Origin of the sequence: Pseudomonas sp. EA_5y_Pfl2_R50, assembly GCF_963970475.1 — a bacterium.
In the GTDB taxonomy this organism is placed as follows: Bacteria; Pseudomonadota; Gammaproteobacteria; order Pseudomonadales; family Pseudomonadaceae; genus Aquipseudomonas.
In genome coordinates, this window is record NZ_CAXAPT010000001.1 from 57,184 (window position 1) to 172,526 (window position 115,343).

Below are 115,343 nucleotides of genomic sequence, written 5' to 3' on the forward strand. Positions count from 1 at the left end.
CAGCACCTACTCCCGGCAGACGCAGTCAATCTGGCGGATAACTTATTTCGGAATGTACGCCGCTACCGACTTGCGAATTTCTTCTCGCGCTTCATCCGCGCTCCCCAACGCCCCTCTTCACCCACTTACCCGGCTCCAGTGCCTTGTAGTTTTCGAAGAAGTGCTGGATCTGTGCGAGGAGTAACGCAGGGAGGTCTGCCGGCGTTGACTCCGTACATCGCACTATTCGGCTATCGACGTCCAAGCCTTCCCTAGGGCTGTCCTGGCTACAGGTCAATTTGAAGCAATAAAAAACCCGGCGCGACGGCCGGGTTTCCAGGAATTGGGATGCTTATTCTATCTTGGCAAAGCGGTCGCGGATCATACCGGCATTGATCGCTAGATCCTCTTAATCGAAGGGTAAAAAGGTCATGCCTACCCAGTGAATGACGGACCAAGACAAAAATTGCGGACCAGAAACAAACAAGGGCTTGCATTAGCTTTCGCCCGCAAACCCTTGATTTAATATGGTGCCCGAAGCCGGAATCGAACCGGCACGCCCTTACGAGCGGGGGATTTTAAGTCCCATGCGTCTACCAGTTTCGCCATTCGGGCGGTAGCGCGGTGCTGCATTTCAAACTGCGGAGTCGCTAACCTGACAGGATGCGAGCTCAAGAGCCGAGCGGGAAATATATACATCACGTCCCGGTGAAGCAAGTTCGCAGTAGCCCTTTTCAAGACTAAATCTTGCAGCGCACTGCAAATAAAAAAGCTCCGTAAATCATGGATCTACGGAGCTTGTTTATAGTGGAGGCCGAGGTCGGAATCGAACCGGCGTAGGTGGATTTGCAATCCACTGCATAACCATTTTGCTACTCGGCCTCAAAGCATTTGCTGTCAGTAGCAGAACAACAAATACGTACAAATTGGAGCGGGAAACGAGACTCGAACTCGCGACCCCGACCTTGGCAAGGTCGTGCTCTACCAACTGAGCTATTCCCGCTTGGTGATGCGCATTCTATAGAATTAAGAAGCTCCGTCAACCCCTTGATTCAAAAAACTTTTATTTCTTTTCAACATCGGTCTTAAGATGCGGCCAGGCGGCACGAAGGTATTGAACCATCGACCACAACGTCAGGCCTGCGGAGACCATCAGCAAGGTATAACCCAGCACTACCCAGAAGCTGAAGTCCTTGGGGTTGGCCAGCAGGATCACCAGCGCGAGCATCTGCGCAGCGGTTTTCCATTTGCCCAGGTTCGATACGGCAACATGCGCGCGAGCACCAAGTTCGGCCATCCACTCACGCAATGCCGAAACCACAATCTCGCGACCGATGATGACGGCGGCTGGCAGAGTAAGCCACAGATTGCCATGTTCCTGCACCAACAGCACCAGCGCGACGGCAACCATCAGTTTGTCGGCAACCGGATCGAGAAAGGCGCCGAATGGCGTGCTCTGCTCCAGCCGACGGGCCAGATAACCATCCAGCCAGTCCGTTGCTGCCGCAAAGGCAAACACCGAGGCGGAGGCCATGTAACTCCACTGGTAAGGCAGATAGAACAGCAAAATAAAGATCGGAATGAGCAGGACGCGTAGAACGGTAATCAGATTAGGGATATTCATCGGCACAACTGGCTACGAGGTGAGGGGGCATTCTACTCGCTATGCAGGTTCGCATAAATCGACTCTGCGAGCTTTTTACTGATCCCCGGGGCTTTGGCGATCTCTTCGATGCTTGCACGAGTCAGCTCCTGCAATCCACCAAAATGTTTCAACAAATCGCGACGTCGGGTCGGCCCTACTCCGGCAACACCTTCCAGGGTTGAGGTTCGACGGGTTTTGCCACGACGTGCGCGGTGTCCGGTAATTGCAAAACGGTGAGCTTCGTCGCGAATCTGCTGAATCAGGTGCAGTGCAGGCGAGTCGCCGCGCAGAGTGAATTCATGCGCTGCATCATTCAGATACAACGTTTCGAACCCTGCCTTGCGCGTCGCGCCCTTTGCCACACCAAGCAGGATCAGATCCGGTACCGCCAATTCGTTAAGGACATCGCGCGCCATCGACAACTGCCCCTTGCCACCGTCCACCAACAGAATGTCCGGCAGCTTGCCCTCGCCGTCCTTCAGTTTGCTGAAGCGTCGCGTCAGTGCCTGATGCATGGCGGCGTAATCGTCCCCCGCCGTCACACCTTCGATGTTGTACCGGCGATAGTCCGATTTGATCGCGCCTTCGGGCCCGAACACCACGCACGAAGCAACGGTCGCCTCACCACTGGAGTGACTGATGTCATAGCACTCCAGACGCTGCGGGGGTTCGTCCAGTTTGAGTACTTCAGCGAGCGCTTCAAAACGCGCAGCGGTGTGTTGACGATTTGCGAGTCGCGCGCCCAGCGCCTGTTCGGCGTTGGTCACAGCCAACTGCTGCCATCGCGCTCGCGTGCCACGCACCCGGTGACTGATTGCCAGTTCGCGGCCACGCAACTCATGAATCGCTTCGATCAGCGTCGGAAAGTCTTCATGCACGACGTTGACGATCAACTCGCTCGGCAAGTCGCGCTCGGGGCTGCTGATGAAATACTGCCCGAGGAACGCCGCCATCACTTCAGAGACGTCTTCCTCGATCCCGACCTGCGGGAAGAAATTCTTGCTGCCGAGCACTCGTCCGCCGCGCACGCTGATCAAGTGGACACAGGCTCCACCCGGATTGACGAACGCCGCGATCACATCGATATCACCCGTGCCACCTTCCATGCTCTGCTGATCCTGAACCCGGCGCAGCAGTGCAATCTGATCGCGCAACTCGGCGGCGCGCTCGAACTCAAGGTTGATCGCTGCCTCTTCCATCGCCGTCGACAGCTCATTGGTCAGCGCGTGACTGCGACCTTCAAGAAACATCACCGAGTGACGAACATCTTCGGCGTAGACCTCCGGCTCGACCAGACCGACGCACGGCGCCTTGCAGCGCTTGATCTGATACTGCAGGCACGGCCGCGTGCGGTTCTTGTAATAACTGTCTTCACACTGCCTAACGAAAAAGGTCTTTTGCAGCAGGCTGAGGCTTTCGCGGATGGCACCGGCACTCGGATACGGGCCGAAGTATTTACCCTTGGCCTTCTTCGCACCACGGTGAATGCTCAACCGCGGGAACTGGCCATCAGACAGAAACACATAAGGGTAGGATTTATCGTCGCGCAACAGAATGTTGTACGGCGGCCGCCACTCCTTGATCAGTGTCTGCTCGAGCAGCAACGCTTCGGTTTCGTTGGACGTGATGGTTGTTTCGACTTGCGCGATACGACCGACAAGAGCGGCAGTTTTCGGGGCCAGTCCGGTTTTGCGAAAATAGCTGGCGAGACGCTTCTTGAGATTTTTGGCCTTGCCGACATAGAGCAGGCGCGCATCGCTGTCGAACATGCGATAAACGCCGGGACGCCCACTGACGGTCGACAGAAAGGCGCCGGAATCGAATACTTCAGTCATGGTCAGGCGCTGGCATCAACCATGCCATGACGAACCGCCAAAAGCGTCAACTCGACATCGCTGCTGATCGAAAGCTTTTCGAAAATACGGTAGCGGTAAGTGTTTACGGTCTTCGGCGAAAGACACAGCTTGTCGGAAATGATCTGGACTTTCTGGCAACCGACAATCATCAATGCGATCTGGATTTCGCGCTCGGACAAGGCGTCGAACGGCGAGTCGCTGGTCGGCTGGAAGGACTTGATCGCCAACTGCTGAGCGATCTGCGGGCTGATATAGCGCTGACCGGCAAACACCAGGCGAATGGCCTGGACCATTTCCGGCAATCCGGCGCCCTTGGTCAGGTAACCGGCAGCACCTGCCTGCAACAACCGTGTAGGAAACGGGTCTTCCTCACACACGGTAACGGCAACCACCTTGATATCCGGGTGACTGCGCAACAGTTTGCGCGTGGCTTCCAGGCCGCCGATGCCGGGCATCTTGACGTCCATCAGGACCACATCGGGCTTCAATTCACGGGCCTTGGTCAGGGACTCTTCACCTGACTCGGCCTGCCCCACCACCTGCAGGCCATCGATATCGGCCAGCATACGTGTAATGCCTGTACGAACGAGATCATGGTCATCGACCACTAGCACCCTAATCAAGCAGACACCTCGAGATATGGTCTTATTGGGATGTCGGACACCTTAGCAAAAAGAGCCAGACAGACCTAGCGGCAAGCGCCATTTAAAAAGTTTCAATTCGTCTTTCAGGGCTTGCCGGACGCGGGTTTCAGAGCACAGCTGTACTGATATCAAGCTGCATGCGCAGGAAACACTCATCCTTTCCTTGAACCTGTAGTCCTTTTCGCTGATACAAATTTTTTGCCGGATTGTTTTCGAACACCGTCAGGCGCAGAGCCGGACGTCTTTGCTCGCGAACCATGTCGATAACCTGATCAATCGCCCAAGAACCGGCACCCTGCCCCTGAAACGCTGGCGCGATCTGCAATTCGCGGATATACAACGCCCGCGCATCATGGCTCAGACTGAAATAACCCAGCGTCTGGTGTTCACCGACGATCAGCCAATTGTCACGACCTGCCCAGGCAACATCAAACGCGTCATCCTGCCAGAGCAGATCGTATTGAATGTAATAGCGCAGCATGTTCTGGCAGGTGAGTTCTCGTGCAAAGAGCAGATCGCCAGAAGTGGCACGACGTATTTGAAAGTTCATGCAAGCCCCGCCCCACTGACAACCTGTCCTAGCCATTCACCGTTGTCACGACGAGCGATGACCAATGCTTCACCCGCACCTGGCGCGGCAATGACCAGCGTACCTGTTTCGGACCAGATCGCGCTGCAGCCCGCCGATTGCCAGCCACCGGTAAGACCGCCGTGGTTGGCCATCAACACCGCCATCACGTGATTCCGGGCATAGCCCCGCAATATTGCGGTATCGGGCTCGTAACCTTTTTCGCTGATCAATACACCCGCCGCATACAGATTAGCGCCGTGGTCGGCCGCCGCAGTTGCATGGCTGGCATGTGTAAAGTCGGCACAAACCGCCAACGCGACCTTGTCCGATCCAATCTGCTGGGGCTCACCCCCGCTTCCGCTGGCAAAGACACGCTCTTCACCCGAATGCAGATGTTGTTTGCTGTATACCCCCAACGTGCCCTCCGCCCCCAGAGTCAGAGCACCAATCAATACTGCGCTGTTGCCGTTTAAATGAATCGGCATGCCCACCACTGCGGTAATGCCAAGAGCCCGTGCCCTGTCTCTCAGTGGCGCAATCAGCGGATCTTGCGGATCGATCGCCAACGCCGCAGCGATCTCGCCCTCATAACCGGTCAGCGACAATTCCGGAAACACCAGCAACTCGACGCCGTGCTGCGCGGCGACTTCAATGAAGCGCATGTGCCGGGCGATGTTTGTGGCCAGATCACCGGCAATGGAGACCGATTGAGCTGCAGCGATGGTCAGCGTTGACATGATTCAACCTTGGTGTTCAGACAAAAAGCTGAGTGTGTCACAACTATTTCGGCACTCAAGCGATAGGTTACTTGTTACGCCCCCGATAGCATTTTCTGATTGCTGATGCGCATCGCCCTCTAGTAAGCTCGGCGCATTCATCGGAGACAGACCATGTTCGACACCCTCTTGCAGCTACGTACCGCCAGCGCCCAGCGCTCGGCTTCGGCTGCCCGGGTGAATGACGTTTGCGCTCCAGCCAGCTTTTATTTTGGGTATTGGTTTAGCCACTGGCGCGCCTGATACCCACACGGCGCCCATGTAAACGGGACGCCACCTGAGATTACTCAACCCCCGGTCGGCCTCCCGACCGGGGGTTTTGCTTTTTCAGGCCCCAACTTTTTCAGCAACACACCAGACACTTTGAGGATTCACGACATGAACTACGCCACTTATTACCGCTACGACAGTTTTTCCGCCTGGCGATTTACCAGCCTCCGCTCGGGACAGCCTGCCGCCTCCGATCGGTCACCCACAGGTGGCATGCACACACACGTGGCCAATACGGCCAACTGTCGAACACCCCAGTAGGGCCGAGTGAGCGGGAAGCACCCGCCACCAGCCCAGGAAAATTGAATATGAACTCGTCCGTATCTGCTTTGCCACTGTCCGCCCTCAATTCTGCCAACGAAGCGCTGACCCTGCGTCTGCCCAGTTCATTGCAACTCAAGCAGCAATTGCCGCTGACCAGCGCCTTGAGCCAACAAGTCGCCAACCACCGCCAAGCCGTGCGCGCCATACTCAACGGCGAAGACCAGCGTCTTCTGCTGATCGTCGGACCTTGCTCGATCCACGATCCTAAATCCGCCCTCGAATACGCCGAAAAGCTTGCACGTCTGAGCAGCGAAGTCAGCGACGAAATGTTGTTGGTCATGCGTGCCTATGTCGAAAAACCACGCACCACCGTTGGCTGGAAAGGCCTCGCCTACGACCCCCATCTGGATGGTAGCGATGACATGGCCGGCGGCCTGACGCTGTCCCGCGAGCTGATGATCGAGATGATCCGCCTCGGCCTGCCGATTGCCACTGAATTGCTGCAACCCATGGCCGCCGGTTACTTCGACGATCTGCTCAGTTGGGTCGCCATCGGTGCACGCACCACTGAATCGCAGATCCACCGGGAAATGGCCAGTGGCTTGAGCATGCCGGTCGGCTTCAAAAACGGGACCGACGGCGGTGTCGCCGTTGCAGTCGATGCCATGCGCTCGGCTTCCCACCCGCACCGGCATTTCGGCGTCGACACCCAAGGGCATCCCGCCATCGTCCAGACGACGGGAAATCCTGACACCCACCTCGTCCTGCGCGGCGGCCACCAAGGGCCGAACTACGATCCGCAGAGCGTTGCGCGGATACACGACGACCTGACTCGCCTGAAGATTCCGGGCCGAATCATGGTCGATTGCAGCCATGCCAACAGCGGCAAAGACCCCCTGCGTCAGCCCGGTGTATTCAACGATGTACTTGAGCAGCGCTTGCAAGGTGATCGCTCGCTGATCGGGATGATGCTCGAATCCCACCTGTTCGAAGGCTGCCAGCCGCTCAGCAATTCACTGCGGTACGGTGTATCGGTGACCGATGGCTGCCTGGGTTTCGAGTCGACGGAACAATTGCTGCGCAGCGCTGCAGATCGTCTTCGCGCGCAACCTCGCACCTGAGCCAGAAAGCGACCATTGCGGACACCTAGCGGTCCGCAATGGTCTGCGTGTTATGCGCGTATGCGTATTCGGGTGGCGCTGGAGAGCTGACTGACGTCGTCCAGTCGCTCTACCGAATACGAGACTTGCACCACTGTTTCCCGATGCTCGCGCCAGAAGCGGTACGGAACAATGAACACCAGTGGCTGCCCAGCCGTCGCACGGGTTATTTCTCGATCATCACGATGATTGAAATATTCACCGTCGCAGCGCAAATAGACCAGCTCACCTTCCTCGGCGTTGGCATTGGCAATCACGACGGTAATACCGTCCTGTGATTCGGCAATATCCAGTTCACCGCTTTCCGCACTGAGCACCTGCGGCGCCGGTAGTTCGCCTCGAACCAAGGGTGCCAGCAACAACTGCAAACGCGCAGACTGGCGCAATTGCCCGTCCTTCGATTGCACCTGATAGTGCAGGCTCACCGTTTGCCCGGCATGCCGAGCGAACCATTGCGGCTTGATCCAGAAAGACAGCACTTCGCGGACGGAAAAAGATTCGACCGTCAGCACATCATTGAAGCCACTGTCGTCGCTTTCACCCTGCCAGAAAAACAGCAGTTGATCCCCGGCAGCCATGCGCGCATACGGACGCATGAACACGCTCGCCCCTTCCGGTACTCGTGCCGGGTCCAGCGTGCCACCCACGGCTTCTTCGATAAATGGCGCGAGCAGTTCTGGCTCTGGATCGCCCACATCCAGTTGCAAACGACTGGACGCGACGGGCTCGGACAGATCAACACTGTGGAGTGTCCAGCAGAGTTCCAGCGAACCTCCTTCCAGCATCGCGATGTGGACGCCTTTGATGACGAACACCACCTCTTGACCCACTTGCGCATCACTGACAACACGGCTGATCTCATGGGTGTAACGCAATCCGTCGGCATCGAGTCCCAGCCAGCTGAGAATCAGTTTGTCACCGCTTTTCATCTGAGGATAAGGCGCCACCCGGACAAAGGCGCTGTCGAGCGAGGGGTCGAGCATGCCTCCTTCGAGCAATTCGATGCTCGGCGCTGGCAGCGATATGGGCGGCGTTGCCGAGGTGTCCGCCGGGCGGTAGCTGAACTCGAGCATTTTCCCCTCCACCCTGAAACTCATCCTGCCCGACACGCAGGGCTCAGTCGTCTGCATTAAGGGTTCGCAAACATCCAGTTGCGCATCACATCTAGTCATTCTTCACTCCATTCCCTGGATAAAACGTCGTCGATTACCGCGACGTCGAATAGAGGTATTCAACCTCATCCGTTGAGTAATCGATGTCAGCCGAAGCAACTGCGTGTGGACGGCAAAAGCGCCCGCTGACGTAGGTTCCCGGTCATGAATCCATTTAAGCAGTGCGAAAGATTGCCAAATGTTCCGACAACGCCCGCAACCCCTACTGAAGTTTCCTACTTCTACTAGTCCATTTTCCCTTAAACACTGCGGTATTTTCAGACATCGCTTGGCTGATGCCGTGATTTACAGTGGCCTGCAGAAACGATCCACTAACTTCTGCGAAAAAGGCACAAACATGCAACGGAATGCGACAACCCGCTACCCCATCCTGTTGGTTCACGGTCTGTTTGGCTTCGAACGAATCGGCCGTTTCGAGCTGTTTCATGATGTCAAGCAAGCACTGCGAGACGTTGGCAATCGAGTGTTTGTCCCACAGCTGTCGGCCACCCATGACAACGAGGTACGCGGCCAACAGTTACTGATGCAGATTGACCGGGTTTTGGCCGGGACCGGCGCGAGCAAAGTCAATGTGATCGGGCACAGCCAGGGCGCACTTGCCTGCCGTTACGCCGCTGCGCTTGCGCCGGAAAAAGTGGCGTCGGTCACCTCTGTCAGTGGCCCGAACCACGGCTCTGAAGTGGCTGACTTATTGCGCAAGGCGCTGGTGCCAGGGCAAATACCAGAGCGCACGGCCCACGAGATCGCTACGCAGTTTGCGAATTTCCTGACGCTGCTCAGTGGCCGACGGACGCTGCCGCAAAATGCGGTAGCGGCACTGGGCGCGCTGACCCGCGAAGGCGTCAGTCAATTCAATCGAACCTACCCCCAGGGCCTGCCCACCACATGGGGCGGCCAAGGTGCAGAAGTGGTCGACGGGGTCCGTTACTACTCGTGGAGCGGCGTGCTGCCCGCAGCGCCCACCGAAAACCTGCTGGAGTTCAACCCCGTGCACCGTGTGTGTCGCGTCCTGTCGCGCCATTTCACCGTTGAAGCCGGGCAGAATGACGGGTTCGTCGGCCGCTACAGCTCGCATCTGGGCAGCGTGATCCGCTCCGACTACCCTTTCGACCACATGGACAGCCTGCGTCGCACGCACGGTCCGAGCATCGATCCGATCGAGTTGTATGTTGAGCAAGCCCTGCGCCTTCGCGCCGCTGATCTCTGAGTCGAGACAAATGTACCGAATGGAACTTTGCCGAGAATTCACCCACTGAATCCGGTAGGCTCCACACTTTACTGAAATAGATTGGAGAGTTTTCCCATGGCTAAAGCCACTGCCCGCCACATCCTGGTTTCCAGCGAAGACCAGTGCAACGAACTCAAGGCCCGGATCGAAGGCGGCGCTGATTTCGCCGAAATCGCCATAAACAACTCCAACTGCCCATCCGGCCGTCAGGGCGGTGATCTGGGCTCGTTCGGTCCTGGCCAGATGGTCAAGGAATTCGACACCGTGGTGTTCAGCGCGCCGATCAACGTCGTGCAAGGCCCGGTGAAGACCCAGTTCGGTTATCACCTGCTGGAAGTCACCAGCCGTCAGGACTGATCCGTCGTCTGATTGCTATCCAACGGCCCGCCATTTGGTGGGCCGTTGTGTTTCAGTTACACATACGGCTGGCGGCTGACGCGGCTCTCGCGTACAAATTGCGCTTATCGATTACCCGGTTCCAAGGCTGACAATGCGACTGGCTTTCCCCACATTGATGCTCACCGCCCTCGCCCTGCTGTCGGGCGCCTGCGGTGTGAATGCTGCTGCGCAACATGCTTTGACCGTTTACGGCGAACCCCCCAAATACCCGGCCGGATTCAGCCACTTCGACTACACCAACCCGCAGGCGCCCAAGGGTGGAACGATGCGTCGCTCGGCCATCGAGATCGGTCATTTCGATCATGTCCTGCCTTATATAGACAAGGGCATCGGCGTCACGCAGATCGACGGCCTGCTGTACTCGCCGTTGGCCCAGCGCTCGATGGACGAGCCCTACACGGTCTACGGTCTGGTCGCGCAAAAAATCGAACGCTCGGAAGACGGGCTGTCGTTGCGGTTTTTTATCAATCCCAAGGCACGCTTCGCCGACGGCACCCCCATCACGGCTGAAGATGTGCGCTACACCTACGATTTGTTGATGACCCAGGGCAGCCTGCGTTATCGCACGCAGTTCGCCGACGTCAAACGCGTCGAAGTGGAGGCGCCTTTGACGGTGCGCTTCGATTTCAAGAGCAACGAAAACCGCACCCTGCCGCTGGACATCGCGACCCTGCCGGTGTTTCCCGAACACTGGTGGAAGAGTCGCGATTTCGCTGGCGGTGGTGGTTACGAACCACCGCTCGGCAGCGGTCCCTATCGCGTCGGCAAGGTCGACTCCGGACGCAGCATTACCTTCGAGCGCAACCCCGACTGGTGGGGCAAGGATCTGCCGGTCAGCCGCGGCCTCTATAACTTCGACCACTTCAGCATCGAGTATTTCGGCGACACCGATGTCGCCCGCCAGGTGCTGCGCGGGGGAGCCTATGACTACAACCGCGAATTCTCCGCCACCGGTTACTCCATCGGTTACGACAGCCCGGCGCTGAGCGACGGTCGCCTGCAAAAAGCCCACCTGGCCACCGAGGCACCGCAATCGGCCCAAGGGTTTGTGTTCAATTTGCAGAAACCGATGTTTCAGGATCGCCGTGTGCGTCAGGCGCTGGCGATGCTCTGGGACTTCGAATGGAGCAACCGGCAGATGATGCGCAACCTGTACATCCGCCAGCAGAGCTATTTTTCCAACAGCGATCTGGCCGCCCGCGCGCTACCGGATGCCGCCGAACTGAAAATCCTTGAGCCGCTACGGGGGCAGATTCCCGACGAAGTTTTCACAACAGTCTTCGAGGCGCCGAAAACCGATGGCAGCGGGCTGATTCGTGACAAGCAATTGCAGGCACTCGAACTGCTGGAACAGGCCGGCTGGAAGCCTGTTGGTGACCAATTGGTCAACGCTCAGGGCGAACCGTTGAGTTTCACTTTTCTCGTCAGCCAGAACGGCATGGACCGCCTGCTGCTGCCGTACAAACGCACCCTGAAACAGATCGGCATCGACCTCAATATCCGCCGCATCGACTCCTCGCAATACGTCAACCGCCTGATGAGCCGCGACTACGACATGATCGTCACCGGCTACCCCGTCACGACCTCCCCAGGCGGCGAGTTGCTCAATTACTTCGGCTCGGCGTCCGCCAATGATCCCGGCGCCAACAACTATATGGTGCTGAATAACCCGGCAGTCGACACGTTGATCAATGGCCTGATTCGCGCCTCGACCCAGCCCGAGATGCTGCGCTACGCCCATGCGCTGGACCGCGTACTGCAGTGGAATTACTACTGGATTCCGAACTACTACCCGCCTGGAACCTCCACGGTATGGTGGAACCGTTTCGGTATTCCATCGGTGCAAGCGAGCAATGACGAAGCCATCGAGAGCTGGTGGGAAATCAGCAGGACCGCGCTGACCAACCAACAGATGACGGCGGAGAAAATCAGCCGTGGCAGACCTGGAGGGCCGCGTTGATGTGGGGTTACATTCTGCGGCGTCTGCTGCTGATCATCCCGACACTGGTGATCATACTGCTGGTCAATTTCGTCATCATCCAGGCCGCACCCGGCGGCCCGGTCGAACAGGCCATTGCCCATTTGCAGGGGATCGGCGGCGCCGGCAATGTCGGTGGGGGCGGCACTGAGACCATGAGCGGCACGTCCCGCGCCAGCCGAGGTCTTGACCCGCAACTGATCAAGGACATCGAAAAGCAGTACGGCTTCGACAAGCCCGCCCATGAGCGCCTGTGGCTGATGCTGAAGAATTACGCGCAACTCGACTTTGGCAAAAGCTTCTTTCGCGGCGCCACGGTGACCGATCTGATCCTCGAAAAAATGCCGGTGACCCTGTCTCTCGGGCTCTGGGCGACGTTGATCACGTATCTGGTTTCGATCCCGCTGGGCATTCGCAAAGCCGTGCACCACGGCAGCCACTTCGATATATGGAGCAGCACAGCGATCATCATCGGGTACGCGATGCCGGCGTTTCTCTTTGCGATGTTCCTGATCGTCGTGTTTGCCGGCGGCACGTCGCTCAACTGGTTCCCGGTACGCGGTCTGGTTTCGGACAACTTTGACTCACTGTCGACGATGGGCAAGATCGCCGACTACTTCTGGCATCTGGTGTTGCCGGTGACGGCGTTGGTGATCGGCGGTTTCGCGACGCTGACGATCCTGACCAAGAACTCGTTTCTCAATGAAATCACCCGCCAATACGTGGTGACCGCCCGGGCCAAAGGCCTGAGCGAACGCCGAGTGCTGTACGGCCACGTGTTTCGCAACGCGATGTTGCTGGTGGTGTCCGGCATTCCCCAAGCGTTCATCAGTGTGTTCTTCGCCGGGTCGTTATTGATCGAAGTGATTTTCTCCCTCGATGGTCTCGGACGCATGAGTTATGAAGCGGCGGTTTCCCGGGACTACCCGGTGGTGTTCGGTTCGCTGTTCATTTTCACCCTGTTCGGCCTGCTGATAAAACTGATCGGCGACCTCTGTTACACCTTGGTCGATCCGCGTATCGACTTTGCCGCGAGGAACGCCTGATGTTAAAGCTCTCGCCGTTGGGCCGTCGTCGCTTCGAGCGCTTCAAGAAAAACCGTCGTGGCTGGTGGTCGTTGTGGCTGTTTATCGGACTGTTTGCGCTGACACTGGGCGGTGAACTGATCGCCAACGACAAACCATTGGTGGTCAGCTATCAGGGCGACTGGTACTTCCCGGTGTTCAAGCGCCACACCGAGCAGGAGTTCGGCGGGCAACTGCCGTTCCAGGCCGATTACCGCAGCGACTATGTGCAGAACCTGATCCGCAAGGACGGTGGCTGGTTGCTGTTCCCGCCGATTCCGTTCAGCGATGACACGCCGAACTACGACCTCAACAAACCCGCGCCGAGCCCACCGACCTCGGTCAACTGGCTCGGCACCGACGATCAGGCCCGAGACGTGCTGGCACGGGTTATTTTCGGCGCGCGGGTGTCGATCCTGTTTGCCTTGATGCTGACCGTTGTCAGCGCGCTGATCGGCATTGCTGCCGGGGCCTTGCAGGGCTATTACGGCGGCTGGGTCGACCTGCTCGGGCAACGTTTGCTGGAAGTCTGGTCAGGATTGCCGGTGCTGTACCTGCTGATCATTCTTTCCGGTTTCGTCGAGCCGAACTTCTGGTGGTTGCTGGGGATCATGGCGTTGTTTTCCTGGCTGGCGCTGGTCGACGTCGTGCGCGCCGAATTCCTGCGCGGACGCAATCTGGAGTACGTCAAAGCGGCCCGGGCACTGGGCCTAACCGATCGCAAGGTGATTGTCCGGCACATCCTGCCCAACGCCATGAACGCTACGTTGAGCTATCTGCCCTTCATTCTGACCGGGGCGATCTCCACCCTCACCGCGCTGGATTTCCTGGGTTTCGGCATGCCCGCCGGCAGCGCTTCGCTGGGCGAGTTGATCGGTCAGGGCAAACAGAATCTGCAGGCACCCTGGCTTGGCCTGACGGCGTTTTTCACCCTGGCGCTGATCCTTTCTTTACTGGTGTTCATCGGCGAAGCGTTACGTGACGCGTTCGACCCTCGATCCTGAAGCGTGGCCATGACTGACAATCTGATTGAAATTCGAAACCTCAATGTCGCCTTCCACGGCCAGACCGTGGTGCGTGACCTGTGCCTGGATATTCGCCCTGGCGAGTGCTTGGCGCTGGTGGGTGAATCGGGCTCCGGCAAGTCGGTGACCGCGCATTCGATCCTGCAATTGCTGCCTGAATGTGATGCGCAAACCCGCGGCAGCATCCGTTATCGCGGTCAGGAAATCGTCGGTGCCGACCCCAAGGTCCTGCGTGAACTGCGCGGCAACCGCATCGCCATGATCTTTCAGGAGCCGATGACCTCGCTGAACCCGCTGCACACCATCGAAAAGCAGATTGGCGAAACCTTGCTGCTGCATCGAGGCCTCGGCGGCAAAGCGGCGCAGCAACGCATTCTCGAACTGCTCGGACTGGTGGGCATCCAGAAGCCAAAAGAACGCCTCAAGGCCTATCCGCATCAACTGTCCGGCGGTCAGCGTCAACGGGTGATGATTGCCATGGCCCTGGCGTGCGAACCGGAATTGCTGATCGCCGATGAGCCGACCACGGCACTCGATGTCACCGTGCAGCGCAAGATTCTCTTGCTGCTCAAGTCCGTGCAACAACGCCTCGGCATGTCGCTGCTGCTGATCAGCCACGATCTCAATCTGGTGCGCAGCATCGCCCAGCGCGTGTGCGTGATGAAGGCCGGCGAAATTGTCGAGCAGGCGCCGTGCGAAACCCTGTTCACCGAACCGAAGCATCCGTACAGCTGCGTACTGATCAACGCCGAGCCCGAAGGCGAAGCCCTGCCCCGGGATGAACGCGAGAACGTGCTGGAAGTCGATGACCTGCGGGTGGAGTTTGTCGTCGGTGGCGGGTTGTTTCAGCGCAAGCAGTACCTGTGTGCAGTGGACGGCATCAGCCTGAGCATTCAGCGCGGCAAAACGCTGGGCATTGTTGGCGAGTCCGGCTCCGGCAAGTCAACCTTGGGCCAGGCGATTTTGCGCCTGCTTGATTCCGAGGGCAGCATCCGCTTCCAGGGCGAAGCACTCGATGGCCTCAATCAGAAGCAACTGCGGCCGTGGCGCCGGCAGATGCAGGTGGTGTTCCAGGACCCGTTCGGCAGCCTCAGCCCGCGCATGTCGGTGGCGCAAATCATCAGCGAAGGCCTGGAAGTGCATTGCGAATCCAGCGCTGAGGAATGCGATGCGCAGGTCATCCGGGTGCTCAAGGAGGTTGGCCTCGACCCGGAAAGCCGCCATCGCTACCCCCACGAATTTTCCGGTGGTCAGCGCCAGCGGATCGCCATCGCCCGCGCGCTGGTGCTGAAACCGGCGCTGATTTTGCTGGATGAGCCGACCTCGGCACTCGACCGCACTGTGCAGAAACAAGTGGTCGCCCTGCTCCGCGACCTGCAGGAAAAGCACGGTCTGACCTACCTGTTCATCAGCCATGATCTGGCGGTGGTGCGCGCGCTGGCCCACGACATGATCGTGATCAAGGACGGTAAAGTGGTTGAGCGCGGGCCCAGCCATGATGTGTTCGATGCCCCGCAGCATCCGTACACCAAAGAGCTGTTGGCGGCGGCGCATCCTGGGTAAGAATAATCGCCAATCGACTTCACACCGAGTCTGAGGCCACGCTGGCAGCCAGTTCACACAAGGCGTTGCGGATGTACGCAACCCTGTGAACGACCGATCTCCCTGTGGGAGCCGGCTTGCCAGCAAAGAGGCCCGCATTGATAACCCACATTCCGGATCAACCGTCAGATGAACACCACCGACAGCCTCAAGGACTACCAACGCGTTCGCACCCTGGCGATCCGCTCATTGTTCGAGATCATCGAGCAGTCCAGTGAAGGTACGGTGATTGTCGACCGCGACGCCAATATCGTCTGGATGAACGAGCGTTATGCCCGGCGATTTGGCCTCGAATCTGCCGCTGGTGCCATCGGCAAGCCGTGCGAAAGCGTGATCCCCGGTAGTCTGCTGCGTGAAGTGGTGCGAACCGGGCGACCGATCCTGCTTGACATGCAAGACACGCCGAAAGAGCCGCTGGTGGTGATGCGCCTACCGATCCACGACGACGTCGGTACTGTCATCGGCGCGATCGGCTTTGCCCTGTTCGACGAGCTGCGCACGCTGTCGCCGATGCTCAAGCGCTACCTGAGCATGCAGGAGGAACTGGCCTCGACCCGTTCGCTGCTGCGCGCACGGCAGACCAAATACAATTTCGCCCACTTCATCGGCACCAGCGCCGCCAGCCTCGAAGTCAAACGGCGGGCGCGGCGCAGTGCCAGCGCCGAATCCCCGGTGTTGTTGCTTGGCGAAACCGGCACCGGCAAAGAGCTGCTGGCGCAAGCGATCCACAGTGCCTCGCCACGGGCGCACAAAGCCTTCGTCAGCATCAACAGCGCGGCGATTCCCGAGGCATTGCTGGAGGCCGAGTTCTTCGGCACCGCACCCGGCGCATTCACTGGCGCAGATCGCAAGGGGCGCACCGGCAAGTTGCAGATTGCTCAGGGTGGCACGCTGTTTCTCGACGAAATCGGCGACATGCCACTGCCGCTGCAAAGCAAATTGCTTCGGGTATTGCAGGAAAAGGAATTCGAACCGGTAGGCTCCAACGAGGTGATCCAAAGTGATGTGCGGGTCATCGCTGCCACCTCGACGGACCTGCAAGCGGCGATCAAGCGCGGCGAATTCCGCGCCGATTTGTACTACCGCCTCAATGTCCTGCCGATTCAGGTCCCGCCGCTGCGCGAGCGTCTTGATGATCTGCCAGCGCTCAGTGAAGCGATCCTCGAAGAGCTGCGCAGCCAACACGAGTTGCACCGCGATGCGCTGGCATTGCTCGGCCAACATGCCTGGCCGGGAAATATCCGCGAGCTGCGAAATGTACTGGAGCGCGCCGCATTGCTCAGTGATGACCTGATGCTCAGCGAAAACGACATTCGCGCGGCCATCGGCACGTTTACTCCGGTCGAGCGGACATCGACGCCGTTGGCTGAAGCGTTGAGCGACGAGACATTCGCCCAGGCGCGGGAGCGCTTTGACCGGCAGTTGATTCAGGCAGCCTTGGCGCAATGCGGGGGAAAAGTACCGGAGGCGGCAGCCCGTCTGGGACTTGGGCGGTCGACGCTGTACAAGAAAATGATCGCCCTTGGTCTGGCTTAATCTCAATATAGAGACTCCAATCTCTATCTAAAGACACATCAGTAAACTTCCGGACAAGCCCGCTCCCACAGAGTGTTCGCTTTGCAAAAGTGGGAACGTGCTTGCGCGTGAAGGGGCCAGCACTCTCAATCAAAGTCTCTAGAACGAGACAGCATCAATCAAAACGCCTCCATGAAATCGATATAAACCTTATATTTCAATACGTTACATATCTGGCACAAATCTCGCTAAACGCTCTCCTACACCCGTTCCACCCACAAAAATAACAATTCTGGAGAGACACACCATGAGTGTGATCATTGCCTTGGCGGCCCTCGCGCTGCTGATGCTGGCTGCGTACCGTGGCTACAGCGTTATCCTCTTCGCCCCGATTGCTGCCCTCGGCGCAGTCCTGCTGACCGATCCTTCCGCCGTCGCCCCCGCGTTCACCGGGGTGTTCATGGAGAAAATGGTCGGCTTCATCAAACTGTATTTCCCCGTGTTCCTGCTCGGCGCCGTGTTTGGCAAGCTGATCGAACTCTCGGGGTTCTCGCGCTCCATCGTCGCGGCGGCGATTCGCCTGCTCGGCACCCGGCAAGCGATGCTGGTCATCGTGCTGGTTTGCGCCCTGCTCACCTATGGCGGCGTGTCGCTGTTCGTCGTGGTATTTGCGGTGTATCCGTTTGCCGCCGAAATGTTCCGCCAGAGCAACATCCCCAAGCGGCTGATCCCGGCAACCATCGCCCTCGGTGCGTTTTCGTTCACCATGGACGCGCTGCCCGGCACGCCGCAGATCCAGAACATCATCCCCAGCACCTTTTTCAACACCACTGCCTGGGCGGCACCCTGGCTGGGTGTGATCGGGACGATCTTCGTCTTCTGCGCCGGGATGCTGTTCCTCCAGCGCCAACGCAACAAAGCGCAACGTGCCGGCGAAGGCTACGGCACCGAACTGCGCAACGAACCGGAAACCGCTGAAGATCTCAAGCTGCCCAATCCATGGATCGCCCTTTCACCGTTGCTGGCCGTGGGCATCATGAACCTGCTGTTCACCCAGTGGATTCCGCATTGGTATGGCAAGACCCACAGCCTCGCGCTGCCGGGCATGGCCGCGCCGGTGACCACCGAAATCGCCAAACTGACGGCGATCTGGGCGGTGCAGGCAGCGTTGCTGATCGGCATCCTCATGGTGCTGGCGCTCGGTTTCAAAGCGATTCGCAGCAAACTCGCCGAGGGCAGCAAAAGTGCGGTCAGCGGTGCCTTGCTGGCCGCGATGAACACCGCGTCCGAGTATGGCTTCGGCGCGGTGATTGCTTCGCTGCCGGGCTTTCTGGTGCTGGCGGACTGGCTCAAGCAAATCCCGAATCCGCTGGTCAACGAAGCGATCACCGTGACCCTGTTGGCCGGTATCACCGGTTCGGCATCGGGCGGCATGAGCATTGCGCTGGCGGCGATGTCCGAGCAATTCATCGCGGCGGCCAACGCGGCAAATATTCCGCTGGAAGTGCTGCACCGCGTGGCCGCGATGGCCAGCGGCGGCATGGACACCCTGCCCCACAACGGCGCGGTGATCACGCTGCTGGCGGTTACCGGGCTGACCCACCGTGAAGCCTATAAAGACATTTTCTGTATTACGCTGATCAAGACCCTGGCGGTTTTCGTAGTGATCGGCACTTTCTACGCCACTGGCATTGTGTGAGGTATTGATGACGACTCTTTCCGGCAAGACCGCACTGGTTACCGGCTCCACCAGCGGCATTGGCCTGGGCATCGCACTGAGCCTGGCCAAGGCTGGCGCCAACCTGATCCTCAATGGTTTTGGTGATGCCTCGAAGGTCATCGCTGAAGTCGCCCGACTGGGCGTCAAGGTCGGCCATCATCCAGCGGACGTCAGCGACCCGGCACAGATTGCCGAGATGGTCGCTTACGCCGAACGAGAATTCGGTGGAGTCGACATTCTGGTCAACAATGCCGGCATCCAGCACGTCGCCGCCGTGGAAGAGTTTCCGGTGGAACGCTGGGATTCGATCATGGCGATCAACCTGTCTTCGGTGTTTCACAGCACCCGCCTGAGCTTGCCGGGCATGCGTGCGAAGAATTGGGGTCGGATCATCAATATTGCTTCGGTGCACGGTCAGGTCGGTTCGACCGGAAAAGCGGCGTATGTCGCGGCCAAGCATGGGGTGATCGGCCTGACCAAAGTGGTCGGCCTGGAAACCGCGACCAGCAACGTTACCTGCAACGCGATCTGCCCCGGCTGGGTATTGACGCCGCTGGTGCAGAAGCAGATCGATGATCGCGCCGCCAAGGGTGTCGATCCGCAGCAGGCGCAGCATGATCTGCTGGCCGAGAAGCAGCCTTCGCTGGAGTTCGTGACGCCGCAGCATCTGGGTGAACTGGTGTTGTTCTTGTGCAGCGAGGCGGGCAGTCAGGTGCGTGGGGCGGCGTGGAATATTGATGGTGGGTGGCTGGCCCAGTAAATACGGCCTTTGCGGGGGCGGACAAGCCCGCTCCCACTGGGGTCATGCGGGCCCACGACCTTTGTGCATGAACAAAACAAGAGGCAAGCAATGTCCGACATCCTCTGGCAACCCGACGCCAAACGTATCGCCCAGTCGCGCATGGACACGTTCCGCCGCGCGGTCAATCAGCGTCATGGGCTGAAACTCGACGACTACCCTGCCCTGCACCAGTGGAGCATCGAGCAGCGTGGCGAATTCTGGCAGGACATCGTCGATTGTTTCGACATTCGCTTCCATCGCCAGCCCGACGCTGTGCTGCGTGAAGGCGCGCAAATGCCCAGCGCCGAATGGTTTCCCGGTGCGACCCTGAACTTCGCCGAACATCTGCTGCGACGTCGCGACGATGCGGTGGCAGTGATCGCCGTGGGCGAAAACGGTCAGCGTGAACAACTGACCTGGGCCGAACTGGCCGAGCATGTCGCCGGGTTCCAGGCCAGTTTGCAGAGGGTCGGCGTGGGGCTCGGTGATCGGGTCGCCGCGTGCCTGCCCAATACCTGGCAAACTCTGGTGGCCATGCTCGCCACCACCAGCCTCGGGGCCATCTGGTCCTGTTCGTCGCCGGACTTCGGCACCCATGGGGTGATTGATCGCTTCGGCCAGATCGAGCCGAAAGTGCTGATCACCTGCGCCGGTTATCGCTACGCCGGCAAAGAGATCGACCAGACCGGCAAGCTCAATGAAATTCTCCAGCAACTGCCGTCGTTGCAGCAGTTGATCATCGTGCCGTATGCCCGTCCCCAGGCGCGTGCCGAGGATTACCGAACCGAGGCCGAGGTAACGCTCTGGGACAACTTTTATGAGTCAGGAGGAGAGCCGGACTTTGTCGCGGTCCCGTTCAATCATCCGCTCTACGTGCTGTACTCCAGCGGCACCACTGGCGTGCCGAAATGCATTGTCCACAGCACCGGCGGCGTGCTGCTGCAACACGTCAAGGAACACGGCCTGCATTGCGACCTCGGCCCCGGCGACCGGTTGTTTTACTACACCACCTGCGGCTGGATGATGTGGAACTGGCTGGTTTCTGCCCTCGCGGTCGGCAGCGCTGTGGTGCTGTATGACGGCTCGCCGTTTCACCCGGACAACGCGCGCCTGCTCGACTTGATCGACGACGAGCGGATCAGCGTCTTTGGCACCAGCCCCAAGTTCCTCGCCACCCTGGAAAGCAGCGGTGTCAAACCCCGTGAAAGCCATGATCTGGGTAGCTTGAAAACCCTGCTCTGCACCGGTTCTGCCTTGTCGCCGCAGAGCTATGATTTTGTCTACCGCGACGTCAAGGCTGACGTCTGCCTGGCTTCAATGTCAGGCGGCACCGACATCGTCTCCTGCTTCGTCAACGGCAACCCACTGTCACCGGTGCGGCGTGGCGAAATCATGGGAAAAAGCCTGGGCATGGCCGTTGAAGTGTGGAATGACGCGGGCCAGCCGGTGGTCGGTGAAAAAGGCGAACTGGTCTGCACCCGGCACTTTCCCGCGATGCCAATTGGCCTGTGGAACGACCCCGACGGCAGTAAGTTGCGGCAATCCTATTTCAGCCTGTTTCCCGGCGTCTGGGCGCAGGGCGACTACGCCGAACAACGGCCCCATGGTGGCGTGTTGATCCATGGTCGTTCGGATGCGGTGCTTAACCCTGGCGGCGTGCGCATCGGCACGGCGGAGATCTATCGTCAGGTCGAGAAAGTCGCGGAGGTTCTCGACAGCGTCGCCATCGGTCAGCAATGGCAGGACGACGTGCGCGTGGTGCTGTTCGTGCGTCTGAAAGATGGCATTGAACTGGATGACGCCTTGCAACAGCAGATTCGCCAGGTCATTCGCGCAAACACCACGCCTCGTCATGTACCGGCGAAGATTGTCAGTGTCAGCGACATTCCGCGCACCATCAGCGGCAAGGTGGTCGAACTGGCCGTGCGCAATGTGGTGCACGGCGAAAAGGTCAAGAACACCGACGCGCTGGCCAATCCCCAGGCTTTGGAGCAGTTTCGCGACCGCGCCGAATTGCGCGACTGACGCCGCTCAGTCCATCAGGCCCCACTCGCCCGAGGTGGGTGGGGTCGGTGCCGCGTCCGCTTGCAGTTTCAGACGCAGGCGCAGGTTGTTCACGGAGTCGGCGTTCTTCAGCGCTTCTTCCTCGCTGATTGCGCCTTCCACCACCAAGGCGTGCAACGCCGCATCGAAGGTCTGCATGCCCAGCTCTGCGGACTTTTCCATGATGCCCTTGAGTTCGCCCAATTCATTGCGGCGGATCAGGTCGCCGATGGTTGGCGTGCCCAACATCACTTCGACGGCGGCCCGCCGCTGCCCGCCCAGGGTGCGCACCAGACGTTGCGAAACGAAGGCTTTGAGGTTATTGCCCAAGGCATGCAGCAATTGCGGCCTGCGCTCTTCGGCAAACAGATTGATGATCCGCTCCAGCGCCTGATGGGCATTGTTGGCATGCAGGGTCGAGAGCACCAGGTGCCCGGTTTCGGAAAATGCGAGTGCGTGCTCCATGGTCTCGCGGTCACGAATCTCGCCGATCAGCACCACGTCCGGGGCCTGACGCAGGGTGTTTTTCAGCGCGGCATGAAAGCTGCGGGTGTCGACACCGACTTCGCGCTGATTGATGATCGACCGCTTGTGCCGGTGGATATACTCGATCGGGTCCTCAATGGTGATGATGTGGCCACTGCTGTGGCGGTTGCGATGATCGATCAGCGCCGCCAGCGAGGTGGATTTGCCCGAGTCGGTAGCCCCGACGAACAGGATCAGGCCTTGCTTGAGCATCACGCTGTCGAGCAGCACCGACGGCAGCTTCAGGTCTTCGAAACGCGGAATATCGAGTTTGACGTTACGGATTACAATCGACACATCGTTGCGCTGCTTGAACAGGTTGACCCGAAACCGGCCAATGCCGGCCCGGGAAATCGCCAGATTCATTTCCAGATCGCGTTCGAACTCGTGACGCTGCTCGGCATCCATCAAGGCATGGGCGATGGCGCTGACCTCACCGGGTTTGAACGGCTGCTCGCTGAGCGGTGTCAATACGCCCTGGAAACGCGCGCTGGGCGGCGCGCCGGTGGACAGGAACAGATCGGAGCCATGCTGACTCGCAAGGCGTGTTAACAGCGCATCGATTTCCATGGCAAAAAAGCATCCACAAGGCTTTCAATATTCAGACGTGGCCCGTTGCAGTGACGCAGCGGTACATTGAACGTCTACCGTCCTGAAGGATAGTAGACGCCGCATACCGAATGACCCCCAGGACTTATGTGATGAACGCTGTACCCACCCGCGACGACGCTCAGGCGTTGATCGCCCGCACCGACTGGAACGACACCCCCCTGGGCGATGCCGGAGCCTGGCCGCAGAGCCTGCGCACCGCCATCGACATCGTGCTCCACTCGCCCATGCCGATGCTGTTGCTCTGGGGGCCGCAGCTCACGCAGATCTATAACAATGGTTTCGCGATCCTCGCCGGCAGCAAGCATCCCAAGGCTTTCGGACAGCCAGCCCACCTGATATGGCCGGAACTGAGAGACTTTACCGACCCGATTTACAGCGCCGTCCTGCAAGGTCAGGTGCGAACCTACAGCGAGCGGCGCTTTACCTTGCAGCGCGAAGGGAAAGAATCCGACTTCTGGCTGGATCTGACCTACAGCCCGATCCGCGATGAAAACGCGCAGGTGGCCGGGATTCTGGTGACGGCCATCGAAACCAACGAGCGTCGCCGCGTCGCTCTGGAACTGCAACAGCGCTCCGAAGAAAGCCTCAAGGCGCAATTGCAAACCGAGGAGCGCCTGCAGCTCGCCCTGGCCGCCACCGACGCCGTTGGCACCTGGGATTGGGACATCGGTGAAGACCGCTTCATCGCCGACGCCCATTTCGCTCAGTTGCACGGTGTCGATCCGGCACGGGCCAGTCAGTTACCGATCAGTGACTACCTGCAAGGCGTCCACCCCGAAGACCGCGCGATGATTGCGCGCAGCATCAAGCACTGCATCACCCATGGCACCGAATACGCCGAGGAATATCGCCTGCTGCAAGCCAATGGCGAGTTGCGCTGGGTGTTTGCCCGTGGCCGCTGCTACAAGGATCACCATGGTCGGCCGGTGCGTTTCCTGGGTGCGGCGCTGGACCTGACCGAACGCAAACACACCGAGCAGGCCTTGCGCCAGAGCCAGACCGAGTTGCAGCTGATCATCAACGCCATGCCGATTCTGATCAGCTACGTCGACCGCGAGGAGCGCTTTCGTCTCAACAACGCCGCGTATCTGGACTGGTATGGCCTCACGCCGCAGGAGCTTTATGGCCGCACCATTCGCGACGTGGTCGGCGAGGAAGCGTACTTTCTTCGTGCGCCGTACATTGCCGAAGCTCTGGCAGGAAGACCTTGCTCGTTCAGCCTGTACACCCAGCACCGCGACGGCAGCACCCGTCATGCATTGATGAACTACCTGCCGCGTTACGGCGCCGACGGCGCAGTGAACGGCTTCTACATCTTTGTGATCGACGAAACCGAGCGCAAGAAAACCGAAGAAGCCCTGCGCAACCTCAACGAAACCCTGGAAGAGCGCGTCAGCGCCCGCACCGAACAACTGGCCCAGGCCAATCAGCGTCTGCAAAACGAGATGTTCGAGCGCGAGCGCGCCGAAGACGCCCTGCGCCATGCGCAGAAGATGGAAGCGGTCGGCCAGCTCACCGGCGGCATCGCCCACGACTTCAACAATATGTTGACCGGGATCATCGGCAGCCTTGACCTGATGCAACGCTACATTGCGGAGGGCCGGGCCAATGAGATCGGGCGCTTCACCGAAGCCGCCGTTTCGTCCGCCAACCGGGCGGCAGCGCTGACCCATCGCTTGCTTGCGTTCTCCCGTCGTCAATCGCTGGACCGCAAGACCCTCGACGTCAACGAGCTGATTCATTCGCTCGAAGATTTGATCCGGCGTACCAAGGGCGATCCTATCGAGCTCAAATTGCAGTTGGCGGAGAACCTCTGGCCGGTCAGCACCGACGTCAGCCAACTGGAAAACGCCCTGCTCAACCTGGTGATCAACGCCCGGGATGCGATGCCCAACGGTGGCGAGTTGTTGATCGAAACCGCCAACGTCTACCTCGACGGCAACGACATCATTACCCTTGAGCCGGTCAAGGCGGGCGATTACCTGATGCTGGCGGTCAGCGACAACGGCACCGGCATGACGGCATCGGTGCGCTCCAAAGCGTTCGATCCGTTCTTCACCACCAAACCGATCGGACAGGGCACCGGTCTTGGCCTGTCGATGATCTACGGTTTCGCCCAGCAGTCCGGCGGCCATGTCAGCCTCGACAGCTTGCCCGACCAGGGCACCTGCGTGCGCCTGTACTTGCCGCGCCTGCACTTGCAGGTGACGCAGCAGCCGCCGCTGGAGCCGATCAGCGAGCCATCCACCGCGGCGTCGGGGGAAACCGTGGTGGTGGTCGAAGATGATCCGGCAGTGCGCATGCTGGTGGTCAATTTGCTCAATGAGCTGGGTTATCGCGCCTTCGAAGCGCTGGATGCGCCCGCCGCGCTGACGTTGCTGGATTCCGAACTGCGGGTCGATCTGCTGGTGACGGACGTCGGCCTGCCGGGCATGAACGGGCGCCAACTGGCGGAAATTGCCCGCCAGCAACGCCCGGCACTGAAAGTGTTGTTCATGACTGGTTATGCGCAGATCGCCGCCGAGCGTCAGGGTTTTCTTGAGGAAGGCATGGACATGGTCGCCAAGCCGTTTGCCCTGGATTTGCTGGCCAACAAGATACGCACGATGATCAACCAAACCCCGTGAGTTGAGGCATAATCCCGCGCCCCGCCGCCACCCCGTTATCAGGTATCGCACGATGAAAGCCCAAGCCCGCCACATTCTGGTGAAAACCGCCGAAGAGGCCGAACAGCTCAAGCAACGCATTGCCAAGGGCGAAGCGTTCGACGTCCTGGCGAAAAAATTTTCCACTTGTCCGTCCGGCAAGCGCGGCGGCGATCTGGGTGAAGTGCGTCCGGGGCAGATGGTCGGCGCGATTGATGCGGTGATTTTCAAGAAACCGCTGCGCACGGTGCATGGGCCGATCAAGAGCAAGTTCGGGTATCACCTGGTGCAGGTGTTTTACCGCGATTGATGGGTTGGCTTTCGGGCCTCTTCGCGAGCAAGCTCGCTCCCACATTTGAAATACACTCCCCTGTGGGAGCGGGCTTGCTCGCGAACCGATTGCGCAGCAAGCGGCCATTCAAACCTGCTTCGGAATCAGCGCTCCCGGCACCTGAATCACCCGGCTCGCCAACCGATGCCCCGCCTCCGCGGCTTCAGTCGGGGTGCCCCCCATCAAACGACTGGCCAGATACGCCGCACTGAACGAATCACCCGCCGCCGTGGTGTCCACCACCTTCTCGACCTTCTGCGCCGGCACTTCAAACGCCTCGCCCTCACAGCGAATCAGGCAGGCCTCAGCACCCCGCTTGAGCACCACTTCTGGCGTGCCGATTTGCGCATAAGCGTCGAACACCTTGTCGCAGTCCGCAAAACCAAACAGCGCCTGCTCGTCATCCACCGTCAGCAACGCCAGATCGATATAAGGCAAGACGCTGCGATACGCCACTTGCGCATCGGCGACCGATGCCCACAGACGTGGCCGGTAATTGTTGTCGAAGACGATGCGGGCATCGCGCTGACGGGCTTCGATCAGGGTCTGGATCAGCCGTGCTCGGCCCTGCGCACCGAGCACGGCCAAGGTGATCCCGCTGAAATACAACACGTCGTAATCCGGCAGCGCCGCCAGAACAGGCTCGGCCGCCGGCGTGGTGAAGCAGTCACGCACGGCGGCTTCGTTGCGCCAGTAGAGGAAACGCCGCTCGCCGTTGGCGTCGGTCTGAATGCAATACAGACCCGGCAAACGCCCGGGCAATCGCTGCACCAGATCGAGACCGATGCCTTCCTCGGACCAGACCTGACACATGGCGTCGCTGAAACTGTCATCGCCGAGCGCAGTGACGTAATCGACCCGAGCCCTGTCGCCCAATGCGCGCGCGAGATACACCGCAGTGTTGAGGGTGTCGCCACCGAAGCTTTGTTGCAGGCTGCCGTCGGCACGTTGCTGGAGTTCGATCATGCACTCGCCGATCAGGGCGATGCGCGGGGTGTGGGGGCCCAATGGGCTGAGGGTGTTCATCTTGAGGTGTCTCTGTTGATTCACGGGTGGCTGATCCGGCGCTTTCGCGAGCAAGCCCCCTCCCACACCTGGAATGCATTCCCCTGTGGAAGCTGGCTTGCCAGCGAATGGCCAGGACTCGGTGCTGGATTTAGAAGCAGGTCTCCATGCGCTCGATCACCGACAACTGCTCATCCACCAACAACCCCACCCGCCACTTGTCGAACGTCAGGCAGGGGTGCGAAGTGCCAAAGGAAATGATGTCACCTACGCGCAACTCGACCCCCGGCGCCACCGTCATGAACGCGTGCTGGTCCATCACCGCCGTGACCTTGCACGCACCGACATCATCCCCCACCGCCGGCACTGCGCCAGCCTTGTAACGCAACAATGGCACCGGCAAACCGGCGTCATACGCCACATCACGCTTGCCCAATGCGATCACCGCAAACCCTGGTTCCGGCAGCGATTGCACGTGCGCCCAGACTTCCAGCGCCGGACGCAAACCTTCGTGCAGGTCACTGCGACGGTCGAGCACGCAGCACTGTGCTTCCTTGTAGATGCCGTGGTCATGCGCCACGTAACTGCCCGGACGCAACACGCTGAGGAAACGGCCAGCGGCGTTCTGCGCTTCGAACGATTCGGCAATCAGGTCGTACCAGGCAGAACCGGACGCGGTGATGATCGGCTTGGCGATGGCAAACGCGCCGCTGTCCTGCAACTGCACCGCCAAACGCACCAGCGATGCCGCAAACTCGCGAATCCCGCTGACCGCGTGGTCGCCGTGAATCACGCCTTCGTAGCCTTCGATGCCGGTCAGGGCCAGCGCCGGTTGCGCGTTGATGGCCCTGGCCAGAGCGATGACTTCCTGTTCGCTGCGGCAACCACAACGACCGCCGACCACGCCGTACTCGATCATCACGTTCAGCTTGACCCCGCGCGAAGCGAAGTAGGCACCGAGATCGGCGACGTTGTCCGGGTGATCGACCATGCAGTAGAAATCGAACGACGAATCGACCAGCAGATCGGCAATCAGCGCCATGTTCGGCCTGCCGACCAACTGGTTAGCCATCAGCACCCGACGCACGCCGTGCGTGTAAGCGGCACGAGTCTGAGTAGCGCTGGCGAGGGTAATGCCCCACGCGCCGGCATCGAGCTGGCGCTGGAACAGCGCCGGCGTCATGCTGGTTTTGCCGTGGGGCGCGAGTTCGGCGCCGTTGTCACTGACGAATTTCTGCATCCAGCGAATGTTGTGCTCCAGCGCCTCACGGTGCAGCACCAGCGCCGGCAGGCTGACGTCACGCGCCAGATGCGCGCCGAGTGCGGCGTCGCCCTTTTCCACAGCAGTATTGATGGCAGTCGTCATGGTCGAACTCCTCCTGTTCGCGGCCGCAGGCGGTCGCGATTATTCGTTGATACGCCGGGCGAGGCTGTTGGCGCTCTCGATCAGAACCCGGCGATAGTCGTTGTAATTGTTCTTCGCATCGGCCCGAGGGGCGACGATGCACAGGGTGCAAATCGCTATGCCGTTACGGTCTTTGACCGGTGCGGCGAAGCAATGGGTGAAAGTGTCGGCGACACTGTCGAAGGAGAAGAAGCCGTCGATGCCGGCCTGACGGATTTCCGCGAGAAAATGCTCCAGCGGCAGGCGCTCGCCGTCGGGCAGGATGAAGTCGTCTTCGTCGATCAGGTCGATGATTTGCTGGTCGCTCAAATGCGCGAGCAGCAGGCGCCCGGAAGCGGTCCACGGGATCGGTGCGTTTTCGCCGATATCGGAAGAAATGCGGAAATGCCGCTCGCCCTCCTTCATCAGCGCCACCGTGTACTTGCGCCCGTTGAGCAGGCACATCTGGGCAGTTTCACGGGTCTGGCTGACGATCTCCTGCAAGGCGTGATCGGCTTCGCGGCTGAGGTCGAAGTGTCGCAGATGAGCCTGACCGAGGAAGTACAACTGCCGCCCCAGATAAACATGACCGTCCTTGCCCACCGGTTCCAGAATCCGTCGTTCCAGCAGGGACGCGACGAGTTCGTAGACCGTGGATTTCGGGCTGCCGATGCCGTTGGCGATGTCGTTGGGGCGCAGCGGCTGGCCGATCTCCTTGAGGAAATCGAGGATATCGAACGCTCGGTCCAGACCGCGTGCCCGGCGCTTGATGGTGTCTTCGGTCATTTCAGTGGTTCCCATTCAAAGTCGCCGGGAGTTTACCGAGGGTAGTGCGTCGCCTGGTAGGCCGCTTTCGCGAACATGTCCGTGCCCACAGGGGATTGCATTTCAAATGTGGGAGCGAGCCTGCTCGCGAAGAAGTCAGCACAGATTTCAGGCCTTCTTCTTGTATGCGATGCAGTCGATCTCGACCTTGCAATCCACCATCATGCTCGCCTGCACACAAGCCCGTGCCGGGGCGTGTTCCGGTTTGAAGTACTCAGCGAACACCTTGTTGAAACTGCTGAAATCACGCGGATCGTCCAGCCACACGCCAGCCCGTACCACGTCTTCGAGGCCATAACCGGCCTCTTCGAGAATCGCGATCAGGTTCTTCATGGTCTGATGGGTCTGCTCGACGATGCCGCCAACAATGATCTCGCCCCCCACCGCCGGCACCTGCCCGGACACGTGCAACCAGCCATCCGCTTCAACAGCGCGCGCGAAGGGACGTGGCTGGCCGCCGGCGGCGGTGCTGCCAGTGCCGTAACGAGTAATGCTCATGGGTATTTCTCCTGGGTTACAAAAGTGAAAAGTCAGAACCGCGTGCTTTTGAGGAACTCGGCCAGACGCGGTGATTGCGGGCGTTCGAACAGATCCTTGGGAGGCCCCTGCTCTTCGATCCGCCCCTGATTCATGAAAACGATTGTGTCCGACACCTCGAAGGCGAACCGCATTTCGTGGGTCACCAGCAACATGGTCATGCCCTCTTCGGCGAGGCCCTTGATCACGTTGAGCACTTCGCCGACCAGTTCCGGGTCGAGGGCCGAGGTGACCTCATCGAACAGCATCAGGCTCGGATTCATCGCAATGGCCCGGGCAATCGCCACGCGCTGCTGCTGACCGCCGGACAACTGGCCGGGAAAGTGATTGCGCCGCTCCAGCAAGCCCACGCGCTCCAGCCATTTTTCGGCGAGGGCGACCGCTTCGTCCTTGTGCATCTTCTTGACCTTGAGCAGGCCCAGGGTGACGTTTTGCAACGCGGTCAGGTGCGGGAACAGGTTGAATTGCTGAAAGGCCATGCCGGTCATCGCGCGATGGCGGGCAATCACCTTTTCAGCGTGCCTGATACGTTTGCCGTTGGTTTCGTCGTAGCCGATGGATTCACCGTCGAGCAGGATCTGCCCGCCCTGGAATTCTTCGAGCATGTTCACGCAACGCAGCAGCGTGGTTTTGCCGGAACCGCTGGAACCGATCAGCGTCACCACGTTGCCACGCTGCATGCTCAGATCGACACCCTTGAGCACTTCGACCGCACCGTACTGTTTGTGCAACCCGCGAATGTCCAGCAGTGGCTGGCCGTTTTGAACGTTGGAAACTTGAGCTTCAGTCATGGCAAGGCCACCCGCTTTTCAATGTGCCGGCCGAGTAATTCGATGCCGTAGTTGATGACGAAGAACAGAAAACCGGCGAACAGGTAGAACTCCAGCGTCATGAAGTTCCGGGCGATGATCTGTTGCGTGCTGAGCAGCAATTCGGCGACGCCGATCACCGAAAGCAAAGTCGAGGCCTTGACGATTTCGGTGGACGAGTTGACCCAGGTCGGCAGGATCTGCCGCAGTGCCTGGGGCAACAACACGTAGCCAAGGGATTGGTAGAACGTCAGGCCGATGGCCTGGCTCGCTTCCATCTGCCCGCGTGGCAAGGCTTGCAGCGCTCCACGAACAATTTCGGCAACGTGGGAGCCGCAGAACAGGGTCAGGCCCAATGCACCGGCCTGGAACGCGCTGATCTGCCAGCCGAGCGCCGGCGCCATATAGAAGCACGCCAGCACCAGCACAAACACCGGCGTGCCGCGAATCAGGTCAACGTACAGACGGAACGGCGCACGCATCCAGAATTTGCCGTAGGTCAGTACCAGGCCAGCAACCACGCCCAGCATCGTGCCCAGCAAAATCGCCAGCGCCGAGACTTGCACGCTGGTCAGGAAGCCCTGCCACAGCGGCTCGCGCGCTACCCACAATTCATGCAGCCAACTTGGAGATTCGTACATCACAGCCTCCTATCGGCGGATTGCCAGACGCTGCTCGAGGTAACGCAGCAGCATGGCAATGAGGTAACAAGCCGCGACATACAACGCCGTGGTCACCAGCCAGGTTTCGATCACCCGGTAGCTTTCGACGTTGATCTTGCGCGCGTAATAGGTCAGCTCTGGCACCGCAATCGCAGCGGCCAGTGAGGTGTCCTTGAACAGCGAAATGAAGTTGTTCGACAGCGCCGGCAAGACGTTGCGCAGCATCACCGGGACGGTGACGTAGGCCTTGACCTGCCATTCGCCCAGGCCGATCGCCAGCCCGGCCTCACGCTGGCCTTTGGGAATGCTCAGCAAGCCGCCACGGAACACTTCGGTCAGGTACGCCCCGGCATACAGCGACAGGGTGATGATGAACGAAGGGATTTTGTCCAGCCGGATGCCCAGGCTCGGCAGCGCAAAGTAGATCAACAGAATCAACACCAGAATCGGCGTGTTACGGACCACCGTGACATACACCGAAGCCAGTACCCGCAAGGCGCGATGCTTCGAGAGCAAGGCAAACGCCATCAGCAGGCCGATCACGCAGCCGATGGCGATTGACACCAGCGCCAGTTCAAGGCCCAGACCGAGCCCCGCCAGCAAGGTGTCGAAATCGCGCCACACGGCGGCAAAGTTCAACTGATAGTTCATGGTCAGCAGTACCTTGAGCGGGGCGACGTGGATCGCCCCACTCTCACGGGATCATTTGAATTCGACGGGAAAACCGATGGCTGGCGAAGGCAGATCGACACCGAACCATTGCTTGAACGACGCCGCGTAAGTCGGGAATTCAACGCCGGTCATGGCCTCATGCAACGCGGTGTTGACGAAGTTCAGCCAGTCCTGATCGCCACGTTTGACGGCGCAGGCGTAGGTCTGCGGGCTCCACGCATAGGTCGGGCTGCGGTAGCGGCCTGGGTTCTGCACCATCAGATATTTGACCGAAGACTGGTCAGTGGCGGCGGCATCGGCGCGACCGGAGTTCACGGCCTGATACATCAAATCGACGCTGTCGTACTGGTCAACCTTGGCTTTGGGCAGTGCCTGGTGCACCAATTCTTCGGCGTAGACGTTTTGCAGCACCGCCACCGTGACGCTGTCGCCGGCGGCTTGCAGGTCCTCGATTTCCTTGTACTTGCTGTTGTTCGGCAGCAGCAGACCCACACCTTCGCGGTAGTACGGGAGCGTGAACGCGACTTGCTGGGCGCGACTGGCGGTGACGGTGATGAACTGGCAGCTCATGTCGACCTTGTCGGTCAGCAGATTGGGAATCCGCGCATCGGACGACTGCACCACGAACTCGACCTTGCTTGGGTCGTTGAACAGACCTTTGGCGACGATCCGCGCGATGTCGATATCAAAACCCTGCAACTTGCCGTCCGCGCCCTGGAAGTGCCACGGCGCATTGGTGCTGCCAGTGCCCACAATCAGTTTCCCACGGGCCAGCACACTGTCGAGCTTGCCGTCGGCCGCCTGGGCGGTACCCATGGCAGCGGACGAAGCCGCGAGAACAAAAACACACGCTTTGAACAAGGAAGGTCGGCGATGCATGGCAAGCACTCCAAAGGGCTGTTTATTCCGCTATACCGGAAGATGGTTTGTTACTACGGAATAGACAGCAGAAAGTGTGCCACAGGATTCGGATGGAATCTGTAGTTGTATGAAATATCTTGATAATCAAAGAGATGAGAACCAACGCCGCAGCGTTGCCAGGCGTGTCCCCCATGCAACCGCGCTACCGTTGGCCACACTTGACGGGTATCCGGGCCACATTTCAGGGCACGTGGCACAAAAAAAAGCATGGCACACCTGTCAACTCTGACAGTAGGCGCGAGTGCCGGGCAGCCCTATCGTGAACAGGACTTCGCTGCACCCGAGAAGGAGATTTCGATGAGTGCCGTCATTTCGCGTTCTGATCTGGCCCCGGTCTATCGCAAAGTCCTGAAAACCTGGCGCCCGGTGATCCTCTATTTCGCCGATGAACATTGCCCCGCCTGCGAATGGGCCGGGCCGGTCTTTCGCCAGACGGCCGAGCCCTACCGGCATCGCGCCAATATTTATATGCTCAACACCAGCGAAACGCCCCGGCACCCGCAGGTCACCGGTACGCCGACGGTGCTGTTTTACAAGGACGGCAGACTGGTGAAAAAACTCAAAGGCATCGGCACTGAAGAAACCCTCGCACGGGATTTCGCCGAACACATCGGCAAGACCAAAGCGCCCACTGCGCCCCGACAGCGAACGCATGATCTGTCTTGGCTACGTGGAACATTTCGTACTCTGCGCACTGTTCCTCGGGCACGCCTGCGGAGTCTGTGCCGAACATGCGGACTGAGAAACTACACTTTTGATCAGTGAACACTGCGGTGCCTGAACCCAAGCATTCGCGAGCAGGCTCGCTCCCACATTGAAACGCGTTCCAATGTGGGAGCGCTCGCGAAGAGGACAGTACAGTCGCCAGAGAACTCAAGTATTACGCGGCAGCACGCTCCAAAAGCACCCGCGTCACTCGCCGCTCTTCAACCGCTTTCACCGTCATCTGCCAACCGTCATGCTCCAGACGGTCACCGGTGACCGGCAAGCGATCCAGCAGGCTCATGACCAGCCCGGCCATGGTCTGGTAATCCTCGGTCGGCTCAGCCCCAAAACCGGTAAGCTGGCGAACCCGTGTCAGGTTCAACGCACCGCTGACCAGGAATCCACCCGATTCCTCGACCACATCCGGGCCTTCTATCTCGCTCGCATCCGGCAACTCGCCGGCAATCGATTCGAGGATGTCGGTCATGGTCAGTACCCCGACAAAGTCGCCGAATTCGTTGACCACGAAGGCAATGTGGGTTGACGCGCCGCGCATCTGCTCCAGGGCATTGAGGATGGAATAACTGTCGAGCAGATTGATGGTCTTGCGTGCCAGGTGTTCCAGGTCCGGCTCCACGCCGCCCAGGTATACCTTGAGCAATTCCTTTTTATGCACGAAGCCCAACGGCTCATCCACCGCTCCGTCGCGAATCAACGGCAGACGCGAGTAGGACGAATGCATCAACCTGGTACGAATCGTCTCGGCGTCATCCGCCAGATCAATCGCATCGACATCCGCACGCACGGTCATCAGGCCACGAATCGGTCGTTCTGCCAGTTGCAGCACGCCGCTGATCATGACCCGCTCCCGACGATCAAACAGCTCCGCGCTCGGCGCCTCACCGTTGTCCAACAGGTCGGAAATTTCTTCGCCGACCTCTTCCACCGCCAGTTTACGACCGCCAAGCAAACGCATGACCGCGTGGGCCGTGCGCTCCCGCAGGGGACGCAGACCCTGCATCGAGCGCTTGCGGCGAGCGCGGGCGATCTGGTTGAACACCTCGATCAGAATCGAGAAACCAATGGCGGCGTACAGATAGCCTTTTGGAATGTGGAAGCCCAGACCTTCAGCGGTCAAGGCGAAACCGATCATCATCAAAAAGCCCAGGCAGAGCATGATCACGGTCGGGTGCGCATTGACGAAGCGGGTCAGCGGCTTGCTCGCCACGATCATCAGGCCGATGGAAATGATCACCGCGATCATCATCACCGCCAGTTCATCAACCATGCCCACGGCGGTAATCACCGCGTCCAGCGAGAACACCGCGTCCAGCACCACAATCTGCGCGACGATAGGCCAGAACAGCGCATAAGCGGTGTTGCTGGTGCGTTCGCCGACATGACCTTCCAGCCTTTCATGCAGCTCCATGGTTGCCTTGAACAACAGGAACACACCGCCGAACAGCATGATCAGGTCGCGACCGGAGAAGCTCTTGTCGAATACCTCGAACAGCGGCTGCGTGAGGGTGACCAGCCAGGAAATGCTCGCCAACAGGCCCAGGCGCATGATCAATGCCAGCGACAGGCCGATAATCCGCGCACGGTCACGCTGATGCGGCGGCAATTTGTCCGCCAGAATCGCGATGAACACCAGGTTGTCGATACCCAGTACCAGTTCCAGCACGATCAGCGTCAACAAGCCCAGCCAGGCTGTGGGGTCCGCTATCCATTCCATAAAATGTCTCGATCTCTCTTCAGTAAATTCAGGCTGCCGGACACGGCAAAGTGCAACGCGAAAGCGCTGGGGCTGCGTTGTCAACGATAGTCGGGGGTCGGAAAACCGGATGCTGCGAGTGCGTCAAGACCGCGCCAGGGCGCAAAAAGAAGGTGCTCTGTTCAAGAGACGGGGGAGGCTCCGAGAGGGTGTTCATGCAAATCCTGAATGGAAAAAGGCCCTCGAGCCTACACGCTGAGGCCCCGTATTCCCCAGCGAAAAATTATTTCGGGATCTGTACGAGAGCCTCAATTCAGTCTTTGAAAGACTGCATGACCCGCTCGGCATTGGCGTGGCACGCCATGCCCTCCGGCCGGCTGGTAATGCCGTCGATGACCGCAAGGAGTTGCGCCCGGTTCTCCGCCAGATGCACTTGCATCGCTTCAATCTGTTCCACCTTGCGCATCAGGCTCGCGACCAACGCTTGCTCGTTGAAATCACCCGTCACCGGGTGCGGCAACAGCGTCTTCAGTTCGTCGAGGCTGAAACCAGCCTGCTGGGCGCGCTGGATGATATTGAGGGTTTGCAGAACTTGCGGCGGATAACGGCGATAGCCATTGCCTTGTCGCTCGACCTTGGGGATCAGGCCCTGCGCCTCGTAAAAGCGAATGCGCGACGCGTTGAGCCCACTCATCTGCGCCAGTTCACCAATCTTCATTGCAACCTCGCTCCACCGCTTGACATTAAAGTTAACTTTAAGCTTAGCCTCGCTCCATCACTGCTGAGGAGTCAAGCATGTCGCCCTTTCAAACACTGAATCTGCCCAACGGTCAGCGCATCGCCAACCGTATCGCCAAAGCGGCGATGGAAGAAAACCTTGCCAATAGCGAACAGGCACCTTCCCCGCAACTGTTTCGCCTGTATCAGTCCTGGGCGGAAGGCGGCGCCGGACTGTTGCTGACCGGCAACGTGATGATCGACCGGCGCGCCATGACCGGCCCGGGCGGGGTCGTCCTTGAGGACGAGCGTCATCTGCAGCAATTCCGCCAATGGGCGACCATCGGCCGCAGTGGCGGCGCGCAGTTCTGGGTGCAGCTCAACCATCCTGGGCGCCAGACCATGGCCAACCTCGGTCAGCAAGCATTGGCACCTTCAGCGGTTGCGCTGGATCTGGGCCAGTTTTCGAAGATGTTTGCCGAACCCACGCCCATGAGCCAAAGCGCTATCGAAGACGTTATCCAGCGCTTCGCCAAAAGCGCCGCGCTTGCCGAGAAGGCGGGTTTCACCGGGGTGCAGATTCACGCCGCCCATGGCTATCTGTTGAGCCAGTTCCTGTCGCCGCTGACCAACCAGCGGACAGATCAATGGGGTGGCTCGCTGGAAAATCGTGCGCGCCTGCTGCTGTCGGTGGTCGAAGCGGTTCGCCAAGCGGTCACGCCGCAGTTTTGTGTCGCGGTAAAGCTCAATTCGGCGGATTTCCAGCGTGGCGGATTCGACACCGACGATGCCCGTCAGGTGATCGAGTGGCTGAACGAATGGCCGATTGATCTGCTGGAGTTGTCGGGTGGCAGTTATGAGGCGCCGGCCATGCAGGGCGAAGCACGCGACGGGCGCACGTTGGCCCGCGAGGCGTACTTTCTGGAAATGGCCGGCGAACTGGCCAGCGTGGCGCGCATGCCGGTCATGGTAACTGGCGGCATCCGGCGCCTGGCGGTGGTCGAGCAAGTGCTCGACAGCGGTGTGGCGATGGCCGGGATCGCCACCGCACTGACCCTTGAGCCGCACCTGGTCAGGCACTGGCGCGAAGGCCGCGACAGCCATCCGCAATTACCGCCGATCCGCTGGAAACGCAAAGCCCTGGCGTCATTGGCGAACATGGCGGTGGTGCGCTTCCAGATTGATCGCCTCAGTCGCGGGCGCAAGCCCAAGCCAAAGGTATCGGCGCTTTGGGCGTTGCTTCGTGACCAGGTCTATCTGGGTCGCCGCGCCCGTCAGTATCGACAAGCCATGGGGGTGTGACGAGATTCGCTAGCGAAGGGGCCGGCCCAGGCGCCGCCCCCTCAAAGATCATCAATGTGCCGATATTGCGCATCCAGCGCCCCGGCCAGTTGCTTCGCCCGTCCCAGACGAATCGGCCCGCGTTCGATGTCGATCAACAGGCCCGGACACTCCAGTAGCGGTAAACCGCACAGATCTTTCAAGCGACCATCGGTCACCACCAGCAGGCGCTGTTGTTCAGCAGGGAAGCGTTTGCGCCGCAACGTCAGCCATTGCTGCGCCTGCCCCAACGCGGCGAGCAATGGCGTACCACCGCCCGCGCCCAGCCCCTCCAGCCACACACGCAGACCAGTTGAAGCCTTCAAACCCTGCACCTGCCATGTCGGCGCGGCGCCGCTGGCAGTCAACAGCGCCAGCCGCGCGCGCTGGCGATAAGCGTCATCGAACAGTTGCGCGAGCAAGCCTTTGGCATCGCGCAACGCCTGATGCCGGCGCGTCGAGGCCGAGGCGTCGACAATCACCAGCCAAAGCTCATGGGGCGTGCGGGTACGCAACTGGAACAACAGATCAGCGCGCCGTTGCGGGCGACCGTTCAGCAAGGTTGCCGGCCAGTTCACCGAACCACTGCGGGTGCTGTGACGCTTGCCCTGACGGCCGTTGTCCAGGCGTCCGGCCCGGGGTCTGGCATTCGCCCCCGCGTCGGATCGGGGGCGAATGCCTAAGGCTTTTTTGGCCAGCTCGGCACTTCGCGGCGTGCGCCAGTGGCGAGTGCCGGAGCAGGCATTTCGCCCCACTGGCCCTGCCCTTCACCGGGATTGGACTCAGCGCTGGCCGGGTTTGACGCGGGGGGTTGCGGGCTCGACGTCGATGGCTCACGGCGCCGGTGACGCAGCGCAAACTCGGCCACCGCATCGATATCCGCTTCGGCAATGGCCGCAGACCCGCGCCACGCCGCGTGCGCCCGGGCAGCACGAAGCCACACCAGGTCAGCGCGCAAACCGTCGACACCCGCCGCAAAACAACGCTCGGTGATGTGCGCCAGCGCGACATCGTCCAGCGCAATACCGGCGAGACGGTTGCGGGCGTTTTCGCAGCGTTCACGCAGGGCTTGCTGCTGCGCTTGCCATTGCGTGCAAAAGGCCTGCGGATCGCTGTCGAAATCCAGTCGCCGGCGAATGATCTGCCCGCGTTCAGCCGGCGCCGTGTTGCCGCCGAGGGCGACGTTCAGACCGAAGCGGTCAAGCAGTTGCGGACGCAGCTCGCCCTCTTCCGGGTTCATCGTGCCGATCAGCACGAACTTCGCCGAATGACGATGAGAGATGCCGTCACGCTCGATCAGGTTGGTGCCGCTCGCGGCCACGTCGAGCAACAGGTCGACCAGATGATCGGGCAGCAAGTTGACTTCATCGACGTACAGAACGCCGCCGTCAGCCTTGGCCAGCACGCCGGGAGAAAACTGCGCGCGACCCTCGCTCAGCGCCGCATCAAGATCGAGGGTGCCGACCAGACGTTCTTCGGTGGCGCCCAGCGGCAAGGTGACGAACTGACCGCTGGCGATCAGATCAGCCAGACCACGGGCCAAGGTGGATTTGGCCATGCCGCGCGGGCCTTCGATCAACACACCGCCAATCTTCGGATCGATGGCGGTGAGGCACAGAGCGAGTTTCAGATCATCGGCGCCGACCACGGCGGAGAGGGGGAAATGCGGGGTGTCGGTCATTTGGGTTTTCTCTGTCGTGGTCTTTGGTGTGCTTGAGTGTTGTGGGGTGTTCTGCCGAGTTACGCCGACCTGATAGATCGAGCCGAGCTCAAGTTTTGACAGCAACAGAGATCGGCCCCCTCTCCCTCCCGGAGAGCGCTGGGGTGAGGGTAGCTTTTGAGCGGCTACATATCTTCCTCAATATCCAGCAGCAGATTCTCCAACGCTTCTTTATAAACCCCGGGTTCCTGCCACATCCCGCGCTGTTGAGCTTCCAACATGCGCTCGGCCATGTCCCGCAGCGCATGCGGATTATGCTCACGAACAAAATCCCGGGTCGCCGGGTCGAGCAGATAAGCATCGGCCAGCAGTGCATATTGGTGATCGTCAATCAACTGCGTCGTCGCATCGAACGCGAACAAGTTATCAACCGTCGCGGCCATTTCGAACGCCCCTTTGTAGCCGTGGCGCTTGACCCCGTCGATCCATTTCGGATTGACCGCCCGCGAACGGACCACCCGGTTCAGCTCTTCTTTCAAGGTACGGATTTTCGGCAGATCCGGTTGGCTGTGGTCACCGTGATAACTGGCCGCCGCTTCACCGCGCAGGGTTTCGACCGCTGCGAGCATGCCGCCCTGAAACTGGTAGTAATCATTGGAATCGAGCAAGTCGTGTTCGCGATTGTCCTGATTCTGCAGCACCGCTTGCACCTGACTCAGACGCTGGACGAACTGGTCGCGGGCGGCCGTGCCCTCGTCCGAACCGCCATAGGCGTAGGCGCCCCAGTTCAGATAAACCTCGGCCAGATCCTCACGGCTCTGCCACAAACGCCCATCGATGGCACCCTGCACGCCGGCACCGTAAGCACCGGGTTTGGCGCCGAAGATGCGCCAACCGGCCTGACGCCGCGCGGTGTCCTCATCAAGTCCCGTTTGCCGCAGCGCCTCGCGCTCGGCCCGTACCTTGGCCGCCAGCGGATTGAGATCGTCCGGTTCATCGAGGGCGGCGACGGCTTGCACCGCTGCGTCGAACAGACGGATCAGGTTGGCAAAGGCGTCGCGGAAGAATCCGGACACGCGCAACGTGACATCCACTCGCGGACGATCCAGCAGGCTCAGCGGCAGAATTTCGAAATCGTCCACGCGCTGACTGCCGGTCGCCCACACCGGACGCACGCCCATCAAGGCCATGGCCTGCGCAATATCGTCGCCGCCAGTGCGCATGGTGGCGGTGCCCCACACCGACAAACCAAGCTGACGCAGGTGATCGCCGTGATCCTGCAAGTGCCGCTCGAGAATCAGCGTCGCCGACTGGAAACCGATGCGCCACGCTGTGGTGGTCGGCAGGTTGCGCACGTCCACCGAGTAGAAGTTGCGCCCGGTGGGCAGCACATCGAGGCGGCCACGGCTGGGCGCCCCGCTCGGGCCGGCGGGAACGAAACGGCCGCTGAGAGCATCGAGCAGGCCACGCATTTCGGCAGGGCCGCAGGCGTCCAGGCGCGGGGCGACGACCTCGCGCAGAGAATGGATGATCACATTTACATCAGACCACCCCGGGCCCTGTGGGAGCGAGCCTGCTCGCGAAAGCGCTGTGTCAGGTAAATGGCTGTCGGCTGAAACTCCGCCTTCGCGAGCAGGCTCGCTCCCACAAGATTTTTGCAGGGACTCGCAGATCATCTGCGTGGCAAACAGTTCGAGGCGTTCACGGGTATCGCCGGCAGTGCGCCAGACTTCATCGCTTTGCGATTGCAGAGCCTCGGGACGCGGGCCTGTCCATGGATCGGCCAGCGCACAATCGAGTGGATCGAATCCGAGTTCGAACGCTTTGGCGAGTGCGCGCACCAGGCTCGATTGCGCGCCTTTGCCGTCGCCTCGTGGAATACGCAGAAGCGCCAACAACGTATCAACACGCAAACGCCCGGTCGGCGACTCGCCAAAAATATGCAGCCCGTCACGAATCTGCGATTCCTTCAGATCACACAAATACGTATCCAGACGCGGCAACCAGATTGCCGCATCGGCGTCGCTGTCCAGCCCGGCATCCAGCTGCAATTCACGATCAATCTGCGTGTCGCGCACCAGTTGCAGAATGTCGCGTTGCAACTCCCGGGCGCGACGCGGATCGAGCAACTGCGCTTCGTAATACTCGTCGGCCAACAGTTCCAGATTGCGCAGCGGGCCGTAGGTTTCAGCGCGGGTCAGCGGCGGCATCAGGTGATCAATGATCACCGCTTGGGTGCGCCGCTTGGCCTGGGCGCCCTCGCCCGGGTCGTTGACGATAAACGGGTAGATGTTTGGCAACGGCCCGAGCAACGCATCCGGCCAGCAATTGTGCGAAAGCCCGACACCCTTGCCCGGCAACCACTCGAGGTTGCCATGCTTGCCGACATGGATCACGCCGTGGGCACCGTAGGTGTTGCGCAGCCAGAAGTAGAACGCGAGGTAAGCGTGAGGCGGCACCAGATCCGGGTCGTGATACACCGCGCTCGGGTCAACCTGATAACCCCGTGCGGGCTGGATGCCGACGAAGGTCAGGCCGAACCGCAAACCGGCGATCATCATGCGTCCGTCGCGGTACATCGGATCGTTTTGCGGCGCTCCCCAACGCTCGATCACAGCGCTGCGATTAGCTTCCGGCAGCGCGTTGAACATCGCCAAGTAAGCGTCCATCGCCAGGCTTTGCTGGCACGGGCGCAGGTCAATCGTGTCGAGATCATTGCTGACGCCACCGAGCAATTGCTGGATCAACGCGGTGCCACTTTCCGGCAACTCGGCGCCGAGCGGATAACCCTCAGCCTGCAACGCCCGCAGGATATTCAGCGCTGCGGCCGGCGTATCGAGGCCGACACCGTTGCCGATACGACCGTCGCGGGTCGGGTAGTTGGCAAGGATCAGCGCGATGCGTTTTTCGCCGTTCGGCACCCGCGCCAGATCAATCCAGCGCCGTGCCAGTTCGGCGACGAAGTCCATGCGCTCAGGCTGTGCCCGGTAGCAGACAACATCGGACTGACTGCGCTCACTGCGCCACGCCAGATCCTTGAAGCTGATCGGCCGGCTGATGATGCGCCCGTCGAGTTCAGGCAAGGCAATGTGCATCGCCAGATCACGCGGGCCGAGACCCTGCTCGCTGTCACGCCAGCCAGGTTCGTTGTCCTGGGCGCAAATCGCCTGGATCACCGGAATGTTGCGGCGAAACGGGCGCAAATGCGGCGCTTCCGGGCTGGACTGGGCAAACCCGGTGGTATTGAGAATCACCGAGGCCGAGACTTCGTCCAGCCAATCCTCGACCACCGCCAGGCAGCCGGGCTCCTTCAGACTCGCCACCGCAATGGGCAACGGATTAAGCCCTGCCGCTTGCAGACGCTGGCAGAACACGTCGATGAACGTCGTGTTCGCCGCCTGCAAATGCGAGCGGTAAAACACCACCGCCGCGACCGGTTGCTTCGCCAGCCACTCGGCTTGCCAGTCACTCAGTGCCGCGGTGTTTTTTTGTGGATGGTAAATCGCTGTACGCGGCAGGGTTTGCGGCTCTTCCCACGCGTAATCGCGGGCCAGCCAACGGGTAGCCAGACACCGGAAAAAATCCAGCGCATTGCCCATGCCGCCTTGACGCAAAAACTGCCAGAGGCGGTTGCGATCCTCGGCGTTGACGGTGCTCAAATCGCTGAGCTCCGGATCAGGCCGGTCATCGCCCGGCACCAGGATCACCTGCACGCCACGCTCGGACAGCTCGACCAAACGCTCGACGCCATAACGCCAATAGGCGATGCCGCCGTGCAACGAAATCAGAATGACCTTGGCATGGCGCAGCACTTCGTCGACGTACAAATCGACCGAGGCGTGATTCTGCACCTGCATCGGGTTGGCCAGGCGCAGGCTCGGATAATCCTCCGGCAACTGCTGTGCTGCTTCGGCGAGCAGCGCCAGGCTGGAGTCGCCGCTGCACAGGATCACCAGCTCGGCGGGGGTTTGCCCAAGGTCGGCGATGTTGTCATCCGACACGAAACCGCCGGGTTGGGTCCTGAGCAGGTGCATGGCTTAAACGCTGAGCGCGGCGCGCAGTTGCGCTTCGAGTTGCGCGGCGTCGAGTTCCTGACCGATCAGCACCAGACGCGTCACGCGCGCTTCATCGGCGCCCCACTGGCGGTCGAAATGCTTGTCGAAACGCGTGCCCACGCCTTGGATCAGCAGACGCATCGGCTTGTTCGGGATGGCCGCAAAGCCTTTCACACGAAGGATGCCGTGCTGGACCACCAGTTGCGTCAGCGCGTCGAGCAGCAGGCTTTCGTCGGCTTGCGGCAGCTCGATGGAGATCGAATCAAAAGCGTCGTGATCGTGGTCATCATGATCGTCATCGCCTTCACCATGGTGATGATCGTGATGGCTGTGGCGGCTGTCGATGTGCTCTTCGGAGCCGGCGCCGAGGCCGATCAGCACGTCCAGCGGCAGACGGCCATTGCTGGCTTCGATGATCTTCACCGCCGGCGGCAATTCTTCAGCGACTTCAGCGCGGACGCGCGCCAGATCTTCCGCGCTGGTCTGGTCGGCCTTGTTGAGAATCACCAGGTCGGCGCTGGCCAGTTGGTCGGCAAACAATTCGTGCAGGGGCGATTCGTGGTCGAGGTTCGGATCGAGTTTGCGCTGGGCATCGACCTGATCCGGGAACGCGGCGAAAGTGCCAGCGGCCACGGCCGGGCTGTCCACCACGGTGATCACCGCGTCAACCGTGCAGGCGCTGCGGATTTCCGGCCACTGGAAGGCTTGTACCAGCGGTTTTGGCAGGGCCAGGCCCGACGTTTCGATGAGGATGTGATCGAGGTCGCCGCGACGGGCGACCAGTTCACGCATCACCGGGAAGAACTCTTCCTGAACGGTGCAGCACAGGCAGCCGTTGGCCAGTTCGTAGACGCGGCCGGTGGCTTCTTCTTCGGTGCAACCGATGGTGCATTGCTTGAGGATTTCACCGTCAATGCCCAACTCGCCAAACTCGTTGACGATCACCGCGATGCGACGGCCCTGCGCGTTGTCGAGCATGTGGCGCAGCAGCGTGGTCTTGCCCGAGCCAAGGAAGCCGGTGACGATGGTGACAGGGAGTTTGGCCAGTGTTTTCATCGGTATGCCCTTTGGCAAGCGGCGGGCATACGGGACGAGGATCGGCAACGCGGACGCGCGCCTGATGAGTTCGCCACCGGATCACCCCGCCCGGTTGAAAGTGAGAATCTGTGACGAGGCAGGTCTCCTGGCTGACAGTGTTCAGGCGCCGGGCCTGGCATTCGCTGCGCCTTCCCGCTGGCTCATCGATTGAGCTGGCAGTGGCGTGGCAGCGAACATCACCGTTCACAGTTGCGGGGGCAGCCGCGGCTTTGACCGCGTTCCCTTCTTAGCTTCGGCAACGGCCGAAGAACCTCGAATGCGCAAGGCTACGCATGGGTTGCTTATGGGTCAATGCTTGGATTGGGGGCCTATCCGTTTCTGCGGCAACGGCTACTTGGGGGCAGCCCTTACGGCGCAACCCCAAGCCGCCGTGACCGCAGCAACGGATATCCCACACCAATTCAAACCCACCACCCCATCCAATTGACTCAAATCCCCCCTCATGCTCTCCTACACAACTTGTTACGGGTGCCCTTCACAGGGTGAAACGGGAAACCGGTGAATCATGTGCTTTACTCAAGCCCATGTCAGTCCGGTGCTGCCCCCGCAACGGTAAGCGAGCGAAGCGTCAAAACCACTGTGCCAGCAAGGCATGGGAAGGTGACGCTTGCAGGTCGGCCTGACGCCAACCCCTCGTGAGCCCGGAGACCGGCCCGCAACACACAGCCCGCATTGTGCGCGCTGAACACAACAAACCCGCGGTGGGCGGGCGCTGTTCGAACCTCTGCGCGCCCGACCCGCAGGGGTTTCATGCGCTCGATTCGCCCGCTGACACTCCAGAGGGAAGCGCCATGTCGATCATCAGCAGCACCGGCAGCAACACGGACAAAATCTCCAGCACCTCAACCTTGACCCAACGCCTGACCGCCGCCGTCTTCGCGTCGATTCTGGGTGCCAGCCTGGTTTATTTCGCCGGTTTCTCGCACATCGAAGCGGTCCACAATGCCGCCCACGATACCCGCCACAGCGCCGCGTTCCCGTGCCACTGAGACCTGCCGACATGATCAAGCGAATTGCGCAAACCGCAGGCTTCACCGGTCTGTTGGCCGCCCTGCTCCTCACGCTGCTGCAAAGCTTCTGGGTGTCGCCGCTGATTCTTCAGGCAGAAACCTACGAGAAAGCCGAACCGGTGGCCGTCCACGAACATGCCGCAGGCGCGATGGCCGCTCACACCCACGATGCCGAAGCCTGGGAGCCGGAAAACGGCTGGCAGCGCGTGGTTTCGACCACCGGCGGCAATCTGGTGGTGGCCGTCGGTTTCGCCCTGATGCTCGCCGGTCTCTACACCCTGCGCGCACCGACGAAAACCTCCCAGGGGCTGCTCTGGGGTCTGGCCGGTTACGTCACGTTCGTACTGGCGCCAACGATGGGCCTGCCACCAGAATTGCCGGGCACTGCCGCGGCGGACCTCGCTGCTCGGCAAATCTGGTGGATCGGCACGGCCGCCTCTACCGCCGTTGGCCTGTCGCTGATCGCCTTCAGCCGCCACTGGCTGATGAAGATCCTCGGCATTGCTATCCTGGCCGTACCTCACCTCATCGGCGCGCCGCAACCGCAAGTGCATTCGATGCTCGCTCCGGAAGCGCTGGAAACCCGGTTCAAAATCGCTTCGCAGCTGACCAATGTGGCGTTCTGGCTGGCCCTCGGCCTGATCAGCGCCTGGTTGTTCCGCCGCAAACGCGATGGTCTGTACCACGCATGACCGATGACAACGCAGTGCCGACCTTCGCCGTCGGCCTGGGCTGCCAGCGCGGCTGCCCGGCCAGTACGCTGCGCGCCCTGCTTGATCAGGCCTTGCAGGCCCATCGCATTGAACTCAATGCGGTCAAGGCCCTGGCCAGCATCGACCTGAAGCGCGACGAGCCCGGCTTGCAGGAACTCGCCGCACAACTGGCCCTGCCGTTGCTGTACTTCAGCAGTGAACAACTGGCCAGTTTTCAAACGCAACTGAGCCACCATTCGCAAATCGCCTACGAGCGAACCGGTTGCTATGGCGTGGCCGAAAGTGCAGCACTGGCGCTGGCCGAACAATTGATTCAGGCACCGGCAAAACTGCTGATTTGCCGACAAAAATACGCCCAGGCAACCCTGGCATTGGCCGGCGCTGCGTAAAATCCCGATAATCTCCGCCATCGATCATGAGCAATCTTCATCTGAAGCGTTGCTGAGCGTCTTTTCCCAAGGATTCAACGATGACCGTCTACTTCATCGGCGCCGGCCCCGGCGACCCGGAATTGATCACTGTCAAAGGCCAGCGGCTGATTCGCAGTTGCCCGGTGATTATCTACGCAGGTTCGCTGGTGCCGGCGGCAGTGCTCGACGGCCATCAAGCCGAAATGGTGGTCAACAGCGCTGAATTGCACTTGGAACAGATCATCGACCTGATCAAGACCGCGCATGCCAATGGCCAGGATGTCGCACGGGTGCATTCCGGCGATCCGAGTCTGTATGGCGCGATTGGCGAGCAGATCCGTTATCTGCGCGAACTGAATATTGCGTTCGAGATCATCCCCGGCGTGACGGCCACCGCAGCCTGTGCCGCATTGCTGGGCGCGGAACTGACGTTGCCCGACGTATCGCAAAGCGTGATTCTGACCCGCTACGCCGATAAAACCGCTATGCCAGCGGGTGAGGAACTGGGCAGTCTGGCGCAGCATGGTGCAACCATGGCGATTCATCTGGGGGTCAATCATCTGCCGAAGATTCTGCTGGAGTTGCTGCCGCATTACGGCGCGGACTGCCCGATTGCGGTGATCCACCGGGCGACGTGGCCGGATCAGGATTGGGTGGTGGGGACACTGGCGGACATTGCCGAAAAGGTCGAAGCCAAAGGGTTTCGGCGTACTGCCCTGATTCTGGTTGGGCGGGTGTTGGGGAGTGAAGTGTTTAGCGAGTCATCGCTGTATCGCGCAGGGCACGCACATTTGTATCGCCCATGAAGACCTCTTCGCGAGCAAGCCCGCTCCCACATTTGGAATGCGATCAAATGTGGGAGCGGGCTTGCTCGCGAAGGCGTCGGCGAAATTGACCCATAAAAAAACGGCGCTCACGGGGCGCCGTTTTTTATGACTGCAGCGAACACCTTAGTAGTAGGCGTTTTCTTTCTGCGTGTGATCGGTCACGTCGCGAACGCCTTTCAGCTCCGGGATGCGCTCGAGCAACGTGCGCTCGATGCCTTCCTTCAACGTGACGTCCGCCTGACCGCAGCCCTGGCAACCGCCACCGAACTGCAGAACGGCAATGCCGTCTTCAACCACATCGATCAGGCTGACCTGACCGCCGTGGCTGGCCAGCCCCGGGTTGATTTCAGTTTGCAGGTAGTAGTTGATGCGCTCGTTGACCGGGCTGTCAGCGTTGACCATCGGGACTTTGGCGTTTGGCGCCTTGATGGTCAACTGGCCGCCCATACGGTCGGTGGCGTAATCGACAACGGCGTCATCGAGAAACGCTTCGCTGAACGAATCGATGTAAGCGGTGAAGCTCTTCAGCCCCAGCGCGGTGTCTTCAGGTTTTTCCTCGCCCGGCTTGCAGTAGGCAATGCAGGTTTCGGCGTACTGGGTGCCAGGCTGGGTGATGAAGACGCGGATACCGATACCAGGGGTGTTCTGCTTGGAGAGCAGATCAGCCAGGTAATCGTGGGCGGCGTCGGTAATGGTAATAGCGGTCATGGAAACTCCTCGCAGGCTTGGGCGCAGTTTACGCCAATCGTTGCGCCGGACAAAGTCCTAGTATTTTTGTCGGGAAAGATTCTCGACAGCCTCGCCGTCAATCCGGGCCTTGAGCCAGCGATAGCTGCGTTTTTCCACCCATTCGTAGCTCAACCACGAGCCGGCACCAATCGCCAGCACACACACGGCAAACATCAAATACGGGTCGATGCCGTAGCGCCGCGCGAGGAATCCCCCTGCCGACAGCACCAGAACGTGCATCAGATACACCGAATAGGAGCAATCACCGAGCCACTTCAGCAGTCGGCTGCCCTCGACATAACGTTCCAGCGCCAAGCATGACATCACCAGCACCGCACTGGGCACACCCCAGCTCAGCAGCCTCGGTGTCGGCGGCAGATGGTAGATCGCTAGCAGCGCCGCGCCGATTCCCAGCAACGGCAGCCACCCTCCGCTGGCGATCCAGCCGCGGCGATGGAGCATGCCGATGGCGATCCCCAGCAGAAACTCATAGACGATGTCCGAGCGATAGAACCCACTGATCCAGCCAAACCCGGTCCACGCCTCACACACCGCAAACAACAGCGCCGCGACCACCAGCACGCGCACCTGCAGGCGAAACAGCAAGGCCCAGGCGAACAGCACGTAGAAGAGCATTTCGTAGTTGAGGGTCCAGCCGACATTCAGTGTGGGATAAATCCCATAGCCGCCGGGATTCTCTGCAGGAATGAACAGCAACGACAGCAAGAAGTGGCTCCAGTCCACCGTCTGATCGGGCAGCAGCGGTTGTGCGAAAACCACCAGCAGCCCCATCAACACGGTGTACAGCCAATACGCCGGTACGATGCGAATCAGTCGATACAGCAGAAAGCGCGCGGGTGGCAGCGGTTTGTGCTCGGTGGAAAGAAAGATCACCAGACCGCTGATGACAAAGAACACATCGACGCCGACGGCGCCCTTGTCGATGAACAATTGGCCCACCGACCCGCTCGCCTTGAAATCGAAGAAAATCTGCATGAAGTGATGGCAAACCACCGTCCACGCCGCAAGCGCACGCAGGGCCTGCACTGAAATCAACATCGCCCGCTCCTGCTCACATGCCCAAAAACACCATTCACCCTGTGGGAGCGAGCCTGCTCGCTCCCACAGGGGATTTGTGTTGCCTGAAACTGTGACAGTCGGCTCGGTTCAAATGATCAAAGATTCTCGTAGCGGTTCATGTCCAGCACGCCCTCTTCCACCGGGTCGGTTTCGTGCAGGTACTGGCTCAGATCATGGAAATAGAACCAGAATTGCGGGTGACTGCGACGAATCCCCCAGCGTTCGACGATTTTTTCGAAAAGGTCAGCGTCCTTGGCGCTTTCCATTGCATCGACAAATTCGGAAACCTGACCGGCAGGCACGTTGAACATGAAGTTCGGATAACTGCTGAGCACGCCCGGAAAAACAGTAAGGGTGTCCAGCCCGGGCTGATAGCGCAGCGACTCACCGAGCAGGAACGCCACATTGCTGTGCGCACGGTTGCGCAACAGGCTGTAGACCTCACGTTTTCCGCTGGCGGTTTCAATGCGCAGCATGGTGGCTTCCGGCAGTTGGTCGATGACCTTCAAACCGGCCGCCGGGCGCGAAGTCAGACGGCTTAGCGCCTGCTCGGCATTTTGCAGCGCCGGGTCGATATTCGGCCGGGAGCAGTAAGCGCCGTCGCAGCGATTGATCGGATCGGGGTGCGCATTGAGATCACCGTAGCGCGCCAGCAATTGCATGGCGAAATCGTATTTCGGGTCTTTCTCGTCGAGTTTCAGCGCGGTCGGCTTGTCGTCGTCAATGGCTTCGTAATCGAGCCACATCTTGAACTGGCCGCCGCTCTGATACCAATCGTCGAGGTAGTCCTCACGGGAATCGGCCGGCATCAGGCGCAGGAAGTTCTGCTCGGCGCCGTTACGGATCAGGTCGAAATACAGGCGAGTCTGGGCTTGATGGGAAACGTTGCCGAACACATCGAAGTTGACCGCCAACTGGTAATAGGTGCGTTCCAGCAGCGGATAGTCGAACAACCACATCGTCTGTGGCACCTCGCCGATCAGGCCTTTGGTCACCGACGCGCTGTCGAAGTGGCGGAAGATGCTCAGCAGCGCGTTGTCGTTGCCGGCCCACAGCGTCGACCAGCTCGGTGCCGGGACATCGGCGTAGCTGTCGCGGCGCAGCGCTTCGTAATCGTTGCGTTTGTTGCGGTAGTTGTGCCACAGGCTCAGGACGCTGCCGACATCGTCGTTCTGCCCCGGCATCGCCAGCAAAGGCGTGGCCTGGCCGCGATAGTTCGGGTCGGTGATATAGAGGTCGTGCTCCGGCGCCTGAAACAGCGCCCAGAAGTTGTCGCGGATCACGTCAGTCGCGATCTGTCCACGGCACACCGGGCCGCGAATAAAGGTACGGACGAAATATTCGGCGTTATCGAGCATGAACTGGTAACGCGCCTGCGCCGGAATCGCCTCGAATGTCGCGAAGGGATTGGCGCGGCTCTGCGGGCCGTAACCGGGTAATGCATTGACCTGCCAGTTGCCGCTGTAGAACAGGCTCTTGACCCGCGCCATCTTTGCCGCGCTCAGTGGATAGGTGATGTGGGTCTTGTGCACGATCACCCCTTGCACCGGCCACAAGCGGTAATACACCTGAGTCCCCGGATCGTCGTTGGGGCGGCGGGTGGCGATCAGGTCAATGGGTTGGCCGGTCGGCGTGCGCGAGCGTACCCATTGGAAAAAATGCCCCGGCTCGCCGTCCTTGAAGTAGATGTGCGCCAGAAACCAGTGTTCGAACAACCAGCGCCCGACCAGGCTTTCACGGGCACCGGGGGTATTGAGCAGGTTTTCCCACTGGACAATCTGCAACGCCTCTTTGGCGCTCGGCGCCAGACCCTGTTCGTCAATCGGCGCACCGGACGCCAGCCAGCGTTGCAAGGTCTGGTACTGCTGATCGGTCAGGCCAGTGACCGCCAGCGGCATCCCCTCTTTCGGGTGAGCGCCGGCGTAGCCTTCGAACTCGGCGGGCATTGCGCACAGGTTCTCGCGGTTCAACCCCAGCACGATGTCGTCAGGAAGCTTGGCGTTGGGCGTCAGTGGCGTCTTGTGCCCAAGTTCGAGCATGCGCGCCATCAGTGCCGCCTGACTGCCCTGGGCGTCGAGCACGGAATAGAAGTCTTTCTGCTGCCAGGCACGTTTGCCGAAGGCGTCGTAGAACAACCGGGTGGTCGGCGCCGCTTGTGTGCGCTCACCGTCGTAGACCGGCATCTTGCTCGCCCCACGGGCCGCGCCCTCGCCACTGCCCAGATTGAGCTGGCAGGGCGAGTCGTAGCAGGCATGGCAAGCCACGCACTTCTCGGTGAAGATCGGCTGGATATCACGGGTGTATGAGATCGGGGGCTCTTGCGCAACGGCGCCCCAGCTTAAGAACAGCAAAAAAATGCTGATGACGCGGTACGACATGCCCTTGATCCCGATCCTGAAGAAAAACGCCGCGATTCTACCGTTATGACGCCCGTACCAACATGAGCGATATTCATGCAAAAGCGCAACATGCTCCAAAACCGCGCAGGTTTGCTATGATCCCGCTCCTTCGTAATGGTCTTTCCGAGTAGTCCAAATGTCCGATCGCAGCGTCCGCCTTCAAGCTCTCAAGCAAGCTCTCAAAGAGCGCATCCTGATACTCGACGGCGGTATGGGCACGATGATCCAGAGCTACAAGCTCGAAGAACAGGATTATCGCGGCAAGCGCTTTGCGGACTGGCCGAGTGACGTCAAAGGCAACAACGACCTGTTGGTGATCACCCGCCCGGACGTGATCGGCGGCATCGAAAAAGCCTATCTGGATGCCGGTGCCGACATCCTCGAAACCAACACCTTCAACGCCACGCGCATTTCCATGGCCGACTACGGCATGGAAGAGCTGGCTTACGAGCTAAACGTAGAGGGCGCACGTCTGGCCCGCAAGGTCGCCGACGCCAAGACCGCCGAGAACCCGGCCAAGCCACGTTTCGTCGCCGGCGTGCTCGGTCCGACCAGCCGCACCTGCTCGCTGTCGCCGGACGTCAACAACCCTGGCTACCGCAACGTCACCTTCGATGAGCTGGTGGAGAACTACACCGAAGCCACCAAAGGCCTGATCGAAGGCGGCGCCGACCTGATCCTGATCGAAACCATCTTCGACACCCTCAATGCCAAAGCGGCGATCTTCGCCGTGCAAGGCGTCTTCGAAGCGCTGCACATCGAACTGCCGATCATGATTTCCGGGACCATCACCGACGCCTCCGGCCGCACCCTGTCGGGGCAGACCACCGAAGCGTTCTGGAACTCGGTGGCCCACGCCAAGCCGATTTCGGTCGGTTTGAACTGCGCACTCGGCGCCAGCGAACTGCGTCCGTACCTGGAAGAGCTGTCGAACAAGGCCAGCACCCACGTGTCCGCGCACCCGAACGCCGGTCTGCCGAACGAATTCGGCGAGTACGACGAACTGCCGTCGCAAACCGCCAAAGTCATCGAAGAATTCGCCCAGAGCGGCTTCCTCAACATCGTCGGCGGTTGCTGCGGCACCACGCCGGGGCACATCGAAGCCATCGCCAAAGCCGTCGCCGGTTACGCGCCGCGACAGATTCCGGACATTCCCAAGGCTTGCCGCCTCTCGGGTCTGGAACCGTTCACCATCGACCGCAGCTCGCTGTTTGTGAACGTCGGCGAGCGCACCAACATCACCGGCTCGGCGAAATTCGCCCGTCTGATCCGTGAAGACAACTACACCGAAGCGCTGGAAGTCGCCCTGCAACAGGTCGAGGCCGGCGCGCAGGTGATCGACATCAACATGGACGAGGGCATGCTCGATTCGAAGAAGGCCATGGTGACCTTCCTCAATCTGATTGCCGGTGAACCGGACATCTCGCGCGTGCCGATCATGATCGACTCGTCGAAATGGGAAGTGATCGAAGCCGGCCTCAAGTGCATTCAGGGCAAAGGCATCGTCAACTCGATCAGCATGAAAGAAGGCGTCGAGCAGTTCATCCATCACGCCAGACTGTGCAAGCGCTACGGCGCGGCAGTGGTGGTGATGGCGTTCGACGAAGCCGGCCAGGCGGACACCGAAGCGCGCAAGAAGGAAATCTGCAAACGCTCCTACGACATTCTGGTCAACGAAGTCGGCTTCCCGCCGGAAGACATCATTTTCGACCCGAACATCTTCGCCGTCGCCACCGGTATCGAAGAGCACAACAACTACGCGGTCGACTTCATCAACGCCTGCGCCTACATCCGCGATGAACTGCCCTACGCGCTGAGCTCCGGCGGCGTGTCCAACGTGTCGTTCTCGTTCCGTGGCAACAACCCGGTGCGTGAGGCGATCCACTCGGTATTCCTGCTGTACGCGATCCGCGCGGGCCTGACCATGGGCATCGTTAACGCCGGCCAGCTGGAGATCTACGACCAGATCCCGCAAGAGCTGCGCGACGCCGTTGAAGACGTGATCCTCAACCGCACGCCCGAAGGCACCGACGCCCTCCTCGCCATCGCCGACAAGTACAAGGGCGACGGCAGCGTCAAGGAAGCCGAGACCGAAGAATGGCGCAACTGGGACGTCAACAAGCGTCTGGAGCACGCGCTGGTCAAGGGCATCACCACGCACATCGTTGAGGACACCGAAGAGTCGCGTCAGTCATTCGCCCGCCCGATCGAAGTGATCGAAGGCCCGCTGATGTCCGGCATGAACATCGTCGGCGACCTGTTCGGCGCCGGCAAAATGTTCCTGCCGCAGGTGGTGAAATCCGCCCGCGTGATGAAGCAGGCCGTGGCGCACTTGATCCCGTTCATCGAACTGGAAAAAGGCGACAAGCCGCAAGCCAAGGGCAAGATCCTCATGGCCACCGTCAAGGGCGACGTGCACGACATCGGCAAGAACATTGTTGGCGTGGTACTCGGCTGCAACGGCTATGACATCGTCGACCTCGGCGTGATGGTGCCGGCAGAGAAGATTCTGCAGGTCGCCAAAGAGCAGAAGTGCGACATCATCGGCCTCTCCGGCCTGATCACGCCTTCGCTGGACGAAATGGTGCACGTCGCTCGCGAGATGCAGCGTCAGGACTTCCATCTGCCGTTGATGATCGGTGGCGCGACCACCTCCAAAGCGCACACCGCAGTGAAGATCGAGCCGAAGTACAGCAACGACGCCGTGATCTACGTGACCGACGCCTCCCGCGCGGTGGGCGTGGCGACGCAGTTGCTGTCAAAAGAATTGAAAGCCGGTTTCGTCGAGAAGACCCGCCTGGATTACATCGACGTGCGTGAGCGCACCTCGAACCGCAGCGCCCGTACCGAGCGTCTGAGCTACGCCGCTGCCATCGCCAAGAAGCCACAGTTCGACTGGGCGAATTATCAGCCGGTCAAACCGAGCTTCACCGGCAGCAAAGTGCTGGACAACATCGACCTCAAGGTCCTGGCCGAATACATCGACTGGACGCCGTTCTTCGTTTCCTGGGACCTGGCCGGCAAATTCCCGCGCATCCTCACAGACGAAGTGGTCGGTGAAGCTGCCACTGCGCTGTACAAGGACGCACAGGAGATGCTCGCCAAGCTGATCGACGAGAAGCTGATCAGCGCCCGCGCGGTGTTCGGTTTCTGGCCGGCCAATCAGGTGCATGACGACGATATCGAACTGTACGGCGATGACGGCAAGCCGTTGGCCAAGCTGCATCACCTGCGCCAGCAGATCATCAAGACCGACGGCAAGCCGAACTTCTCGCTGGCCGACTTCGTGGCACCGAAGGACAGCGAAGTGACCGACTATATCGGTGGTTTCATCACCACCGCCGGCATCGGTGCCGAAGAGGTCGCCAAGGCGTATCAAGACGCGGGCGACGACTACAACTCGATCATGGTCAAAGCCCTCGCCGACCGCCTGGCCGAGGCCTGCGCCGAATGGCTGCACCAGCAGGTGCGTAAAGAGCACTGGGGTTACGCCAGGGAAGAAGTCCTCGACAACGAAGCGCTGATCAAAGAGCAATACAGTGGCATCCGCCCTGCCCCAGGCTACCCGGCCTGCCCGGATCACACCGAGAAAGCGGCGCTGTTCGCCCTGCTCGACCCGGAGGCCGAAGAAATGCGCGCCGGCCGCAGCGGCGTGTTCCTCACCGAGCACTACGCCATGTTCCCGGCGGCAGCGGTCAGCGGCTGGTACTTCGCTCACCCGCAAGCGCAGTACTTCGCCGTGGGCAAGGTCGACAAGGATCAGGTGCAGAGCTACACCTCGCGCAAAGGTCAGGAACTCAGCGTGACCGAGCGCTGGTTGGCGCCGAACCTGGGCTACGACAACTAAGCACCCGCGTGCAGACCTGCGACGCCGGGCAATCCGGCGTCGCAGGCTGTCGCGTTAACGGCGTTTCACTGAGCGGCCCGCTGCCCTTGCGCAGTTGAAGGCCCCGGCAACGGGCCCTCCCCGGACAACGCGGCAACTTCGTCCCGGCTCAGTTCGATCAACCTGGCGTTGCGCCTGGCCGTCTGCTCGAACAGCTGGCTGATGAAGTCAGGATCATCGGCACCCACGCTCACGTCGTCGGCCTCCTGAGCGTCCATCTCGTCAAAGGCGCGGAACACCTCGGGGTATTTTTCCTTGAGGTACGTCACCCAGTAATCTCGCTGGATCAGGCTTTCGGCGAACGCCTCGGAAGCTTCTGCCTTGATGATTTCCGTGCGTGCCTGCGCCAGTTGCTGCGCGGTGACGCCCGACGCATAGGTCATGTGCTTCGGTTGCCCGGGCAGGGTCAAGCCGTCTTCCCAGCCGTCCGTCAAACCGATGCGATAACCCAGGCGCACCTCGGCCTCATCCTGTCCATCAAGCGCGGCACGGCGGGTGGCCTGCTCATCCACCCTGTCCAGCCGGAATAATTGCCGCGACAGCTTCAACAGCGCCTCGGCCTTTATCCCCGGTGGCCCGGCAGGCAGGTCGAGCACCGCGTTGTGGGTGAACACTCTGCTCTCCAACTCGCTGAACGTCAGGATTCGCCCGTCGACACAGGTGCCATGAGTCGTGGCACCGGCAAACAGCAGCTCACGCAGCTCGGCATTGCTGGCCGCAGCCTCCACGACCGTCCATACCCGCCGCGTCAGGTCGGCCTTCGCGACACTGAATTCCCGCGTGTCCTGCAAGCGCGCCAGCAAGTGGAAGAACGCCGCATTGTCCGGCTCCTCCGCAAGCTGGTTCCAGGTAGCGGTCTTGCCGGCCACTTCCTCAGGGAGAGCGTCAGACAGCCACGGGACCAAGTGTTCCGGGGTTGAGTCGGTATCGACCAGCACCTCGTCAGACTCCAGGCTTTCACCGCTGCCCTCGCCAAAACCGTCGGCGTCCTCGATCAGCTCATCAAGTTCGACGCGGGAAAAACCCAGCACCGTATCGCGCAATCCGCTTTCACGATAGGCCCTCAGTTGGTAGAGGGTATCCCGCGAAAGGCTGTAGTTATCCGTCAGGTCGACGCCGGCCATCAGGGCATCGTGTGTACCGTCCAAGGCTTGTTCAGGAATTGACGTGAGGTCATTACCGCTCAGATTGAGGGTGATGAGCGCACTCGAGTCCAGCGTGCCGTCCGGCCATTGCGCCAGGTTGTTATTGCGCAGGTCGAGGGTTTCCAGCGCATCGAAGGCGCTGGCATCGAAAGTGTTCAGATCGTTGTAGCCCAGCCCCAGCCAGCGCAATTGATCCAGATTGCTCAGCGAGGCATACAGGCGCTCAGTATCGGCCAGACGATTGGAAGACAATTCCAGGCGCAGGAGATGGTGCATATGCTCGACCGGCTCCGGCACGGCATCCAGTTCGTTGCCACTGAGTTCCAGCGTTTGTAACCGGGTGAACGCGCTGAGGAAACCATCGGAACCGCTTACGCTCAGTTTCACACTGGTCAGGTTCAGCCTGACCACATGATCGAAGTCTTTCGGCAGTTCCGGCAGATCTCCCAGTTGCAAGCCATCGAGGCTGAGCGCTGTCTGCGCCACAGCGGGTTCGGCGCCGATGCCCTCGCGCCAGCAATCAAGAATTTTCAACGCCCCCAGCCGACGCGTGGCGGACGAAATCATCCAGCCAGGCTCGCTGGAGCCTCGTGTGAACAACCAGCCGTTCAAGCTACGGGTGAGTGTTTCGAAGGTTTGTTCCCATGCGGCAAGCCGCGCGTTGATCTGCTCAGGCGTCGCACCGCTGATACGCATCTGCTCAAGAAATCGTCCCGCTTCCATGTCAGCGAGGTACGGTTTGAGGCGCTGAAGGCGTTTGATCTGCAACGCCTCCCCCGTACCCACAGGGATATCCGACAGCGGCAACCACTGTCGGGAAATGCTGAAGCCGCTTTCATCGGGAGGAAAACTGCGCGGCGCCGGCACTTGGGCAAAGCGTTCCATCGCCCCCGGCGGCAAGCCGTTAGCCCTTTCCAGCCGCTGACGAGCCAGCTTGATGGTTTCAAGAGCCTGTGGCTTCAGCGGCGCACCATTGAGATCAACCTTGAGCAAAAACTCATCGGCAAACTGATCCGGCAGCGCAGTGACGTCGCTGTCGCGCAGATCCAGCCATTCCAGCGCCGGCAAGTGTTCAGCACCGACCGGCCAGTGTTGAAGATTGGTCGCTCGCAGGTTCAACGCTCGCAGACTCGTCATCCCGCTGACATTGAGGGTGTTCAGGGGATTGCCGCTCAGGTCCAGCGACTCAAGCGCCCGCAGCCCCTCGACAGCCTGCTGCACACCGGCATCGACAACGATCCGGTTGTTGGAAAGGTCCACATGCATCAGTTGCGACAGATCACCCGGCGCAATGGGAATTTCGCTGAGCTCACTGCCGCTCAAATCGATGGAGTGCAGTTCGGTGAAGCCTTTGACGAACGCTCGAACCTGCTCGGCAGAAGCTTTGCTGCCTCTGAGGTTCAACGTGTGCACCTCGGGAAAGGTGCCAGCCGGCAGGTCGGGGAATTCGCTCAAATCCAGATTCGGCAATTGCAGCGTCGAAGCCTCTTCTATCGCGCCGTAGCGTTTGAATGCCCCGCTGCGCCAACAGGCACGCAAGGACGATGCCCCCCAGGTGCGTCCCACCACTTCGTTCATCAATAGCGGTTTTTGCAACGCGCGATGGGCCCAGTCATTGAGCGCCTGATCAAGTTTGTGCTGTTGTTCGCTCAACGCTTCGACCGCCTCAAACCTCGCGTCGGTACTCGACCACTGCTCGCAGAACTGAATGAACACCGCATCGAAGGGGTCATGACTGCCTTCGCGAAGACGCTGTAACTCGCCCTTGCAGTAGCCGCGAACCATTTCATCCAGATCAACGAGGTGACCCGGCTGGCGTTTGACGAACTCATACGCGCGCCTGAAATTCACCCGCGAACATTGCGACCAATCCAGCGACAGTCCCGACCAGAGCTTTTGATGCCCCTCAAACAGGCCGTCAGGCAGTGTCCGAATGCCCGTGCCTTTGAGGTCCAGGCGTTCCAGGTTCGGTAAGTCCAGGACCCCTTCCGGCCAGGCCATCAACGACGGCGCGATCACCTCCAGGGCGCGCAGCTTGCGCAGTCGCGACACATCCAGGTTGATCACGGAATAATCCGAAGAGTAAATGTTGAGTTCTTCGAGTGCCGTCAGTGCACCGAGCCGCACCGGCATATCCACCGCGTAAGGCGCCGCTGAATACAGGCTCAGCAGGGTGAGATGCTTCATCCCGCTCAACGCTTTGGGCACGTTGGTGAATTGGCTGCCGGTTGCATTGATACGCAGGCTTTTCAGATTCGGGAAAGTGCTCAGCAGCGCATCTGCATTGGCGTCGGTGATGCAGCGGCCCCTGACGTACAGGTCGCGCACATGGCTGAAGTCCGCCGAGAGCGCAGGCAGCGGGTCATCGCAGGACAAGTACAGCGAGCCCAGGCGCGAGTCTTGCGCGGCCAGTGGCGAGTTTCGCCAGCACTGCTTGAGGGCGTCGGCGGCGGAGCCCTTGCCACCCAGCATCGATTGCAAGAGGGGGTCCGAGGCGGGCTCGCCCACCCACTGATCAAGCGTCGCCTCCAGCGTCTGCCATTCGCGTAGCCGCGTTTGCAGATCATGAAAGATCTGCGCATCGGTTTTTCCCGCGCGTAACTGCTCAAGGATAAAGCCGTTGGCCTGCTGGTCGGACAATGCCGGGTAAACATCCTGGACCCGTGCAACCAACGAAGGACTCAAACCTTGCCCGCGTCCGCTGGCGTAATAGCCCAGCTTGCGCTCGGCAATACGCGCAGGCGCTTTAAACGATTTCCGCGGGCCGCTCAGACCCTCCAGTTGCTGCATCAGTTCGGCGCGATGTTCGATGGCGATGTGAATCACTTTCTGGCGCAGCGCTGCGCCCTGACTGACTTGCGGCACTCCCAAGGCACGCCGTGACTCAACGGACAGCGCGTGCATGATCACGTCGAAAAAACTGTTCTCACTGGCTGGTAAGGGCTCAGCCGGTGCGCCCTGCTCATTGCCCCCCTCAACAGCCGTACCTTGCTGGACGGCAGACTTGCGCTGTTCCGAGACGCCATCGTCCACGCTATCAATCAGCGTCCCCTCCACACCGCCGTCGCGCATTTCCACGCGCATGCGCTCGGACCAACCCGGGAGCTTCTCCAGGGCACTGAGTGCCAGCCGGCGGCTGTCCGCGGTCAACGCGCCTTGGCCATGCAACCCGGCGAATGCTCGGGCTTGACGCCCCTGCCGGGCATACCAACGCCCCTCTTCGAGCATTTTCAGCGGGATCAGGCGCGAGCTTTTCAGGCGGGTGAGTTCTTCGGCACTGGCGTCCAGCAGGATTCTGCGGGCCGCTGGCTCAGCCAGACCCGGACAGGCTTGCTGCAGTTTACCGACCAGGTCCGCGCCTGAGCTGACGCGAGCAGGCGGTGCAACGTCTTCGTCGGCTTTGAACAGGTTCAGGACCTCGGCCAGTTCCGGCGGCATGGGCTGGTGGTCCAGATGCATCTTGCGCAATTCATTGTCATTGACCCCACAGGCATCAGCGGCATTGAGCAACTGCTCATCCGGCACCCCTTCGGTGAGGTGGCCCATGCGCCGCAGCAGCGTTGTCCGGTCCCACGTCAGCGGACGCTCCAGCGAATGACGCCAGGCCCCCTGGCCGTTGTGCTCGAGAATTGGCTGCCAGGCGTCGGGATCGCTCGGGTGGCTGATCCGCCATTTATTCAGCGCCGGATCGAACAGGGTTTCGTAGGCTTTGTCGCCCAGCCGGATATAGGTGTTGTCGCCCTTGTGATGAATGCCTTGGCTGTCAGGTTCACCCAACACCACGTCGCACTCATAGCCGCTCAGTTGCCGTTTCCACAGGCGGGTTTTCCCATCGGCCCGCTTGACCGGTTCAAGGCCCTCGATCATCGCCACGGGCCTGACCGCATTGAATCTGGCCAGCCCCTTGCCAGCGCCGGCCATCACCCCGATCAAGGCAAGGTTTTCCGCCACGTCGAGCAAGTGCCCTTTGGCGGCCATACGATCCCCTTCGCTCCACTCGATCACGCCTTCGAACGACTCATAGAGCAGTTGCCCGGCCATGACGGCCATCATCACCTCACCCAGCACCGGCACGAACATCGACACAATGTTCAGGCCGAACATGCCGATTTGCAGAAGGTGATTGAGTTTTTCGGCGCGCACCCGGGCATCGACGTCAGCCGTCGGCGCCGCATGGCTGCGGGCATCGGCGATGACTTTGGCGCGACTCTGTTCGTAGAGATAGGCCCACAGATCGGTGTTGGCGGACCAGATGCCGTCGACCCCTGCGCGCACAGTCCCGAATGGATCGAGATAAGGATCGTCCACCGGTTCGTGCCTGAAAGGACGCTCTGGCGGCAGTTCCTTGATCGAAACGATGTTCGAAAGCGGCGGAACGTACTGCGCCACTTTCACCCAGATCGACTGCAGCGGATCAGCCGACGCATCGGCGGCCTTGCGGGTGAACTGGCTGAAGTAATAAGGACGGTCGGCATAGGCGACGAATTGGCTGAAAAAGCGCTGATGGGCCGTGGGCTTTGCGTCCTCGTCGGGCAGATCGTTGCGGGCAGTGAACTGCCGTTTGAACTCAGCGCGCAACTGCGCCGAACTGTAGCGTTTAAGCGGATGCTCCGGATCATGGGGAACGTAGACGATGAAATCACTGGTGTAGCGGTATTTCTCGCTGATGCTGAAGACGACGCAGCCGGTCATGCGCCGTTTCATCAGGCTCAGATCGCGGAACCACACCGGTTTGCCACGCAACGTCGGATGCACTTCACCCTCGATGACTGAAAGGATCATCGCGTAGTCGTCGGGCTCGATGTCGTTTTTCAGCAGCGCCAGTTCGGCAGCGGCACGCATGGCCTTTTTCTGGCTGCCCACGAACTGCTCACGCAATGCCCGTTCCTTTTGCCTGTCGTCGGGCTGGAAAAAAGCCTGGACGTGGGTCTGATACTGGGCGCCGATGTCGAGGGTGCGACACAACGACAGAAACTGCCTGACGGTCATATCGAGGGTGACCGTGTCGAACGTCCCCGGGGTCGAGGACTCGACCACGAACCCCGAATGACTATGGTATGACCCCTCTTCGCACTCGGACGCTTCAAAGTTATGCAGCGCCGCCTGTAGCAGAGGCAGCTTCAAGACCTCGAATGACGAAATTTCGATTTGCAGATCACTGACTTTGAAGGGGCGTACCAGACTCAGCAGCGTCGTGTTGACGTCGACTTCGACGCCGAACTGTTCCTTCAATGCCGCCACCAGCAGAGGGCTGGCAAAGGTGTCGATGTCTTGCAACGCGGACATCGTTTTGTCCAGTCGGGTCTGGGCAGCAACGCTGGCGCTCAGATGGCGATTGAGCGTGCGTTTCTGCTCGCTGGATGCACGCTGATACCAGTCTGGCAACTGCGCACTGACCTGTTTCATGGCCTCCCTTCGGGCCGGGACGGCATTGATGAGCCAGGCGGGAATGTTCTTTTCCAGCAGATCGCGATGGATGCTGTTTTTGCCACTGGACGGCGGTTTTCCCGCTGGCGAATCGGTTGAGGGTGTGGGCATGGTGTCGCTCCTGACAAATGAGCTGACAGGACACCATTTCGCTGAGCCGCACCTGCGGTACATAGTTATCGCTTTCGCAACTGGATATGACGGCGGCGCCAGCGAAGGCGAGAATCGGTGGATTGGCTATGCTGTGAGCAATGACCCACAGACGAGGGATTTATGGACGATCCAGTCGACAACAAACCACCCAGCTTCTGGCAGATGCTGCACAGCGTGATGGCGGCAGCGTTCGGGGTGCAAAGCGGGAAAAACCGGGCAAGGGACTTCACCCACGGCAAACCCGGTCATTTCGTGATACTGGGCATTCTGTTCACGGCGGTGTTCGCCCTGACGTTGTTTGCCATCGTCAAACTGGTGCTGCATTTCGCCGGTGTCTGAAACAGTTCAGTGCATCAGGATTTGCAGGTTGAATGGATAGCGGTACGAAGCCGGACGCCCCTTGGCCGACAACTTGCGAAAGTTCACGCCGTAATCAGGCGATGCTCCCCAGGCCAGCATCTGTCGGGCGTGGGCCTTGTCGATCAATTGCAGCAAGGGAATCTGCCGGTCACGCCCCCCATACCGCGCCAGATCAACGCCTTGCGCGTGATCATGGACTTCGACCAACGCCCAGCCACCCAGGGTAAAATGCCCTCCGATCAAAGCGCTCAAGCGCCCGTCGACGACCGCCTGCAATGCCGCAGGCGACGTGTTGACCGCGCTGAACAGTGCGTCCTTGCCGGGGGTCTTGCCGGTTTCGGCATACGCGCGCATCGCGCCGAAGGCCATTTCGTCGTTAGCCGACCACACCAGTGACACCTCGGGGTAGCGCCTGAACAACTGTTTGGCCTGCTCATAGGCACGCTGTTGGGTCCAGCCGCTGTAGACCAGTTGACGCAGACGCACCTGCGGATGTTCCGCCAGGGCCCGTTGCATGCCTTGCTCGCGCAGTTGCGCCGAAGGGGTGACTTTCAGCCCGGAGAACGCCAACACTTCAACCGGCTGATCGATAGCTGTCGGTCGATGCTGACGGATCAGTTCCTTCATCATCAGGTAACCGCCCTCCTCATCGTTGGTCACCAGACTGCCCACCAGATCCGGACGCTCGCCCATTAGAGCCTGCTGACTCGCGGTGAGCGTCGCATTGACCATGAACAGCTTGACCCCGCTGTCATGCGCCAGACGAAAAATCTGCGGGGCGACATATTGTTCGTTGACGAACACCAGATAGTCAGGCCGGTCAGGCCCTTGCAGCGCAAGTCGCGCCTGGGCCAGGGTCAACTCAGGCTGGCGTTGAGAATAGAGAATCCGCAAATCCATACCCAGATCACGAGCAGCGGCCTGCATGAACTGTGAATAACTGACCCAGAAGGTTTCCCCGGTGGAACCCGGATTGAGGAACAGCACCGACTCCGCTCTCGCAACGCTGATGAACACCGCGCCGAGCAGCAGCACGCTAATGTGGAGAAATTTGAACATGAAGCATCCGGGCCCAAGGAAAAATGGCCGCGCATTATAGCCATCGAACCCTCGGCTACTGACGCCTGATCCCGTTATTTGTCCGACAATCGTCGGAAGCGGACCCGGATGAGTCGTTTACTGATGACTGACCCAGAATACCGCTGTCCCTACTACCAGAATGATCAGGAACAAAATGGCCCACGCATCGACACTGCTATCGCTTTTTCTTGCCTTGGTCGGATTGCTCATTGCATCGCCTCTTGTCGGTTTTATCGGTGATTGCAGAAAGACTCGACCACAGTTAAGACGATGATTGTCCGCACGACAAATGTGGATTAGTTGACAGCGATTCTCGTTAGGCGATTTGGTTCTTTACATATACTCAAACATCACTTTTGCGCATAACTGCAAACGGGTATATTGCCCCGGCTCCTTTAGGGAGTGCGCGGCCGTGCGCGCAGAATTGCAGAGGCAAAATCGGACTCCAGCACGCGAAAACGCAGCGTTTTCCGAGTAGCCCAAGCCTGAGAACAGGACTTATATGTACGTATACGACGAGTACGATCAGCGGATCATCGAGGACCGCGTCAAGCAGTTCCGTGATCAGACCCGACGCTATCTGGCAGGTGAGCTGAGCGAAGAGGAATTCCGCCCCCTGCGCCTGCAAAATGGCCTGTACATCCAGCGTTTTGCGCCGATGTTGCGTGTGGCGGTGCCTTACGGCCAGCTGACTTCGCGTCAGATGCGCATGATGGCCAGGATTGCCCGCGACTACGACAAGGGCTACGCCCATATCAGTACGCGGCAGAACGTGCAGTTCAACTGGCCGGCGGTGGAAGACATCCCGGACATCCTTGCTGAACTGGCCACCGTGCAGATGCACGCGATTCAGACCAGCGGCAACTGCCTGCGCAACGTCACCACCGACCAGTTCGCCGGTGTCGCTGCCGACGAAGTGATCGACCCGCGTCCATGGTGCGAGATCGTTCGTCAATGGACGACCTTCCACCCGGAATTCGCCTACCTGCCGCGCAAATTCAAGATCGCCGTCAACGGTTCCAGCGCTGATCGCGCGGCCATTGAAGTCCACGACATCGGTCTGGAACCGGTGCACAACGCCGCTGGCGAACTGGGCTTCCGCGTGCTGGTCGGTGGCGGCCTCGGTCGTACCCCGGTGGTGGGCGCGTTCATCAACGAATTCCTGCCGTGGCAGGACCTGTTGAGCTACCTCGACGCCATCCTGCGGGTGTACAACCGCTATGGCCGTCGCGACAACAAATACAAGGCGCGGATCAAGATCCTCGTCAAGGCACTCACGCCTGAAGTGTTCGCACAGAAAGTCGATGCGGAAATGGAGCACCTGCGCGGTGGCCAGACCACATTGACCGACGCCGAACTGCATCGCGTTGCCAGGCACTTCGTTGATCCCGACTACAAGGCGCTGGACAACCAGAGCGCGCAACTGGCCGAGCTGGACAAAGAGCACCCGGGTTTCGCCCGCTGGCGCACTCGCAACACCCTTGCGCACAAGAAGCCGGGGTATGTCGCCGTGACCCTGTCGCTGAAGCCGACCGGCGTTGCCCCAGGCGACATCACCGACAAGCAGATGGATGCCGTCGCCGATCTGGCCGAGCGCTACAGCTTCGGTCAACTGCGCACCTCCCACGAGCAGAACATCATTCTTGCCGATGTCGAGCAGAGCCAGTTGTTCACGCTATGGGGCGAATTGCGTGAAGGCGGTTTCGCCACGCCGAACATCGGCCTGCTGACCGACATCATCTGCTGCCCTGGCGGTGACTTCTGCTCGCTGGCCAACGCCAAGTCGATCCCGATTGCCGAATCGATCCAGCGCCGCTTCGACGACCTGGACTACCTGTTCGACATCGGCGAGCTGGACCTGAACATCTCCGGCTGCATGAACGCCTGCGGCCACCACCACGTTGGCCATATCGGCATCCTCGGGGTGGACAAGAAAGGTGAAGAGTTCTATCAGGTTTCCCTCGGCGGCAGCGCCAGCCGTGACGCGAGCCTGGGCAAGATCCTCGGCCCGTCCTTCGCACAGGAAGCAATGCCTGATGTGATCTCGAAGCTGATCGATGTGTACGTCGAACAACGTACCGAAGACGAGCGCTTCATCGACACCTATCAGCGTATTGGCATCGACCTCTTCAAGGAACGCGTCTATGCAGCGAATCATTAAGAACAACGCCGTCGTCGACGAAACCTGGCACCTGCTGCCAAAGGATTTCAACATCGACGAGATCAGCAACTGCGACGACTTGATCGTTCCACTGCAACTGTGGCGCGAACATAGCCGCATGCTCAAGGCCCGTGACGGCGGCTTGGGTGTGTGGCTGGACGCCGATGAAGAAGCCGAGGAAATCGGTGACGACGTTGCAGAGTTCCAGGTCATCGCCCTGAACTTCCCGGCGTTCACCGACGGCCGCAACTACTCCAACGCCCGCCTGCTGCGTGACCGTTACGGTTTCAAAGGCGAACTGCGGGCGATTGGCGACGTGCTGCGCGATCAGCTGTTCTACATGCACCGCTGCGGTTTCGATGCGTTCGCTGTGCGCGCCGACAAGGACCCGTATGAAGCGCTGGAAGGTCTCAAGGACTTCTCGGTGACCTACCAGGCCGCCACCGACGAACCGCTACCGCTGTTCCGTCGCCGTTGACCGGCATGCCTTGAACCTCGGCCGAGGTTCAAGGCTGTGTAGCCGCCATCATGATGGCGGTTGCATTCCCGTCACGGTCGGCCCGACGTCCGCAGGGATGTAGAAACCGAAGATGTTTTCACCGAAACGGCTATCCGCGATGGTCTGGTAATTGTTCAACAGCACCTGGATGAGCCTGTGCGAACGAGTCACCTGCCCCATTCAGCCGCTCCCATGGAAAATTTCGCTGTGGGCGCGGGAAAATTCAGGCAATAAAAAACCGTGGCACGCCACGGTTTTTTTGGGTCTGGCGAATTACCAGAAGCGTTGCTGGGTCAAGCGACTCCACCAGCTCAACAGCACGCGGTCTACAGAACCGCTGGCCGCCATGCCGATGCGTTCCTGCAGACTTTTGCGTTCGGCGTAATGCAGGTGGTAAACCTCGGCTTGCTTGGCTTTTTGCGCCAGGTATTCGTCACTGGTCTTGAGTTCGTCGACCAGTTGTTTGTCCAGCGCAGCCACACCGAGCCAGACTTCACCGGTTGCCACTTCGTCAATCGCCAATTGCGGACGGTAGCGGGCAACAAAGTTCTTGAACAACTGGTGGGTGATGTCCAGATCTTCCTGGAATTTTTCGCGGCCCTTCTCGGTGTTTTCGCCGAACACGGTGAGGGTGCGCTTGTATTCACCGGCGGTGAGCACTTCAAAATCAATGTCGTGCTTTTTCAGCAGGCGGTTAACGTTGGGTAACTGCGCGACCACGCCAATCGAGCCGAGAATCGCGAAAGGTGCGCTGATGATCTTCTCGCCGATGCACGCCATCATGTAACCACCGCTGGCCGCCACCTTGTCGATGCACACGGTCAGCGGCACGCCGGCTTCACGGATGCGCGCCAGTTGCGAGGACGCCAGGCCATAGCTGTGGACCATGCCACCACCGCTTTCGAGACGCAGCACGACTTCGTCTTTCGGCGTCGCCAGGGTTAGCAGCGCCGTGATTTCATGGCGCAGGCTTTCGGTGGCGGAAGCCTTGATGTCACCGTCGAAATCCAGCACGAACACGCGGGACTTCGCCTCGGGCCTGTTCTTCTGCTTCTTCTCGCTCTTTTCGGTTTTGGCCTGGCCCTTGCGCAGCGCCTTCAACTGATCCTTGTCGAGCAGCGTCTGCTCCAGGCGTTCGCGCAGACCTTTATAGAAATCATTGAGCTTGCTGACCTGCAACTGACCGGCAGACTTGCGTCGGCCCTTGCTGCGCAACGCAGCAAAACTGGCGAGCACCACCAGAATGGCGATCACCAGGGTGACGGTCTTGGCCAGAAAACTGGCGTACTCGGTGAAAAACTCCACAGCGACTCCTTAAAACAATGCGCGGATGTGAAACACACGCGGGATGAGCCCAGCATACCCATGCACCGGCTCGTCGGCCAGCCGTGAAACCTCTGGCAACACCCCTGTAACGGGCATTTCAAACAAGCGTATGTTTTTTCATTGACAGCACTCCGTCATCCTCATAACCTCGCCACAACCTTCAACGTACCGGGATGACGCGGACGTGGGCAGCATCTATCTGATTCGACATGGCCAGGCCTCCTTTGGTGCAGACGACTATGACGTCTTGTCGCCGACCGGTGTGCGCCAGGCAGAAATCCTCGGCCAGCACCTTGCTGAACTGGGCATCAGCTTTGATCGCTGCCTTGCCGGTGACCTGCGTCGCCAGCAGCACACAGCCACCAGCGCGCTGGCGCAGTTCAGTGCAAAGGGCTTGCCCGTACCGATCCTGGAAACCGATTCGGCGTTCAACGAGTTCGACGCCGACGCGGTGATCCGCGCCCTGCTCCCAGCCATGCTGGCGGACGAGCCTGAAGCCATCGACATCCTGCGCAACGCTGCGCAAAACCGTAGCGAGTTCCAGCGTATTTTCGCCCTGATCATCGAGCGCTGGCTGGCCGGCACTTACGACACGCCCGGGCTGGAAAGCTGGCTGGGTTTCGTCGAGCGCGTCCAGGCCGGGCTGCACCGGGTCCTTGATCAGGCCGAAAAGAACCAGAAAGTCGCCGTATTCACCTCTGGCGGCACCATCACCGCGCTGCTCCACCTCATTACCCAGATGCCTGCCAGACAGGCCTTTGAATTGAACTGGCAAATCGTCAACACCTCGCTCAACCAACTGAAATTTCGCGGTCGCGAGGTGGCTCTGGCTTCCTTCAACAGTCACGCACACTTGCAACTGTTGAAGGCACCGGAACTCATCACCTTCCGCTGAGTCCGGATAAATGTGACCGTGGCTGTAATAGCCCTGCTCCTACTACCCAAGAAAGGATCGAACCATGACCTCCGTAGCTGATGCCGTAAAAGCAATGCAAGCCAAGTTCAACCCAGCCGCCGCTGCCGGTCTGGATCTGGTCTTCGGTTTCAACATCACCGACGAAGACAAGCAATACTCGCTGATCGTCAAAGACGGCACTTGCGACATCCAGGAAGGCGAGAACCCGGACGCCAACTGCACGCTGGTGATGGACAGCGAAACCCTGAAAGGTATCGTCAGCGGTGAAACCGACGGCATGCAGGCGTTCATGGGCGGCAAGCTGCGCGTTGAAGGCGACATGATGCTGTCGATGAAACTGTCCGAGCTGTTCCCGTCGTAAGACGCCGGTCAGTTACAAACAAATCCCGCCTGAATGGCGGGATTTGTCGTTTCAGGGTCAGCGGGTTCCAGCGTCATCCAGTTCGTCAAAGATCTTCAGATACGGGTCCTCGTAATCGTTGCCACCGCGCATTTCCTCCGCTTCACCCATTGGCAGGATCGCATCGGTTTTCACATCGACGCCAAACCTGACGAGATAGCGTTTGTAGCTCATTTGCAGATAGATTTCGTAGACGTCCACGGGCTGGTTTTCGGTCTCGAACTCGCTGTACACATAGCGTGTGCGGCGGGTTAACACCGGCCACTGATCCCACAAGGGCTGCGAACTGACCTCGGGGCGCATTTCGTCGATGGCCTCGATAGCCGCCTGAACCAGATAGACGTTGTCCTTGGCCTTGAAAACAAAAGGCTCTTTTCGCTTCATCATCACCTGACTGATTTCACCCTGGACTTCCATCTGTTCATACATACCGCTGTGGAACCACTGGGTGGCATCAAACAGTCCCAAGGCGCCCACGGTCCGGGCGTTCATCATGACCTTGTCCGGAGCCTTGTCTCCGCAAGCCGTTAAACTGAACACGCTGACAGCAATAAAGGCCAGAGCCGCCATTTTGCGGGGGATGAAGTTAAGCAAGTTCACGACACCGATGTTCCTGAGCACGGAACGCACGAAAGCCTAAGCCGTCGTGTACGTCCTTGTATGAGTGGGGCGAGGAATTTAACTGATCGGCTGGCCCGTTCATACCGACATGGCCATTAATTTGCCACGCTCATCGGCACACAAGCATTGGCTGACAGAACGTTGACCTCGGTCACGGGTGTGCCTGCGTTCGCTGATTAATCTTCCAGCTCCATCGAAGGCCAAGGACGGCTCACTGCGAGCCTGCGGCCAATCCCATTCAAGGAAGAGCACTCCATGCGATCGCTTAACATCATCCTGCTGTCATCGGCATTCAATGGCTTGACCCAACGCGCCTGGCTCGAACTGCGCCAGGCCGGGCACTCACCCAGTGTCGTGGTGTTCACCGACGAACACGCCGTGTGCGAGCAAATCGAAAACAGCGGCGCCGACCTGGTCATCTGCCCGTTCCTCAAGGACCGTGTGCCGCAAGCATTGTGGAGCAGCCCACAACGTCCGGTGGTGATCATTCACCCTGGCATCGTCGGCGATCGTGGCGCCAGCGCGCTGGACTGGGCGATCAGCAATGAGCTCTCGCGCTGGGGCGTGACAGCCCTGCAAGCCGTGGAAGAAATGGACGCGGGCCCGGTCTGGGCCACGTGCGAATTCAACTTGCCGCCAGGCCTGCGCAAATCCGAGTTGTACAACGGGCGGGTCAGCGACGCGGCGATTCGCTGCATCCGCGAAGTGGTGGAAAAATTCATTGACGGGTTCGTACCGGTCGCCCTGGATTACAGCGATCCCCGCGTGAGGGGCCGCCTGCAGCCGAACATGAAGCAGGTCGACCGCAGCTTCAGTTGGCACGACTGCGCGCGCTTCATCAAACGCAGCATCGATGCGGCGGACGGCCAGCCGGGGGTGCTCGCCAGTCTGGCAGGCGGCCAGTACTACGTGTACGACGCGCACCTTGATTCACGCAGCGGCCTTCCCGGCGACATTCTCGCGGTGCACGACGACGCCGTGCTGGTCGCGACTGGCGATCACAGCGTATGGATCGGCGCGCTGCGACGTAAACCGCAGCCGGGCGAAGAAACCTTCAAGCAACCGGCCCGGCATGTTCTGGCCGGGCAACTGGGCAAGGTGCCGACGCTAGACTGGTCGGTCGCCCGCACCCCCTTCAGCGACGAAGCCTATCAACCGATTCGATATCGCGAATCCGGCCATGTCGGCGAGCTGACCTTCGAGTTCTACAACGGCGCGATGAGCACCGAACAATGCCAGCGCATGGTCCAAGCACTGCGTTGGGCCAAGACGCGGGATACGGGCGTGCTGTTGATCAAGGGGGGGCGCGGCAGCTTTTCCAACGGCGTGCACCTGAACGTGATTCAAGCCGCGCCCGATCCGGGTGCTGAGGCCTGGGCGAATATCCAGGCGATTGACGATGTGTGTGAGGAACTGCTGAGTGCGCGGCAACTGGTGGTCAGCGGCGTCACCGGTAATGCCGGCGCAGGTGGCGTGATGCTGGCGCTGGCAGCCGATATTGTCTTCGCACGGGCGGACATCGTGCTCAATCCGCACTACAAGAGCATGGGCCTGTACGGATCGGAGTTCTGGACTTACAGCCTGCCCCGCGCCGTCGGCCCGGCACTGGCCGAACAACTGACCCAAGCCTGTCTGCCGGTGAGTGCCACACAAGCGTTGCAATGGGGCATGGTTCAGGAAATCGGCCCGCGCTGCCCGGAGGAGTTTTCGCTGTGGTTGTTGCAACGGGCCAACTCGGTGCTGACCGATTCAACCTACGCCGCGGTGCGCGAACGCAAGGCGCGGGTCGACGAGGTGCTGATTCGCCAATGCCGCGAAGCCGAACTGCAGGAGATGCAGGAAGACATGCTGTACAACCGCAACCAATTCGCCGAGAAATGCCGCCACTTCGTCTACAAACGCAAGGCCTGCGGAACACCGGCGCGCTTGGTGGCGGATTGGGCGCGGGTGCGTGAGGCTGAGCTGGCGGGTTGATCGGGTGGTGAGTGGGCTGGCTCCTTCGCGAGCAGGCTCGCTCCCACAGGGGATTTCTGCAAAGCACTTGGCGCCGCAAATTCCCCCCCATGCACGGCGGATAAATCCCGGGCATAAAAAAACGCCAGTTCTTTCGAACTGGCGTTTTCTTGAATATGGCAGGGGCGGCTGGATTCGAACCAACGCATGGCAGGATCAAAACCTGCTGCCTTACCGCTTGGCGACGCCCCTGTATCTCACACTGTGAAGCTGTCTGTGTGCGAATGCGCGGCAATTTAACAACTTTCCTTTGATCTGGGAAGCCCAAGATGAAAAAAAATTTGTTTTAAAACAGCCAGTTATTATTTTCCAAGGACAGCGAGCGAATCTCGGGGCCATTTCGTAGGGGCTTCAGGCACCGAATCGACCGGTCGCAGTGCCTGCATCAGCACTGGAACGCAAGCGCCACCTGGGTCCGTTCCGCGCCAGGACGATTACTCCTCCCCTTCCTCATCCTCTTCTTCATCGCCATCCATCCAGACATCTTCATAGCCATCTTCATCGATGATGAATCTCGCGCCGATGGGCAAACACAGATACTTCTCCACGTCCGCCAGCCGCTCGTCCAGATGATGAACGTGCACCGGCTGGAAGAAATCCGGAGCATCTGAATACTCGCCGCAGTAAATATACCAACTCACATTGCCGCCTTCTGGCGGTTCATCCCGGATGCCGAACACCGGGGACTGGCCGATTGTGCCAAGGGCCACGGCGACCATTTCTTCCGGAGGCAAAACCGGCATGTCGTATTTTTCACAGATTGCTATCTGCGATGCGTCGGGATACTCAAGTTCGGTTTTTTGCATCAGTCATATCCCCAACGAAGAATTCATGCATTTCGAGAAGTTTGAAGCATGCCCCCCCTGACTGCTCGAACACGCACGGCAGTGCGGTTGAACGGCCTTGAGCGAAGTTTGCGTCGCCACGTTATTGCTACCCGTTCGATAGTGTTCGACCACCAGAGGGTCTATATGGTCTGCGACCATTGTAGAGCCACTCGTCCCACAAACAACACAGGCTTTGCCTTGCACCGAGGCCTTTTGCGCTTTGGTCGGGCCGCAGGCGCTTTGCCGTTTATAGCGTTTGGCAGTGGCCGGATTCGGCTTGAAGGTATTATCGGGGATGCCGTATTTGTTGACCTTGACCTTTTTCCCCGTGCCGTCCTTGACCTTGGTGATTTTCTTCGCCAACCCCAGCGGGTCCGTCCAGCCCGTCGGGTTAGGCGCATAGGCGTAGCCGTTCAGCCCCCCTTCGAAGCCAATCGGGTCCTTGCTGATGTAGCGCCCGACATGCGGATCGTAGTACCTGTAACGGTTGTAGTGCAGGCCGGTTTCGTGGTCGTGGTACTGACCCTGGAAGCGGATCGGGTTGGTCAGCCCTTGTTGTAATGCCCATTCGGAACGTTGTTCACGCGCCTCGCCCCAAGCCTTGTAATGCGCACTCCAGACAACGTCGCCCTGTTGATTGGTCAACTCCTGCGGCGTGCCCAAGTGATCGCACTGATACCAGCTCAGCGCATCGAAAGACGCGGTGATCGGTGTGTGATTCCACAGCGGATCGTCGTCGAGGCTGTAGTCGTCGCTGTACTCAGGCAGTTGCGCAAGGACAATCGGCTGGTGTCGAAGCGCCTGCGCGACGGGGATAAACGAGTCGGGCTCGAACACGTAATGCACGGTGCGACCGGGCCGGTCATCGCCTTGAGCCGGGCTGCTTTCCCAGGCGAGGTTATCGCCATCCCAACCGTACAGCGTGAAGCCGCAACCCAGTTCGAGCTGTTTGCGCGCGTGTTCATTGCGGTTCCACTGCGTCCCCGCCTCCGTGCGCTCCTTGTAATGCACGCTGGAGTTTTTAAACAGGCGCCGGCCCAAGGCATCGTAAGCAAACTCGACGCTCAGGCGCGCATCGTCAAAGTGCTTCAGGCGATCAAACAGATCCCAGCGCATCCGGCTGTAACTGCCGTTATGCCAGCGCAGGGTCTGATTGCCACGCTCGTCATAGTCGTAGTGCGTACCGGCGTATTCGCGCAGCAGGTTATCGAGCATTTTGCTGCGTGGCTTGTCGCGTTCCAGCGGTCGCTGCACCTGGGCGTCCGGGACATCGAGCAGGTTGCTCGCCGGGTCAAAGGCAAACGTCTCGACGCCCAATCGGCTGACAGCGCTGAGCAAGCGGCCCACCGGGTCATAACGATAAGCCAGCGGACCGCGCCGGCTGTCGTCCAGGTGCGTCAATTGCCCGATGGCATCGTAGCGATACTCACGCTTGAGCAAGGTCGACTGGTCGTCGCTGCGCCCGAGCAATTGTTCCTGCAGACGCCCGACCGGGTCCCACTTCTGCGTTTGCACCAGACGGTTGCCCTGATGCCGCGCCACTTCGCGGTGCAAGTCATCCCGTTCGTAACCGATCAGGTCATGCTCATCCAGACGCATACCCAGCAGATGGCCGCTGCCATAGGTCAGCCAACTGACGCGATGGCCGTCCGGGCGAACCGTGGCGGTGCGCAGGTTGAGCGGGTCATATTCATGTTTCCACACCGCCACCAACGGCTTTTCCAGCCCCAGGTAGTGCTGGTGCTCGCGGATCAGATTGCCCGCCGGATCGTGGAACCACTGCAGGAGGGAGTCGGCATTGCGCGCCATGACCAGGCGACCATTGCCGTCATAGGCGTAGCTCTCGCTTTGCGTCTCATCGCCCAGGCTGGCCCGGCGTTCGGTCAGTCGGCCCATCGCGTCGAAGCTGAAACGAAGGGTGCGTTGGCCGTCGTGGGTGCTGGCGAGGTTGCCGCTTTCGGCATCGTATTGATAACGCTTGGAGCGCCCGTCAAATCCGGTTTCTTCGAGCAGGCGGTTCATCGGATCGAAATGAAAATGCGCGCGCTGGCCGTTTTCATTTTCCAGGGTCGTCAAACGACCGAGACGATCCCAGTTGTAGTGCAGCGTCTGTCCGGCGGCATCCACCCGCTCGCTGACCATGCCGGCGGCGTTGTAGCGCCACGTGGTGGTCTGCTCCAGCGCATCGACATGCACCAGCAAGCGTCCCTCGGCGTCGTGCTCGAAGCGTTCTTCGGTCTTGTCCGGATGGCGGATCAGAGCCAACAGGCCGTTCTGGTAGACGTATTCGGTACTGAACCCGGCAGCGTCGGTGAACAGCGTCACCAGCCCGCGCGCGTCGTACTCCCAGGCACTGGTCTTGCCGGAGCAATCGGTGTACGTCAGCAAATTCCCGGCATCGTCGTATTCGATGACCTTTTCATTGCCGATGGCGTCTTTGATCGAGGTTGGCAATCCCGCCTTGTTATAGGCGTACTCGGTCTTGTTGCCGAGTGGATCGATGTCTTCGACCAGGTTGCCGCGATCATCGTAGGCTCGCTGCCACTGCCCGTCCTCGGCATCGCTGACCTTGATCAACTGGTCCTGATCATCGTAGGCGTAATGCTCTGCGCTGCCGTCGGGGCGCAGGTGTTCCAGCAGATTGCCGCGTTCATCGTAGGCGTAGCGATCCGTCGAGCCATCAGCGTGAACATGGCGCACGAGGTTTTTCGCCTCGTCGCGAAACAGCCACTCCGAGCGCTCGTCAGGGTGACGAACGCGGTAGGTGTAGCCGAGGATGTCGTAGTAGTGCCAGGTTTCGTGACCATACGCGTCAGTGACGTAGGTCAGGCGGATATTCTCATCCCACTCCAGACGGGTATCGAAACTGCCGTCGTCGGCCCATTCACGGATCGCCCGGGCATCGGCGCCGTCGCCCTGCCACTCAAGGTTCATGCCGCGGGCGGTGCGGTCGGTATAGCGGGTCAGCAGGTGGTGCCGATATTGATAAGTCCACGCCGCGCCGTTCTCGTCCCGCGCTTCGATCAGGTCACCGGATGCGTCGTACTGATAGCTGCACAATTGTCGCAGCGGCACGCCGTCGCGAATCTCCCACAGCCCGGTCAGTCGCCCGTGCTCGTCGATCAGCGTGCCGACATGGGCAATCACCTGGCTGACATCGTCCTGATAAGTGATCAGGTCCGACAGCACCGATTCGTCGCCCACACGGTGCTCGTAGTGCAGCATGACGCCGGCGCCGTTGCGCAGTTCGACGGCCACGAGCACATAGCGCTGACCGCGACGGCGGTAGGTTTCCTTGCGCTCGAAACCGTGGCAGAGCAGCAACTGGTCTTCGCCGGCGCGCACCAGCGTCACATTCTCCACAGCGTCATAGTGCAATTGACCCACCCGGGGATGCGGGTACTCATGACGACGGCCATCCGCACCGTAGAACAGCAATGCCTCATCGCGCAGATCAAAACGCGTGCTGAATTCGGTCAGCCAGCGTGCGCCGAGCATGCCGTGGTCATACGCCGCCAGACGCGAATGGTAGGTGCGCGCCCAGGCGATGGGGAATGCGCCGGCGACAATGAAATCGGTATGAACCAGCGTCTCCGAACCCAGGGCAAAGTTGATGCTGTGGCAAGTGCCGGTGCACGTGCCATTCTTCTGCGGTTTCGCTGCACCCTTGGCCGAAGCCTGTTGCGAGGTAGAACCCAACTGCCCCTCGCCCGCCCGCTGCTGGCTGCGGCTGGTGGCATTGGGTTTGACGCTGGCGCTCTGCCCGTGCGCCCGGCGCTTGCGCCAGGTCAGCACCGCGCCACCGAGCATTTGCAACAGCCAGCCAATCGAATGGCGCGTGCCGGGATCACCCAGTTTGCTCATCTGGGTTTTGATTTCCGGGCCCATCGCGCGCAAGGTCGCGGTGTGGGTCGTCACCAGTTTTTTCGCTTGTTCGGGCAGCAGGTTTTTCGCCGCACTGTTGGCGACACCTTTGCCCACGGCTTTGTAGGCACTGAACGCGGCGCCGAATATATTGCCGATGGCCGCCTTCGGATTGTTGAGCAGTTGATTACCGGCCGCCGTGATCTTTTGCCCGGCCGCCCGCGCATCGCCCTTGGCGTCGAGCTTGCCGTTGACCACGGAGTCAAGGCCCTTGGCAATTTCGGTGACGGCGCTTTCGCCCAGTTTGCCGGCATCCGAGAGAATGCCCGAGAGCTTGCCTTGCGCCTGTTTGACGAAATCATCGATGGTGCCGACGATGGTCGCATTCAAGTGTCCGACCACCACCTCGATCAGCGAATCGCCGAGCAGCATCTTCGCGCTGTTGCGCAGCTCCTGACGCACCAGAAACAGCGTCGGACGCAGGCTCATTCGCGCCGCCGCCATGGTCGGCGGCGCCGGCAGCACGCCGATCAGGTTGATGCCCAGGCTCACCCAGTCGAGCAACTGGCGCTGCTTGCTTTTGGTCAGCGTGACGATATCGCCGAGGGCATCGACCAGCGCCATGATGTTGCCGACCACTGGCAAACCACCGGCAACGCTTTTGATGCGGTCCAGCGTGACCACGCCGCCACTGATCGACTTGAGCCACGCGTCAAAGCGCGCGGCACCGCGCCCGACGTCCTGAATATCGAGGGTATTGAGCGGGGCCACCGCAACCTGTGGCTCGCGGGGTTTTGCTGCAGTCGCTTCAGTGCTCATGAAAGAATTTCTCCCGCCCGCAGGCCCGGGGTTTTCAACGATTGCTCAGGCAAAGGCGACGCCGGAAGTTTCGGCAGCGTGCCGTTTTTGCTCGCCGCGCCCAGGATCTGCGATGCACTGGGCAGCGCCGCACTCGCCAGTTTCGGCAGGCCGGCGACACCGCCCTGCACCGCGCCCTTGACCTGCTGCGCGGTTTGCAACGCACCTTGCGCGGACTGCACGGCACCCATGCCGGTTTCTGCCAGCGCCTTGCCCTTCTCCAGCACGTCCCAGTTCTTGCTCGGCAACACTTGAGCGACCATTGCTTGCACCTGACTCGGCACGTCTTCCGCGCCCGGCGGATTCAACGGCCACTCCGGTTTGCCGATGTAGCTGCCGTCGCTCCAGGTGTCCGCCGGGTCTTTGCCGAACAGCACCCGCGCCGGCCCCGGTGCGGCGCCGGAGACGCTGGCGAACCCCTTGCCATCGAGCTTGCCCTTGATGCTTTTGCCGAGGGCATCAATGACTTCGTAGTCGCCCTCCTTGATGCCCTGACGACCGGCGTATTGGTTGAACAACTCAAGGTTGCCCTTGCCCGGTTTCGGTGGTTCCGGGAACACCCCGGCCAGACTCTTCGCCCCGGTGTAGGCAAAATTCGCCGCATGCGCGGTGTACGGGCCGCTGGTGGCGTGGGTGATGCCGCCGGCGTTGTAGGTCGTGGCGCTGCCGCCACCCTGAATGACCAGTTCGGTCTTGGCGGTGATGGTGATGCGGTCGGCATTGGCGGTGATGTTGAGCTTGGCCAGCAGGTTGATGCTGTCCTTCAGCGCCTTGACATCGATGTCCCCGGACGCCGCCACCAGACGCCAACCCATGCTCTGCACGAACAGGCGCATGCCGCGACTGGCACTGGCGAGCAGGCGCTTGCCGACGGAAAAACTGGTGTGCCCGGTGCTGCTCAGCGCCAGGTGTTCGCCAGTGGCGATGTGGCTGGAGCGCGGCGTGGTCAGGGCGATGCCGGCCGGGCTCGCGAGCACCAGATGCGGCTCGGTGAATTCCGGGAATTCGTTGGCGGTGAGGTTCGCCGGACCCGAGCCGAGTACGCCTTGATGCTGAGCGTGCAACGCCTTGGCCACATCGTCTTGATCCCCTGCCTCCTGCGCTTGCAGTTCCTTGGCCTGCACGGCGAATGCATCTTGCTGATCACTGGCCGTGGCGAGCCGCTCGGCGGTTTCCGGCAAATCCTTGTGATGCCTGGATTCATTCGGACGTGGCTCGGTGGTGATCAACAGACCGGCCCCGGCACGCACTGCACCGTGGCGGTCGGTACGCAATTCGAAACCCTCGCCACGCGGCTGACCACCGCTCGGGCGCGGATGCGTCAGGTAGCCCAGATTGATCGCACTCGCGCCATGGTCGCTGCGCAGCGCAATGCTGATCTCGCTGGTGGTGTCATCAATGCGCAATTCGTTGGCACGGCTGCCCTTGTATTCCTTGCTCTTGACCGTGGCGAGGGTCTTGAAATCCGGCAGCTTGTACGGCGGCAGATTGGCGCCGTGGTACAGGCAACCGGTGATCAGCGGCTGGTCGGGATCGCCCTCAAGAAAGGTGATCAGCACTTCCATGCCGACACGCGGAATGTTGATCGAGCCGAAGGTTTCCGCCGCCCAGCTCGACCCGACGCGCATCCAGCAACTGGTCATGTCGTCGTGCTTGCCTTCGCGATCCCAGAAGAACTGCACCTTCACCCGGCCGTACTGATCGCAGTAGATCTCTTCACCTTCCGGGCCGCACACCACAGCGCTCTGGGTGCCGAGGACTTTCGGTTTCGGGTGATCGAGCGGCGGACGGTACGGCACGTCCCACGGAATCGCAGTGAAGCGGTTGCGGTAGCCTTGGTGGAAATCGTCCTTGAGCTCGGTCGTATCGCTGGTCACCGACTCTTCCAGCACTTGCGGCTGCTTGCCTTCGTGAAAGATTTCCGTGAGCAGCCAGAGGTCGTTCCAGGTCGGGTTGGCGTGCTCGGTCAGGGCGAGAAAATGCCCACTGACCAGAATCGGCTGATCGCTGTTGCCCTCGGCCAGACGGTAGTCGCTGCGATGACGTTCCAGCGCGCGATTGGCCAGGTGTTTGCCGCGCTCGCGATCAACGAAACGACCCGGGTAGTCGTAATCTTCCAGATCCGGTTGCGCGCTGCTTTTCGCGTCGCTTTCGAGCTCGATCTTCGGTTTGACGAAGTCGTAATCGCGCCGCGTGGTGCGGCTGGTGCGGGTCACCAGACGCAGGCCGAAACGCTTGATCACCGGTTTGTCGGCAACCAGCCCGGAATCCTGCTGATAGGCCACCGGCGGCAGTTTCGGGAAGATCGTCTGGTCGTCACCGAAGTTCAGCGTGTGGCCGCTGGCGGTGTGCTGAAAGTGGTAGTGAATCCCCTCCTCTTCGCACAGGCGCTGGATGAAATGCAGATCGGATTCGTCGTACTGCACGCAGTAAATGCGTTCCGGATAGACCGCGCTGAGTTCGAAGTGATAGTCGCTGGAAAGGATGCCGTGCTCTTCCAGCACCAGCGTGATGATCTGCTGCACGGTCTTGTGCTGGAAGATGCGCTGATTGACCCGGTGCGCGAGGTACGCCAGTTGAGGACGCAGGGAAATCGTGTAGCGCGTCAGGCGCTTGCCCGCCTCACCCTGGGCGACGCTGTAGACCAACCCGTGAATCCCGCTGCCACTGGGCGACAGCTGCAGAAAAGCCAGTTTGTGCAGCACGCTTTCGAGGTTGATCGACGCTTTTTCGCTGACCAGCTCCAGCTCGAATTCGAAGGGGGTGTTGAGTGCCTCACGACCGGTGAAGGACAGCACCTGAAAATCGCTGTCGATGCCATCGACGGTCAGATTGAAATGAGGCTGATTGGCCGGTGAGAACATCCTTGTTCCTCGCGCAATGCTGCGATGCTCGCCAGCGCCATCAGGGCCGCCAGCGAAAGAGTCCTGTCGAAATCAAGCGGTCCCGCTTGGCCTCGCCGCGCAGAACCGCACCCCCCTCAGCCGTGATCAGGCGATCGGTGTACGCCAGTCATCGGAGCCAGAAGTGCCGGAGACTTCATGGGTCCAGGTGATTTTGCGGTAGGTCATTTCGATGTCTTCGAGGTGCGTGAAGCATGCCGTGGCCGGGTCCTGGCAGTTGTGCATGTAGTCTTTGGCGCTGACCAGAATCGCGTCTTCGAGCACGGTCGTGTAGTAGTGCTCCTGGGTGCCTTGGGCCGAGGTGCGGAACCACTTGATTTCGACCTTGCTCAGACGCTCACCGGAGGTCAGGGCGGCCTGCAGCAGCGGCGAAGACTTGTCGAACACCTTGGTGATTTTTACCGGTTTGTGCACGCGCTGGCCGGTTGGCTGACCGGATTGCGGATCACGCGGAATGATCACATCGTGATGAAACGCCTGCACCATCACTTCGTCTTCGTGACCTTCCTGGAAGGTGTTGCCCACGGAGTCAGCCGTGAACGCGCCGGCGGTGATCAAGCCTTGTTTCTCGCCAGTGATCGACATGTACGCTGGGGTTGCCATAGGGGCTCTCCTTGCTCAAAAACGACATACCCGACAGGCGTTATTGCCCGTCTGGCTGGGCAGGAACGCATCAACATTCATGCCAGCCATCACATAGCTTTTATCTTTCAGAGCGTTACGCGCGAGTTTTAATCAACACACCAGCGATCAACGCAAATACACGTGTTTAAGTGCGCAAAAAGTTGCGCAGTGGTGTGCAAGAAGTTGCGCAGTTGGCTGAGAGACTTGATCCAGAGCGTCTGAAGGAACGCTTGGCGAGCGAATCCAGCCAAGCAGTGCGCAACTTCTTGCGCACTGTTTAACCGGGGCATCGACGCGACATTCAACTTTTTTAAACGTCGATGAGTTTAAAAACGACAGCATCGGTGTGGGCCGGGCCATCAGCCGGTGACATTGGCCCGCGCCGTATGCAGCTTCTTGTAGCTCTCGATCAGGCGCAGATGGCGATCCAGCCCTTCGAGTTTCAGGCTGGTCGGCGTCAGACCGTAGAAGCGCACACTGCCGTTGACCGAACCGATCGCCGCGTCCATGCGCTCGTTGCCGAACATGCGGCGGAAGTTGGCTTCGTAGTCTTCCAGTTGCAAATCCTCGTCCAGTTCCATCTCCAGCACCACGTTGACCGCTTGATAGAACAAGCCGCGCTCGACGGTGTTGTCGTTGTATTGCAGGAAGGCTTCGACCAGGTCTTTCGCTTGCTCGTACTTCTGCAGGGCGAGGTAGATCAGCAGACGCAGTTCCAGAATCGTCAGCTTGCCCCACGGCGTGTTGTCGTCGAACTCGATGCCGATCAGCGTGGTGATGTCGGTGTAATCATCCTGCTCGCTGTTTTCCAGGCCTTGGGCGAGATTGCGCAGACCCACCTTGCTCAGGTTGTGCAGGTTGAGGATGTCGGCGCGAAATTGCAGGGCTTTGTTGGTGTTGTCCCAGATCAGGTCTTCGACCGGGTAGATCTCCGAGTAGTCCGGCACCAGAATCCGGCAGGCCTTGGCGCCGATGTGCTCGTAGACCGCCATGTAGACTTCCTTGCCCATGTCCTCGAGGATGCCGAACAGGGTCGCGGCCTCGTCGGCGTTGGAGTTTTCACCCTGGCCTGAGAAGTCCCACTCGACGAATTCGAAGTCCGGTCTGGCGCTGAAGAAGCGCCACGACACCACACCACTGGAATCGATGAAGTGCTCGACGAAGTTGTTCGGCTCGGTGACTGCCTGACCGGAGAACGTCGGCTGCGGCAAATCGTTCAAACCTTCGAAACTGCGGCCCTGAAGCAATTCGGTGAGGCTGCGCTCCAGCGCCACTTCCAGGCTCGGGTGGGCACCGAACGAGGCGAACACACCGCCGGTGCGCGGGTTCATCAGGGTCACGCACATCACCGGGAACTCACCGCCCAGCGACGCATCCTTGACCAGCACCGGGAAGCCCTGCTCTTCCAAGGCTTTGATGCCGGCGAGGATGCTCGGGTATTTCTCCAGCACTTCTTGCGGCACGTCCGGCAGGGCCATCTCGCCTTCGAGGATTTCGCGTTTGACTGCGCGCTCGAAAATCTCTGACAGACACTGCACCTGCGCTTCGGCGAGGGTGTTGCCGGCGCTCATGCCGTTGCTGAGGTAGAGGTTTTCGATCAGGTTGGAGGGGAAGTACACCACTTCATTGTCCGACTGGCGCACAAACGGCAGCGAGCAGATGCCGCGCTGGGTGTTGCCGGAGTTGGTGTCGAACAGGTGCGAGCCACGCAACTCGCCGTCGCGGTTGTAGATCTTCAGGGTGTAGTCGTCGAGGATTTCGCTCGGCAATTCATCTTTCGGGCCGGGCTTGAACCATTTTTCGTCCGGGTAATGGACGAACTCGGCGTTGGCGACCTCTTCGCCCCAGAACTGGTCGTTGTAGAAGAAATTGCAGTTCAACCGTTCGATGAATTCGCCCAATGCCGAGGCCAGTGCGCCTTCTTTGGTCGCGCCCTTGCCGTTGGTGAAACACATCGGCGAATGCGCATCGCGAATATGCAGCGACCAGACGTTGGGCACGATGTTGCGCCACGAAGCAATCTCGATTTTCATGCCGAGGTCGGCAAGGATGCCTGACATGTTGGCGATGGTCTGTTCCAGCGGCAGGTCTTTGCCGGCGATGAAGGTGCCGGCGTCCGAACTGACAACCGGCATCAGCAAGGCCTGGGCATCTGCGTCGAGGTTGTCGACTTCTTCGATGATGAACTCGGGGCCGGTCTGCACGACTTTCTTCACCGTGCAACGGTCGATGGAACGCAGGATGCCCTGGCGATCCTTGTCGGAGATGTCCGCCGGCAGCTCGACCTGAATCTTGAAGATCTGGTTGTAGCGGTTTTCCGGGTCGACGATGTTGTTCTGCGACAACCGAATGTTTTCTGTCGGGATGTTGCGTGTGTCGCAGTACAACTTCACAAAGTAAGCCGCGCACAAGGCCGACGATGCCAGGAAGTAGTCGAACGGCCCCGGTGCCGAACCGTCGCCCTTGTAGCGGATGGGCTGATCGGCGATCACCGTGAAGTCGTCGAACTTGGCTTCAAGTCGAAGGTTGTCGAGAAAGTTGACCTTGATTTCCATGCGGGATTACCAGAATACGGCTAAACGAATGGCGGCCATTATCCGGTTTTTGCGCCGGATGTCTTGTGCTTTCGGGATCGGCCGCTGATCGGCGAACGGGCGTCGGAAAGGCAAAATACGCGGGGTTCACTACGCTTTTGAGGGCAGTGGCAAAGAAGAGTCGGAACATTGCGTTCGCGCCACGGCTCTAGATTCAGAAGACAGCGGACAAGGACGAGCACATGGACATTTCCAGCTATGCGGCGCCCCTTCCACCCCGGCAAAGCGCCGTCACTCGCCGCCTGGCCATTGCGGTCGGCGCACTGTTCGTCAGTGGCGTTATCGCCGCGTTCGCCACCCTGCTCGGTATCGCCAACCGCCTCGACCGCGAAGAAATCGACGAAACCCGCTTTTACTCGGCCCGCGCCCTGGAAAACCGCATCACCGCCTCAAAAAACTACCTTAGCAGCTACGCCTACTGGACCACGGCCTACGAACATCTGGGCGAACCGCTTGACACGAACTGGGCGTACACCGAGCAGAATGTCGGCCAAACCCTGTTCACCACGGACGGTTACGACGGGGTGTTCGTACTCGACCGCGACAGCACCCGCTACGCCGTAGTGCGCGGGCAACTGCTGGACTCGGACATTTCCGCGTTCCTGCAATGGCCTGCCGCTGCGCTTGTGGATCAGGTGCAGAGCCAGAGCGACCTGAGCAAACCGGTCACCGTGTATTCGCTGTTCGAAGGCTGGCCGGCGCTGGTGTCGGCTGCGGCGATCATCCCCAACGATGCGCGGCCCTTGGGCGATCCGCAGAAAACGTCGGTGCTGGTGTTCGTCGACACACTCACGCCAACCAAGCTGCGCCTGCTCGGCAGCACTTTCGGCCTGCGCGATCTGACCCTGGCCCCGGACGATACCCTCGCCGCTGACCGCCCGCGCGTGCCGCTGGACAATACCGGCTACAGCCTGATCGCCGAACTGGATCGACCCGGCCAACAATTGCTGTGGTCGCTGCTGCCGACCCTCGGCGCGACGATGCTGGTGCTCATGCTGCTGACCGTGTACTTCCTGCGGCATGCCTTGCGCTCCTCGCAATACGTCGACAAGAGTTTCGCCGTCATGCAGGCCACCAACCAGGCGCTCGAGGCGGTCAACCGGGGCCTGGAGGCCAGCGAAGAACGTTTTCGTGCGGTGGCGGAAGCGGCGTCGGACTGGATCTGGGAAGTCGACCGCGAGCTGTCGTTGACGTACCTGTCGGCGCGCTTCAGCGAAGTCACCGGTTACCCGCAAACCCTGTGGCTGGGTCAGGACATCGGCCAACTGCTGCACTGCGACACCACGCCGCTGGAGTTGTGGCTGCGCAAGTTGAGCGAAGAAAACAACGCCAGCGACCTGCGCTGCACCTACCGCGATCACTCGGGCCAGCCACGCCACTGTCGCCTCTCTGCACGGCCGATCCACGACCACGACACCGTGATCGGTTATCGCGGCACCGCCAGCGATATCACCGACGAAGTCGCCGCCCATGCGCAGATCCAGCATCTGTCGATGCACGACGCCCTGACCGGCCTGCCCAACCGCAACAAACTCGCGCGTTATCTCGAAGACGCCTTGCTGCTGAAGGAGCACGCGCCGCCGCTGTCGTTGCTGATGATCGATCTGGACAACTTCAAGCCGATCAACGATTCCCTCGGCCACCCCGCCGGTGACACCGTGTTGCAGGAAGTCGCTGCGCGCCTGCGCGAATGCACCCGCGAACTGGACATCGTGGCCAGGCTCGGCGGCGACGAATTCATTGTGGTGCTCAACGGCATGGACAGCCGGCACGAACTCGACAAGTTCTGCTCGCGGCTGATCGGCAGCCTGCATCAACCGGTGCTCTTCGAGCATCACCCGCTGCACATCGGCGCCAGCATCGGCATCGCCCTGAGCCGCCGCCACGGTCATGTCCCCGGCGACCTCATCCGGTACGCCGACATCGCCCTGTATCAAGCCAAATCCTGCGGCAAGAACACCTGGTGCTATTTCGAAGCGCACATGAGCGACCAGATACAGACGCGCCGGCAAATGGAAGACGACCTGCGCCACGCCCTCAAGCACGATGAATTCATCCTGCACTATCAGCCGCGCTACAAGGTCGATGGCAAGCAGATCGTCTCGGTCGAAGCCCTGGTGCGCTGGCAGCACCCGACCCAAGGCTTGCTCGGCCCGGACGTATTCATACCGTTGGCCGAGCAAACGGATCTGATTGTGCCGCTGGGCCGCTGGGTCTTGCGTGAGGCCTGCGAAACCGCGCTGGGCTGGCCGGAGGATATTCTGCTTTCGGTCAACCTTTCGCCTGCGCAGTTTGCCGCCAGTGACGTCGTCGAAGAAGTGCGCGAAGTGCTGGTGCACACCCGCTTCCCGGCCAGCCGCCTGGAACTGGAGATCACCGAGAACGTCATGCTCAACGACACCGACGGCGCGTTGACCACCATGAACGCGCTGAAACAACTTGGCGTGCGGTTGAACATGGATGATTTCGGCACCGGTTATTCTTCACTCGGCTACCTGCGCGCCTACCCGTTCGACGGGATCAAGATCGACAAGCGTTTCATCGCCTCGATCAGTAGCGGCAACAACGACCGCGCCGTGGTCCAGGCGATCATCGGGCTGGGCAAAGCCATGGGCCTGACCGTCACCGCCGAGGGCGTCGAAACTGAAGAACAACTGGACATTCTCGACAAGGATCAATGCAACGAAGTGCAGGGCTACTTCATGAGCCGGCCTGTCGACAAAGCCGCGTTTGCACTGCTGTTGCAAAACGCCAGAAGTACACAGGCGAAGCAGAAGAAAGGCCGGGTGACCTGAGAGTTGCGGGGGCAGTGGGTCAGTCAGCCGCTTCGGCGCAGACAATCCGCATTCGCGAGCAACCCCGCGCCCCCAAAAACCGTCAGAACATGTCGGTCACGCGCCGGTACGGATAGCTCGGTTCCTTGTACTTGCCCGGCTTCTGCCGTTTCGGCAATTCCACCTTTTCGCGCTTCACATCCTCATAAGGAATGCGGCTGAGCACATCGTTGATGATGTTCAGCCGCGCCCGGCGCTTGTCGTTGGAGTCAGCGACCAGCCATGGCGCGTGCTCGGTGTCGGAGTGTTTGAACATTTCATCGCGCGCGCGTGAGTAGTCATACCAGCGACTGTAGGACTTGAGGTCCATCGGCGTCAGTTTCCAGGTCTTGCGCCCGTCATTGATCCGCGCCTCCAGTCGTCGGGTCTGCTCTTCGGGGCTGACTTCCAGCCAATACTTGAGCAGGATTACCCCTGACTGCACGATGGCATGCTCGACCAACGGAATCGATTTGAGAAATTTGTCGGCCTGCTCGTCCGTGCAAAAGCCCATGACCCGCTCAACGCCGGCGCGGTTGTACCAACTGCGATCAAAGATCACCACCTCACCACCCGCCGGTAGATAAGGCAGGTAACGCTGCACATGCATCTGGCTCTTTTCGCGTTCCGTCGGTGCGGGCAGTGCGACCACCCGGAATACACGCGGGCTGACACGTTCGGTCAGCGCCTTGATCGTACCGCCCTTGCCGGCGCCATCGCGTCCTTCGAAAACAATGCAGACCTTCACGCCTTTGTCGATCACCCATTCCTGCAACTTGACCAGTTCGACGTGAAGCTTGCGTAGCTGATCAAGGTAATCCCTGTTCTTCAACTTGGGCGTTTCAGCGGCCTTGGCAGTTTTTTTCTTGTCTTTGCTCATGAACGAGCCCTCACGAATGGCCGGGGAAGATCGGCGAATGGCAGACTCGTGAGGTTAGTTGATGACTTGCCGTTTGCCATGGTCGGACAAAAAGCAAAATCACCATGTGTTTCCTTCGTTCTTTGTTACGTCGCACTGTTCATTGCCCGCCCTTGTCTGCCTGGAGCTTTTCGATGCCGTCGCCAAAATCCCTGCCCACTGCCCTTCTGGGCCTGGCCCTTGCCTGCCCGGCAATGGCCGAAACTCAAGGTCTGGAACTGGGGCAAGTGCTGATTTCGGCAGATGAACGTGGTGATTCAGACGCCAGCGTCGAAGAGGCCAGGACACGCCTCGAACAAGTGCCCGGCGGCATCAACGTGGTCGACATGCGCCAACCGTTGCAGGGCCGTGTGGCGAGCAATCAGGATGTGCTGGCGTATCAGCCGGGGGTTTATGCGCAGTCGGCGGGCAACGAAGGCGTGAAGATTTCCGTTCGGGGCTCGGGCCTCAACCGCGCGCCAGGGGCCCACGCGTCGGGGCTGTACACGATGCTCGATGGCTTGCCATTGACCGGCCCGGGCGGCACACCGTATGAATTGCTCGAACCGCTGTGGGTCGATCACGTTGAAGTGCTGCGCGGCGCCAACGGTTTTGATCGTGGCGGGCTGGCCCTGGGTGGCGCCATTGATTATGTCAGTCACACCGGCTACACCGCGCCGAAACTGCAAGTGCGTTATGCCACCGGCAGCCACGGCTATCAGCAGCGTCAGGTCAGTTCCGGGCAAGTGCTCGGTGACTTCGATTACTACGTTTCGCTGACCGACTCGAATGCCGACGGCTATCAGGATCACACCGCGAGCGAGAGCAAAGGCGTGATCGCCAACTTCGGCTATCGCTTCAACCCGAACCTGGAAACCCGCTTCTATATCCGCTACCGCAAGACCGACAACGACCTCGCCGGCCGCGTGACCAAGCACTCCATCGAACACTCGCCCCGCGCCGCCAATCCGTCCTATGTAGCGCGCGACGACAGCCGCAAACAACCGGGCAGCACCTTCATCGGCAACAAGACCACCTTCTACATCGACGACGATTCGAGCATCCAGACCGGCCTCGTCTACCACGACTACCCGATGGACCTGCGCGAAGGCCCGAACCGCTTGAAAGTCGCCTACACCGACGTCAGCGGCACCTTCGACTACAAGCGCCGCGACACGATTTTCGGCATGGAAAGCCGCAGCAACGTCGGACTGCGCGTGACCAAACACCTGCCCAACGACGGCGCCAGCGAGTTTGTGCGCATCCCCGCCGGCAACACTGCCCGCTACGCGCCCGGCACCCGCATGCGCAACTTCACCTATCAGGGTTCGGACACCGTTCTGCACTTCGGCAACGACCTGGAAATCGCCGACGACCTGTGGCTGACCACCGGCCTCGCCGCCATCTACACCCGCCGCGAAAGCGCCGTGACCTACCCGCAAAGCGGCGGCAAAACCAGCCTGAACGACTGGGACTACGCGCCACGCCTCGGCCTGCGTTACCAGATCAGCCCGGACCTGCAAGTGTTCGGCAACCTCAGCCGCTCGGTTGAGGCGCCGCATCCTTGGTCGCTGATCTACAGCTCCAACGTGCGCTTCCCCGGCGGCAATGGCGCGGCGACCGGCACACAAAAAGACCCGATCAAATTGCAAAACCAGACCGCGACCACACTGGAACTGGGTGGCCGTGGCGACAGCGCTGTCGGCGAATGGAGCCTGGCGTGGTACTACGCGCAAGTGCGTCATGAGTTGTTGTCGGTGCTACCGGACGCCAATGCCGTCACCCCTTATGAGTTGAACGCCAGCCCGACCGTGCACCAAGGGATCGAAGCCAGCCTCAACAGCAAACTCTGGTCGGCTGCCGATGGTCGCCAGTTGAGCTTGCGTCAGGCGTATACCTTCAGCGATTTCCACTACCGCGGTGATGATCGCTTCGGCGACAACCGCTTGCCGGGGTTGCCGATGCATTACTACCAGGGCGAATTGCGCTACGACTGGCCGCAGGGATTCTTCGCGGCGGTGAACACGCAACTGGTGTCGAAGACTGCCGTGGATTATGCAAACAGCTACTACGCCGATCCTTACGCCCTGTTCGGCGCCACCCTCGGCTACAACGCACCGAAAGGCGACTGGCAAGGTTGGGTGGACATGCGCAACCTGACCAACAAGCATTACGCGGCGACGGTTACACCGGGGTATGACGACAAAGGTCTCGATGCCGCGCGATCAACGCCGGGTGAAGGGATGGGGGTTTATGTCGGGGTGTCGTGGAGTCTGCTCTGACCCCTGCGACGGTGGGCGCCAGACCTGCTGGCGATGGCAAAGTGGCTGGATGTCCCACCGCCATCGCTGGCAAGCCAGTTCCCGCGATGATCCGCGCTGTACCGCGACTTGGTGAGCGGCCCGAAAACCTGTAACAGCGGGCTTGCTCGCGAACGCGTCAGCCCATCGGGCATCGATCCAACTGATCCAATTCTCCGCCCTCCCGCTTTTAACTCTCCAACTTCCAGTTTTCTGCCTAGACTTGCGTTTGTCCTGACTGACGAAAGTGCTCAGCTTTCGAGCCCTTTGAAAACAAAAACAAGAGGAACCGTCCGATGCTCAGATCTCTCTACACAGCCCTCGCCTGTGCGTTTGCGTTAAGTACCCTGAACGTGGCGATGGCGGCCGATCCGGTGATTATCAAGTTTTCGCATGTGGTCGCTGACCAGACCCCCAAAGGCCAAGGCGCGTTGATGTTCAAAAAACTGGTGGAGGAACGCCTGCCAGGCAAGGTCAAGGTTGAGGTCTATCCCAACTCCTCGCTGTTTGGTGACGGCAAAGAGATGGAAGCGCTGTTGCTCGGCGATGTGCAGATGATTGCGCCGTCCCTGGCCAAGTTCGAACAGTACACAAAGAGCCTGCAGCTGTTCGATCTGCCGTTCCTCTTCAATGACATCAATGCCGTCGACCGCTTTCAACTGAGCCCCGCAGGCCAGGGGCTGCTCAAGTCCATGGAAAGCAAGAACATCACCGGACTGGCGTATTGGCACAACGGGATGAAGCAACTGTCGGCCAACAAGCCACTGCGTGTTCCTGGCGATGCCCGTGGACTGAAGTTCCGGGTGCAGGCGTCTGCCGTGCTTGAAGAACAGTTCAAAGCCGTGCGTGCCAATCCGCGCAAGATGAGTTTTGCCGAGGTTTATCAAGGCCTGCAGACCGGAGTGGTCAACGGCGCGGAGAACCCTTACTCGAATATCTACAGCCAGAAAATGCACGAAGTGCAGAAGTACATCACCGAATCCAACCACGGTGTGCTGGATTACATGCTGATCACCAACACCAAATTCTGGAACGGTCTGCCACCCGACGTGCGCAGTGAGCTGGACAAGATCGTTGTAGAAGTCACCGCGCATGTGAACAAGGAAGCCGAGCAACTCAACGAGGGTGACAAGCAACGCATCCTGGCGGCCAAAACCACGGAGATCATCACCCTGACGCCGCAAGAGCGCGAGCAATGGCGAGACGCGATGAAACCGGTGTGGAAAAAGTTCGAAGGCGATATCGGCCCTGAACTGATCTCCGCAGCTGAAGCCTCCAACAAGGCCCAGTAATCGCAGGCAGGCGCTGCCAGCGCGGCGCCTGCCAGTCTTCACTCGACGTGAGATGCCACCATGAACACGCTTCGGCGAATCTGGGAACACTTCGAGGAGGGCTTTATCGTCTTCCTTCTGGCCGCCATGACCCTGGTTACGTTCATTTACGTGATCCTCAACAACTTCTACAGCCTGTTCTACTGGCTGGCCGATCACTGGCCAGCGGCAAGCACCCCGATGTTCGCCATTGGCGATCAGATCATGGGCATGGCTCAGGCAATGACCTGGAGCACCGCCCTGACGAAAGCCCTGTTCGGCTGGCTGATCTTTTTCGGGCTGGCCTACGGTGTGCGCACCGCCGGGCATATCGGTGTCGATGCATTGGTCAAAATGACCAGCCGCTCGGTACAACGCTACATCGGCATCGTCGCCTGCCTGTGCTGCCTGGCTTACGCAGGATTGCTCGGTGTCGCCAGCTTCGAATGGATCCAGACATTGATGACTGCCGGCATCGGTGCCGAAGATCTGGGGCACTTCGGCATCATGCAGTGGCATATCGGGCTGATAGTGCCGTTAGGGTTTACGTTGGTGTTCATCCGCTTCGCGGAAATCCTGCTGCGCATCCTGCAAAACCGCCAGACCGGTCTGGGCCTGGCTGACGAGGCCGCCGACGCGTTGAAACTGGCTGAACACGAGGATGACAAATCATGACCATCGCCTTCCTGTTCGTGGCCCTGTTCGTCCTGATGTTCATTGGCGTGCCTATCGCCATTTCCCTCGGTCTCGCCGGTTCGTTGACCATCATTTTCTTCAGCCCCGATTCCGTGCGCTCCCTGGCAATCAAACTGTTCGAGACCTCGGAGCATTACACGCTGCTGGCCATTCCGTTTTTCCTGCTCGCCGGCGCGTTCATGACCACCGGCGGCGTGGCTCGTCGCTTGATCGACTTCGCTAACGCCTGTGTCGGGCATATTCGCGGCGGCCTGGCCATTGCCGCAGTGCTGGCCTGCATGCTGTTCGCCGCCCTCTCCGGCTCAAGTCCTGCGACCGTGGCGGCGGTGGGTTCGATTGCGATTGCCGGCATGGTGCGCTCCGGTTATCCGCAGGCCTTTGGCGCCGGCATTATTTGCAACGCCGGCACGCTGGGCATCCTGATCCCGCCTTCGATCGTGATGGTGGTCTATGCCGCCGCTACCGAAACCTCGGTCGGCAAGCTGTTCATGGCCGGTGTGATACCCGGCCTGTTGCTGGGAACGGCGCTGATGGTGACGATCTATATCGTCGCGGTGAAGAAAAACCTGCCGGCCTTGCCGCGTGCGACACTTCGGGAGTTCCTGGGTACGGCACGCAAGGCCATATGGGGCTTGCTGTTGATGGTGATCATTCTGGGCGGCATTTATTCCGGGATGTTCACTCCGACCGAGGCGGCGGCAGTGGCGGCTGTCTACTCGGCGTTCATCGCCTTGTTCGTCTATAAGGATCTGACGTTTCGTGAAACGCCAAAGGTCCTGCTGGAGTCCGCCAAACTGAGCATCATGTTGATGTTCATCATTGCCAACGCCATGCTGTTCGCCCACGTCCTGACCACCGAGCAACTGCCGCAACAGATCACTGCCTGGGTGATCGAAGCAGGCCTGACACCCGTGGCATTCCTGCTGGTGGTCAACATTGTCCTGTTGATTGCCGGTGCGTTCATGGAGCCGTCGGCCATCATCCTGATCCTGGCACCGATCCTCTTCCCCATCGCCATGAAACTGGGGATCGACCCGATTCACCTGGGCATCATCATGGTGGTCAATCTCGAAATCGGTCTGATTACGCCGCCGGTCGGGCTGAACCTGTTCGTGACGTCGGCAGTGACCGGCATGTCCTTGCCCGCCACCATCAGAGCGGCGATGCCCTGGCTGGCGATTTTACTGTTGTTCCTCGTGCTGATTACGTATGTGCCGTGGATTTCGCTGGCACTGCCGGCGTGGCTGGGGATGAGCTGATGGCCCTTGACCCGGCACCTGCGGCGCAATCGACTACAGTGCAATCACTCTGCTTAAAACCATAACAAGACGGAGAGTTTCCCCATGCGAGTCAAGTCACGCTTCGCCCTGCTGGCCGCCGCCACGCTAGCCATCAGCACCACCGCGGCTCAGGCCGCCCCCGTGTTCATCAACATCCTGACCGGCGGCACCAGCGGGGTTTATTACCCGATCGGTGTCGGCCTGTCACAGATCTACAGCGACGGCATTCCCGGCTCGAAGACTTCGGTCCAGGCGACCAAGGCCTCGGTGGAAAACCTCAACCTCTTGCAAGCAGGCCGAGGTGAGTTGGCGCTGGCCCTGGGCGATTCGGTGGCCGACGCCAAAAACGGCGTGGAGGATGCGGGCTTCAAGGCGCCCCTGACCAAATTGCGCGCCCTCGGCGGCGCTTACCCCAATTACATTCAGATCGTTGCCAGCAAGGAATCGGGGATCAAGACGCTCGCCGACCTCAAAGGCAAGAGCATCTCCGTCGGCGCGCCAAAATCCGGCACCGAACTCAACGCACGGGCGATCTTCAAAGCCGCCGGCCTGACCTATGAGGACATGGGCAAAGTGCAATACCTGCCCTTCGCCGAATCGGTCGAGTTGATCAAGAACCGTCAGCTGGATGCGACCTTGCAATCGTCCGGGTTGGGCATGGCAGCCATTCGCGACCTGTCCTCGGTGATGCCGCTGAATTACATTGCGATCCCGCCTGACGTGGTCACGAAAATCGGCAACCCGGCCTATCAGAGCGCAATGATCCCGGCCAACACCTATGACGGCCAGGCCGAAGCCGTACCGACCGTGGCGATCACCAACATTCTGGTGACCCGCGCCGACATGCCCGATGAGGTCGTCTACGAGATGACCAAACTGCTGTTCGATAACCTTACGCGCCTGGGCAGCTCCCATTCGGCAGCCAAGGACATCAAGCTGGAAGCCGCCGCCAAGAACCTGCCGATTGCCCTCCATCCGGGCGCCGAACGCTACTACAAGGAAAAAGGCGCGTTGTAACTGCCCACGGCGCAGTGGCTGCGTTGCCGCTGCGCTTCCGATTGTTTCCAGTCGTCATAAGGCAGGCCGCTAATGAGTGACGAGCATCAAGGCATTTCCGCGAACCCGCGGGACTGGCCCAAAACGTTGTTTTACGTCGCGCTGCTGTTCTCGGTTTTTCAGATTGTCACTGCAGCCTTTTCACCCCTCTCCAGCCAGGTCCTGCGTGCGATACATGTCGGTTTTCTGCTGTGGGTGGTGTTTCTCAGTTACCCCGCTTACGGCAGCACCCGCCCCTGGCAACCGCTGGCCTGGCTGCTGAGCCTGGCAGGGATCGTCACCGCCCTCTATCAATGGGTGTTCGAGGCCGATCTGATCCAGCGTTCGGGCGACCTGACGCCGACCGACATGGCCGTGGGCATTGTGCTGATCGCGTTGGTCTTCGAAGCCGCACGACGGGTGATGGGCATCGCTTTACCCATGATCTGCGGACTGTTCCTCGCCTACGGTTTGCTCGGTGAATACTTGCCGGGCGAGCTGGCCCATCGCGGTTACGGCTTCGACCAGATCATCAATCAACTGTCCTTCGGCACCGAAGGGCTGTACGGGACGCCGACCTACGTCTCGGCAACTTACATTTTCCTGTTCATCCTGTTTGGCGCGTTCCTCGAACAGGCCGGCATGATCAAGTTGTTTACCGATTTCGCCATGGGTTTGTTCGGCCACAAACTGGGCGGGCCGGCCAAGGTTGCCGTTGTCTCCTCGGCGCTGATGGGCACCATTACCGGCTCGGGGATCGCCAACGTCGTGACCACTGGGCAATTCACCATTCCGTTGATGAAACGCTTTGGCTACCGCGCCGCATTCGCCGGCGGGGTCGAAGCCACGTCCAGCATGGGCAGCCAGCTCATGCCGCCGGTGATGGGCGCGGTCGCCTTCATCATGGCGGAAACCATCAATGTGCCGTTCGTGGAGATTGCCAAGGCAGCCTTGATACCCGCGATTCTGTATTTCGGTTCGGTGTTCTGGATGGTGCATCTGGAAGCCAAGCGCTCCAACCTCAAAGGCTTGCCCAAAGACCAATGCCCCAGTGCCTTCGGGGCAGTAAAGAAAAGCTGGTATCTGCTGGTTCCGCTGTTAGTGCTGGTTTACCTGCTGTTTTCCGGGCGTACACCGCTGTTCTCTGGAATGGTCGGGCTGGCCTTGACCGCCATTGTGATTCTCGGCTCGGCGATCATCTTCAGGGCACGCAGCTTCGGCCTGCGCTGTGCGTTCTGGGTGGCGCTGGGCGTGGTCTGCACAGGCTTTTTCCAACTGGGCATCGCGGTGATTTTTGCGGTCATAGCCTTGCTGGTGCTGGTCTGCGTGTTCATAAAGGGCGGCCGCGAAACCCTGACCGTCTGCCTGCACGCGTTGGTTGAAGGCGCGCGTCACGCGGTGCCCGTGGGGATCGCCTGCGCACTGGTGGGCGTGATCATCGGGATCGTTTCACTCACCGGTGTCGCCTCGACCTTTGCTGGCTACATCCTCGCCATCGGCCGCGACAATCTGCTGCTCTCGCTGATTCTGACGATGATCACCTGCCTGGTACTGGGCATGGGCATTCCGACCATCCCCAACTACATCATCACCAGTTCCATCGCCGCACCGGCCCTCCTGGAACTGGGCGTACCACTGATTGTGTCGCACATGTTCGTGTTCTACTTCGGCATTCTCGCCGACCTGACCCCGCCGGTCGCCCTCGCCTGCTTCGCCGCCGCCCCCATCGCCAGGGAAAGCGGCTTCAAGATCAGCCTGTGGGCGGTGCGCATCGCGCTGGCCGGCTTTGTCGTTCCGTTCATGGCGGTCTACAACCCGGCGCTGATGCTGCAAGACGACAACCTGTGGATGACCGCCTACATGCTGATCAAAAGCCTCCTCGCGGTCGGACTCTGGGGCATCGCCTCCACCGGTTTTCTGCAGCAGAAAATGGCCGTCTGGGAACGCTTCCTGAGCCTTGGCGCCGGAGCGCTGCTGATCGTGGCGCTGCCGCTGACCGACGAAATCGGCTTCGCCCTGGGCATTCTGGTGATTGCACAACACCTCTGGCGTGCCCGGCACGCCCGTTTGGCCAATGCATGATCGGTCTGTGCCTGGGCCTGGCCGGCAGCGTCTGGGCGCAACTGCCAATGACGCATTTCACCCTGGCGTGGAACCACACCATCGAAAAGATTCGCTGGGAGGAAGACTATCGCGTCACCCCGCAAGGCCTGCTGCTGGGGGACGCCAGAATTCAAGGCAACGGCGCCGGCATGGAAATCCCCGAGGACGCTCGACTGGCCGACGGTAGCTGGCATTTCCAGCGCCATTTGCCGCCCCTGCAACCACTGAAACTGGGCCGAACCCCCGAGGCCGGCGACTACCAACTGTGCGTCGAAGGAGCATGCCAATGGATCAGCCATTGGATTGGCCCACCTGCCAGCAGCCAGCCGTTCATAGAGCTGTGGAGTTGCGAGGCCTTCGAGGGGCTCAGGCTTCATAAACCACCCGTTTCAACGACCCGTTGAAAAGCGTTCCGAAATACGTCCAACAGGCTACAACGCCTTGCGCCGTTGCCTACGACTACGCCAGAATCCGCCGGCTTGTGCGCCGGGTGGGCGGGTTCTATCGTGGGTCGGTCACTGAATAGCAGTGATCGGGTTTGGTAGCCCGTGTATACAAGGTGCGCAATTTCACTATTGGCGAAAGTTTTCGCCTGGCTTTTATGGTGGTCATGCGCAGGGCGCTTTCGAGCGCGCCGGTTTTCCTTGTGTCCCGGTCTACCAACCTGTGCATGGCTGCCACCCATCGTTTGGTAGCGAGAGGGTGATGGTTTCTTTTCAAGCGACACAAGGAAATTACATCATGTTCAAAGTCACACCAAACCCGCCAGACACTGATCCAATCTCGGGCGACGCCCCTTCAGACGCGAAGAAATTCAACGAAGCCGTCGACCGCGCCCTCTCCCATTACCTCGGCCCTGCACCGGAAATCATGGGAACCCCGTATCAACCCAACACCATGTTTATTGCCAACCCACAAACCAAGACTGAAGAACTGCTGGTGAATGCCAGCGAATCACTCGGCTCGGCTTCGGTGATGCTTGGGGACGTGATCGGGCTGGTGCAGGGACCGGCACGCAAGACACTGCAAGGTATTGCGCAAGTCGTAATGCTTGGGGAGTTGGCGGTGAACCAGGCGTTGGACAACGTGGTGCCGGTGGAGTAAGCGGCGATCCGGTATGGCGGCGATTAGGCCGCCATACCGGAGAAACTGAAAGAAAAATGAGCAAAACGACCGGTTTCGACCCATTGCGGCTAGCCTGAGTCGACTAATGCCAGTAAACGAATATCACCCAGTGATCACATCTAACTTTCGATGTAACTAACTATGCGCATGACGTCGCCCATATTTTTAAGCCTGACAGTAAACTCTCCAGTTTTATTCTCTTTCGCGCCGGGAATTCTTCGAAAATCTGCGCAAGTGAAAAATCTGACTTAACTATCCAAGTTGAATCGACACAATGCCACCAAGAGCCCAACGCCATTATTGCATCATGGAATGTTTGAATCATCCAATTTTTGGCAGGCCACTCCCATCTCAGGCCCATCAATACTTCTTTTGATATATCTTGAGTGTCCGCTTATGGCTTTGGGTTCAACCGGTCGCTAGCGAACGACCGCTAATGGCCGTTTTCTGCCTGTCGCGGAGGGCCGTTACCAACCCAGACGGACACTGACGTCTGAATTGAACGGCTTGCGAGAATTTACGCGTAGGTCAGGTGGAATGATTGGTGAGCGTCATGGGGCAGCATCCATTGTTTGACACGAACCACCTGGCTCTCAATTTGGTTTAGCTCTTCCGTCGGACTCTTCCTTGAATTTGAACGCGCCCGTGTTGGGATCATAGATTCCAAGTGCAGACATCTTTCCCTCCGCGAATTGAACGACGATATTGAATTTCTCATAAGAATAGGCTCGGCGTAATTCATCCCTGGCTCGCGAAACATAGGACGGTGGGCCAAGCTTTTCATCAAGTTCTTGCAGGCTGTCGTAGTGCCCAACTCCATGAAGAGACGGGCCGTTATGCATTGGCCCGAAATACATAACCGACCGAACGCGATCATTCTTGAAATAGACGACGTAATCGCCCTCGATCGTTTCATATGGTCGGTAGAGCCAGAGACCGTTTTCTAGGCGCCGGGTTGGCTCTCCTTTCTTGAATTTGACATCCCCAGCACTGTCGTTAAGAGACACACCCCATAGCTCTGTGAGTTTTCTGGGGCGGTCTTCGTACTGGTGGTACAGATAGGCAATAGAACCACCAACTACCCCGAGTCCAACGATGAGGCCGAGCGGCCACAGAAATATCTTCTTCCAGTTCCATCTGTCCTTCGTGGCAATAAAAAGTGCCACCGTACCCAAGAAGACGGCTGATAGAAGTATTCCTGTCCCGAGTTCCATATTCTTACTTTCTACCCTGTGCTGAAATCGTAGCCATTACCTGCTGACGCTCAACGTTTGACGTGAGGGGCCGCCGTAGCCGCGAAGCTGAAGGGCACCCCAGACGCAGCTTGTGGGCGGTGCCTCTCGACGGAATTGTTAGGTATCGAGCCTGATGATGTCTTGCCGTACATTTCAAGAGCTCCTCCCTTAGCTGGCGGTGTTTTGGCTTGCAAGGCTAGCCTCGGAGAGGGCCGCTTACAATCCCCGCTCCGCCGATCTTTCAAGACTGACTGCTTTTGGCCGAAAGCTGAACCACCACCAACTGCTACCCAGCCCAAAAAATGGCTGTTTCCCTGATTACGCAGCGTCATCACCCCTTTTTCTTAAACAATTTACTCACGTAATACCCCAAACTCCACCGATCCTTCGGCCGCGGCTTATAGTGCGTTTTATTCCTCTGCCCCGACTCCCCAGCCACCCTACTCGCCGTGTAGTAATAAAGCGCAATTGACCGCCGAGTGATGTGTTCCGGTGTAGTCAACGGCTCCGGATGCCCGTGATTGCTGTCCTTGTCCGTATTAAAAATCACACACCGGTTATAAACCGGCAGCACCTTCTTGAGGCACTTCTTCATCCCCACATCCCAAAGCTCCAGATTACCGCCGTACTCCTCCTGCCAGTTCTCGGTCAGGTAAATAATCACGTTCAGGCGCCGTTCGACGTTGAGCTTTTTGTTCAGCCGAAAATCCGAGTGCACACCCAGGAAGCCGCCGGTTCTGGTTTCGTGCAGGCCGCCGCCGGTGAAATAGGGATCGGGAATCAGCCCTTGGATGCCGGTGAGTTTTTCGAGGAACTCCAGCATGGGGGCGGAGTTGAAGGTGTTGAAGACGTTTTTCAGGTAGGGGCTGCAGGCGTTGGGGCTGATCTGGCGTTTGAGTTGGCCTTTGTAGCCGCGTTCGTAGATTTGTTCGTTGTTGGTCGGTTCGACCGGGAAGTGCTCGCGGATGCTGGCGATGACGTTGGCTTGCAGGAAGTTGTCGATGACGATGTGCGGGAATGGCGTGGCCTGGGTGTATTCGCGGGTCAGCGATTCGCCGAAAGCGCTGGCGGCGTTTTGGTCGAAGTCGAGTTCCGGGGTCAGGGTGATGGGGAGTGTTTGCGTGTTGGCTTGCATTGCCGCTCCAATTAACTTGAATGCTTTCAGGTCGCGGTAAACAGGGCCTGGCGTTTGGCGCGGTGCCTCTATTTGTTCGCTGAGTACAATGGCGAGCAGGTTGCCATGCCGGCCATGACCTGCCGAGTGTCCTTTGCTCAAACGTGGCGCGGCGGTGTTACTACATGTTTCCGGCGGTCACAAACCCGTCATATTTCCTCTGCTAACCTTCTCGGCGCCCTACCCTTCACCCCTGCCCTAGAGCCCCCAACCGAAGGTGCCGCCAAGGTGTTTCCGTCTCCTGTTCGCCAGCAAATCATCCTGCGCTCCGACAATCTTAGTTCGGACGACTTCGGTGCACTTTTTTCCAGAATGTTTGGTAATCGCTATCCGGACAATCCGCCGCTGCCGTCGAACATCATGATTGGCGGTGTTTATGGGCGGCATGAGGGGGTGAGTTTTCGGCGGATGCATTACCACGGCGATTTCACGGTTGCCTTTCCCGATCCGCAGGATGAGATCACCTTCGTCATCCCCACGGCCGGCAAGATTGTGTTCAACCATGTGACCGAGTCCGTTGGTGCTTGCCATGCTGGCCTGGCGATTGATAAGGCGGACATTCGGTCGATGCGCTTTCTTGATGATCATGCGCATCACGGGATGTCGATCAGTCGGCATCAGCTCACTGAGCGATTATCGACGTTGTTGGGTAAACCGATTCTGAAAAGGATTGCGTTCGAGCCGAGTGTGGATCTGGGTACAGCGGCGTTTCAGGGGATCAAGGCGCTGATTGATCTGGCTACCGGCACCGAGTTTGATTTGTTGATCAATAGCGGGACGTTGATGCCGTCGCGGTTGCGGGAGATGTTGATTGATGCGGTGCTGGAGGCGTGGCCGCATAACTTTTCCGAGGCGTTGCAGCGGCCAACGGCGATGGTGGCGCCACGGCATGTGAAGTTGGCGGTGGAGTTTATTCAGGCGCATCCGGAGCAGTTGGTGAGCGGTGTGGATCTGGCGCGGTTGAGCAATGTGAGTCAGCGCGCGTTGCAGGAGGGGTTTCGGCGGTTTGTCGGGATGTCGATTGTGGCGTATCAGCGGCAGGTGCGGCTGGAGCGGGCTTATGAGGTTTTGAAGCAGCAGGGTTCTGGGTCGGTGACAGAGGTGGCGTTGCGGTTTGGGTTTAGCAATGTGGGGCGGTTTTGTCGGTACTTTCAGGGGGCTTATGGCGTGAGTCCGGCGGATTTGCGGGGGCGGGGTTGATCGGTTCGTAAGTTGGAAAGCTAAATTGTGGGAGCGGGCTTGCTCGCGAAGGCGGTGGGTCAGTCGATGTTGGTGTTGGCTGATCCGGCGCTTTCGCGAGCAAGCCCGCTCCCACATGGAGGTTTGCCGATTGTTTAGAAGGCGTAGCTGGCTTTGAGGCCGCCGTTGAAGCCGTGGCTGTCGCCGCCACCATTCGCACCAATTTCTGCGCCGAGGCTCAGGGCGCCGAGGTTGGCCATGAGGTTGACGCCGCCGCTGAATTGATCGCGGTTGTCGAAGGCGGCACGTTGTTCGATGTCGAGGCCCAGCAGGTGGCTTTGGCTTTCGACCTGGTTGTCGCCCAGTGTGCGTTCGTAACCCACTTGTACGCCCGGCACCAGTTGCCACGCGCCCATCGCCACTGGGGCGAAACCTACGTTGAGGTTGGCGACGGCGCTGCGGCGGGTGGCGCTGTTGTCGTCGACGTCAAGTGACAGTTCGCTGCCCTTCTCGTTGAAGCCGTTGAGGTCGAGGTGGCTGAGGCGAAAACCGAGGCTCGGTTCGAGGGTCATGCCGTTGACCGGGGCGCGGTAGCCGAGGGCGACAGTGGCGCCGCTGAGGTTACCGTGGGTGTCGCCCTTCGCGGTGCCGAGGCCGCCGCCGAGGTCGCGCTTGCTGTCGTAGTCGACGTAGCCGGCGCTGGCGTTGGCGTCGACGAACAGACCTTGTTCCAGGTTGGTGAAACCGTAGCGGACGCCGACGTTGAGGAAGGTGAAGTCGGTGTCGGCTTCGCCACCTGCACCGCCGACCGTGCCTTTGCTATAGCCGAAACCGCCGCGAGCGCTGAGTTGTTCGCTGAAGCGCTGGGTGATGCCGACCATCAGGCCTTGGCTGTGTTCGTTGCTGCTCTCGGCGTGGGCCGAGCCGTCGGTGCCGAGGTAGCTGGCGAGCGCGGTGGTCCAGAGGCGATATTGGCCGACTTTGAGGTCGGTGCCGCTGGCGAACGGTGCGGCGGTTTGTTCGATCATCGCGTTTTGGCGCAGCAGGTAGCTGGCGGCGTCGGCGTGTACCTGGCCGCCGACCTGGGATTCGACACCGCCGAGGGTGCCGGCGTCGATGGCCGATTGCAGGTAATAGTTGTAGGCGCTGTAGGTGCCGGACAGGTCGGTGTTTTGCAATTGACGGAGCAATTCGGCGCCAGCAGCCGCGTTGCCGATCAGCCCGGCTTGGCCTGGGAGGCTGTTGTATTCGACCAGTTTGCCGCGCAGCACATAGATGGTTTCCTGCGACAGGCCGAGGCCTTGTTTGAGGTAGTTGTCCATGCTGCCGTATTGCGCGGTGACTTCGTCGAGACCGGCTTGCAGGTAGCTGGCCTGGACGCCGAGCAACGGCTCGTAAATGGCGGCCATGCTCGGCGGCAAAGCTTTGAGCGTGGCGGCAACGCGGGCGGCGGTGTAGTCGTTGGTTGCGAGGTAGTTGGCCATGATGGTCGCGCTGTCGACCCCGGCAATGCTCTGCAACACAGCGGCGGTCCAGCCGGTGCGGTCCTTGCCGGCGGTGCAGTGGAACAGTTGCGCGGCGTCGACGCTGGCCAGTTCATTGAACAGGTTGCCGAACTGGCTGCGCATGCCGGCATCACTGACGAAGGCGCGGTTGGTCTGCTCCATCATGGCGATGGCGTCGGCGGCGCTTTTGAAGGAAATGTTGGTGATGTCCGCGCCGGAAGTGGTGCTGCCGATGATGTCGATGTTCTGGTAGGTTGCGCCACTGATCAGCGTGTCCGGCGTGGCGGCGATTTCGCTGGGTGTGCGCAGGTCGTAGATGGCTTTGATGCCGAGGCTGTTGAGGGTCGTCAGATCGCTGGCCGTCGGTGTCAGCGCGTTGGAACGGTAGAACACTCCGGCGCGCATCGTGCCGTCGTGGGCCGTGATGTACGCCGTGGTGATGCCGGCGATATCACGGAAGTTGTCGATGCCTTGCAGGCGCGGCGTGTCCAGCGGCACGGACTCGGCAGCATGGGCGGCGGCGATGGACAAGCTCAGTACGGACAGCGAACACAGAAGACGTTGAAACACAGTGCAGCCTCATTGTTTAAGCGTTGGGCTGGTCACTATGGGCAGGCAAGTGATACTGAATATGACAGTTTCGGTTTGAATGGAAATGGCTGCGCGATTGGGCCGTGGGGTGCGCGATTGGTCCGTCCCTTGGAATCTCGGTATTCACGCGAAACCTGTGGGACTGTCAGCCTGGTTGATCCACAGCAATATTTGCCTCACACAGCGGCGTTATTCTGCAATCGCTGAAAACAGCCGTGCTGTGCGCACGTCACAGGCCTTGAGGCCAAGGTGGCGCCATGAACAAAAAACGCATTGTCTGGGGGAGCATTCTCCTGGGCATTCCGTGTGTCTTGCTTCCGGTCTTTTTGATGGGTTACGTCGCCTGGATGTTGAATCTGGCAGCGGCTCAGCAACGTCTGGAAACCCTCGCATCCGTCGCCTCCAGTCGTGCCCATGGCACCTTCAACGAAGCGGCCGGTGCGCTGAAATCCATCGCCGGTTCCCGGCTCGCGCCGTGCACGCCGGAAAGCATCGACGAGATGCGTCTGCTGACCATCAACACGCTTTCCGTGAAGTCGATCGGTTATGTCGAAGAAGAGATTTACGCCTGTGGTTCCTGGGGGCCGGTGGGACAGCATGCGAAGCCGTGGCGTGAGGATTTCACCACGGCGGATGGCGTGCGGGTATCGCTCGGTGTGCAATCGCGCATCGTCCCGGCCAAGCCCATGATGGGGTTGCAGTACGCGGCGTTCAACGTGCTGGTCGATCCCGAGCAGTTTCTGCATGTGATGCTCGAAGAGGATCTGCATCTGGCGGTCGGTACGGCGACCGGACAATTGGTCAGCGCCTCGCGACCAGGCGCGGAGCACTTCCTGACGCGCGTGCATTCAGGTCCGCATTCGGGCCTTGCCGACGGTTACCTGTACACCCTCGTCCACAGCGGCGACTGGGTCGCCATCGCCGCGTTGTCGCGCCATGAGCTGATGCAAGGCCTGATCCGCCGAGAACTCTTGCTGTTGCCCATCGGGGGGTTGCTCGCTGGCTTACTGGTGCTGCTGATCGTGCGTCGCGCCCGCCAACGCCTGTCACCGCTGGCCGAACTGCAAATGGCGGTGCGCAATCGCGAGTTCATCGTTCACTATCAACCGATCATCCGCCTCAGCGATGATGCCTGCGTCGGCGCGGAGGCGTTGGTGCGCTGGCAACACCCGGACGGCACACGGGTGAATCCCGATGCGTTTATTCCGCTGGCCGAACACAGTGGCTTGATTCTGCCGATCACCGATCAGGTGATCGACAATGTACTGCGCGACCTCGGCCCGTTGCTGGTCAGGGAGCGCGGCCTGCACGTGGCAATCAACCTGGCGGCGAAGGACGTCAGCAGTGGCCGCTTCCTGCCAATACTCGACGCTGCGTTACGCCGCGCCAACGTGCAGCCAAAGCAGATCTGGCTGGAAGCCACCGAGCGCGGTTTCGTTGAGATTGACGCGGCCCGCAACACCGTCAATCGCGCCCGGGAGTCGGGTTATCTGGCGGCCATCGACGATTTCGGCACCGGGTTTTCCAGCCTCCAGCATTTGCAGCATTTGCCGCTGGATGTGCTGAAGATCGACAAGTCGTTCGTCGACAATATCGATCACGACGCGGCGACCGGTTCCGTGACCGGCCACATCATCGAAATGGCCAAGAGCCTGCGCCTGCAAATCGTCGCCGAAGGCATCGAGACCGAAGCCCAGCGCGATTACCTGCGCGATCAGGGCGTACAGTTTGGTCAGGGCTGGTTGTTCGGTAAAGCGATGCCGGCGGCGGAGTTTTTGCGGTTATACCAAGTGCACAAAAAAGTCATGGCAGACCATGACGCGCAGGATGCAGCAATGCCGGTTTAAGCGCCAAGGCAGGGTGAACAGTTTTCGTTGATCCGCGCCGTTGCCAAGCTTCAATTGAATCGCCACTCTGGCCAATATGGATTTCATGGCAAACTTTTTCCTCGCCGAGGCGTCCCTTTCTTAAACCCCCAACCGGCTGAATTCAGCCAAGGACTGGCGATGACTTTCTTTATTTTTCTTCTGGCCTGCGCAGCCGCAGCAACCACCGGCGTTATGTTCAAACCGGGGCCGTGGTACGAAGGGCTGAACAAACCCGGGTTTACCCCGCCCAATTGGGCATTCCCCGTGGCCTGGACGATTATCTATCTGCTGCTGGCCTGGGCCGGTTACCGCTTGAGCCTGATCCCCGGCAGCCAGACCGTGCTGGCATTGTGGGCCGCGCAGATTGCACTGAACACGCTGTGGACGCCGGTGTTCTTCGGCGCACATCAGGTGTTGGCGGCGATGGTGATTCTCACCGTGTTGTGGCTGGTGGTCGCGGCAATGGTGGTGCTGGCGATACAACTGGACCTGATCACCGGTTTGATCCTGTTTCCTTATCTGGCGTGGCTGTGCGTGGCGGCGGCGTTGAATTTTTCCATCCTGATCAAGAACCGCTGATGACCAGTGCCAATTGGGGTACTGAAGCGCCGTGGCCGCAGGGCGAGCGCGAGTTGGCGCAAGTGCGCGCCTTCAACAGGAAGCTGGCCTGGCTACCGCGCTTCAAGATCCGCAATCGCCTGACGCCGCGTTTGATTCAGGCGCTGCTGCGCGTCAGCCAGATCGGCGGCTCGGGCGTGTTGCGCAAGCTTGGCCTGACGGCTGAGCGCCGGCTGATCGATAACGTACCGGTGCGGATCATCCGCCCCAAGGGCCCGGCGAAAGGCGTGGTGCTGGATTTTCACGGTGGTGGCTGGGTGATCGGCAATGCGCAAATGGACGACAACTTCAACGCGGCCATCGTCGACAACTGCCAGGTGACCGTGGTTTCAGTGGATTATCGACTGGCCGTGTCCACGCCCATCGAAGGACTGCTGGAGGATTGCCTCAACGCCACCCGTTGGCTGCTAAGAGAGGCGGAGTTCGCCGGCCTGCCCGTCGTGGTGGTCGGTGAATCGGCGGGCGGCCACCTGGCGGCGGCGACCCTGCTGGCGCTCAAACAATGGCCCGATCTGCTGCAAAGAATCAGCGGCGCCTTGCTGTATTACGGCGTCTACGACCTGACCGGCACGCCAAGCGTGCGCAGCGCGCCCGCCGACACGCTGGTGCTGGACGGCCCCGGCATGGTCGAGGCGTTGCGCCTGCTGACGCCGGAGCTGACTGACGAGCAGCGCCGTCAGCCACCGCTGTCTCCGCTGTACGGTAACTTCAGCGGCTTCCCGCCCGCGCTGTTGTTTGCCGGCGAACTCGATCCACTGCGCGACGACACGCTCGACATCGCCCGGCGCTGGGCGCAATCGGCACCGGTCGAGATGTACCTGCTGCCCTCCTCGCCCCACGGCTTTATCCATTTCCCCACGGCCATCGCCCAGGGTGTGCTGGCGTACAGTCGCAGATGGATTGCGGCACGCGTAGGGAACGCTGGTTCGCCACAAACGCCAGAAGCTTCGTCTCGTTGAGTTCACCGACCTGGCTCAAGTGTTACGGTGCCAGTAAGGTCGTTTGCAGTGATCGTTTTACTCATCGCACCGCTTCCTCGCTGAAAAGAGGTCAGTGGCAACTGAGCCCACCTTGCCGGCCAGCGCCCCGGTAGTTTTAGCCCAACGCAGTATCGAGAAACATCATGACTCCAAATCCCAGCATCAGGCCCAGTGTGGCGGGTGTTTCATGGCCGTTGCGATGGGTTTCGGGAATGACCTCGTGGGACACCACAAAGATCATCGCGCCGGCAGCAAGGCCCAGTGCAACGGGGTAGCCCAACGCGAATGCACTGGAAATCCCCAGGCCAACCAGCGCACCAAACGGCTCCATCAAACCGGAGCCGACAGCAATCAACGCCGCGCGCAAGGCTGAAATGCCGGTCACCCGCAGCGCCAACGCGACGGCCAGACCTTCGGGTATGTCCTGAATGGCAATCGCGGTGGTCAGGGGTATGCCGACCTGCATATCGCCCGTCGCAAAGCTGACCCCGATTGCCATCCCTTCCGGCAGGTTATGCAGGGTTATCGCCAGCACAAACAGCCATACCCGATTGATGCGTTTGGCTTCGGGGCCGCGCCGGCCGCTCTTCTCATGTTCATGGGGAACGAAACGGTCGAGACCGATCATCAATGCCACGCCGAGCGCCAACCCCAGCACCACGATGCCCGCCGCCAGCATGTTGCTGCCACTTAGCGTCCGAGCCGCTTCGATACCGGGCAAGATCAGCGAGAACGAACTGGCAGCCAACATCATCCCGGCAGCAAAACCGAGCATGATGTCCTGAGTGCGCGCGGTAATGTTGCGCAGCACAATCGCCGCCAGCGCACCGATGGCGGTCGCGGCAAAACCGGACAACCCGCCGAGCAACGCCAGGCGCAGATTGTCCTTGTTGTTGCCGACGAAAGCGCCATACCCGCTCACCATCAGCAATGCCGTCACGCACACCAAGACCAGCCAGAACACCCGAGCGCCCCAACCGGCTCGGGTCATTTGAACAAACCAGGCACGCAAAGGCGCGGTCATTGACGTTGAAGGTAGTGACATAAGGGCCTCTTTCCGACTTCGCGAGCGATTGATCGTTAGGCTCACGACCGCTCTGAGTGTTCAAAACAAAACAACTGCGCAAGGCCGACGCACCCTGCTCCAGGCCAATCCGGAAACCGCGACAGAGGAATCGCCGGTCAACGCCACGCGCCCCTAGAGCTGCATGACGGCGAGCGCCCTGCGCAGGGGCTCGTCGGATATCTGGATAGGACCATGAAATGGCACGTCCATGTCCAGAACAAGGTATACCGAAGCCGCAATGAGGAATGACGAGATGATGAACATTCCTGTCACCATCGAATTACGGGGCGCGCGGTATCCGAAACTGGCGAAAATGAGCGTCAACCAGGCAGCCAGCATCCCGATAAGCGGGCCAGGAATCGCGCCCTCTGACTGCTCGACGATCCTCCAGCGTTGCTCGATGAGCGAATGATATTGCTGACGAATATCCTGAAGCATCGTTTCATGGTAGCGGTCCGGGGGCTTTATAAGCGCCAAAGCTTTGCCTATATCATCCAGGTATTTGGCCGCCTCGCTGTTACGATGCTGCAGCGCTTCGTCTCCCCGATACGGGGTCTCGATAGCGTGCTCAAGATAGGTGACCAGACGATTTCGCGTGTCTTGCGCCGCATCGCCATAGCTGCGCAGTGTCCGGTCAAAAATGATCATGCTGGTTGCATACCCATGGAAGTTTGCATCAATGGACTCGAATGTATTTTTGGCGGAGTTGATCATCAAGCCAAAGACCAGCGATGTCATCACCACAAAAATGTTGGCTACCAGACGGATGACAGTGTTGGTTTCGTCATCCCTGTGGCGGGATGCCAGCTTTGGGTACCACTGCATCATGAGCAGCGAGGCAGCAACGAGGCACCCGAAAATGGCCATTGCGATCCAGAAAGAATTCATACATCAGCGCCCTGATAAATTGGAGTCGAGTCTTGAAGGATAGACCGATGGACTCTCCGCGAATTCTGCTCGGCAGATACTGCGCTTGCAGTTCGGGAATATCCCCAATACTGGATCGTTGTCACGGATCGGTGAGGTTCACGCTCCAATCAGGTGTGTGCCACAAGCGGCCATTCGCAGGTAAGCCCATCTGAGGCCAAGATCGCAATACTCCGGCCTCTCCCGAGCACGCCCGTCCAGGCAAGCAACACACGACGTGAAGGTTCAGCAGTTCCAGGGGGCTTCGGCATCGGCGTCGATGGCGTATTTCGCGCGTGCCTGGGCATGTGCCTGCGGGTCGAGCGAAGCCAGCGCCGCCAAAACGATGTGATAGCGATCCACTTCAAAGAAGCTGCGCAACGCCGAACGTGTGTCGCTGCGTCCAAATCCGTCGGTGCCCAGGCAGATGCACGGCGCCTGCAGATACGGCGCTATCAATTGCGCATAAGCGCGCACGTAATCACTGGCCGCCACGACCGGGGCGTTACCGGGCAGACAATGCAGCAGGTGACTCTGGCACTCGACATCGCCGCCGAACATTTGCTGACGCTGCACCTCACGGGCATCTCGGGCGAGTTCGGAGAAGCTGGTCACGCTCCACACTTCGCTGCTGACTTGCCACTCTTGATCCAGCAGGTGTGCGGCGGCAATCACCTCGCGCAGAATCGCTCCCGAGCCCAGCAAACGTACCGCCGGCACCTTCTCGCCATAGCGGGCATAGCGGCGCATGCCACGAATCACGTCCGCGTGTTCGTCGGGTTCAAGCGAAGCCTGCACGTAGTTCTCGTTGGTGACCGTCAGGTAATAGAACTCGTCCTCCTGCTGCTCCAGCATGCGTCGGCTGCCATGGTCGATGATCACCGCCGCCTCGCTGGCAAATGCCGGGTCATACGCGCGGCAGTTAGGCACCGTGGCCGCCATCAACTGACTGGAGCCGTCCTGATGCTGCAACCCTTCACCGGCCAGCGTTGTGCGCCCCGATGTAGCACCGATCAAAAAGCCTCTGGCACGCTGGTCGGCCGCCGCCCAGATCAGATCGCCAATGCGCTGAAAACCGAACATCGAGTAGTAGATGTAGAACGGCAGCATTGGCTCGCCATTGACGCTGTAGGAGGTGGCCGCAGCGATCCAGGAAGAAATCGCACCGGCTTCGGTGATGCCTTCTTCGAGCAGTTGCCCGTCGGTCGACTCCTTGTAATAAAGCAGCGCGCCGGCATCTTCTGGCTCGTACAACTGGCCGACAGATGAGTAAATCCCGATCTGCCGGAACAGATTGGCCATGCCGAATGTGCGCGCTTCATCGGCGACAATCGGAACGATGCGCGGCCCCAGTTGCGGGTCCTTGATCAACTGGGTGAACAGGCGCACCACCGCCATGGTCGTGGAGTTTTCACGCTCATCGGCCTTCAGCGCAAAACCGCCGTAGCTGTCGAGCGGTGGCACGGCTATTGGTGCAGCCACACCGTTGCGCCTGGGCAAATAACCGCCGAGTGCCCGTCGCTGCTGATGCAGATATCGCAACTCGGGGCTGTCGTCAGCCGGTTTGTAGAAGCGCATGTCTGCCACGGCCTCGTCATCCAGCGGCAAGGCGAAACGGTCACGGAATGCCTTGAGCATCTCGATATCGAGTTTTTTCTGCTGATGCGAGGTGTTGCGTGACTCGCCGATCTGGCCCATGCCGAAACCTTTCTTGGTTTTGGCGAGCACCACGGTCGGCCTGCCCTTGTGCTTGCGCGCGGCCTCGAACGCGGCATGCAGCTTGCGAAAGTCGTGACCACCCCGGCGCAAGGCATCGATCTGCTCCGGGCTCATATCTGCAACCAACGCCTGCAACTGCGGGTCCTGGTCAAAAAAATGGTTGCGGTTATACGCACCGTCATTGGCCCCCAGATTCTGGTACTCGCCATCCACCATCCCGGCAAAGTGCCGCACCAGCGCATGGCCGTCATCGCGGGCAAACAGGGGGTCCCAGTCCGAGCCCCACAACACCTTGATCACGTTCCAGCCGGCGCCGCTGAACAGTGACTCCAGTTCCTGAACGATCTGCCCGTTGCCGCGCACGGGCCCGTCGAGACGCTGCAGGTTGCAGTTGATCACGAAGGTGATGTTGTCGAGATTCTCCCGCGCGGCCAGCGAAAGCGCTGCGATGGATTCCGGCTCGTCCATCTCGCCATCACCAAAAACGCCCCAGACATGCCGCCCCTCCGTCGAGGCAATCGCGCGGTGCTGCAAATACCGCAGGAAGCGTGCCTGGTAAATCGCATTGATCGGGCCAATACCCATCGAGCCGGTGGGAAACTGCCAGAAGTCGGGCATCAGCCAGGGATGCGGATAGGAACACAATCCGCCGCCCTTCACTTCTTGCCGGTAACGCTCCAGTTGCGACGCCTGCAAACGCCCTTCAAGAAAGGCCCGCGCGTACACCCCGGGGGCAGAGTGCGCCTGGAAGTACACCAGATCACCCCGTTTGGCTTCGCTGTCCGCACGGAAAAAGTGATTGAAGCCGACCTCGAAAATTTCCGCCGCCGAGGCAAAACTGGCGATGTGACCGCCCAATTCGCCATAGGCCTTGTTCGCCTTCGCCACCATGGCCAGAGCATTCCAGCGAATGATCGAGGTGATGCGTTCCTCCATCACCAGATCCCCGGGATAAACCGGCTGCTGTTCGAGCGCGATGGTGTTCTGGTACAGCGAATACGCACTTGCCGTGGTTTGCACGCCGAGGCGGTTGGCCTGCTCGGCCAGTCGCAGCAGCAAGTACCGCACGCGCGGTCTGCCGCCGACTTTCGCGACACCGGCCAGTGCTTCCAGCCACTCATTGGTTTCAATGGCATCGATGTCTTCGTGAACCGGCGTGCCGTGGGTTGGCCGTTGCGCGGGATCTTTCATGGCCTGCTCCTGGCCCGCTCCTGGCCTGACTTGGCCTTGAGCACGGCAATCGAAATCAATGTTTCTGCAGCTTTACTCATCTTCAATACCCAAGAGACCGTTGCATTCAGAGAAAGGTAAACAGCGACTGTGCCGGCAAGCGGGACTTGGGCAGGCCTGCGTTGAAGTCTTCGCTGCTGTGATAGCCGAGGCTCACCACGACCAGACTGGTGAAGCCCTGCTCGCGCAGACCCAGCTCACTGTCGAGGACCTTGCTGTCGAAACCTTCCATCGGCGTTGCGTCGATACCCAGCGATGCGGCGCCCAGCAGCAATGTGCCCAATGCGAGGTAGGTCTGCTTTTCCATCCAGTGCTGCAGGTCTTTCTGATCGAAGCGATGCAAATCGACAAAACCGCGCCGTCCGCGCTCCTGCCCTGCTCGCGCCTCGGCATTGTGAAAACGCCCGTCCATGGCTTCCTGAGCCAGTAGCGCCTGCAGGTACTCGTCCGGCAGATGGGTGCGCGTGCAAAAGACAATGACGTGGGACGCATTGAGGATTTTCGGCTGGTTGAAGCTGAACGGCCCCTGAGTACTTTGGGCGATACGCGCCCGGCTCTGATCACTCTCGGCAATCACGAAATGCCAAGGCTGGGAGTTGACCGACGACGGGCTGTTGCGCAGTTGCTCCAGCAGCAACTCCAGCGTGTGCTTGGGAATCTTGCGGTCGGCATCGAAAACTTTTGCGGTGAAACGGCGCTTGGCCAGTGAAACGAGATCCATGATCGAACTCCTGATCTGAGAAGTGAAAACGTAAAACTCAATCCAGCTTGAGGATCAGCGCGTCGGCGCCGGCGCTGCGTCGATCTTCAGACGCATCAGGCTGTAAGGTTTTTGCCGCTGATCCTGCCCGGCGCGAAATGCCGCCTGGCGGTGCAACTGGTTGGCGATGAAATACAGGTAGCCATCGGGGCCAATCGACAAGGTGTCCGGCCAGAGCAGACGCGGGTCGTGTACCAACGTTTGCCATTGGCCGTCCGGCAGACGCTTGCGGATCGAGTTGTGCTCGTAATCGCCGGCATAGACGGCACCAGCGGCGTCCGCCTCCAGACCGTCGGACGCGCCCTTCTCCCCCAGATCCTGAACGGCAGCGGTCAGTTGCTGTTCACTGAAATTGGCATCACGCAGCAACGCGGTGGGCACCGAATACAGGTGCCGGCTCGACAGCGGCGTGAAATACAGCGTCTTGCCATCCGCCGACAGTGCGATGCCGTCCGACGCCACACCCAGTGGTTTGCGCTGGCCGTCCGGACTTTCAACCGTGAGTGGCAGACCCTCAACCACCGGCACAAAAGTGGGGTCAACCGAGGTCGACGGCACACCGCTCAAGCGGCGCATCGCACTGCCGCTGGCGATGTCCATGACAATAATCGCGCCCGGTCCGCGCAGGGACGAGTCAGTGACATAGACCGTCCCCTCCGGGCCTGTGCGAAAGTCGAAACGCATGTCGTTGACGTAAGTGCTCGGCAACATGACGTTGTCCGGGAACACCAGTCGCTTGACGATCTTGTTGGTCGCCAGATCCACCGCAATCAGCTTCGCGCCTTTGGGTTTCGGGTCTGCGAAACCCGGCGCGGCGGTGTCGAGCAACCAGACACGGCCCCGCCCGTCCGCCACCACGCTTTGTACGCTGATCAGCCCATCACTTGGATCGTCGGGGTTTTCCTGGTTGATCGCCGCGTTCGGGTAAGCCACGACTTTGCCGTCGCGGATCTCGCCCACGGTAAACGGCACGTCGTCGCCCCAACGCGGGAAGTTGACGAAGATTCGTCCGGACTCGGTCACGGTCACACCGGTGGGCATGGCGTCGTAGAACGCATGCACCTGTTCGAGCTTGCCGAAGGATCGGTCGGCGGGGGCGTTGGCCGGCAACGCGACGGCGCTGATGGCATGGGCGAACGGCGCCGCCACGATCAAGGCCAATACGGCAGAAAGCTTTTTCATACGCATGAGCTGCTCCTGACAGGCCCGCGTGCAGGCCCGTCTGAATGAAATCAGAAACCTTCGAGAACCAGTTTGCCTCGGGCCTTGCCACTCTCGACCAAGGCATGGGCACGGCGCATGTTGGCTGCGTTGATCGCGCCAAAGTGCTCACCGACGGTGGTTTTCAAAATGCCTTGGTCAATCAGGTCGCTGACGCGATTGAGCAGGTGATGCTGTTCAATCATATCGGGGGTTTCGTACAGCGAACGGGTGAACATCAGCTCCCAGTGCAGCGACAGCGACTTGCGCTTGAGCGGCATCACGTCGAGGCTTTCAGGATCGTCAATCACGCCCAGACGTCCTTGAGGTCGAAGCACTTCGATCAGTTGCGCAAAATGCTGCTCGGTATGGGTCAGGCTGGCGACATAGCTGACCTCCTCGATGCCCAGCGCCTGCAACTGTGCGAGCAGCGGCTGACTGTGATCGATGACGTGATGCGCACCCAACTGCCGGACCCAGTCAGCGGTTTCCTGTCGCGAGGCAGTGCCGATGACGGTAAGCCGCGTCAACTGCCGGGCCAGTTGCACCAGCATCGAACCGACGCCGCCCGCTGCCCCCGTGATCAACAGGCACTTGCCCTGTCCTGAACCTTCGCTGACACCGAGACGGTCGAACAACAGCTCCCAGGCGGTGATCGACGTCAACGGCAATGCCGCCGCATCGGCTGCACTTAGCGAACGCGGTTTGTGTCCGACGATTCGCTCGTCCACCAAATGAAATTCGCTGTAGCTGCCGGTCCGGGCAAGGGAGCCTGCGTAGAACACTTCGTCGCCGGGCTGAAACAGGGTCACTTCAGCGCCGACCTCGCGGACGATGCCTGCCGCATCCCAACCGAGGATTTTCGGTTCTTTGGTGAAAGTGCCGGCACGCACTTTGGTATCAACCGGATTGACCGCTACCGCGCGAACTTCTACGAGCAAATCCCGTGGGCCAGGCGTCGGCACCGGGAGGTCGGTGTCCTGCAACGACTGCGGATCATCAATGGGCAAAGCATGTTGGGTGAAGGTGATGGCTTTCATGGAAACTCGCTGTCTGAAGAGCTGATGTGCTCGCTTGCCGCCATCTTCGACTTCCCAAGCACAAAGAAAAACCAGCAGAATGCGCCAACACTTTCACTGCAGGAGTGAAAATGATCCGCATCGACGATCTTGGTTTGTTCACGCGCAGCGCCGCGCTGGGCAGCTTCACCGCGGCCGCCCTTGAGGCGGATTTATTGCCCGGTCAGGTTGCCGCGGCGATCAAGCGCCTGGAGCGTGAGCTGGACGTGCGCCTGTTTGCGCGCACCACCCGCAGCCTGCGATTGACCGCCGAGGGCGAGCAATACTTGCCCACCGCCCACTCGGTACTGGAGGCGCTCAAGCAAGGCAAGGAAAACCTGCGCGGTGAAAACACCGCGTTGCGCGGCGTGCTGCAAGTGACAGCGCCGTCAGATCTGGGGCGCAACATTCTGCTGCCGTGGCTGACGCTGTTTCGGCGTCAGCACCCGGAACTGACCTTGCGATTTTCCCTGTCGGATCAGATGGCCGACCTGTTTCGCGATCCGGTCGACGTGGCGATCCGATACGGCTCGAATGAAGATGCCAACTACGTGGCGCTGCCGCTGGCACCGTGGAACCGGCGGGTGCTGGTCGCCGCTCCGGAATACGTAGAGCGCCACGGCTACCCGCAAAAGCCGGACGATCTGCACAACCACGCTTGCCTGCTCTATCAGCAAGGTGGCCGGATCTTTGATAAGTGGAGCCTTGGCCGTGACACCATCCAGGTCACGGGGCCGATGTTCAGCGACGACGCCGACGTTGTGCGCCGCTGGGCATTGAGCGGCGAAGGCATCGCCAACAAATCCTGGCTGGATGTCAGTGCAGACGTGATCGCTGGGCGACTGGTCGTGCTGCTGAAGGACTTTCCCGGCAATCCCTCACCGTTGAGTCTGGTGTGCCCGCATCGCAAGCAGATCACCCCGGCGGTGTCCCGGCTTTATACGTGGTTGAGTGAGCAGTTTGCCGCTCTGGAACGCATCTGACCGACTCACCACCGGCGGATGCCACGTTGACGAACCGTCCCTCGAATGTTCAGATGCCGACCTGTTTCAGGTGCCCCCTGCCGCCGTGCTTGGGGTGAAACGGGAAACCGGTAGGTTCTTTTCGAACGAGTCCGGTGCTGCCCCCGCAACGGTATGCGCGTGATGCTTTCAATACACCACTGTGGCCAGACAGCCATGGGAAGGTGAAAGCCTCGATACGCGCGAGCCCGGAGACCGGCCTGGAATTCTGTTTGGCAAAATCCTGCGGTGGGCGGGCATGGGCCGGTATTGGCTGTGCGCGATGCCTTCTCCTGCATGCTCTTCTGCGAAGATCCTTTCGAGAAGACAATGATTCGACCAATTAACACCTGTGCTCCAACCCTGTTGCTCGGCTGCCTGTTCAGCCCTCTCCTGCTGGCCGATGACGCGCCGCTGGAGCTCAATCAGCAAATCGTTTCCGCGCCTTCGGTGGAGTCCACCACCGTCGCCGACATGACGAAGTTCGGCAGCAAAGTCGACATCGTCAGCCGCGAACAGATCGAACGCGCCGGCCCCAGCGCCGATGTCAGCCGCGTGATGCAGATGTTCATTCCTGGCCTGTACGTCGCGCCGAAAAACGGCCCCTTCGATTACGGCACTTACTCGCTGCTCGGCGGGCGCAACGACGACACGCTGATCCTGCTCGACGGCGTGCGCCTGAACAATCGCCTGTACGGCGGCCTCTACCTCGACACCTTGCCGGCCAACGCCATCGAGCGCATCGAAGTGCTCAAGGGCGGACAGAGCCTGTTGTTCGGCACTCAGGCGGTGTCGGGGGTGATCAACATCGTCACGCGCAGCCCGCAGAGCCGCAAGGCGTCCGGCGAAGTGAACCTGGGCGTGGACAGCTTTGGCGGCACCACTGAGGACACCCGGATCGAGAATATCTTCAGTAACGGTTTCGGTGATCTGGGCTTGCTCGCGTATGTCAGCCACAACGTCTCCGATGGCTATCAGC

85 protein-coding genes, 4 tRNA genes, 1 pseudogene and 3 riboswitches (1 of these 93 running past the window's edge) are annotated in these 115,343 nt (G+C 60.1%); of the genes and pseudogenes, 41 read left to right on the top strand and 49 right to left on the bottom strand.

What is annotated here, in order from left to right; all coding sequences use genetic code 11:
* Positions 1-42: 42 nt before the first annotated feature.
* The 9 genes and pseudogenes from AACY19_RS00265 to AACY19_RS00305 form a co-directional block, all read right to left on the bottom strand.
* Positions 43-199 (bottom strand): annotated as a pseudogene (locus AACY19_RS00265) (inorganic diphosphatase); the annotation flags it as partial.
* A 308-nt stretch (positions 200-507) separates the two neighbouring features.
* Positions 508-594 (bottom strand) — tRNA-Leu (locus AACY19_RS00270).
* Between the two features lie 193 nt (positions 595-787).
* Positions 788-861, bottom strand: a tRNA-Cys gene (locus tag AACY19_RS00275).
* Between the two features lie 45 nt (positions 862-906).
* Positions 907-982: transfer RNA gene (locus AACY19_RS00280), tRNA-Gly, on the bottom strand.
* 60 nt (positions 983-1,042) lie between these two features.
* Positions 1,043-1,603: a CDP-diacylglycerol--glycerol-3-phosphate 3-phosphatidyltransferase gene (gene pgsA / locus AACY19_RS00285; protein ID WP_339446802.1), complete on the bottom strand. Its 561-nt coding sequence runs from the start codon at positions 1,601-1,603 to the stop codon at positions 1,043-1,045.
* 32 nt (positions 1,604-1,635) lie between these two features.
* Positions 1,636-3,459, bottom strand: coding sequence for an excinuclease ABC subunit UvrC (gene uvrC, locus AACY19_RS00290; RefSeq protein ID WP_339446804.1), 1,824 nt, complete (start codon positions 3,457-3,459; stop codon positions 1,636-1,638).
* A 2-nt stretch (positions 3,460-3,461) separates the two neighbouring features.
* Positions 3,462-4,103 carry a response regulator transcription factor GacA gene (gacA, locus tag AACY19_RS00295; RefSeq protein ID WP_339446806.1) on the bottom strand — a complete coding sequence of 214 codons (642 nt, stop codon included), beginning with the start codon at positions 4,101-4,103 and terminating at the stop codon, positions 3,462-3,464.
* A 127-nt stretch (positions 4,104-4,230) separates the two neighbouring features.
* The gene (locus AACY19_RS00300; protein ID WP_339446808.1) at positions 4,231-4,674 is read right to left on the bottom strand and encodes a GNAT family N-acetyltransferase; all 444 of its coding nucleotides are present in this window, start codon (positions 4,672-4,674) and stop codon (positions 4,231-4,233) included.
* Entirely contained in the window at positions 4,671-5,432 is a 762-nt protein-coding gene (locus tag AACY19_RS00305) for a carbon-nitrogen hydrolase family protein (protein WP_339446810.1), read from the bottom strand. Before AACY19_RS00305 ends, AACY19_RS00300 begins: the two co-directional genes overlap by 4 nt.
* A gap of 617 nt (positions 5,433-6,049) precedes the next feature.
* Between AACY19_RS00305 and AACY19_RS00310 the strand changes: the two genes are divergently transcribed.
* Positions 6,050-7,126, top strand: coding sequence for a 3-deoxy-7-phosphoheptulonate synthase (locus AACY19_RS00310; RefSeq protein WP_339446812.1), 1,077 nt, complete (start codon positions 6,050-6,052; stop codon positions 7,124-7,126).
* A 50-nt stretch (positions 7,127-7,176) separates the two neighbouring features.
* Here the strand turns inward: AACY19_RS00310 and AACY19_RS00315 are convergent, their stop codons facing one another.
* Positions 7,177-8,238 carry a hypothetical protein gene (locus AACY19_RS00315; RefSeq protein WP_339446814.1) on the bottom strand — a complete coding sequence of 354 codons (1,062 nt, stop codon included), beginning with the start codon at positions 8,236-8,238 and terminating at the stop codon, positions 7,177-7,179.
* Positions 8,239-8,674: 436 nt separating this feature from the next.
* Between AACY19_RS00315 and AACY19_RS00320 the strand changes: the two genes are divergently transcribed.
* From AACY19_RS00320 to AACY19_RS00365, 10 genes are all read left to right on the top strand, one after another.
* Complete coding sequence (locus AACY19_RS00320; protein ID WP_339447858.1) at positions 8,675-9,544, top strand: esterase/lipase family protein; 870 nt, start codon at positions 8,675-8,677, stop codon at positions 9,542-9,544.
* 96 nt (positions 9,545-9,640) lie between these two features.
* Positions 9,641-9,922 (top strand): peptidylprolyl isomerase, encoded by a 282-nt coding sequence (locus AACY19_RS00325; RefSeq protein ID WP_339446816.1) that lies wholly within the window; start codon positions 9,641-9,643, stop codon positions 9,920-9,922.
* A 133-nt stretch (positions 9,923-10,055) separates the two neighbouring features.
* Positions 10,056-11,924 carry an extracellular solute-binding protein gene (locus AACY19_RS00330; RefSeq protein WP_339446818.1) on the top strand — a complete coding sequence of 623 codons (1,869 nt, stop codon included), beginning with the start codon at positions 10,056-10,058 and terminating at the stop codon, positions 11,922-11,924.
* The gene (locus AACY19_RS00335) at positions 11,924-12,988 is read left to right on the top strand and encodes a microcin C ABC transporter permease YejB (protein ID WP_339446820.1); all 1,065 of its coding nucleotides are present in this window, start codon (positions 11,924-11,926) and stop codon (positions 12,986-12,988) included. The genes AACY19_RS00330 and AACY19_RS00335 overlap by 1 nt, the downstream gene beginning before the upstream one ends.
* Positions 12,988-14,010, top strand: a complete 1,023-nt coding sequence (locus AACY19_RS00340; protein WP_339446822.1) for an ABC transporter permease — start codon at positions 12,988-12,990, stop codon at positions 14,008-14,010. Before AACY19_RS00335 ends, AACY19_RS00340 begins: the two co-directional genes overlap by 1 nt.
* Before the next feature lie 9 nt (positions 14,011-14,019).
* Positions 14,020-15,594 (top strand): ABC transporter ATP-binding protein, encoded by a 1,575-nt coding sequence (locus AACY19_RS00345; RefSeq protein ID WP_339446824.1) that lies wholly within the window; start codon positions 14,020-14,022, stop codon positions 15,592-15,594.
* 168 nt (positions 15,595-15,762) lie between these two features.
* A complete protein-coding gene (locus tag AACY19_RS00350) occupies positions 15,763-17,169 on the top strand; it encodes a sigma-54 interaction domain-containing protein (RefSeq protein WP_339446826.1) in 1,407 nt (468 codons plus the stop codon).
* Positions 17,170-17,455: 286 nt separating this feature from the next.
* Positions 17,456-18,847, top strand: coding sequence for a GntP family permease (locus AACY19_RS00355; RefSeq protein WP_339446829.1), 1,392 nt, complete (start codon positions 17,456-17,458; stop codon positions 18,845-18,847).
* A 7-nt stretch (positions 18,848-18,854) separates the two neighbouring features.
* The gene (gene hbdH, locus AACY19_RS00360; RefSeq protein ID WP_339446831.1) at positions 18,855-19,628 is read left to right on the top strand and encodes a 3-hydroxybutyrate dehydrogenase; all 774 of its coding nucleotides are present in this window, start codon (positions 18,855-18,857) and stop codon (positions 19,626-19,628) included.
* A gap of 90 nt (positions 19,629-19,718) precedes the next feature.
* The gene (locus tag AACY19_RS00365; protein ID WP_339446833.1) at positions 19,719-21,674 is read left to right on the top strand and encodes an acetoacetate--CoA ligase; all 1,956 of its coding nucleotides are present in this window, start codon (positions 19,719-19,721) and stop codon (positions 21,672-21,674) included.
* A gap of 6 nt (positions 21,675-21,680) precedes the next feature.
* Here AACY19_RS00365 and AACY19_RS00370 read toward each other — a convergent pair whose 3' ends face one another.
* Positions 21,681-22,787 (bottom strand): PilT/PilU family type 4a pilus ATPase, encoded by a 1,107-nt coding sequence (locus AACY19_RS00370; protein ID WP_339446835.1) that lies wholly within the window; start codon positions 22,785-22,787, stop codon positions 21,681-21,683.
* Positions 22,788-22,918: 131 nt separating this feature from the next.
* Here AACY19_RS00370 and AACY19_RS00375 point away from each other — a divergent pair, with 131 nt between their 5' ends.
* Entirely contained in the window at positions 22,919-25,456 is a 2,538-nt protein-coding gene (locus AACY19_RS00375) for a PAS domain-containing hybrid sensor histidine kinase/response regulator (protein WP_339446837.1), read from the top strand.
* Between the two features lie 52 nt (positions 25,457-25,508).
* Positions 25,509-25,784 (top strand): peptidylprolyl isomerase, encoded by a 276-nt coding sequence (locus AACY19_RS00380; protein WP_007912322.1) that lies wholly within the window; start codon positions 25,509-25,511, stop codon positions 25,782-25,784.
* A gap of 108 nt (positions 25,785-25,892) precedes the next feature.
* On the opposite strand, the gene AACY19_RS00385 is transcribed toward AACY19_RS00380, so the two are convergent.
* The 8 genes from AACY19_RS00385 to AACY19_RS00420 form a co-directional block, all read right to left on the bottom strand.
* Positions 25,893-26,831 carry a sugar kinase gene (locus AACY19_RS00385; protein ID WP_339446839.1) on the bottom strand — a complete coding sequence of 313 codons (939 nt, stop codon included), beginning with the start codon at positions 26,829-26,831 and terminating at the stop codon, positions 25,893-25,895.
* Positions 26,832-26,961: 130 nt separating this feature from the next.
* Positions 26,962-28,176, bottom strand: a complete 1,215-nt coding sequence (locus tag AACY19_RS00390) for an amino acid deaminase (RefSeq protein ID WP_339446841.1) — start codon at positions 28,174-28,176, stop codon at positions 26,962-26,964.
* 39 nt (positions 28,177-28,215) lie between these two features.
* Positions 28,216-28,980: an IclR family transcriptional regulator gene (locus tag AACY19_RS00395; RefSeq protein WP_339447860.1), complete on the bottom strand. Its 765-nt coding sequence runs from the start codon at positions 28,978-28,980 to the stop codon at positions 28,216-28,218.
* A gap of 147 nt (positions 28,981-29,127) precedes the next feature.
* Positions 29,128-29,517, bottom strand: coding sequence for a RidA family protein (locus tag AACY19_RS00400; protein ID WP_339446843.1), 390 nt, complete (start codon positions 29,515-29,517; stop codon positions 29,128-29,130).
* Between the two features lie 32 nt (positions 29,518-29,549).
* The gene (locus AACY19_RS00405; protein ID WP_339446845.1) at positions 29,550-30,347 is read right to left on the bottom strand and encodes an amino acid ABC transporter ATP-binding protein; all 798 of its coding nucleotides are present in this window, start codon (positions 30,345-30,347) and stop codon (positions 29,550-29,552) included.
* Complete coding sequence (locus AACY19_RS00410; RefSeq protein ID WP_339446847.1) at positions 30,344-31,006, bottom strand: amino acid ABC transporter permease; 663 nt, start codon at positions 31,004-31,006, stop codon at positions 30,344-30,346. The genes AACY19_RS00405 and AACY19_RS00410 overlap by 4 nt, the downstream gene beginning before the upstream one ends.
* Before the next feature lie 9 nt (positions 31,007-31,015).
* A complete protein-coding gene (locus AACY19_RS00415) occupies positions 31,016-31,678 on the bottom strand; it encodes an amino acid ABC transporter permease (RefSeq protein WP_003225455.1) in 663 nt (220 codons plus the stop codon).
* A 51-nt stretch (positions 31,679-31,729) separates the two neighbouring features.
* Positions 31,730-32,578 carry a transporter substrate-binding domain-containing protein gene (locus tag AACY19_RS00420; RefSeq protein ID WP_339446849.1) on the bottom strand — a complete coding sequence of 283 codons (849 nt, stop codon included), beginning with the start codon at positions 32,576-32,578 and terminating at the stop codon, positions 31,730-31,732.
* 339 nt (positions 32,579-32,917) lie between these two features.
* On the opposite strand from AACY19_RS00420, the gene AACY19_RS00425 reads away from it, so the two are divergent.
* On the top strand, positions 32,918-33,385 hold the full coding sequence (locus tag AACY19_RS00425; protein ID WP_339446851.1) for a thioredoxin family protein: 468 nt from the start codon (positions 32,918-32,920) through the stop codon (positions 33,383-33,385).
* A gap of 115 nt (positions 33,386-33,500) precedes the next feature.
* Here the strand turns inward: AACY19_RS00425 and AACY19_RS00430 are convergent, their stop codons facing one another.
* Together AACY19_RS00430 and AACY19_RS00435 are read right to left on the bottom strand one after the other, a co-directional pair.
* A complete protein-coding gene (locus AACY19_RS00430; RefSeq protein WP_339446853.1) occupies positions 33,501-35,060 on the bottom strand; it encodes a TerC family protein in 1,560 nt (519 codons plus the stop codon).
* 292 nt (positions 35,061-35,352) lie between these two features.
* Positions 35,353-35,757 (bottom strand): MerR family transcriptional regulator, encoded by a 405-nt coding sequence (locus tag AACY19_RS00435; RefSeq protein ID WP_339446855.1) that lies wholly within the window; start codon positions 35,755-35,757, stop codon positions 35,353-35,355.
* A gap of 77 nt (positions 35,758-35,834) precedes the next feature.
* On the opposite strand from AACY19_RS00435, the gene AACY19_RS00440 reads away from it, so the two are divergent.
* Entirely contained in the window at positions 35,835-37,058 is a 1,224-nt protein-coding gene (locus tag AACY19_RS00440; RefSeq protein ID WP_339446857.1) for an NADH:flavin oxidoreductase/NADH oxidase family protein, read from the top strand.
* Between the two features lie 41 nt (positions 37,059-37,099).
* On the opposite strand, the gene AACY19_RS00445 is transcribed toward AACY19_RS00440, so the two are convergent.
* The 4 genes from AACY19_RS00445 to cobW all read right to left on the bottom strand — a co-directional run bounded on the left by AACY19_RS00445 (position 37,100) and on the right by cobW (position 43,847).
* Positions 37,100-37,702 carry a vWA domain-containing protein gene (locus AACY19_RS00445; RefSeq protein ID WP_339447862.1) on the bottom strand — a complete coding sequence of 201 codons (603 nt, stop codon included), beginning with the start codon at positions 37,700-37,702 and terminating at the stop codon, positions 37,100-37,102.
* A gap of 53 nt (positions 37,703-37,755) precedes the next feature.
* Entirely contained in the window at positions 37,756-38,757 is a 1,002-nt protein-coding gene (locus AACY19_RS00450; RefSeq protein ID WP_339446859.1) for an ATP-binding protein, read from the bottom strand.
* Positions 38,758-38,921: 164 nt separating this feature from the next.
* A complete protein-coding gene (gene cobN, locus AACY19_RS00455; RefSeq protein WP_339446861.1) occupies positions 38,922-42,770 on the bottom strand; it encodes a cobaltochelatase subunit CobN in 3,849 nt (1,282 codons plus the stop codon).
* Positions 42,771-42,773: 3 nt separating this feature from the next.
* Entirely contained in the window at positions 42,774-43,847 is a 1,074-nt protein-coding gene (cobW, locus tag AACY19_RS00460) for a cobalamin biosynthesis protein CobW (RefSeq protein WP_339446863.1), read from the bottom strand.
* Between the two features lie 100 nt (positions 43,848-43,947).
* A riboswitch (cobalamin riboswitch) is annotated at positions 43,948-44,159 on the bottom strand.
* A gap of 179 nt (positions 44,160-44,338) precedes the next feature.
* Positions 44,339-44,560, top strand: a riboswitch (cobalamin riboswitch).
* 120 nt (positions 44,561-44,680) lie between these two features.
* On the opposite strand from cobW, the gene AACY19_RS00465 reads away from it, so the two are divergent.
* The 4 genes from AACY19_RS00465 (at position 44,681) to cobM (ending at position 46,828) form a co-directional block, all read left to right on the top strand.
* Entirely contained in the window at positions 44,681-44,878 is a 198-nt protein-coding gene (locus tag AACY19_RS00465) for a CbtB domain-containing protein (RefSeq protein ID WP_339446865.1), read from the top strand.
* Between the two features lie 11 nt (positions 44,879-44,889).
* Positions 44,890-45,591, top strand: a complete 702-nt coding sequence (locus AACY19_RS00470) for a CbtA family protein (RefSeq protein WP_339446867.1) — start codon at positions 44,890-44,892, stop codon at positions 45,589-45,591.
* Positions 45,588-46,001 carry a cobalamin biosynthesis protein gene (locus AACY19_RS00475; protein WP_339446869.1) on the top strand — a complete coding sequence of 138 codons (414 nt, stop codon included), beginning with the start codon at positions 45,588-45,590 and terminating at the stop codon, positions 45,999-46,001. The genes AACY19_RS00470 and AACY19_RS00475 overlap by 4 nt, the downstream gene beginning before the upstream one ends.
* Before the next feature lie 80 nt (positions 46,002-46,081).
* Positions 46,082-46,828: a precorrin-4 C(11)-methyltransferase gene (gene cobM, locus AACY19_RS00480; RefSeq protein ID WP_339446871.1), complete on the top strand. Its 747-nt coding sequence runs from the start codon at positions 46,082-46,084 to the stop codon at positions 46,826-46,828.
* 144 nt (positions 46,829-46,972) lie between these two features.
* On the opposite strand, the gene nfuA is transcribed toward cobM, so the two are convergent.
* From nfuA to AACY19_RS00495, 3 genes are all read right to left on the bottom strand, one after another.
* Complete coding sequence (gene nfuA / locus AACY19_RS00485; protein ID WP_003225494.1) at positions 46,973-47,557, bottom strand: Fe-S biogenesis protein NfuA; 585 nt, start codon at positions 47,555-47,557, stop codon at positions 46,973-46,975.
* A 57-nt stretch (positions 47,558-47,614) separates the two neighbouring features.
* Positions 47,615-48,637, bottom strand: coding sequence for an acyltransferase family protein (locus AACY19_RS00490; protein ID WP_339446873.1), 1,023 nt, complete (start codon positions 48,635-48,637; stop codon positions 47,615-47,617).
* Positions 48,638-48,753: 116 nt separating this feature from the next.
* Complete coding sequence (locus tag AACY19_RS00495; protein WP_339446875.1) at positions 48,754-51,036, bottom strand: fatty acid cis/trans isomerase; 2,283 nt, start codon at positions 51,034-51,036, stop codon at positions 48,754-48,756.
* 157 nt (positions 51,037-51,193) lie between these two features.
* Between AACY19_RS00495 and metH the strand changes: the two genes are divergently transcribed.
* Positions 51,194-54,904: a methionine synthase gene (gene metH, locus AACY19_RS00500; protein WP_339446877.1), complete on the top strand. Its 3,711-nt coding sequence runs from the start codon at positions 51,194-51,196 to the stop codon at positions 54,902-54,904.
* Between the two features lie 65 nt (positions 54,905-54,969).
* Here the strand turns inward: metH and AACY19_RS00505 are convergent, their stop codons facing one another.
* Positions 54,970-61,626, bottom strand: a complete 6,657-nt coding sequence (locus tag AACY19_RS00505; RefSeq protein WP_339446879.1) for an NEL-type E3 ubiquitin ligase domain-containing protein — start codon at positions 61,624-61,626, stop codon at positions 54,970-54,972.
* A 162-nt stretch (positions 61,627-61,788) separates the two neighbouring features.
* Between AACY19_RS00505 and AACY19_RS00510 the strand changes: the two genes are divergently transcribed.
* On the top strand, positions 61,789-62,007 hold the full coding sequence (locus AACY19_RS00510) for a DUF2970 domain-containing protein (RefSeq protein ID WP_339446882.1): 219 nt from the start codon (positions 61,789-61,791) through the stop codon (positions 62,005-62,007).
* Between the two features lie 6 nt (positions 62,008-62,013).
* Here the strand turns inward: AACY19_RS00510 and AACY19_RS00515 are convergent, their stop codons facing one another.
* Positions 62,014-63,087 (bottom strand): ABC transporter substrate-binding protein, encoded by a 1,074-nt coding sequence (locus tag AACY19_RS00515; protein ID WP_339446884.1) that lies wholly within the window; start codon positions 63,085-63,087, stop codon positions 62,014-62,016.
* Between the two features lie 523 nt (positions 63,088-63,610).
* Here AACY19_RS00515 and AACY19_RS00520 point away from each other — a divergent pair.
* Positions 63,611-65,269 (top strand): nitrite/sulfite reductase, encoded by a 1,659-nt coding sequence (locus tag AACY19_RS00520; RefSeq protein ID WP_339446886.1) that lies wholly within the window; start codon positions 63,611-63,613, stop codon positions 65,267-65,269.
* Positions 65,253-65,747 carry a DUF934 domain-containing protein gene (locus tag AACY19_RS00525; protein ID WP_194933087.1) on the top strand — a complete coding sequence of 165 codons (495 nt, stop codon included), beginning with the start codon at positions 65,253-65,255 and terminating at the stop codon, positions 65,745-65,747. The genes AACY19_RS00520 and AACY19_RS00525 overlap by 17 nt, the downstream gene beginning before the upstream one ends.
* A gap of 48 nt (positions 65,748-65,795) precedes the next feature.
* Here the strand turns inward: AACY19_RS00525 and AACY19_RS00530 are convergent, their stop codons facing one another.
* Both AACY19_RS00530 and sohB read right to left on the bottom strand, forming a co-directional pair.
* A complete protein-coding gene (locus AACY19_RS00530; RefSeq protein WP_339446890.1) occupies positions 65,796-65,948 on the bottom strand; it encodes a hypothetical protein in 153 nt (50 codons plus the stop codon).
* 93 nt (positions 65,949-66,041) lie between these two features.
* Positions 66,042-67,073, bottom strand: a complete 1,032-nt coding sequence (gene sohB / locus AACY19_RS00535) for a protease SohB (protein ID WP_339446892.1) — start codon at positions 67,071-67,073, stop codon at positions 66,042-66,044.
* 205 nt (positions 67,074-67,278) lie between these two features.
* On the opposite strand from sohB, the gene AACY19_RS00540 reads away from it, so the two are divergent.
* Positions 67,279-67,989: a histidine phosphatase family protein gene (locus AACY19_RS00540; RefSeq protein WP_339446894.1), complete on the top strand. Its 711-nt coding sequence runs from the start codon at positions 67,279-67,281 to the stop codon at positions 67,987-67,989.
* 64 nt (positions 67,990-68,053) lie between these two features.
* The gene (locus AACY19_RS00545) at positions 68,054-68,371 is read left to right on the top strand and encodes an SCP2 sterol-binding domain-containing protein (RefSeq protein WP_339446896.1); all 318 of its coding nucleotides are present in this window, start codon (positions 68,054-68,056) and stop codon (positions 68,369-68,371) included.
* A gap of 57 nt (positions 68,372-68,428) precedes the next feature.
* On the opposite strand, the gene AACY19_RS00550 is transcribed toward AACY19_RS00545, so the two are convergent.
* A complete protein-coding gene (locus AACY19_RS00550) occupies positions 68,429-69,010 on the bottom strand; it encodes a hypothetical protein (protein ID WP_339446898.1) in 582 nt (193 codons plus the stop codon).
* A 276-nt stretch (positions 69,011-69,286) separates the two neighbouring features.
* On the opposite strand from AACY19_RS00550, the gene AACY19_RS00555 reads away from it, so the two are divergent.
* Positions 69,287-71,005 (top strand): hydrogenase maturation protein, encoded by a 1,719-nt coding sequence (locus AACY19_RS00555; RefSeq protein WP_339446900.1) that lies wholly within the window; start codon positions 69,287-69,289, stop codon positions 71,003-71,005.
* Positions 71,006-71,161: 156 nt separating this feature from the next.
* Here the strand turns inward: AACY19_RS00555 and AACY19_RS00560 are convergent.
* The 6 genes from AACY19_RS00560 to AACY19_RS00585 all read right to left on the bottom strand — a co-directional run bounded on the left by AACY19_RS00560 (position 71,162) and on the right by AACY19_RS00585 (position 82,675).
* Positions 71,162-71,236: transfer RNA gene (locus tag AACY19_RS00560), tRNA-Gln, on the bottom strand.
* Positions 71,237-71,478: 242 nt separating this feature from the next.
* Positions 71,479-71,850 carry an immunity protein Imm33 domain-containing protein gene (locus AACY19_RS00565; RefSeq protein ID WP_339446902.1) on the bottom strand — a complete coding sequence of 124 codons (372 nt, stop codon included), beginning with the start codon at positions 71,848-71,850 and terminating at the stop codon, positions 71,479-71,481.
* A 3-nt stretch (positions 71,851-71,853) separates the two neighbouring features.
* Complete coding sequence (locus AACY19_RS00570) at positions 71,854-76,554, bottom strand: RHS repeat-associated core domain-containing protein (protein ID WP_339446904.1); 4,701 nt, start codon at positions 76,552-76,554, stop codon at positions 71,854-71,856.
* On the bottom strand, positions 76,551-79,457 hold the full coding sequence (locus AACY19_RS00575; RefSeq protein WP_339446906.1) for a type VI secretion system Vgr family protein: 2,907 nt from the start codon (positions 79,455-79,457) through the stop codon (positions 76,551-76,553). Before AACY19_RS00575 ends, AACY19_RS00570 begins: the two co-directional genes overlap by 4 nt.
* A gap of 126 nt (positions 79,458-79,583) precedes the next feature.
* Positions 79,584-80,099, bottom strand: coding sequence for an Hcp family type VI secretion system effector (locus AACY19_RS00580; protein ID WP_339446908.1), 516 nt, complete (start codon positions 80,097-80,099; stop codon positions 79,584-79,586).
* 380 nt (positions 80,100-80,479) lie between these two features.
* Positions 80,480-82,675, bottom strand: a complete 2,196-nt coding sequence (locus tag AACY19_RS00585; RefSeq protein ID WP_339446910.1) for an OsmC domain/YcaO domain-containing protein — start codon at positions 82,673-82,675, stop codon at positions 80,480-80,482.
* Positions 82,676-82,896: 221 nt separating this feature from the next.
* On the opposite strand from AACY19_RS00585, the gene AACY19_RS00590 reads away from it, so the two are divergent.
* Positions 82,897-85,509 carry a bifunctional diguanylate cyclase/phosphodiesterase gene (locus tag AACY19_RS00590; protein WP_339446912.1) on the top strand — a complete coding sequence of 871 codons (2,613 nt, stop codon included), beginning with the start codon at positions 82,897-82,899 and terminating at the stop codon, positions 85,507-85,509.
* 82 nt (positions 85,510-85,591) lie between these two features.
* Here AACY19_RS00590 and ppk2 read toward each other — a convergent pair whose 3' ends face one another.
* Entirely contained in the window at positions 85,592-86,407 is an 816-nt protein-coding gene (gene ppk2, locus AACY19_RS00595) for a polyphosphate kinase 2 (RefSeq protein WP_339446914.1), read from the bottom strand.
* A 173-nt stretch (positions 86,408-86,580) separates the two neighbouring features.
* On the opposite strand from ppk2, the gene AACY19_RS00600 reads away from it, so the two are divergent.
* From AACY19_RS00600 to AACY19_RS00635, 8 genes are all read left to right on the top strand, one after another.
* Positions 86,581-88,707: a TonB-dependent receptor family protein gene (locus tag AACY19_RS00600; protein ID WP_339446916.1), complete on the top strand. Its 2,127-nt coding sequence runs from the start codon at positions 86,581-86,583 to the stop codon at positions 88,705-88,707.
* Between the two features lie 314 nt (positions 88,708-89,021).
* A complete protein-coding gene (locus AACY19_RS00605) occupies positions 89,022-90,017 on the top strand; it encodes a TRAP transporter substrate-binding protein (RefSeq protein ID WP_445262275.1) in 996 nt (331 codons plus the stop codon).
* Positions 90,018-90,077: 60 nt separating this feature from the next.
* Positions 90,078-90,710, top strand: a complete 633-nt coding sequence (locus tag AACY19_RS00610; RefSeq protein ID WP_339446919.1) for a TRAP transporter small permease — start codon at positions 90,078-90,080, stop codon at positions 90,708-90,710.
* The gene (gene dctM, locus AACY19_RS00615) at positions 90,707-91,990 is read left to right on the top strand and encodes a C4-dicarboxylate TRAP transporter large permease protein DctM (protein WP_339446921.1); all 1,284 of its coding nucleotides are present in this window, start codon (positions 90,707-90,709) and stop codon (positions 91,988-91,990) included. Before AACY19_RS00610 ends, dctM begins: the two co-directional genes overlap by 4 nt.
* Positions 91,991-92,074: 84 nt before the next feature.
* Positions 92,075-93,028 (top strand): TAXI family TRAP transporter solute-binding subunit, encoded by a 954-nt coding sequence (locus AACY19_RS00620; RefSeq protein WP_339446923.1) that lies wholly within the window; start codon positions 92,075-92,077, stop codon positions 93,026-93,028.
* A 72-nt stretch (positions 93,029-93,100) separates the two neighbouring features.
* Positions 93,101-95,128: a TRAP transporter permease gene (locus tag AACY19_RS00625; RefSeq protein WP_339446925.1), complete on the top strand. Its 2,028-nt coding sequence runs from the start codon at positions 93,101-93,103 to the stop codon at positions 95,126-95,128.
* Positions 95,125-95,553, top strand: coding sequence for a DUF1850 domain-containing protein (locus AACY19_RS00630; RefSeq protein WP_339446927.1), 429 nt, complete (start codon positions 95,125-95,127; stop codon positions 95,551-95,553). The genes AACY19_RS00625 and AACY19_RS00630 overlap by 4 nt, the downstream gene beginning before the upstream one ends.
* Before the next feature lie 337 nt (positions 95,554-95,890).
* Positions 95,891-96,253 (top strand): DUF6124 family protein, encoded by a 363-nt coding sequence (locus AACY19_RS00635; RefSeq protein ID WP_339446929.1) that lies wholly within the window; start codon positions 95,891-95,893, stop codon positions 96,251-96,253.
* Between the two features lie 614 nt (positions 96,254-96,867).
* Here AACY19_RS00635 and AACY19_RS00640 read toward each other — a convergent pair.
* Positions 96,868-97,488, bottom strand: a complete 621-nt coding sequence (locus AACY19_RS00640; protein ID WP_339446931.1) for a hypothetical protein — start codon at positions 97,486-97,488, stop codon at positions 96,868-96,870.
* Positions 97,489-97,840: 352 nt separating this feature from the next.
* Positions 97,841-98,644, bottom strand: coding sequence for a 2OG-Fe(II) oxygenase (locus AACY19_RS00645; protein WP_339446933.1), 804 nt, complete (start codon positions 98,642-98,644; stop codon positions 97,841-97,843).
* 267 nt (positions 98,645-98,911) lie between these two features.
* Here AACY19_RS00645 and AACY19_RS00650 point away from each other — a divergent pair, with 267 nt between their 5' ends.
* Positions 98,912-99,883, top strand: coding sequence for an AraC family transcriptional regulator (locus AACY19_RS00650; RefSeq protein WP_339447866.1), 972 nt, complete (start codon positions 98,912-98,914; stop codon positions 99,881-99,883).
* 134 nt (positions 99,884-100,017) lie between these two features.
* Here AACY19_RS00650 and AACY19_RS00655 read toward each other — a convergent pair whose 3' ends face one another.
* Positions 100,018-101,937 (bottom strand): tyrosine-protein phosphatase, encoded by a 1,920-nt coding sequence (locus AACY19_RS00655; protein ID WP_339446935.1) that lies wholly within the window; start codon positions 101,935-101,937, stop codon positions 100,018-100,020.
* A gap of 278 nt (positions 101,938-102,215) precedes the next feature.
* On the opposite strand from AACY19_RS00655, the gene AACY19_RS00660 reads away from it, so the two are divergent.
* The 3 genes from AACY19_RS00660 (at position 102,216) to AACY19_RS00670 (ending at position 105,403) form a co-directional block, all read left to right on the top strand.
* A complete protein-coding gene (locus AACY19_RS00660; RefSeq protein ID WP_339446937.1) occupies positions 102,216-103,805 on the top strand; it encodes an EAL domain-containing protein in 1,590 nt (529 codons plus the stop codon).
* Between the two features lie 159 nt (positions 103,806-103,964).
* Complete coding sequence (gene tspO, locus AACY19_RS00665) at positions 103,965-104,405, top strand: tryptophan-rich sensory protein TspO (protein ID WP_007916213.1); 441 nt, start codon at positions 103,965-103,967, stop codon at positions 104,403-104,405.
* Entirely contained in the window at positions 104,405-105,403 is a 999-nt protein-coding gene (locus AACY19_RS00670; protein WP_339446942.1) for an alpha/beta hydrolase, read from the top strand. The genes tspO and AACY19_RS00670 overlap by 1 nt, the downstream gene beginning before the upstream one ends.
* Before the next feature lie 136 nt (positions 105,404-105,539).
* Here AACY19_RS00670 and AACY19_RS00675 read toward each other — a convergent pair whose 3' ends face one another.
* From AACY19_RS00675 to AACY19_RS00700, 6 genes are all read right to left on the bottom strand, one after another.
* The gene (locus tag AACY19_RS00675; protein ID WP_339446944.1) at positions 105,540-106,469 is read right to left on the bottom strand and encodes a ZIP family metal transporter; all 930 of its coding nucleotides are present in this window, start codon (positions 106,467-106,469) and stop codon (positions 105,540-105,542) included.
* A gap of 153 nt (positions 106,470-106,622) precedes the next feature.
* Positions 106,623-107,378 carry a bestrophin-like domain gene (locus tag AACY19_RS00680; RefSeq protein WP_339446946.1) on the bottom strand — a complete coding sequence of 252 codons (756 nt, stop codon included), beginning with the start codon at positions 107,376-107,378 and terminating at the stop codon, positions 106,623-106,625.
* Positions 107,379-107,642: 264 nt separating this feature from the next.
* Entirely contained in the window at positions 107,643-110,306 is a 2,664-nt protein-coding gene (mdeB, locus tag AACY19_RS00685) for an alpha-ketoglutarate dehydrogenase (RefSeq protein WP_339446948.1), read from the bottom strand.
* Positions 110,307-110,412: 106 nt separating this feature from the next.
* The gene (gene nfsB, locus AACY19_RS00690; RefSeq protein ID WP_339446950.1) at positions 110,413-111,066 is read right to left on the bottom strand and encodes an oxygen-insensitive NAD(P)H nitroreductase; all 654 of its coding nucleotides are present in this window, start codon (positions 111,064-111,066) and stop codon (positions 110,413-110,415) included.
* 54 nt (positions 111,067-111,120) lie between these two features.
* On the bottom strand, positions 111,121-112,287 hold the full coding sequence (locus AACY19_RS00695) for an L-dopachrome tautomerase-related protein (RefSeq protein WP_445262279.1): 1,167 nt from the start codon (positions 112,285-112,287) through the stop codon (positions 111,121-111,123).
* A gap of 50 nt (positions 112,288-112,337) precedes the next feature.
* Positions 112,338-113,345: a zinc-binding alcohol dehydrogenase family protein gene (locus AACY19_RS00700; protein ID WP_339446954.1), complete on the bottom strand. Its 1,008-nt coding sequence runs from the start codon at positions 113,343-113,345 to the stop codon at positions 112,338-112,340.
* Positions 113,346-113,455: 110 nt separating this feature from the next.
* Here AACY19_RS00700 and AACY19_RS00705 point away from each other — a divergent pair, with 110 nt between their 5' ends.
* Both AACY19_RS00705 and AACY19_RS00710 read left to right on the top strand, forming a co-directional pair.
* On the top strand, positions 113,456-114,346 hold the full coding sequence (locus tag AACY19_RS00705) for a LysR family transcriptional regulator (protein ID WP_339446956.1): 891 nt from the start codon (positions 113,456-113,458) through the stop codon (positions 114,344-114,346).
* A gap of 51 nt (positions 114,347-114,397) precedes the next feature.
* Positions 114,398-114,603, top strand: a riboswitch (cobalamin riboswitch).
* 91 nt (positions 114,604-114,694) lie between these two features.
* Positions 114,695-115,343, top strand: partial view of a TonB-dependent receptor plug domain-containing protein gene (locus tag AACY19_RS00710; protein ID WP_339446958.1) — the 5' portion only. Its footprint extends 1,289 nt past the window's final position; the window shows 649 of its 1,938 coding nt (coding positions 1-649); it begins with the start codon at positions 114,695-114,697; the stop codon falls past the right edge of the window.

Coding starts and splice junctions, on each gene's coding strand:
- AACY19_RS00510 (WP_339446882.1), top strand. CDS start 61,789: ATGGACGATCCAGTCGACAACAAACCACCCAGCTTCTGGCAGATGCTG.
- AACY19_RS00320 (WP_339447858.1), top strand. CDS start 8,675: ATGCAACGGAATGCGACAACCCGCTACCCCATCCTGTTGGTTCACGGT.
- AACY19_RS00565 (WP_339446902.1), bottom strand. CDS start 71,850: ATGCAAAAAACCGAACTTGAGTATCCCGACGCATCGCAGATAGCAATC.
- metH (WP_339446877.1), top strand. CDS start 51,194: ATGTCCGATCGCAGCGTCCGCCTTCAAGCTCTCAAGCAAGCTCTCAAA.
- AACY19_RS00420 (WP_339446849.1), bottom strand. CDS start 32,578: ATGCATCGCCGACCTTCCTTGTTCAAAGCGTGTGTTTTTGTTCTCGCG.
- AACY19_RS00325 (WP_339446816.1), top strand. CDS start 9,641: ATGGCTAAAGCCACTGCCCGCCACATCCTGGTTTCCAGCGAAGACCAG.
- AACY19_RS00505 (WP_339446879.1), bottom strand. CDS start 61,626: ATGCCCACACCCTCAACCGATTCGCCAGCGGGAAAACCGCCGTCCAGT.
- AACY19_RS00435 (WP_339446855.1), bottom strand. CDS start 35,757: ATGAAGATTGGTGAACTGGCGCAGATGAGTGGGCTCAACGCGTCGCGC.
- AACY19_RS00495 (WP_339446875.1), bottom strand. CDS start 51,036: ATGTCGTACCGCGTCATCAGCATTTTTTTGCTGTTCTTAAGCTGGGGC.
- AACY19_RS00305 (WP_339446810.1), bottom strand. CDS start 5,432: ATGTCAACGCTGACCATCGCTGCAGCTCAATCGGTCTCCATTGCCGGT.
- cobN (WP_339446861.1), bottom strand. CDS start 42,770: ATGCACCTGCTCAGGACCCAACCCGGCGGTTTCGTGTCGGATGACAAC.
- AACY19_RS00660 (WP_339446937.1), top strand. CDS start 102,216: ATGAACAAAAAACGCATTGTCTGGGGGAGCATTCTCCTGGGCATTCCG.
- AACY19_RS00400 (WP_339446843.1), bottom strand. CDS start 29,517: ATGAGCATTACTCGTTACGGCACTGGCAGCACCGCCGCCGGCGGCCAG.
- nfsB (WP_339446950.1), bottom strand. CDS start 111,066: ATGGATCTCGTTTCACTGGCCAAGCGCCGTTTCACCGCAAAAGTTTTC.
- AACY19_RS00355 (WP_339446829.1), top strand. CDS start 17,456: ATGAGTGTGATCATTGCCTTGGCGGCCCTCGCGCTGCTGATGCTGGCT.
- AACY19_RS00415 (WP_003225455.1), bottom strand. CDS start 31,678: ATGAACTATCAGTTGAACTTTGCCGCCGTGTGGCGCGATTTCGACACC.
- AACY19_RS00600 (WP_339446916.1), top strand. CDS start 86,581: ATGCCGTCGCCAAAATCCCTGCCCACTGCCCTTCTGGGCCTGGCCCTT.
- AACY19_RS00580 (WP_339446908.1), bottom strand. CDS start 80,099: ATGGCAACCCCAGCGTACATGTCGATCACTGGCGAGAAACAAGGCTTG.
- cobW (WP_339446863.1), bottom strand. CDS start 43,847: ATGAAAACACTGGCCAAACTCCCTGTCACCATCGTCACCGGCTTCCTT.
- AACY19_RS00300 (WP_339446808.1), bottom strand. CDS start 4,674: ATGAACTTTCAAATACGTCGTGCCACTTCTGGCGATCTGCTCTTTGCA.
- AACY19_RS00695 (WP_445262279.1), bottom strand. CDS start 112,287: ATGAAAAAGCTTTCTGCCGTATTGGCCTTGATCGTGGCGGCGCCGTTC.
- AACY19_RS00310 (WP_339446812.1), top strand. CDS start 6,050: ATGAACTCGTCCGTATCTGCTTTGCCACTGTCCGCCCTCAATTCTGCC.
- AACY19_RS00410 (WP_339446847.1), bottom strand. CDS start 31,006: ATGTACGAATCTCCAAGTTGGCTGCATGAATTGTGGGTAGCGCGCGAG.
- AACY19_RS00395 (WP_339447860.1), bottom strand. CDS start 28,980: ATGACCGAAGACACCATCAAGCGCCGGGCACGCGGTCTGGACCGAGCG.
- AACY19_RS00525 (WP_194933087.1), top strand. CDS start 65,253: ATGCAGCGAATCATTAAGAACAACGCCGTCGTCGACGAAACCTGGCAC.
- AACY19_RS00375 (WP_339446837.1), top strand. CDS start 22,919: ATGAACGCTGTACCCACCCGCGACGACGCTCAGGCGTTGATCGCCCGC.
- mdeB (WP_339446948.1), bottom strand. CDS start 110,306: ATGAAAGATCCCGCGCAACGGCCAACCCACGGCACGCCGGTTCACGAA.
- ppk2 (WP_339446914.1), bottom strand. CDS start 86,407: ATGAGCAAAGACAAGAAAAAAACTGCCAAGGCCGCTGAAACGCCCAAG.
- AACY19_RS00315 (WP_339446814.1), bottom strand. CDS start 8,238: ATGCTCGAGTTCAGCTACCGCCCGGCGGACACCTCGGCAACGCCGCCC.
- AACY19_RS00570 (WP_339446904.1), bottom strand. CDS start 76,554: ATGAGCACTGAAGCGACTGCAGCAAAACCCCGCGAGCCACAGGTTGCG.
- AACY19_RS00440 (WP_339446857.1), top strand. CDS start 35,835: ATGTCGCCCTTTCAAACACTGAATCTGCCCAACGGTCAGCGCATCGCC.
- AACY19_RS00330 (WP_339446818.1), top strand. CDS start 10,056: ATGCGACTGGCTTTCCCCACATTGATGCTCACCGCCCTCGCCCTGCTG.
- AACY19_RS00335 (WP_339446820.1), top strand. CDS start 11,924: ATGTGGGGTTACATTCTGCGGCGTCTGCTGCTGATCATCCCGACACTG.
- AACY19_RS00345 (WP_339446824.1), top strand. CDS start 14,020: ATGACTGACAATCTGATTGAAATTCGAAACCTCAATGTCGCCTTCCAC.
- AACY19_RS00635 (WP_339446929.1), top strand. CDS start 95,891: ATGTTCAAAGTCACACCAAACCCGCCAGACACTGATCCAATCTCGGGC.
- AACY19_RS00340 (WP_339446822.1), top strand. CDS start 12,988: ATGTTAAAGCTCTCGCCGTTGGGCCGTCGTCGCTTCGAGCGCTTCAAG.
- AACY19_RS00530 (WP_339446890.1), bottom strand. CDS start 65,948: ATGGGGCAGGTGACTCGTTCGCACAGGCTCATCCAGGTGCTGTTGAAC.
- AACY19_RS00680 (WP_339446946.1), bottom strand. CDS start 107,378: ATGAATTCTTTCTGGATCGCAATGGCCATTTTCGGGTGCCTCGTTGCT.
- AACY19_RS00590 (WP_339446912.1), top strand. CDS start 82,897: ATGGACATTTCCAGCTATGCGGCGCCCCTTCCACCCCGGCAAAGCGCC.
- AACY19_RS00365 (WP_339446833.1), top strand. CDS start 19,719: ATGTCCGACATCCTCTGGCAACCCGACGCCAAACGTATCGCCCAGTCG.
- AACY19_RS00405 (WP_339446845.1), bottom strand. CDS start 30,347: ATGACTGAAGCTCAAGTTTCCAACGTTCAAAACGGCCAGCCACTGCTG.
- pgsA (WP_339446802.1), bottom strand. CDS start 1,603: ATGAATATCCCTAATCTGATTACCGTTCTACGCGTCCTGCTCATTCCG.
- AACY19_RS00640 (WP_339446931.1), bottom strand. CDS start 97,488: ATGGAACTCGGGACAGGAATACTTCTATCAGCCGTCTTCTTGGGTACG.
- AACY19_RS00385 (WP_339446839.1), bottom strand. CDS start 26,831: ATGAACACCCTCAGCCCATTGGGCCCCCACACCCCGCGCATCGCCCTG.
- AACY19_RS00670 (WP_339446942.1), top strand. CDS start 104,405: ATGACCAGTGCCAATTGGGGTACTGAAGCGCCGTGGCCGCAGGGCGAG.
- dctM (WP_339446921.1), top strand. CDS start 90,707: ATGACCATCGCCTTCCTGTTCGTGGCCCTGTTCGTCCTGATGTTCATT.
- AACY19_RS00380 (WP_007912322.1), top strand. CDS start 25,509: ATGAAAGCCCAAGCCCGCCACATTCTGGTGAAAACCGCCGAAGAGGCC.
- AACY19_RS00430 (WP_339446853.1), bottom strand. CDS start 35,060: ATGGAATGGATAGCGGACCCCACAGCCTGGCTGGGCTTGTTGACGCTG.
- AACY19_RS00605 (WP_445262275.1), top strand. CDS start 89,022: ATGCTCAGATCTCTCTACACAGCCCTCGCCTGTGCGTTTGCGTTAAGT.
- AACY19_RS00545 (WP_339446896.1), top strand. CDS start 68,054: ATGACCTCCGTAGCTGATGCCGTAAAAGCAATGCAAGCCAAGTTCAAC.
- AACY19_RS00475 (WP_339446869.1), top strand. CDS start 45,588: ATGACCGATGACAACGCAGTGCCGACCTTCGCCGTCGGCCTGGGCTGC.
- AACY19_RS00675 (WP_339446944.1), bottom strand. CDS start 106,469: ATGTCACTACCTTCAACGTCAATGACCGCGCCTTTGCGTGCCTGGTTT.
- AACY19_RS00515 (WP_339446884.1), bottom strand. CDS start 63,087: ATGTTCAAATTTCTCCACATTAGCGTGCTGCTGCTCGGCGCGGTGTTC.
- tspO (WP_007916213.1), top strand. CDS start 103,965: ATGACTTTCTTTATTTTTCTTCTGGCCTGCGCAGCCGCAGCAACCACC.
- AACY19_RS00470 (WP_339446867.1), top strand. CDS start 44,890: ATGATCAAGCGAATTGCGCAAACCGCAGGCTTCACCGGTCTGTTGGCC.
- AACY19_RS00555 (WP_339446900.1), top strand. CDS start 69,287: ATGCGATCGCTTAACATCATCCTGCTGTCATCGGCATTCAATGGCTTG.
- AACY19_RS00705 (WP_339446956.1), top strand. CDS start 113,456: ATGATCCGCATCGACGATCTTGGTTTGTTCACGCGCAGCGCCGCGCTG.
- AACY19_RS00585 (WP_339446910.1), bottom strand. CDS start 82,675: ATGGAAATCAAGGTCAACTTTCTCGACAACCTTCGACTTGAAGCCAAG.
- nfuA (WP_003225494.1), bottom strand. CDS start 47,557: ATGACCGCTATTACCATTACCGACGCCGCCCACGATTACCTGGCTGAT.
- uvrC (WP_339446804.1), bottom strand. CDS start 3,459: ATGACTGAAGTATTCGATTCCGGCGCCTTTCTGTCGACCGTCAGTGGG.
- AACY19_RS00425 (WP_339446851.1), top strand. CDS start 32,918: ATGAGTGCCGTCATTTCGCGTTCTGATCTGGCCCCGGTCTATCGCAAA.
- AACY19_RS00630 (WP_339446927.1), top strand. CDS start 95,125: ATGATCGGTCTGTGCCTGGGCCTGGCCGGCAGCGTCTGGGCGCAACTG.
- AACY19_RS00620 (WP_339446923.1), top strand. CDS start 92,075: ATGCGAGTCAAGTCACGCTTCGCCCTGCTGGCCGCCGCCACGCTAGCC.
- AACY19_RS00370 (WP_339446835.1), bottom strand. CDS start 22,787: ATGGAAATCGATGCGCTGTTAACACGCCTTGCGAGTCAGCATGGCTCC.
- AACY19_RS00450 (WP_339446859.1), bottom strand. CDS start 38,757: ATGACCGACACCCCGCATTTCCCCCTCTCCGCCGTGGTCGGCGCCGAT.
- AACY19_RS00575 (WP_339446906.1), bottom strand. CDS start 79,457: ATGTTCTCACCGGCCAATCAGCCTCATTTCAATCTGACCGTCGATGGC.
- AACY19_RS00645 (WP_339446933.1), bottom strand. CDS start 98,644: ATGCAAGCCAACACGCAAACACTCCCCATCACCCTGACCCCGGAACTC.
- AACY19_RS00700 (WP_339446954.1), bottom strand. CDS start 113,345: ATGAAAGCCATCACCTTCACCCAACATGCTTTGCCCATTGATGATCCG.
- hbdH (WP_339446831.1), top strand. CDS start 18,855: ATGACGACTCTTTCCGGCAAGACCGCACTGGTTACCGGCTCCACCAGC.
- AACY19_RS00350 (WP_339446826.1), top strand. CDS start 15,763: ATGAACACCACCGACAGCCTCAAGGACTACCAACGCGTTCGCACCCTG.
- AACY19_RS00625 (WP_339446925.1), top strand. CDS start 93,101: ATGAGTGACGAGCATCAAGGCATTTCCGCGAACCCGCGGGACTGGCCC.
- AACY19_RS00520 (WP_339446886.1), top strand. CDS start 63,611: ATGTACGTATACGACGAGTACGATCAGCGGATCATCGAGGACCGCGTC.
- AACY19_RS00390 (WP_339446841.1), bottom strand. CDS start 28,176: ATGACGACTGCCATCAATACTGCTGTGGAAAAGGGCGACGCCGCACTC.
- AACY19_RS00610 (WP_339446919.1), top strand. CDS start 90,078: ATGAACACGCTTCGGCGAATCTGGGAACACTTCGAGGAGGGCTTTATC.
- AACY19_RS00490 (WP_339446873.1), bottom strand. CDS start 48,637: ATGTTGATTTCAGTGCAGGCCCTGCGTGCGCTTGCGGCGTGGACGGTG.
- cobM (WP_339446871.1), top strand. CDS start 46,082: ATGACCGTCTACTTCATCGGCGCCGGCCCCGGCGACCCGGAATTGATC.
- AACY19_RS00465 (WP_339446865.1), top strand. CDS start 44,681: ATGTCGATCATCAGCAGCACCGGCAGCAACACGGACAAAATCTCCAGC.